Annotated in this window: 95 protein-coding genes and 2 pseudogenes (2 of these 97 only partly in view); 46 read left to right on the top strand and 51 right to left on the bottom strand. The window is 60.7% G+C overall.

Going from position 1 to position 115,343, the window contains the following annotated elements; all coding sequences use genetic code 11:
- From ispC to rpsB, 7 genes are all read right to left on the bottom strand, one after another.
- On the bottom strand, positions 1 to 855 hold the 5' portion of the coding sequence (gene ispC / locus QMK54_RS05915) for a 1-deoxy-D-xylulose-5-phosphate reductoisomerase (protein WP_320402212.1). 336 nt of this gene lie to the left of the window's left edge; the window shows 855 of its 1,191 coding nt (coding positions 1-855); it begins with the start codon at positions 853 to 855; its stop codon lies off the left edge, out of view.
- The gene (locus QMK54_RS05910; RefSeq protein ID WP_320402211.1) at positions 852 to 1,658 is read right to left on the bottom strand and encodes a phosphatidate cytidylyltransferase; all 807 of its coding nucleotides are present in this window, start codon (positions 1,656 to 1,658) and stop codon (positions 852 to 854) included. The genes ispC and QMK54_RS05910 overlap by 4 nt, the downstream gene beginning before the upstream one ends.
- The gene (gene uppS, locus QMK54_RS05905; RefSeq protein ID WP_110657496.1) at positions 1,658 to 2,413 is read right to left on the bottom strand and encodes a polyprenyl diphosphate synthase; all 756 of its coding nucleotides are present in this window, start codon (positions 2,411 to 2,413) and stop codon (positions 1,658 to 1,660) included. Before uppS ends, QMK54_RS05910 begins: the two co-directional genes overlap by 1 nt.
- Positions 2,414 to 2,427: 14 nt before the next feature.
- Positions 2,428 to 2,985, bottom strand: coding sequence for a ribosome recycling factor (frr, locus tag QMK54_RS05900; protein ID WP_110657498.1), 558 nt, complete (start codon positions 2,983 to 2,985; stop codon positions 2,428 to 2,430).
- Positions 2,982 to 3,725 (bottom strand): UMP kinase, encoded by a 744-nt coding sequence (gene pyrH / locus QMK54_RS05895; protein WP_003222124.1) that lies wholly within the window; start codon positions 3,723 to 3,725, stop codon positions 2,982 to 2,984. Before pyrH ends, frr begins: the two co-directional genes overlap by 4 nt.
- A gap of 209 nt (positions 3,726 to 3,934) precedes the next feature.
- Positions 3,935 to 4,798 carry a translation elongation factor Ts gene (gene tsf / locus QMK54_RS05890; RefSeq protein WP_110657500.1) on the bottom strand — a complete coding sequence of 288 codons (864 nt, stop codon included), beginning with the start codon at positions 4,796 to 4,798 and terminating at the stop codon, positions 3,935 to 3,937.
- Between the two features lie 190 nt (positions 4,799 to 4,988).
- A complete protein-coding gene (gene rpsB / locus QMK54_RS05885) occupies positions 4,989 to 5,726 on the bottom strand; it encodes a 30S ribosomal protein S2 (protein WP_019581025.1) in 738 nt (245 codons plus the stop codon).
- A gap of 372 nt (positions 5,727 to 6,098) precedes the next feature.
- Here rpsB and map point away from each other — a divergent pair, with 372 nt between their 5' ends.
- The 3 genes from map to dapC all read left to right on the top strand — a co-directional run bounded on the left by map (position 6,099) and on the right by dapC (position 11,024).
- Positions 6,099 to 6,881 carry a type I methionyl aminopeptidase gene (gene map, locus QMK54_RS05880; RefSeq protein ID WP_110657502.1) on the top strand — a complete coding sequence of 261 codons (783 nt, stop codon included), beginning with the start codon at positions 6,099 to 6,101 and terminating at the stop codon, positions 6,879 to 6,881.
- A 41-nt stretch (positions 6,882 to 6,922) separates the two neighbouring features.
- Positions 6,923 to 9,625 (top strand): [protein-PII] uridylyltransferase, encoded by a 2,703-nt coding sequence (locus QMK54_RS05875; protein ID WP_320402210.1) that lies wholly within the window; start codon positions 6,923 to 6,925, stop codon positions 9,623 to 9,625.
- Between the two features lie 199 nt (positions 9,626 to 9,824).
- Entirely contained in the window at positions 9,825 to 11,024 is a 1,200-nt protein-coding gene (gene dapC / locus QMK54_RS05870; protein WP_110662659.1) for a succinyldiaminopimelate transaminase, read from the top strand.
- Positions 11,025 to 11,111: 87 nt separating this feature from the next.
- On the opposite strand, the gene QMK54_RS05865 is transcribed toward dapC, so the two are convergent.
- A complete protein-coding gene (locus tag QMK54_RS05865; protein WP_320402209.1) occupies positions 11,112 to 12,743 on the bottom strand; it encodes a Na+/H+ antiporter in 1,632 nt (543 codons plus the stop codon).
- A 264-nt stretch (positions 12,744 to 13,007) separates the two neighbouring features.
- Between QMK54_RS05865 and QMK54_RS05860 the strand changes: the two genes are divergently transcribed.
- From QMK54_RS05860 to QMK54_RS05845, 4 genes are all read left to right on the top strand, one after another.
- Complete coding sequence (locus tag QMK54_RS05860; protein WP_110661468.1) at positions 13,008 to 13,370, top strand: ArsC family reductase; 363 nt, start codon at positions 13,008 to 13,010, stop codon at positions 13,368 to 13,370.
- A 32-nt stretch (positions 13,371 to 13,402) separates the two neighbouring features.
- Entirely contained in the window at positions 13,403 to 14,437 is a 1,035-nt protein-coding gene (gene dapD / locus QMK54_RS05855; protein WP_015093756.1) for a 2,3,4,5-tetrahydropyridine-2,6-dicarboxylate N-succinyltransferase, read from the top strand.
- Between the two features lie 147 nt (positions 14,438 to 14,584).
- Positions 14,585 to 15,790: a cysteine desulfurase gene (locus QMK54_RS05850; protein WP_320402208.1), complete on the top strand. Its 1,206-nt coding sequence runs from the start codon at positions 14,585 to 14,587 to the stop codon at positions 15,788 to 15,790.
- Positions 15,787 to 16,191: a SufE family protein gene (locus tag QMK54_RS05845; protein WP_110661474.1), complete on the top strand. Its 405-nt coding sequence runs from the start codon at positions 15,787 to 15,789 to the stop codon at positions 16,189 to 16,191. The genes QMK54_RS05850 and QMK54_RS05845 overlap by 4 nt, the downstream gene beginning before the upstream one ends.
- 117 nt (positions 16,192 to 16,308) lie before the next feature.
- Here the strand turns inward: QMK54_RS05845 and tcdA are convergent, their stop codons facing one another.
- Positions 16,309 to 17,127, bottom strand: coding sequence for a tRNA cyclic N6-threonylcarbamoyladenosine(37) synthase TcdA (gene tcdA, locus QMK54_RS05840; protein WP_046041104.1), 819 nt, complete (start codon positions 17,125 to 17,127; stop codon positions 16,309 to 16,311).
- A gap of 212 nt (positions 17,128 to 17,339) precedes the next feature.
- On the opposite strand from tcdA, the gene QMK54_RS05835 reads away from it, so the two are divergent.
- From QMK54_RS05835 to QMK54_RS05820, 4 genes are all read left to right on the top strand, one after another.
- Complete coding sequence (locus QMK54_RS05835) at positions 17,340 to 19,931, top strand: glycosyltransferase (RefSeq protein WP_223593183.1); 2,592 nt, start codon at positions 17,340 to 17,342, stop codon at positions 19,929 to 19,931.
- Between the two features lie 239 nt (positions 19,932 to 20,170).
- Positions 20,171 to 21,322: a succinyl-diaminopimelate desuccinylase gene (dapE, locus tag QMK54_RS05830; RefSeq protein WP_110662439.1), complete on the top strand. Its 1,152-nt coding sequence runs from the start codon at positions 20,171 to 20,173 to the stop codon at positions 21,320 to 21,322.
- Positions 21,322 to 22,131, top strand: a complete 810-nt coding sequence (locus tag QMK54_RS05825) for a putative RNA methyltransferase (RefSeq protein ID WP_110662440.1) — start codon at positions 21,322 to 21,324, stop codon at positions 22,129 to 22,131. Before dapE ends, QMK54_RS05825 begins: the two co-directional genes overlap by 1 nt.
- Positions 22,132 to 22,206: 75 nt before the next feature.
- Positions 22,207 to 22,584, top strand: a complete 378-nt coding sequence (locus QMK54_RS05820; protein WP_320402207.1) for a hypothetical protein — start codon at positions 22,207 to 22,209, stop codon at positions 22,582 to 22,584.
- 137 nt (positions 22,585 to 22,721) lie between these two features.
- Here the strand turns inward: QMK54_RS05820 and QMK54_RS05815 are convergent, their stop codons facing one another.
- The gene (locus QMK54_RS05815; RefSeq protein ID WP_007954750.1) at positions 22,722 to 22,931 is read right to left on the bottom strand and encodes a cold shock domain-containing protein; all 210 of its coding nucleotides are present in this window, start codon (positions 22,929 to 22,931) and stop codon (positions 22,722 to 22,724) included.
- Between the two features lie 236 nt (positions 22,932 to 23,167).
- On the opposite strand from QMK54_RS05815, the gene plsB reads away from it, so the two are divergent.
- The 4 genes from plsB (at position 23,168) to QMK54_RS05795 (ending at position 27,421) form a co-directional block, all read left to right on the top strand.
- On the top strand, positions 23,168 to 25,660 hold the full coding sequence (plsB, locus tag QMK54_RS05810) for a glycerol-3-phosphate 1-O-acyltransferase PlsB (protein WP_320402206.1): 2,493 nt from the start codon (positions 23,168 to 23,170) through the stop codon (positions 25,658 to 25,660).
- A 170-nt stretch (positions 25,661 to 25,830) separates the two neighbouring features.
- Positions 25,831 to 26,208: a YbaY family lipoprotein gene (locus QMK54_RS05805; protein ID WP_110661330.1), complete on the top strand. Its 378-nt coding sequence runs from the start codon at positions 25,831 to 25,833 to the stop codon at positions 26,206 to 26,208.
- A 94-nt stretch (positions 26,209 to 26,302) separates the two neighbouring features.
- Positions 26,303 to 26,704 carry a YbaY family lipoprotein gene (locus tag QMK54_RS05800; protein ID WP_320402205.1) on the top strand — a complete coding sequence of 134 codons (402 nt, stop codon included), beginning with the start codon at positions 26,303 to 26,305 and terminating at the stop codon, positions 26,702 to 26,704.
- Positions 26,705 to 26,731: 27 nt separating this feature from the next.
- Positions 26,732 to 27,421: a DUF4197 domain-containing protein gene (locus QMK54_RS05795; RefSeq protein ID WP_008019573.1), complete on the top strand. Its 690-nt coding sequence runs from the start codon at positions 26,732 to 26,734 to the stop codon at positions 27,419 to 27,421.
- Positions 27,422 to 27,531: 110 nt separating this feature from the next.
- On the opposite strand, the gene QMK54_RS05790 is transcribed toward QMK54_RS05795, so the two are convergent.
- The 5 genes and pseudogenes from QMK54_RS05790 to QMK54_RS05770 all read right to left on the bottom strand — a co-directional run bounded on the left by QMK54_RS05790 (position 27,532) and on the right by QMK54_RS05770 (position 36,037).
- Positions 27,532 to 28,878: a Fic family protein gene (locus QMK54_RS05790; protein ID WP_320402892.1), complete on the bottom strand. Its 1,347-nt coding sequence runs from the start codon at positions 28,876 to 28,878 to the stop codon at positions 27,532 to 27,534.
- A gap of 142 nt (positions 28,879 to 29,020) precedes the next feature.
- The gene (locus QMK54_RS05785; protein ID WP_320402204.1) at positions 29,021 to 29,302 is read right to left on the bottom strand and encodes a DUF6124 family protein; all 282 of its coding nucleotides are present in this window, start codon (positions 29,300 to 29,302) and stop codon (positions 29,021 to 29,023) included.
- Positions 29,303 to 30,107: 805 nt separating this feature from the next.
- Positions 30,108 to 31,167: pseudogene (locus QMK54_RS05780) on the bottom strand (IS110 family transposase).
- Positions 31,168 to 31,864: 697 nt separating this feature from the next.
- Positions 31,865 to 34,930, bottom strand: a complete 3,066-nt coding sequence (locus QMK54_RS05775; protein ID WP_110661958.1) for an efflux RND transporter permease subunit — start codon at positions 34,928 to 34,930, stop codon at positions 31,865 to 31,867.
- Between the two features lie 6 nt (positions 34,931 to 34,936).
- Positions 34,937 to 36,037: an efflux RND transporter periplasmic adaptor subunit gene (locus tag QMK54_RS05770; protein WP_320402203.1), complete on the bottom strand. Its 1,101-nt coding sequence runs from the start codon at positions 36,035 to 36,037 to the stop codon at positions 34,937 to 34,939.
- A gap of 93 nt (positions 36,038 to 36,130) precedes the next feature.
- Between QMK54_RS05770 and QMK54_RS05765 the strand changes: the two genes are divergently transcribed.
- Positions 36,131 to 36,769 carry a TetR/AcrR family transcriptional regulator gene (locus tag QMK54_RS05765; protein WP_320402202.1) on the top strand — a complete coding sequence of 213 codons (639 nt, stop codon included), beginning with the start codon at positions 36,131 to 36,133 and terminating at the stop codon, positions 36,767 to 36,769.
- Positions 36,770 to 36,900: 131 nt separating this feature from the next.
- On the opposite strand, the gene QMK54_RS05760 is transcribed toward QMK54_RS05765, so the two are convergent.
- On the bottom strand, positions 36,901 to 37,683 hold the full coding sequence (locus QMK54_RS05760) for a class I SAM-dependent methyltransferase (RefSeq protein ID WP_008019582.1): 783 nt from the start codon (positions 37,681 to 37,683) through the stop codon (positions 36,901 to 36,903).
- A 93-nt stretch (positions 37,684 to 37,776) separates the two neighbouring features.
- Between QMK54_RS05760 and QMK54_RS05755 the strand changes: the two genes are divergently transcribed.
- Complete coding sequence (locus QMK54_RS05755; protein ID WP_110659716.1) at positions 37,777 to 38,397, top strand: energy transducer TonB; 621 nt, start codon at positions 37,777 to 37,779, stop codon at positions 38,395 to 38,397.
- 3 nt (positions 38,398 to 38,400) lie between these two features.
- Here the strand turns inward: QMK54_RS05755 and QMK54_RS05750 are convergent, their stop codons facing one another.
- The 6 genes from QMK54_RS05750 to ppc form a co-directional block, all read right to left on the bottom strand.
- Positions 38,401 to 39,222, bottom strand: a complete 822-nt coding sequence (locus QMK54_RS05750) for an isocitrate lyase/PEP mutase family protein (RefSeq protein WP_223595321.1) — start codon at positions 39,220 to 39,222, stop codon at positions 38,401 to 38,403.
- A 34-nt stretch (positions 39,223 to 39,256) separates the two neighbouring features.
- Entirely contained in the window at positions 39,257 to 40,117 is an 861-nt protein-coding gene (locus QMK54_RS05745; RefSeq protein ID WP_223595319.1) for a DUF72 domain-containing protein, read from the bottom strand.
- A complete protein-coding gene (locus QMK54_RS05740) occupies positions 40,117 to 40,422 on the bottom strand; it encodes a hypothetical protein (RefSeq protein ID WP_110659719.1) in 306 nt (101 codons plus the stop codon). The genes QMK54_RS05745 and QMK54_RS05740 overlap by 1 nt, the downstream gene beginning before the upstream one ends.
- A 168-nt stretch (positions 40,423 to 40,590) precedes the next feature.
- Positions 40,591 to 41,265, bottom strand: a complete 675-nt coding sequence (tsaB, locus tag QMK54_RS05735) for a tRNA (adenosine(37)-N6)-threonylcarbamoyltransferase complex dimerization subunit type 1 TsaB (protein ID WP_223595317.1) — start codon at positions 41,263 to 41,265, stop codon at positions 40,591 to 40,593.
- A 93-nt stretch (positions 41,266 to 41,358) separates the two neighbouring features.
- Complete coding sequence (adk, locus tag QMK54_RS05730) at positions 41,359 to 42,006, bottom strand: adenylate kinase (RefSeq protein ID WP_223595314.1); 648 nt, start codon at positions 42,004 to 42,006, stop codon at positions 41,359 to 41,361.
- A 288-nt stretch (positions 42,007 to 42,294) separates the two neighbouring features.
- Positions 42,295 to 44,925: a phosphoenolpyruvate carboxylase gene (gene ppc / locus QMK54_RS05725; RefSeq protein ID WP_223595312.1), complete on the bottom strand. Its 2,631-nt coding sequence runs from the start codon at positions 44,923 to 44,925 to the stop codon at positions 42,295 to 42,297.
- Positions 44,926 to 45,114: 189 nt separating this feature from the next.
- Between ppc and QMK54_RS05720 the strand changes: the two genes are divergently transcribed.
- From QMK54_RS05720 to QMK54_RS05710, 3 genes are all read left to right on the top strand, one after another.
- Positions 45,115 to 45,459: a pilin assembly protein gene (locus QMK54_RS05720; protein WP_110659723.1), complete on the top strand. Its 345-nt coding sequence runs from the start codon at positions 45,115 to 45,117 to the stop codon at positions 45,457 to 45,459.
- A gap of 387 nt (positions 45,460 to 45,846) precedes the next feature.
- Positions 45,847 to 46,260 carry a DUF4398 domain-containing protein gene (locus QMK54_RS05715; protein ID WP_110659724.1) on the top strand — a complete coding sequence of 138 codons (414 nt, stop codon included), beginning with the start codon at positions 45,847 to 45,849 and terminating at the stop codon, positions 46,258 to 46,260.
- Positions 46,261 to 46,305: 45 nt separating this feature from the next.
- Positions 46,306 to 47,103, top strand: a complete 798-nt coding sequence (locus tag QMK54_RS05710) for an OmpA family protein (RefSeq protein WP_110659725.1) — start codon at positions 46,306 to 46,308, stop codon at positions 47,101 to 47,103.
- Between the two features lie 138 nt (positions 47,104 to 47,241).
- Here QMK54_RS05710 and QMK54_RS05705 read toward each other — a convergent pair whose 3' ends face one another.
- From QMK54_RS05705 to QMK54_RS05620, 17 genes and pseudogenes are all read right to left on the bottom strand, one after another.
- Positions 47,242 to 47,571, bottom strand: a complete 330-nt coding sequence (locus QMK54_RS05705) for a hypothetical protein (protein WP_046041078.1) — start codon at positions 47,569 to 47,571, stop codon at positions 47,242 to 47,244.
- Positions 47,568 to 48,482, bottom strand: coding sequence for an alpha/beta hydrolase (locus tag QMK54_RS05700; protein WP_110659726.1), 915 nt, complete (start codon positions 48,480 to 48,482; stop codon positions 47,568 to 47,570). The genes QMK54_RS05705 and QMK54_RS05700 overlap by 4 nt, the downstream gene beginning before the upstream one ends.
- Before the next feature lie 148 nt (positions 48,483 to 48,630).
- Positions 48,631 to 49,908, bottom strand: coding sequence for a flavohemoglobin expression-modulating QEGLA motif protein (locus tag QMK54_RS05695; RefSeq protein ID WP_160389893.1), 1,278 nt, complete (start codon positions 49,906 to 49,908; stop codon positions 48,631 to 48,633).
- Positions 49,909 to 49,940: 32 nt separating this feature from the next.
- Entirely contained in the window at positions 49,941 to 50,495 is a 555-nt protein-coding gene (locus tag QMK54_RS05690) for a hypothetical protein (protein WP_320402201.1), read from the bottom strand.
- Between the two features lie 213 nt (positions 50,496 to 50,708).
- Positions 50,709 to 51,425, bottom strand: a complete 717-nt coding sequence (locus QMK54_RS05685) for a TetR/AcrR family transcriptional regulator (RefSeq protein ID WP_110662344.1) — start codon at positions 51,423 to 51,425, stop codon at positions 50,709 to 50,711.
- 98 nt (positions 51,426 to 51,523) lie between these two features.
- Complete coding sequence (gene lysS, locus QMK54_RS05680) at positions 51,524 to 53,026, bottom strand: lysine--tRNA ligase (RefSeq protein WP_223595297.1); 1,503 nt, start codon at positions 53,024 to 53,026, stop codon at positions 51,524 to 51,526.
- Between the two features lie 95 nt (positions 53,027 to 53,121).
- Positions 53,122 to 54,217 (bottom strand): peptide chain release factor 2 gene (gene prfB / locus QMK54_RS05675; RefSeq protein WP_098465888.1). Its coding sequence is split into 2 segments (ribosomal slippage): positions 53,122 to 54,144 and positions 54,146 to 54,217, totalling 1,095 coding nucleotides; the frame shifts between segments, so codons are not numbered across the junction.
- A gap of 318 nt (positions 54,218 to 54,535) precedes the next feature.
- Positions 54,536 to 54,658, bottom strand: a pseudogene (locus tag QMK54_RS05670) (diguanylate cyclase domain-containing protein); the annotation flags it as partial.
- A gap of 42 nt (positions 54,659 to 54,700) precedes the next feature.
- Positions 54,701 to 55,240, bottom strand: coding sequence for a GNAT family N-acetyltransferase (locus QMK54_RS05665; RefSeq protein ID WP_320402200.1), 540 nt, complete (start codon positions 55,238 to 55,240; stop codon positions 54,701 to 54,703).
- A gap of 929 nt (positions 55,241 to 56,169) precedes the next feature.
- Positions 56,170 to 57,171 (bottom strand): PleD family two-component system response regulator, encoded by a 1,002-nt coding sequence (locus tag QMK54_RS05655; RefSeq protein ID WP_320402199.1) that lies wholly within the window; start codon positions 57,169 to 57,171, stop codon positions 56,170 to 56,172.
- 48 nt (positions 57,172 to 57,219) lie between these two features.
- A complete protein-coding gene (locus QMK54_RS05650) occupies positions 57,220 to 58,230 on the bottom strand; it encodes a chemotaxis response regulator protein-glutamate methylesterase (protein ID WP_223595291.1) in 1,011 nt (336 codons plus the stop codon).
- On the bottom strand, positions 58,227 to 60,506 hold the full coding sequence (locus QMK54_RS05645; RefSeq protein ID WP_320402198.1) for a hybrid sensor histidine kinase/response regulator: 2,280 nt from the start codon (positions 60,504 to 60,506) through the stop codon (positions 58,227 to 58,229). The genes QMK54_RS05650 and QMK54_RS05645 overlap by 4 nt, the downstream gene beginning before the upstream one ends.
- Positions 60,503 to 61,183, bottom strand: coding sequence for a chemotaxis protein CheW (locus QMK54_RS05640; RefSeq protein WP_110658981.1), 681 nt, complete (start codon positions 61,181 to 61,183; stop codon positions 60,503 to 60,505). Before QMK54_RS05640 ends, QMK54_RS05645 begins: the two co-directional genes overlap by 4 nt.
- Positions 61,180 to 62,451, bottom strand: a complete 1,272-nt coding sequence (locus tag QMK54_RS05635; RefSeq protein WP_320402197.1) for a CheR family methyltransferase — start codon at positions 62,449 to 62,451, stop codon at positions 61,180 to 61,182. Before QMK54_RS05635 ends, QMK54_RS05640 begins: the two co-directional genes overlap by 4 nt.
- Positions 62,448 to 62,984, bottom strand: coding sequence for a chemotaxis protein CheW (locus QMK54_RS05630; protein WP_110658977.1), 537 nt, complete (start codon positions 62,982 to 62,984; stop codon positions 62,448 to 62,450). The genes QMK54_RS05635 and QMK54_RS05630 overlap by 4 nt, the downstream gene beginning before the upstream one ends.
- A complete protein-coding gene (locus tag QMK54_RS05625) occupies positions 62,984 to 64,606 on the bottom strand; it encodes a methyl-accepting chemotaxis protein (protein ID WP_110658975.1) in 1,623 nt (540 codons plus the stop codon). The genes QMK54_RS05630 and QMK54_RS05625 overlap by 1 nt, the downstream gene beginning before the upstream one ends.
- 360 nt (positions 64,607 to 64,966) lie before the next feature.
- Positions 64,967 to 65,659: a tellurite resistance TerB family protein gene (locus QMK54_RS05620; RefSeq protein WP_110658973.1), complete on the bottom strand. Its 693-nt coding sequence runs from the start codon at positions 65,657 to 65,659 to the stop codon at positions 64,967 to 64,969.
- A 171-nt stretch (positions 65,660 to 65,830) separates the two neighbouring features.
- Between QMK54_RS05620 and QMK54_RS05615 the strand changes: the two genes are divergently transcribed.
- The 9 genes from QMK54_RS05615 (at position 65,831) to QMK54_RS05570 (ending at position 77,952) form a co-directional block, all read left to right on the top strand.
- Positions 65,831 to 66,745 carry a LysR family transcriptional regulator gene (locus QMK54_RS05615; RefSeq protein WP_085724453.1) on the top strand — a complete coding sequence of 305 codons (915 nt, stop codon included), beginning with the start codon at positions 65,831 to 65,833 and terminating at the stop codon, positions 66,743 to 66,745.
- A 101-nt stretch (positions 66,746 to 66,846) separates the two neighbouring features.
- Positions 66,847 to 68,334 (top strand): gamma-aminobutyraldehyde dehydrogenase, encoded by a 1,488-nt coding sequence (locus QMK54_RS05610; protein WP_320402196.1) that lies wholly within the window; start codon positions 66,847 to 66,849, stop codon positions 68,332 to 68,334.
- A 224-nt stretch (positions 68,335 to 68,558) separates the two neighbouring features.
- Entirely contained in the window at positions 68,559 to 69,710 is a 1,152-nt protein-coding gene (gene ydcS, locus QMK54_RS05605) for a putative ABC transporter substrate-binding protein YdcS (RefSeq protein WP_320402195.1), read from the top strand.
- Positions 69,711 to 69,889: 179 nt separating this feature from the next.
- Complete coding sequence (locus QMK54_RS05600; protein ID WP_160389876.1) at positions 69,890 to 70,927, top strand: ABC transporter ATP-binding protein; 1,038 nt, start codon at positions 69,890 to 69,892, stop codon at positions 70,925 to 70,927.
- Between the two features lies 1 nt (position 70,928).
- Entirely contained in the window at positions 70,929 to 71,876 is a 948-nt protein-coding gene (locus QMK54_RS05595; protein WP_110658965.1) for an ABC transporter permease, read from the top strand.
- A complete protein-coding gene (locus QMK54_RS05590) occupies positions 71,866 to 72,675 on the top strand; it encodes an ABC transporter permease (RefSeq protein ID WP_102699051.1) in 810 nt (269 codons plus the stop codon). Before QMK54_RS05595 ends, QMK54_RS05590 begins: the two co-directional genes overlap by 11 nt.
- 167 nt (positions 72,676 to 72,842) lie before the next feature.
- On the top strand, positions 72,843 to 74,267 hold the full coding sequence (locus QMK54_RS05585) for a gamma-aminobutyraldehyde dehydrogenase (protein ID WP_110663060.1): 1,425 nt from the start codon (positions 72,843 to 72,845) through the stop codon (positions 74,265 to 74,267).
- Between the two features lie 275 nt (positions 74,268 to 74,542).
- Positions 74,543 to 76,027, top strand: a complete 1,485-nt coding sequence (locus tag QMK54_RS05575) for an APC family permease (protein ID WP_223595277.1) — start codon at positions 74,543 to 74,545, stop codon at positions 76,025 to 76,027.
- A 62-nt stretch (positions 76,028 to 76,089) separates the two neighbouring features.
- Complete coding sequence (locus QMK54_RS05570) at positions 76,090 to 77,952, top strand: NAD(P)-binding protein (RefSeq protein WP_320402194.1); 1,863 nt, start codon at positions 76,090 to 76,092, stop codon at positions 77,950 to 77,952.
- Between the two features lie 58 nt (positions 77,953 to 78,010).
- Here QMK54_RS05570 and QMK54_RS05565 read toward each other — a convergent pair whose 3' ends face one another.
- A complete protein-coding gene (locus QMK54_RS05565) occupies positions 78,011 to 78,169 on the bottom strand; it encodes a hypothetical protein (protein ID WP_181432145.1) in 159 nt (52 codons plus the stop codon).
- A 453-nt stretch (positions 78,170 to 78,622) separates the two neighbouring features.
- Between QMK54_RS05565 and QMK54_RS05560 the strand changes: the two genes are divergently transcribed.
- Together QMK54_RS05560 and QMK54_RS05555 are read left to right on the top strand one after the other, a co-directional pair.
- Complete coding sequence (locus QMK54_RS05560) at positions 78,623 to 79,135, top strand: Bro-N domain-containing protein (protein ID WP_320402193.1); 513 nt, start codon at positions 78,623 to 78,625, stop codon at positions 79,133 to 79,135.
- A gap of 100 nt (positions 79,136 to 79,235) precedes the next feature.
- A complete protein-coding gene (locus QMK54_RS05555; protein WP_320402192.1) occupies positions 79,236 to 79,430 on the top strand; it encodes a hypothetical protein in 195 nt (64 codons plus the stop codon).
- Positions 79,431 to 79,440: 10 nt separating this feature from the next.
- Here the strand turns inward: QMK54_RS05555 and QMK54_RS05550 are convergent, their stop codons facing one another.
- Positions 79,441 to 79,626, bottom strand: coding sequence for a hypothetical protein (locus QMK54_RS05550; protein WP_110662350.1), 186 nt, complete (start codon positions 79,624 to 79,626; stop codon positions 79,441 to 79,443).
- Between the two features lie 418 nt (positions 79,627 to 80,044).
- On the opposite strand from QMK54_RS05550, the gene QMK54_RS05545 reads away from it, so the two are divergent.
- The 7 genes from QMK54_RS05545 (at position 80,045) to QMK54_RS05515 (ending at position 88,747) form a co-directional block, all read left to right on the top strand.
- Positions 80,045 to 81,673, top strand: a complete 1,629-nt coding sequence (locus QMK54_RS05545; protein ID WP_320402191.1) for a glucan biosynthesis protein D — start codon at positions 80,045 to 80,047, stop codon at positions 81,671 to 81,673.
- A gap of 355 nt (positions 81,674 to 82,028) precedes the next feature.
- Positions 82,029 to 82,943, top strand: coding sequence for a glutamate/aspartate ABC transporter substrate-binding protein (locus QMK54_RS05540; RefSeq protein ID WP_320402190.1), 915 nt, complete (start codon positions 82,029 to 82,031; stop codon positions 82,941 to 82,943).
- Positions 82,944 to 83,136: 193 nt separating this feature from the next.
- Positions 83,137 to 83,883 (top strand): amino acid ABC transporter permease, encoded by a 747-nt coding sequence (locus QMK54_RS05535; RefSeq protein ID WP_110661448.1) that lies wholly within the window; start codon positions 83,137 to 83,139, stop codon positions 83,881 to 83,883.
- Positions 83,883 to 84,554: an amino acid ABC transporter permease gene (locus QMK54_RS05530; protein ID WP_110661446.1), complete on the top strand. Its 672-nt coding sequence runs from the start codon at positions 83,883 to 83,885 to the stop codon at positions 84,552 to 84,554. Before QMK54_RS05535 ends, QMK54_RS05530 begins: the two co-directional genes overlap by 1 nt.
- Entirely contained in the window at positions 84,551 to 85,285 is a 735-nt protein-coding gene (locus tag QMK54_RS05525) for an amino acid ABC transporter ATP-binding protein (RefSeq protein WP_015093699.1), read from the top strand. Before QMK54_RS05530 ends, QMK54_RS05525 begins: the two co-directional genes overlap by 4 nt.
- A gap of 235 nt (positions 85,286 to 85,520) precedes the next feature.
- A complete protein-coding gene (locus QMK54_RS05520) occupies positions 85,521 to 87,422 on the top strand; it encodes a sensor histidine kinase (protein ID WP_223595266.1) in 1,902 nt (633 codons plus the stop codon).
- Positions 87,419 to 88,747, top strand: a complete 1,329-nt coding sequence (locus tag QMK54_RS05515; protein WP_223595264.1) for a sigma-54-dependent transcriptional regulator — start codon at positions 87,419 to 87,421, stop codon at positions 88,745 to 88,747. Before QMK54_RS05520 ends, QMK54_RS05515 begins: the two co-directional genes overlap by 4 nt.
- A 259-nt stretch (positions 88,748 to 89,006) precedes the next feature.
- Here the strand turns inward: QMK54_RS05515 and QMK54_RS05510 are convergent, their stop codons facing one another.
- The gene (locus QMK54_RS05510; protein ID WP_320402189.1) at positions 89,007 to 90,041 is read right to left on the bottom strand and encodes an alpha/beta hydrolase; all 1,035 of its coding nucleotides are present in this window, start codon (positions 90,039 to 90,041) and stop codon (positions 89,007 to 89,009) included.
- A gap of 218 nt (positions 90,042 to 90,259) precedes the next feature.
- Here QMK54_RS05510 and QMK54_RS05505 point away from each other — a divergent pair, with 218 nt between their 5' ends.
- Both QMK54_RS05505 and metR read left to right on the top strand, forming a co-directional pair.
- Positions 90,260 to 95,494, top strand: coding sequence for a dermonecrotic toxin domain-containing protein (locus QMK54_RS05505; RefSeq protein ID WP_320402188.1), 5,235 nt, complete (start codon positions 90,260 to 90,262; stop codon positions 95,492 to 95,494).
- Between the two features lie 117 nt (positions 95,495 to 95,611).
- Positions 95,612 to 96,529, top strand: coding sequence for a transcriptional regulator MetR (metR, locus tag QMK54_RS05500; protein ID WP_008021042.1), 918 nt, complete (start codon positions 95,612 to 95,614; stop codon positions 96,527 to 96,529).
- Positions 96,530 to 96,706: 177 nt separating this feature from the next.
- Here metR and QMK54_RS05495 read toward each other — a convergent pair whose 3' ends face one another.
- The 5 genes from QMK54_RS05495 to QMK54_RS05475 form a co-directional block, all read right to left on the bottom strand.
- Positions 96,707 to 97,204, bottom strand: a complete 498-nt coding sequence (locus tag QMK54_RS05495) for a GNAT family N-acetyltransferase (RefSeq protein ID WP_223595261.1) — start codon at positions 97,202 to 97,204, stop codon at positions 96,707 to 96,709.
- 2 nt (positions 97,205 to 97,206) lie between these two features.
- Complete coding sequence (locus QMK54_RS05490) at positions 97,207 to 97,845, bottom strand: LysE family translocator (protein ID WP_223595259.1); 639 nt, start codon at positions 97,843 to 97,845, stop codon at positions 97,207 to 97,209.
- A gap of 23 nt (positions 97,846 to 97,868) precedes the next feature.
- Entirely contained in the window at positions 97,869 to 98,303 is a 435-nt protein-coding gene (locus QMK54_RS05485) for an NUDIX hydrolase (RefSeq protein WP_110663195.1), read from the bottom strand.
- A gap of 155 nt (positions 98,304 to 98,458) precedes the next feature.
- The gene (locus tag QMK54_RS05480; RefSeq protein ID WP_320402187.1) at positions 98,459 to 99,784 is read right to left on the bottom strand and encodes an APC family permease; all 1,326 of its coding nucleotides are present in this window, start codon (positions 99,782 to 99,784) and stop codon (positions 98,459 to 98,461) included.
- A 224-nt stretch (positions 99,785 to 100,008) separates the two neighbouring features.
- Positions 100,009 to 100,830, bottom strand: coding sequence for a carbon-nitrogen hydrolase family protein (locus QMK54_RS05475; protein WP_320402186.1), 822 nt, complete (start codon positions 100,828 to 100,830; stop codon positions 100,009 to 100,011).
- Positions 100,831 to 100,954: 124 nt separating this feature from the next.
- Here QMK54_RS05475 and QMK54_RS05470 point away from each other — a divergent pair, with 124 nt between their 5' ends.
- Together QMK54_RS05470 and QMK54_RS05465 are read left to right on the top strand one after the other, a co-directional pair.
- Positions 100,955 to 101,755, top strand: a complete 801-nt coding sequence (locus tag QMK54_RS05470; protein WP_110660677.1) for a helix-turn-helix transcriptional regulator — start codon at positions 100,955 to 100,957, stop codon at positions 101,753 to 101,755.
- A 160-nt stretch (positions 101,756 to 101,915) separates the two neighbouring features.
- The gene (locus QMK54_RS05465; protein ID WP_110660676.1) at positions 101,916 to 103,535 is read left to right on the top strand and encodes an FMN-binding glutamate synthase family protein; all 1,620 of its coding nucleotides are present in this window, start codon (positions 101,916 to 101,918) and stop codon (positions 103,533 to 103,535) included.
- Positions 103,536 to 103,562: 27 nt separating this feature from the next.
- On the opposite strand, the gene QMK54_RS05460 is transcribed toward QMK54_RS05465, so the two are convergent.
- Genes QMK54_RS05460 through QMK54_RS05450 form a run of 3 tightly spaced genes read right to left on the bottom strand, consistent with a single transcriptional unit; the run spans position 103,563 to position 106,385 of the window.
- A complete protein-coding gene (locus QMK54_RS05460; protein WP_320402185.1) occupies positions 103,563 to 105,071 on the bottom strand; it encodes a glucosyltransferase domain-containing protein in 1,509 nt (502 codons plus the stop codon).
- A 1-nt stretch (position 105,072) separates the two neighbouring features.
- A complete protein-coding gene (locus QMK54_RS05455; RefSeq protein WP_110660674.1) occupies positions 105,073 to 106,014 on the bottom strand; it encodes a glycosyltransferase family 2 protein in 942 nt (313 codons plus the stop codon).
- Positions 106,011 to 106,385, bottom strand: coding sequence for a GtrA family protein (locus QMK54_RS05450; protein WP_110660673.1), 375 nt, complete (start codon positions 106,383 to 106,385; stop codon positions 106,011 to 106,013). Before QMK54_RS05450 ends, QMK54_RS05455 begins: the two co-directional genes overlap by 4 nt.
- Before the next feature lie 245 nt (positions 106,386 to 106,630).
- On the opposite strand from QMK54_RS05450, the gene QMK54_RS05445 reads away from it, so the two are divergent.
- On the top strand, positions 106,631 to 107,755 hold the full coding sequence (locus QMK54_RS05445) for an OpgC family protein (protein ID WP_223595255.1): 1,125 nt from the start codon (positions 106,631 to 106,633) through the stop codon (positions 107,753 to 107,755).
- Positions 107,756 to 107,981: 226 nt separating this feature from the next.
- Here the strand turns inward: QMK54_RS05445 and QMK54_RS05440 are convergent, their stop codons facing one another.
- A complete protein-coding gene (locus QMK54_RS05440; protein ID WP_110662956.1) occupies positions 107,982 to 109,403 on the bottom strand; it encodes an amino acid permease in 1,422 nt (473 codons plus the stop codon).
- A gap of 528 nt (positions 109,404 to 109,931) precedes the next feature.
- On the opposite strand from QMK54_RS05440, the gene QMK54_RS05435 reads away from it, so the two are divergent.
- From QMK54_RS05435 to QMK54_RS05425, 3 genes are all read left to right on the top strand, one after another.
- Positions 109,932 to 110,390: an REP-associated tyrosine transposase gene (locus QMK54_RS05435; protein WP_223595253.1), complete on the top strand. Its 459-nt coding sequence runs from the start codon at positions 109,932 to 109,934 to the stop codon at positions 110,388 to 110,390.
- Between the two features lie 288 nt (positions 110,391 to 110,678).
- On the top strand, positions 110,679 to 113,801 hold the full coding sequence (locus QMK54_RS05430) for a transglycosylase domain-containing protein (RefSeq protein ID WP_320402184.1): 3,123 nt from the start codon (positions 110,679 to 110,681) through the stop codon (positions 113,799 to 113,801).
- Between the two features lie 171 nt (positions 113,802 to 113,972).
- Positions 113,973 to 115,343, top strand: partial view of a dermonecrotic toxin domain-containing protein gene (locus QMK54_RS05425; protein ID WP_320402183.1) — the 5' end (the start) only. Its footprint extends 3,279 nt past the window's final position; only the first 1,371 of its 4,650 coding nucleotides appear in the window; the start codon lies at positions 113,973 to 113,975; the stop codon falls past the right edge of the window.

Raw genomic sequence — 115,343 nt, 5'->3', positions numbered from 1 at the left:
GGGCCAGGCCAGGGCATTGGCGATGGGTGTGCGCATGTCTGGATTACCCAGCTGCGCCAGGACAGAACCATCGACGTAGTCGACCAGCGAATGGATCACACTTTGCGGGTGAATCACCACTTCGACCTGGGACGGCTTGGCATCGAACAGCCAGCAGGCCTCGATCAACTCAAGCCCCTTGTTCATCATGCTGGCCGAATCAACGGAGATTTTTCGCCCCATGGACCAGTTCGGATGCGCACAGGCCTGGTCCGGCGAAACACTCGCCAGTTCAGCCATTGGCGTCTGGCGGAACGGACCGCCGGAAGCCGTCAGCAAAATCCGCCGTACGCCAACAGCCTCAAGGCCACGGGCATAATCGTGCGGCATGCACTGAAAAATCGCGTTGTGCTCGCTATCGATCGGCAGCAACACCGAACCGCTCTTGCGCACCGCCTGCATGAACAGCGCGCCGGACATCACCAGCGCTTCCTTGTTGGCCAGGAGGATCTTCTTGCCAGCTTCGACCGCCGCCAGTGTCGGGCGCAATCCCGCTGCACCGACGATGGCCGCCATGACCGTATCGACTTCCGGATCGGAAGCGACCTGACACAAACCTTCCTCGCCCACCAGGACACGGGTCGCAAGACCCGCCGCGCGCAGATCATCCTGCAAGGTGCGGGCAGCAGCGAGCTCAGGCACCACGGCAAATCGCGGAACATGGCGCACGCAGAGCGCCAGCAATTCACTCAAGCGAGTGAAGCCACTCAGGGCAAAGACCTGATAACGATCCGGATGGCGGGCGATGACGTCGAGCGTACTCAGGCCAATAGAGCCGGTCGCCCCCAGGACGGTAATCTGTTGCGGGCGGCTCATGGGGCCGTCATCCACAACAGCACGGCAAACACCGGAATCGCTGCCGTCAGGCTGTCGATACGATCCAGCACGCCACCGTGTCCCGGAAGCAGATTGCTGCTGTCCTTGATGCCGGACTGGCGCTTGAACATGCTTTCAGTGAGGTCGCCCACCACCGAGATAAACACGATCAGAGCGGCACAGATCAGCCCCTTGAACAGCTCGGCCACTGTCCAGTCGCGCACCAGGGCAACGAGCGTGGTAATGACCAGACTCAGCGCCAGGCCACCGTACACGCCTTCCCAGCTTTTACCCGGACTGACCTGCGGTGCAAGCTTGCGCTTGCCGAAGGCCCGGCCGGAGAAGTAGGCACCAATATCGGCACCCCAGACCAGCACCATCACAGCCAGGATCAGCAAGTTACCCAGCGGGTATTGCTTGATCTGCACCAGACCTTGCCAGGCCGGCAGGAGAATCAGCAAGCCGATCACCAACTTGGTCGCCGCATTGGACCAATGCTCGCTCGAACGCGGGTACGTCAACACCAGATAGGTCGCAACACCCCACCAGAGCACCGACGCGCCCAGGACCCAAGGCGCCAGGCCCGGAAGTATGTGCATGACAAACAGCATCAACGCGACGACCGCGGCATAGGCAACCCGCATGGACTGGGCAGCGAAACCCGCCAGGCGCGCCCATTCCCAGGCACCCAGGGTTACGACCAGCCCGATGAACAGCGCAAAACCGGAGCCCTCGAGCAGGAAAAACCCGCACAGGGCAATCGGCAGCAGGATCAACGCGGTGATGATTCGTTGTTTAAGCATTAAACCCGGGCTCCAGCCTCGACCTGCTCGCTCGTTTTACCGAAGCGGCGCTGGCGGGAAGCGAAATCTGCCAGCGCATTGCGCATGGCATCGTGTTTGAAGTCCGGCCAGAACAGGTCGGAGAAGTACAACTCGGCATAGGCCAGTTGCCAGAGCAGGAAGTTGCTGATGCGGTGCTCGCCACCGGTACGGATACACAGGTCCGGCAACGGCAGATCGCCCGTGGCCAGGCAGGTCTGTAGCAGATCAGGCGTGATGTCTTCCGGTCGCAAATGCCCGGCCTGAACCTCTCGCGCCAGTCGTTGCGCAGCTTGCGCGATATCCCACTGACCACCGTAATTGGCGGCGATCTGCAGGACAAAACGATTGGCGCCAGCGGTCATGGTCTCGGCTTCGCGCATGGCGGCCTGCAGCTCGGGATGAAACCGCGAGCGGTCACCAATGATGCGCAGGCAGATGTTGTTGTCGTTGAGGCGCTTGGCCTCACGACGCAGCGCCTTGAAGAACAGATCCATCAAGGCGCTGACCTCATCGGCCGGGCGTTGCCAGTTCTCGCTGGAAAAGGCGAACAGGGTCAGCACCTCGACCTTGGCCTCGGCACAGACTTCAATGACCGCACGTACCGCATCCACGCCCGCTTTATGCCCGGCGACACCTGGCATAAAGCGTTTTTTCGCCCAGCGATTGTTACCATCCATGATGATCGCGACATGGCGCGGCACCGCGGACGGTGCAGTCTGCTTGGTCTTTTCCATTTAAAGCTCGACCCTTATACGGCCATCAGGTCTTTTTCTTTCTGCGCCAGATTCGCGTCGATTTGAGCCACGAACTTCTTGGTCAGATCGTCGATTTCACCCGTGGCGCGACGCTCTTCGTCTTCGCTGATTTCTTTTTCCTTGACCAGATCCTTCAGCGAGCTGTTGGCATCACGACGGATGTTGCGCACGGCAACACGGGCGTCTTCAGCCACGTCACGCGCCTGCTTGGTGAAGCCCTTACGGGTTTCTTCGGTCAGGGCAGGCATGGAGATCAACAGCAGCTCACCGAGGTTGGTCGGGTTCAGGTTCAGACCTGCACTGCCGATCGCCTTGTCGACGGCACCCAGCATGTTGCGCTCGAACGCGACAACTTGCAGGGTACGGGCGTCTTTAACGGTGATATTGGCCACTTGCTTGATCGGGGTGTCGGAACCGTAATAAGGAACCATCACGCCTTCCAGGATGCTTGGGTGCGCCTGGCCGGTACGGATGCGGCCGAAGTTGTGCGCCAGCGATTCCACCGACTTCTGCATGCGCTCTTGAGCGTCTTTCTTGATTTCGTTGATCATTGTTGGCCTTCCTCGATCAGGGTTCCTTCAGCGCCGCCATGTACGATGTTCAGCAGGGCGCCGGGCTTGTTCATGTTAAATACGCGTAGCGGCATCTTGTGGTCGCGGCACAGGCAAATGGCCGTCAGATCCATCACACCCAGCTTGCGATCCAGCACTTCATCGTAGGTCAGATGATCGAACTTCTCGGCATGCGGGTCTTTGAACGGGTCAGCGGTATAGACGCCATCGACCTTGGTCGCCTTGAGCACGACATCGGCATCGATTTCGATTGCACGCAGGCAGGCTGCCGAATCCGTCGTAAAGAACGGGTTGCCGGTACCGGCCGCGAAAATCACCACGTCCTTGGAGTTCAAGTGGCGCATGGCCTTGCGACGATCGTAGTGATCGGTCACGCCAACCATGGAAATAGCGGACATCACGATGGCCGAGATGTTGGCGCGCTCAAGGGCGTCGCGCATGGCCAGGGCGTTCATCACAGTGGCCAGCATGCCCATGTGGTCGCCGGTGACCCGGTCCATGCCAGCCTTGCTCAGCGCTTCACCGCGGAACAGGTTGCCACCACCGATAACCAGACCAACCTGAACACCGATGCCGACCAGTTGGCCAACTTCCAATGCCATGCGATCCAGAACTTTCGGGTCGATCCCGAACTCTTCCGAGCCCATCAGGGCCTCGCCGCTAAGCTTGAGTAGAATGCGTTTATAGCGAGCCTGATAACCACTGCCCTGCTGAGCCATTGCGAATCTCTCCTGCGGCGTATTTTAAAAATTCTTTGCGAGCTGTTTACAGCTGGCGTTCACTCTAGCGTGGCGCTGCTTCAGCGCCATCGGAACATGGCTTTGTAAGCCAGTTCCAAAGGGAAACCAATTAAAAATTGATGCCCCATCTGAAAAGAGGCTGCGCGCGTGAGCGGGCAGCCTCTTCTGGGCGACAGTTAAAAACCGTCTTATTGCTTGGCGGCAGCCAGCTGGGCAGCAACTTCTTCGGCGAAGTTGTCCACTGGCTTCTCGATGCCTTCGCCTACTTTGAAGTAAGTGAAGGAAACGATTTCAGCGCCGGCTTTCTTGGCCAGGGCACCCACGGTGATTTCCGGGTTCATGACGAAAGCTTGCTCTACCAGGCTGGCTTCAGCCAGGAACTTGGTGATACGACCAGCGATCATCTTCTCGACGATTTCAGCTGGCTTGCCTTTCATCTTGTCTTCGTTCAGGGTCAGGAAGACGCCCTTCTCGCGCTCGATGGCTTCTGGCGAAACCTGCGATGGCAGCAGGAACTCAGGGTTGCTTGCCGCCACGTGCATGGCGATCTCTTTGGCCAGCTGAACATCGCCGCCCTTGAGAACAACAGCAACACCGATCTTGTTACCGTGCAGGTAGGTGCCGACAACGTCACCCTCTACGCGTACCAGGCGACGGATGTTGACGTTTTCGCCAACTTTGGCCACCAGGGCTTCACGAGCCGATTCCTGAGCGGCGATCAGCGGAGCTGCGTCGGTCAGTTTTTCGTCGAAGGCTTTTTCTACGCTGGCAGCAACGAAGTTCTTGAAGTCGTCTTGCAGGGCCAGGAAGTCGGTCTGCGAGTTAACTTCCAGCAGCACGGCTACCTTGTCGTCTGCCTTGATGGCGATAGCGCCTTCAGCGGCAACGTTGCCGGCTTTCTTGGCAGCCTTGATGGCGCCCGAAGCGCGCATGTCATCAATGGCTTTTTCGATGTCGCCGCCAGCCTTTTCCAGGGCTTTCTTGCAATCCATCATGCCTTCGCCGGTACGCTCGCGCAGTTCTTTGACCAACGCTGCAGTAATTGCTGCCATTTTAAAATTCCTCTTGGATAGGTTTTCAACCATTCCACCCGATCGAACGGGCGATCAATTCTTCCCGAACCACCCTTGTTAGCTGCCGCACGTTACAGATAGAGCAGTGGGCGCCGACAAATGGTTTTCGAGGTGGCAAAAAGGGGGCCAAGCCCCCTTTTTGCTTACTGAGTCAACGCCAGGGCGTCAATTACTCAGCTGCAGCCTGAGTTTCTTCAGCTACGAATTCAACGGTGCCGCCGGCAACATTGTTGCGACCACGGATTACAGCGTCAGCCATCGAACCCATGTACAGCTGGATAGCGCGGATTGCGTCATCGTTGCCTGGGATGATGTAGTCAACGCCTTCCGGGCTGCTGTTGGTATCGACCACGCCGATAACCGGGATGCCCAGCTTGTTGGCTTCGGTGATCGCGATGCGCTCGTGATCAACGTCGATAACGAACAGAGCGTCTGGCAGACCGCCCATGTCCTTGATACCACCCAGGGAACGATCCAGCTTTTCCAGGTCACGGGAGCGCATCAGCGCTTCTTTCTTGGTCAGCTTGGCGAAAGTACCGTCTTCGGCTTGCACTTCAAGGTCACGCAGACGCTTGATGGAAGCACGGATGGTTTTGAAGTTGGTCAGCATGCCGCCCAACCAGCGGTGATCGACGTACGGCGAACCGCAACGTGCTGCTTCTTCAGCAACGATCTTGCCAGCGGAACGCTTGGTGCCGACGAACAGAATCTTGTTTTTGCCCTGGGCCAGACGCTCTACGAAAGTCAGAGCTTCGTTGAACATTGGCAGGGTTTTTTCAAGGTTGATGATGTGGATCTTGTTACGCGCGCCGAAAATGTACTTACCCATTTTCGGGTTCCAGTAACGGGTCTGGTGACCGAAGTGCACACCGGCCTTCAGCATATCGCGCATGTTGACTTGGGACATGATAGTTCCTTAATAAGTCGGGTTTGGCCTCCACGTATCCCAATGACCAACCAGCAGCATCAAGCTTCCGGCACCCAGGTCATCGTGTCGACACGTGTGTGGATTTAGGCTTTTCGGGACATCCCCGGAAAGCGGCGCATTTTATACCATAAGGCAGGGCAAAACGGAACCCGGATTCTGAAATCCTGGCGAGTGCTTTGCTCCACCCCTTGGAATCCGCCAAGAATGCACCATTCTATAGAGAGAAGCGATGCACTCAGGCGCAGATTTGCGCTGATCGTCTGGTAGAATCGCTTTTTTCAGGGCCGCGAAGATCGATCGCGCAATGCCCTTTCCGTTTAGAAAGCGCCGCCTGGCGCAGAGAGAGCCTGTATGACCGTCACCCTCAAAACTCCCGAGGATATCGCCAAGATGCGTATCGCCGGCAAACTGGCCGCCGATGTGCTGGAAATGATTGCCGAACATGTCAAGCCGGGCGTTACCACCGATCAACTGAACCAGATCTGCCACGACTACATCGTCAATGAGCAGAAAGCCATCCCTGCCCCGCTCAACTACAAGGGCTATCCGAAGTCGATCTGCACGTCGATCAACCATGTGGTCTGCCACGGCATCCCGAACGACAAGCCGCTCAAGGATGGCGACACCCTGAACATCGACGTCACCGTCATCAAGGACGGTTACCACGGTGACACCAGCCGCATGTTCCACGTCGGCAGCGTGCCGGTCTGGGCCGAGCGCCTGTCCCAGGTGACCCAGGAATGCATGTACAAGGCGATCGAAATCGTCAAGCCCGGCTGCCGCCTGGGCGACATCGGCGAAATCATCCAGAAGCACGCTGAAAAGAACGGCTTCTCGGTGGTTCGCGAATTCTGCGGCCACGGCATCGGCAAGGTGTTCCACGAAGAGCCGCAGATCCTGCACTACGGCCGCGCTGGCACCGGCATGGAACTCAAGGCTGGCATGACCTTCACCATCGAGCCGATGATCAACCAGGGCCGTGCCGACACCAAGGTACTGGGCGACGGCTGGACCGCGATCACCAAGGACCGCAAGCTCTCGGCCCAGTGGGAACACACCCTGCTGGTGACCGAAACCGGCTACGAGATCTTCACCCTGCGCGCCGATGACACCATCCCTCGCGTTTCGGCCTGATCCCGTTACAGTACATCGCCTATAGAAAGGAAAGCCAATCGATGCCGCAGGTGGATCCCGAACTCTTCGACCGCGGCCAGTTCCAGGCTGAACTGGCCCTGAAGGCAAGCCCGATCGCGGCCTTCAAGAAGGCGATCCGCCAGGCCCGCGAAGTGCTCGACACGCGCTTTCGCGGCGGCCGCGACATTCGCCGGCTGATTGAGGATCGCGCCTGGTTCGTCGACAACATCCTGCAAAAGGCCTGGAACCAGTTCGACTGGAGCGAGGACGCCGACATCGCCCTGGTCGCGGTCGGCGGCTACGGCCGTGGTGAATTGCATCCTTACTCCGATATCGATCTGCTGATCCTGCTGGACAGCGCCGACCACGAAGTTTTCCGCGATTCCATCGAGCGTTTCCTGACGCTGTTGTGGGACATTGGCCTGGAGGTCGGTCAGAGCGTTCGCTCGGTCGACGAGTGCGCCGTCGAGGCTCGCGCCGACCTGACGGTTGTCACCAACCTGATGGAAAGCCGCACCATCGCTGGCCCCGAACATTTGCGCCAGCGCATGCTGGATGTCACCAGCACCGCACACATGTGGCCGAGCAAGGACTTCTTCCTGGCCAAGCGTGCCGAACAAAAGGCCCGCCACCACAAATACAACGACACCGAATACAACCTGGAACCCAACGTCAAGGGCTCGCCCGGCGGCCTGCGGGATATCCAGACGATCCTGTGGGTAGCCCGTCGCCAGTACGGCACCCTGAACCTGCGGGCACTGGCTGGCGAAGGATTCCTGGTCGAGAGCGAAAACGCCCTGCTCGCCTCTTCCCAGGAGTTCCTGTGGAAGGTGCGTTATGCCCTGCACATGCTTGCCGGCCGCTCCGAAGACCGCCTGCTGTTCGATCACCAGCGCACCATTGCCGGGCTGCTGGGCTTCAAAGGCGACGACGCCAAGCAAGCCATCGAAAACTTCATGCAACAGTATTATCGGGTAGTGATGAGCATCGCCCAGCTCAGCGACCTGATCATCCAGCACTTTGAAGAGGTCATCCTCGCACCGGAGGACGAAGCGCCCGCGCAGCCGATCAACTCGCGCTTCCAGTTGCATGACGGCTACATCGAAGCACGCAACGATAACGTGTTCCGCCGCACGCCGTTCGCCATGCTGGAAATCTTCGTATTGATGGCCCAACAGCCGGAAATCAAGGGCGTGCGCGCCGACACCATTCGTCTGCTGCGGGAAAACCGCCACCTGATCGACGACGACTTCCGCAACGATATTCGCAACACCAGCCTGTTTATCGAACTGTTCAAATGCAAGATCGGTATCCACCGCAACCTGCGGCGGATGAACCGTTACGGCATCCTGGGGCGTTATCTGCCCGAGTTCGGCTTTATCGTCGGGCAGATGCAGCATGACCTGTTCCACATCTATACCGTCGACGCGCACACCCTGAACCTGATCAAACACCTGCGTAAGTTGCAGTACACCCAGGTGTCGGAAAAATTCCCGCTGGCCAGCAAGCTCATGGGCAAGCTGCCCAAACCCGAGCTGATCTACATGGCCGGCCTGTACCACGACATCGGCAAAGGCCGGCATGGCGACCACTCGGACATCGGCGCGGTCGACGCCGAGGCGTTTTGCCAGCGCCATCAGCTGCCAGTGTGGGACAGCCGCCTGATCGTGTGGCTGGTGCAAAACCACCTGGTGATGTCGACCACCGCCCAGCGCAAGGACTTGTCCGACCCGCAGGTGATCCACGATTTCGCCCAGATCGTCGGCGACGAAACCCGCCTCGACTATCTATATGTACTGACCGTCGCCGACATCAACGCCACCAACCCGACGCTGTGGAACTCCTGGCGCGCCAGCCTGTTGCGCCAGCTCTACACCGAGACCAAGCGCGCCCTGCGTCGAGGCCTGGAGAATCCGGTGGACCGCGAAGAGCAGATCCGCCAGACCCAGAGCGCTGCCCTGGATATCCTGGTGCGCGGCGGCACCGACCCGGACGATGTCGAGCAACTCTGGGCGCAGCTGGGTGATGACTATTTCCTGCGTCACACCGCCGGCGACGTGGCCTGGCACAGCGATGCGATCCTCCAGCAACCGGCCGACGGCGGACCGCTGGTACTGATCAAGGAAACCACCCAGCGCGAGTTTGAGGGCGGCACGCAGATCTTCATCTATGCCCCCGACCAGCACGATTTCTTTGCCGTGACCGTGGCGGCGATGGACCAGCTCAACCTGAACATCCATGACGCCCGGGTCATCACCTCCAGCAGCCAGTTCACCCTCGACACCTACATCGTGCTCGACACCGACGGCGACTCGATTGGCGATAACCCGGCGCGGGTCAAACAGATCCGCGACGGCCTGACCGAAGCCCTGCGCAACCCGGACGACTACCCGACCATCATCCAGCGCCGGGTGCCGCGCCAGCTCAAGCATTTCGCCTTTGCGCCGCAGGTGACGATCCACAACGACGCCCAGCGTCCGGTGACGGTGCTGGAGCTCACGGCCCCCGACCGCCCGGGCTTGCTGGCGCGGATTGGCACGATTTTCCTGGAGTTCGACCTGTCGCTGCAAAACGCCAAGATCGCCACCCTCGGCGAGCGCGTGGAGGACGTGTTCTTCATTACCGACGCCAACAATCAGCCGCTGTCCGATCCCCTGCTGTGCAGCCGCCTGCAGGATGCGATCGTCGAACAACTGAGCGTCAACCAGGAACCTGATATCAAACTGTCGCGCATCAGCATCTGAACCAACACATTCCCCCCTGTGGCAATGGACTTCCTGTGGCGAGGGGGCTTGCCCCCGTTGGGTCGCGAAGCGGCCCCAAAACCTGCACACGCGGTGTATCAGGTACACCGCACACCATGGTTTTACGACTGCTACGCAGCCGAACGGGGGCAAGCCCCCTCGCCACACAAGACTGCTCCCACATTGAAAGAGGCCCCCGATGAACAACGCTCTGTCCCAGCTCCAGCCTTACCCCTTCGAAAAGCTCCGCGCCCTGCTCGGCAGCGTCACGCCCAACCCGGATAAGCGTCCGATCGCGCTGTCCATCGGCGAGCCGAAACACCGTTCGCCAAGCTTTGTCGCCGAGGCCCTGGCCAGCAATCTGGAAAAAATGGCGGTGTACCCGACCACCCTCGGTATCCCGGAGCTGCGTGAAGCCATTGCCGCCTGGTGCGAGCGTCGTTTCGGCGTGCCGAACGGCTGGATCGATCCGGCGCGCAACGTGCTGCCGGTCAACGGCACCCGCGAAGCGCTGTTCGCCTTCACCCAGACCGTGGTCAACCGTGGCGACGACGCGCTGGTGGTCAGCCCGAACCCGTTCTACCAGATCTACGAAGGCGCGGCGTTCCTCGCCGGGGCCAAGCCGCATTACCTGCCGTGCCTGGACGAAAACGGTTTCAATCCGGATTTCGACGCCGTCTCGCCGGACATCTGGAAACGCTGCCAGATCCTGTTCCTGTGCTCGCCAGGCAATCCGACCGGTGCATTGATTCCGGTGGAAACCCTGAAAAAGCTGATCGCCCTGGCCGATGAACACGACTTCGTGATCGCCGCGGACGAGTGCTACAGCGAGCTGTACTTCGACGAACAAACCCCGCCACCAGGCCTGCTCAGCGCTTGCGCGGAACTGGGCCGCAAGGACTTCAAGCGCTGCGTGGTGTTCCACAGCCTGTCCAAGCGTTCGAACCTGCCAGGCCTGCGTTCGGGCTTTGTCGCCGGTGACGCCGACATCCTCAAGGGTTTCCTGCTCTACCGCACCTACCACGGCTGCGCCATGCCGGTTCAAACGCAACTGGCCAGCGTTGCCGCCTGGAATGACGAAGTGCACGTGCGCGCCAACCGTGCGCTGTATCGCGAGAAGTTCGATGCGGTGCTGGAAATCCTCAGCCCGGTCATGGACGTACAGCGGCCGGATGGCAGTTTCTACCTGTGGCCGAATGTGGCGGGGGACGATGCTGCATTCTGCCGCGACCTGTTCGAACAGGAACACGTGACCGTGGTGCCGGGTTCTTACCTGTCGCGGGATGTGGATGGCGTCAACCCGGGTGCCGGGCGCGTGCGCATGGCGCTGGTTGCGCCGCTTGCCGAGTGTGTCGAAGCTGCAGAGCGCATTCGCGACTTCATTCAACGTCGCAAATAACCGCAGACCTGTAGGAGTCCGGCTTGCCGGCAATGGCCATTTGCAGGACGCCATCGCCGGCAAGCCGGGCTCCTGCAAGAGCAGCAGTTATTTCACCTGGCCAAGTTTCGCCTCACTCAGATCCAGTTCCCCCAACACCTCACGCAACACGTCATCGCCGATCTGGTGATGACGGCTGAGGCTGTACAACTCCAGGCGTTGCGCCCGCAACGCCTTCAAACGCAGACGGCGCTCCAGCAAGTCCATCTGAAAGGCCAGGGCCTGGGCTTCAGCGGAATCGTTGAACACCTCCAACTGGTGCCGATATTCAGACATTATCCGTGCCTTTAGCTCAGCGGCCAGCGCGGACTGAGCGGCGTCCTGCGGGTTGACCTCTTCTGCCTCAAGGGCATGAATGGCCGCTTCGGCGGTTTTGCGCCAGGCGTCGCGCACCTCATTACGCCGCTTGTCATCGGGGCTTGCTTCGATGCCCCGCAGCAACATCGGCAACGCGATGCACGCAGCGATCAGCGACAAAAGAATCACCCCGGCAGCGATGAAGATCAGCAGGTCGCGCTCAGGAAACACTTCCCCGCCCATCAACAACGGCACCGACATCACACCCGCCAGCGTCACGGCCCCGCGCACGCCGCCCACGGTCAGCAACCAACAGGATCGCGCTGTCGGCACCTGGGTCACTTCGCCCTTGCCGCGCAAACGCCGCAGCAGCACCGACAAACGCCAGATGCTCTGCACCCAGACGAAGCGCAAGGCCAGCAGCACCAGGAAAATCGCCACCACGTCCAGCCCGCGATACAGCAACGTTGGCCATAGCGAGGTTTCGTGACTGGCCACGGCCTTGATGATGTCCGGCAACTGCAGGCCCAACAGCAGGAAGATCAAGCCGTTGAAGGCGAACTCCAGCAGTGACCAGACACTTCGGTTGAGCAAACGCGTATTGGTCTGGCGCGGCAACAGATCGAGCCAGCTCTGCATCATCCCCGCCGCCACCGCCGAGAGGATGCCCGACACTTCCATGCGTTCGGCCAGCACGTAGGCGGCAAACGGCAGCAGCAACATGAACACCACGTGCGTCGCCGGATCATCCCAACCACGGGCAATCATCCATGCGCGCAGACGGCCAACCAGCCAGCTCAAGGCCACCCCCACGGCCAGGCCGCCCACCGCCACCAGCACAAACGTCAGGCTGGCATTGGCCAGCGAGAACACACCGGTCACCGCCGCCACCAGCGCAAACTTGAACGTCACCAGGCCCGAGGCATCGTTCATCAGCGCCTCGCCCTGCAAGATGTGCATCAAAGGTGTGGGCAGCCTATTGCGGGAGATGGCCGACACCGCCACCGCATCCGTCGGCGACAGCACGGCCGCCAGGGCAAACGCTACCGGCAACGGCACGCCGGGCAGTAGCCAATGAATGAAATACCCGGCGCCGACCACGGTAAACAGCACCAGGCCCACCGCCAGGGTCAGGATCGGGCCGCGCAGGTGCCAGAATTCGCGCTTGGGCATGCGCCAGCCGTCGGAGAACAACAGCGGCGGCAGGAACAGAAACAGGAACAACTCGGGATCCAGGGCCACATGCAAACCCAGCGTCGGCCAGGCGAGCAAGGCCCCTGCGGCGATTTGCACCAGCGGCAACGGCAACGGAATCACCCGTCCGATCAGGCGCGAAACGCCGACCAGCATCAACAGGATCAGGACGGTGTAAGCGGTTTGCATTGAGCAGGATTCCCGGACGCATTGAAGTGCCATATTAGCCGCTTAGACTGCCGGTGACCCTTGCACCTATGTCGCACCCTGAAACACTGTTTTCATCCTGTGGGGGCGGGCCTGCTCGCGAAGACGGTGTACCCGTCGACACCTGCATCGCCTGACACGCCGTCTTCGCGAGCAAGCCCGCTCCCACAGGTTTGCGCTTTACCCGAGTGGCCATGGCATAATCCGTCACCTTTTATTTACGGCACCTGCAAAGGGGGCAATTCCTTGACCGTTTCAAGCAAAACGTTGCACCTTTTCGGCATCAAAGCCTGCGACACCATGAAAAAGGCGCGCACCTGGCTCGATGAACACGCTGTCAGCTATGACTTTCATGATTACAAAGCGGTCGGTATCGACCGTGAACACCTGACCCAATGGTGCAACGAGCACGGCTGGGAAGTGGTGTTGAACCGTGCAGGCACGACCTTTCGCAAGCTCGAAGACGAACGTAAAGCCGATCTCGACCAGTCGAAAGCCATCGAACTGATGCTCGCACAACCCTCGATGATCAAGCGCCCGGTGCTCGATCTCGGTGACCGAACCCTGATTGGCTTCAAGCCAGATATCTACGCGGCCGCGCTCAAGTAAGCAGCCCGTTCCATTTTGTTAGAGGTATCAACATGTCTACTACCCTGTTCAGCCTGGCCTTCGGCGTCGGCACTCAAAACCGTCAAGGCGCATGGCTGGAAGTGTTCTACGCCGCCCCGGTTCTCAAGCCTTCGGCTGAGGTCGTCGCCGCTATCGCCCCGATCCTGGGCTACACCGAAGGCAATCAGGCCATCGCGTTCAGCACTGCCCAAGCCTCGCAACTGGCCGAAGCGCTCAAAGGCGTCGACGCTGCCCAGGCTGCCCTGCTGACCCGCCTGGCCGAAAGCCACAAGCCACTGGTCGCCACACTGCTGGCCGAAGATGCCCAGCTGTCGTCCACTCCCGAGGCCTACCTCAAGCTGCACCTGCTGAGCCATCGCCTGGTCAAGCCCCACGGCCTGAACCTGGCCGGGATCTTCCCGCTGCTGCCGAACGTGGCCTGGACCAGCCAGGGCGCTGTCGACCTGAGCGAACTGGCCGAGCTGCAACTCGAAGCCCGTCTGCGCGGCGAACTGCTGGAAGTGTTCTCGGTGGACAAGTTCCCGAAAATGACCGACTACGTGGTTCCGGCCGGCGTGCGTATCGCTGACGCCGCGCGTCTGCGCCTGGGCGCTTACGTGGGCGAAGGCACCACCGTGATGCACGAAGGCTTCATCAACTTCAACGCCGGCACCGAAGGCCCGGGCATGATCGAAGGCCGCGTATCCGCTGGCGTATTCGTCGGCAAGGGTTCGGACCTGGGCGGCGGCTGCTCGACCATGGGCACCCTGTCGGGCGGCGGCAACATCGTGATCAAGGTCGGCGAAGGCTGCCTGATCGGCGCCAATGCCGGTATCGGCATTCCGTTGGGCGACCGCAACACCGTCGAGTCGGGCCTGTACGTGACCGCCGGCACCAAAGTCGCGCTGCTGGACGAAAACAATCAGCTGGTCAAAGTGGTCAAGGCCCGTGAACTGGCTGGCCAGCCGGACCTGCTGTTCCGTCGCAATTCGGAAACCGGTGCCGTGGAATGCAAAACCCACAAATCGGCGATCGAACTGAACGAAGCGCTGCACGCTCACAACTAAGCCACACGACCACCCGCACCTCTGTAGGAGCGAGCTTGCTCGCGATGGACGTCAACGATAACGCGCGGCATCAGACAGCCCGTGTCGTCCACGCGTCCATCGCGAGCAAGCTCGCTCCTACAGGGGGCAGGCGTACAGGCGAACACCATGATGATGCTCTCCCCCTGGCGCGCCGATTTCCCGGCCATCGCCGCCCTGCAACGGCAAGGCCAGACCTATCTGGACAACGCCGCCACCACGCAAAAACCTCAAGCCCTGCTGGATGCCTTGGCGCATTACTACGCCAACGGCGCGGCCAACGTGCATCGGGCGCAGCATTTGCCCGGCGCCCACGCCACCCAGGCCTTCGAGGACAGTCGCCGCAAAGTCGCGCAATGGCTCAATGCTGGCGATTGTGGCCAGATCATTTTTACCCACGGCGCGACGTCCGCGCTGAATCTCCTGGCCTACGGCCTGGAACATCTTTTCAATCCGGGCGACGAGATTGTCATCAGCGCCCTGGAGCATCACGCCAACCTGCTGCCGTGGCAGCAACTGGCGCACCGTCGCGACCTTAAACTGGTGATCCTGCCGCTGGATGCCGACGGCGTGATCGACCTTGCAGCGGCCGCCGATTTGATCGGCCCACGCACACGCCTGTTGGCCGTCAGCCAGTTGTCCAACGTGATTGGCGCCTGGCAGCCGCTGCCCGAATTGCTGGCACTGGCCAAGGAGCACAACGCCCTGACCGTAATCGACGGCGCCCAGGGCGTGGTCCACGGCCGCCACGACGTGCAAGCATTGGGCTGCGATTTCTATGTGTTCTCGAGCCACAAGCTCTACGGTCCCGATGGCCTGGGCGTGCTGTTCGGGCGCAATACCGCGCTGCAACAGCTGCGTCCCTGGCAGTTCGGCGGTGAGATGGTGCTGGATGCCAATTATCACGACGCACGCTTTCGCCCGGCCCCGCTGGGTTTCGAGGCCGGGACGCCGCCAGTGTCCAGTGTGATCGGCCTGGGAGCGACCCTGGATTACCTCGCCGGGCTCGATCAGGACGCCTTGTCCGCCCATGAAGCGGCACTGCATGCCTGCCTGCTCAAGGGTCTTGAAGCGCGCAACGGCATTCGCCTGCTGGGCAAGCCGCAGGTGGCACTGGCCAGCTTCACCGTCGAAGGTGTGCATAACTCCGACCTGGCGCATTTGCTGACCGAACAAGGGATCGCAGTGCGTGCCGGCCATCACTGCGCCATGCCGCTGCTTAAACGCTTTGAACTGGCCGGAGCGATTCGGGTGTCGTTGGCGCTGTACAACGACTCCGAAGACCTGGAGCGGTTCTTTCAAGCCCTGGATCAGGCACTGGAGCTATTGCGATGAGCTTGCCTGCCGATGCCGTGACGGCGCTCGAGACCTTTCAGAAAGCCGCCGGCTGGGAACAACGCGCCCGCCTGCTGATGCAATGGGGCGAGCGCCTGCCCGCGTTGAGCGATGCGCAGATGTGTGATGCCAACCGGGTGCACGGCTGTGAAAGCCAGGTGTGGCTGGTGGGCGAGTTGCGCGATGGCCATTGGCAGTTCAGCGCCAACAGCGATGCGCGGTTGATTCGCGGGTTGGTGGCGTTGCTGCTGGCGCGGGTCAACGGCTTGTCGGCGATTGAGTTGAAGCAGATGGATTTGCCGGACTGGTTCAATCAGCTTGGGCTGGGGCGGCAGTTGTCCGAGTCGCGCAGCAATGGCTTGAATGCGGTGCTTCAGCGGATGAATGAGTTGGCTGGTTAATCGCCTTCGCGAGCAAGCCCGCTCCCACATTGGATTTCGGTCCTACACAAAAACTGTATTCACTGAAGATCAAATGTGGGAGCGGGCTTGCTCGCGAAGAGGCCATCAGCAGCCACCTCAAACTTGAGGCTTGACCCGCTCCGCCGGCCGCCGCACGCCCGCGACAATCTTGTCCACAGCCTTGGTTGCCGCGACCATGCCGAAGGTCGCCGTCACCATCATCACCGCGCCAAACCCGCCGGCGCAGTCAAGCTTCACCCCATCGCCGACAAAACTCTTCTGCAGGCAAATGCTGCCGTCTGGTTTCGGGTAGCGCAACTGCTCGGTGGAAAACACGCACGGCACGCTGTAATGGCGGGTCACGGTGCGTGAGAAGCCGTAGTCGCGGCGCAAAGTGGAGCGCACTTTCGAAGCCAGCGGATCGTTGAACGTGCGATTCAGGTCGCAGACCTGGATCAGCGTCGGGTCAATCTGCCCGCCCGCGCCGCCGGTGGTGATGATCTGGATCTTGCGACGCTTGCACCAGGCGATCAGCGCCGCCTTGGCGTTGACGCTGTCGATGCAGTCGATCACGCAGTCGATATTCGGCGTGATGTACTCGGCCATGGTGTCGCGAGTAACGAAGTCCGGCACCGCGTGCACTGTGCAGTCCGGGTTGATCCCACGCAGACGCTCGGCCATCACCTCGACCTTGGGCTTGCCCACCGTGCTGTCCAGCGCGTGCAACTGGCGGTTGGCGTTGCTCACGCAGACGTCGTCCAGGTCGAACAGCGAAATTTCGCCCACGCCACAGCGGGCCATGGCTTCCGCCGCCCAGGAACCGACGCCACCGACGCCGACGATCGCCACATGGGCCGCCTTCAGGCGCTCAAGGCCTTCGATGCCATACAAACGGGCGATGCCGGCAAACCGCGGATCTTCTGTACTCATGACCAACACCTCAAAAACCGGCGCGCATTATAGGGCTACGCAGCGACAAGTTTTAAGCTTCAAGCTGCAAGTGTAAGAACTTATGTGAAAGTTAACTGCCCAATGTCGTGCAATTCCCTGTCCGCTGTACGAGCAGAGAATGCCCGGTGTAGGATGCGCGCCCCTTGGCGACAGCCAACCGTTCCTTCGTTCCACAGTCTTTGGAACCCGAAATAGCCATGTCATCGCGTAAATTTGGACTCAACCTGGTCGTGGTGCTCGCCATCGCTGCCTTGTTTACCGGCTTCTGGGCGCTGATCAACCGCCCGGTCACCGCCCCCAACTGGCCTGAACAGATCTCCGGCTTCTCGTACTCGCCATTCCAGCAGGGCCAGTTCCCGCAGAAAGACCAGTACCCGACCGACGATCAAATGCGTCGCGACCTGGAGATCATGAGCAAGCTGACGGACAACATCCGCATCTACTCGGTCGATGGCACCCTGCAAGACATCCCGAAACTCGCCGAAGAGTTCGGCTTACGGGTGACCCTGGGCATCTGGATCAGCCCTGACCAGGAACGCAACGAGCGGGAAATCACCCGCGCCATTGAAATCGCCAATTCCTCGCGCAGCGTCGTGCGTGTGGTGGTCGGCAACGAAGCGATCTTCCGCAAGGAAATTACCGCCGCCGAACTGAGCGTGATGCTCGACCGTGTCCGTGCTGCCGTGAAAGTACCGGTCACCACGTCCGAACAGTGGCACGTCTGGGAAGAACACCCGGAATTGGCCAAGCACGTCGACCTGATCGCCGCGCACGTCCTTCCGTACTGGGAATTTATCCCGGTGGACAAGGCCCAGCAGTTCGTTCTGGACCGCGCCCGCGACTTGAAAAAAATGTTCCCGAAAAAGCCGCTGCTGCTGTCCGAGGTGGGCTGGCCGAGCAACGGCCGCATGCGCGGTGGCGCCGATGCCTCACCGGCAGACCAGGCGATCTACCTGCGAACCCTGGTCAACAAGCTCAACCGCCAGGGCTTCAACTACTTCGTGATCGAAGCGTTTGACCAGCCGTGGAAGGCCAGTGACGAAGGTTCCGTCGGCGCCTACTGGGGCGTGTTCAACGCCGCGCGCCAGCAGAAGTTCAACTTCGAAGGCCCGGTGGTGGCGATTCCGCAGTGGCGCGTATTGGCCATCGGTTCGGTGGTGCTGGCGCTGTTGTCGCTGACCCTGCTGATGATCGACGGCTCGGCCCTGCGCCAGCGTGGCCGCACCTTCCTGACCTTCATTGCGTTCCTGTGTGGTTCGGTGCTGGTGTGGATCGGTTACGACTACAGCCAGCAATACAGCACCTGGTTCAGCCTGACGGTGGGCTTCTTGCTCGCCCTCGGCGCGCTCGGGGTGTTTATCGTATTGCTGACCGAAGCCCATGAACTGGCCGAAGCGGTGTGGGTGCACAAGCGCCGCCGCGAATTCCTGCCGGTGGAGGGCGATTCCAGCTACCGCCCGAAAGTGTCGATTCACGTGCCCTGCTACAACGAGCCGCCGGAGATGGTCAAACAGACCCTCAACGCCCTGGCCAACCTCGACTATCCGGACTTCGAAGTCCTGATCATCGACAACAACACCAAGGACCCGGCGGTCTGGGAACCGGTGCGCGACTACTGCGCAACCCTCGGTCCGCGCTTCAAATTCTTCCACGTGGCACCGCTGGCCGGCTTCAAGGGTGGCGCGCTGAACTACTTGATCCCGCACACCGCCAAGGATGCCGAAGTCATTGCCGTGATCGACTCGGACTACTGCGTCGACCGCAACTGGCTCAAGCACATGGTGCCGCACTTCGCCGACCCGAAAATCGCCGTGGTGCAGTCGCCGCAGGATTACCGCGACCAGAACGAAAGCACCTTCAAGAAGCTCTGCTACGCGGAATACAAAGGTTTCTTCCACATCGGCATGGTCACCCGCAACGACCGTGACGCGATCATCCAGCACGGCACCATGACCATGACCCGTCGCTCGGTGCTCGAGGAACTGGGCTGGGCCGACTGGTGCATCTGTGAAGACGCCGAACTGGGCCTGCGCGTGTTCGAGAAAGGCCTGTCGGCGGCGTATTACCACACCAGCTATGGCAAGGGCCTGATGCCCGATACCTTTATCGACTTCAAGAAGCAGCGTTTCCGCTGGGCCTACGGAGCGATTCAGATCATCAAGCGCCATACCGCCAGCCTGCTGCGCGGCAAGGACACCGAACTGACCCGGGGCCAGCGTTACCACTTCCTCGCGGGCTGGTTGCCGTGGGTCGCGGACGGCATGAACATCTTCTTCACCGTCGGCGCACTGTTGTGGTCGGCGGCGATGATCATCGTGCCGCAACGGGTCGATCCGCCGCTGCTGATCTTCGCAATCCCGCCACTGGCTCTGTTCGTGTTCAAGGTCGCCAAGATCATTTTCCTCTACCGCCGTGCGGTTGGAGTGAACTTGAAAGATGCCTTCTGCGCGGCGCTGGCCGGCCTGGCGTTGTCCCACACCATCGCCAAAGCGGTGCTGTACGGCTTCTTCACCAGCAGCATTCCGTTCTTCCGCACACCGAAAAACGCCGACAACCACGGCTTCTGGGTGGCGATTTCGGAAGCCCGGGAAGAGATGTTCATCATGCTGCTGTTGTGGAGCGCGGCCTTGGGGATCTTCCTGGTGAACGGCATGCCGAGCAATGACATGCGCTTCTGGGTGACCATGCTGCTGGTGCAGTCGCTGCCGTACCTGGCGGCGCTGATCATGGCGTTCCTCTCGTCGCTGCCGAAACCGTCGGTCGAGACTGAAACGGCACCAGCGGTCTAAATCTCTGCGGATGCACTAAACGGCGGCCAATGGTCGCCGTTTTGCTTTAAGATAACCGCCATTTTGCGGGGCTTGGGCATGTCGCGGTTTACCGATCGAACCCAATTCCTGTGGGAGCGGGCTTGCTCGCGAATGCGGTGTAACAATCAACGTATATGTTGACTGACACACCGCATTCGCGAGCAAGCCCGCTCCCACATTGAAGCCCAAGCCCATATCTTACGATTCCGGAGTTTTCCATGACGGCCCACGCCGACCTTTCGCCGACCCTCCAACTCGCCATCGACCTGATCCGCCGTCCGTCCGTGACGCCGATCGACGCCGATTGCCAGAAGCAGATGATGCAGCGCCTGGGCGATGCCGGTTTCACCCTGGAACCGATGCGCATCGAAGATGTGGATAACTTCTGGGCCACCCACGGTCAGGACGACGGTCCGGTGCTGTGCTTCGCCGGCCACACCGATGTGGTCCCGACCGGTCCGGTGGCGGCCTGGCAGATCGAACCGTTCAACGCCCTGATCGACGAACACGGCATGCTCTGCGGCCGTGGCGCGGCCGACATGAAAGGCAGCCTCGCCGCCATGACTGTCGCCTCCGAGCGTTTCGTAGCCGACTACCCGAACCACAAGGGCAAGGTCGCCTTCCTGATCACCAGCGACGAAGAAGGCCCGGCGCACCACGGCACCAAGGCCGTGGTCGAGCGCCTGGCCGCGCGCAAGGAGCGTCTGGACTGGTGCATCGTCGGCGAACCGTCGAGCACCACTCTGGTGGGTGACGTGGTCAAGAACGGCCGTCGTGGATCCCTCGGCGCCAAGCTGACCGTGCGCGGCGTACAGGGCCACGTGGCTTATCCGCACCTGGCGAAGAACCCGATCCACCTCGCCGCCCCGGCCCTCGCCGAATTGGCTGCCGAGCACTGGGACCATGGCAACGATTTCTTCCCGCCGACCAGTTTCCAGATCTCCAACGTCAACTCCGGCACCGGCGCGACCAACGTGATCCCGGGTGACCTGGTGGCGGTGTTCAACTTCCGTTTCTCCACCGAGTCCACTGTCGAAGGCTTGCAAAAGCGCGTCGCCGACATCCTCGACAAGCACGGCCTGGACTGGCACGTCGACTGGGCGCTGTCTGGCCTGCCGTTCCTTACCGAACCGGGTGCGCTGCTCGACGCGGTATCGGCGAGCATCAAGGACATCACCGGCCGCGACACCAAGGCGTCCACCAGCGGCGGCACCTCCGACGGGCGCTTCATCGCGACCATGGGCACGCAAGTGGTTGAACTGGGCCCGGTCAACGCGACCATCCACCAGGTCAACGAGCGCGTGCTGGCAGCGGACCTCGACGTACTGACCGAGATCTACTACCAGACCCTGATCAAGTTGCTCGCCTGATGCTCGCGTGCCCGATCTGCAGTGAGCCGCTGAATGCGGTGGACAACGGCGTGGTCTGCCCCGCCGGGCATCGGTTCGACCGTGCGCGCCAGGGTTACTTGAACCTGTTGCCGGTGCAGCACAAGAACAGTCGCGATCCTGGGGATAACCAGGCCATGGTCGAGGCTCGCCGCGACTTCTTGAACGCCGGTCATTACGCGCCGGTGGCCAAGCGGCTGGCGGAACTGGCGGCCAGCTATGCGCCGCAGCGCTGGCTCGACATCGGCTGTGGCGAGGGTTACTACACCGCGCAAATCGCCGAGGCCCTGCCGAATGCCGAAGGCTACGCGCTGGATATTTCCAAAGAAGCGGTCAAACGCGCGTGCAAACGCGACCCGCAGTTGACCTGGTTGATCGCCAGCATGGCGCGGGTGCCGTTGGCTTCCGGCAGCTGTCAGTTTCTGGCCAGCGTCTTCAGCCCGCTGGACTGGGACGAAGCCAAACGCCTGTTGAGCATCGGCGGCGGCCTGATGAAAGTCGGGCCGACCAGCGGCCACCTGATGGAATTGCGTGAGCGGCTGTATGACGAAGTCCGCGAGTACATTGACGACAAGCATCTGGACCTGGTGCCGGAAGGCATGGCACTGGCGCACAGCGAGACTTTGACGTTCAAGCTGACGCTGGACAAGCCGCAGGACCGCGCCAACCTGCTGGCGATGACACCCCACGGCTGGCGTGCCAGTGCCGAGCGTCGTGCGGCGGTGATCGAACAGGCCGAGCCGTTCGAGACCACCGTTTCAATGCGCTACGATTATTTCGTTCTTCAATAACTTTTGGTTCCGGGCGAGTGCCCGAAACCGGCTAAATCCGCGAATGGATTTTTCAGACCCGCAGTGAGGACATCCATGCGCCAACCGGATATCGAGATTTACCTGAAAGACGCCGACGTCGACCACAAGGCCGTTTCCGCCTGGCTCGGTGTGGCATTGGGCCCGTGCACGGATTGGGTGCAGAAGGGTCAGACCTACAAGTGCAAGGCCGGCAACGTGCCAGTGACCTGGCTGCCAAAAGCCGTCGGCAAGTGGAACAGCCTGTACCTGGAAAGCGACCAGACCCCATGGGACGACGACATCGCCTGCGCCCGCGCCGCGTTTGCCGCGCTGAACGTGGAAGTACGTTGCGCACCGGGCACCTGGGTCGAGGAAGAAGGTGAGGAAACCGCAGACCGCTGGATTCGCATCAGCGCCGATGGTGAAGAAGAGATCACCTGGAAAACTGCATAACACCAAGCGACACCGACCAAATGTGGGAGCGGGCTTGCTCGCGAAAGCGGTACATCAGTCGACATCAGCTTTGACTGACACACCGCTTTCGCGAGCAGGCCCGCTCCCACAATGGTTTGCGTGACCTGAAGAGTGGTTTACAACCCCACCACATCCTCAGCCTGCAAGCCCTTCTGCCCTTCCACCACCGCGTATTCAACCTGCTGGCCTTCGGTCAGCGAACGGTGGCCTTCACCGCGAATCGCGCGGTAGTGCACGAACACGTCCACCCCGTCCTCGCGCTGGATGAAGCCGTAGCCCTTGGCGTCGTTGAACCACTTCACGTTGCCGGTTTCGCGTGTTGCCATTTGTTCATACTCCCTTTTTATTATTGATCGGGCTTTTCGCAGGAAAGCCTCGGGAACGTCTATCTGCGCGCGACGTCCCTATAAGGGCACCGACGACAGACGGCCGAGTATATGACAGACGTTAAAACTCTCAACAGGAGATTACTTCGGCGCTTTTTTGCCGATTTTAAGCGAATACGGCACACTATCGGCCTCCCGAGCAAACGCTCGGTTTTATTCACTCACGCAGAAGCCGTATGACCCGTTCCCCGTTCCGCCGTCTTGTGTTTGGCACCCTGCGCCGACTGCTGTACCTCTGGGTTCGCTCGGAGACGATCAACCAGTCGTCGTTCACCCTTGACCTCGACCGCAGTCGTCCGGTGTTCTACGTCCTGCAAAACCCTTCGCTGACCGACCTCGCCGTGGTCGACACCGAATGCAGCAAAGCTGGCCTGCCACGCCCGGTGCTGCCGGTATCGGTGGGCAACCTGCTCGAACCTGCCGCGTTCTTCTACCTGACACCGGACCCGGACTGGCTCGGCCGCCAGGACAAGCGCGGCGCGCCGCCGACCTTGACCCGCCTGGTCAGCGCCCTGAGCCAGAACGCCGCCGAAGATGCACAGATCATCCCGGTCAGCGTGTTCTGGGGCCAGTCGCCGGACAGCGAAAACAGCCCGTGGAAACTCCTGTTCGCCGACAGTTGGGCGGTGACCGGACGTCTGCGTCGCCTGCTCAGCATCATCGTGCTGGGGCGCAAGACCCGCGTGCAGTTCTCCGCGCCGATCCACCTGCGCGAACTGATCGATCACAACAAGGGCCACGAGCGCACCGTGCGCATGGCCCAACGCATCCTGCGGGTGCACTTCCGCAACCTGAAGGCTGCGGTCATCGGCCCGGACATTTCCCACCGGCGCAACCTGGTCAAAGGCCTGCTGAACCAGCCGATGGTCAAGCAAGCGATCCTCGACGAAGCCGAGCGCGAGAACATCTCCCCGGAAAAAGCCAAGGCCCAGGCCCTGCGCTATGGCAACGAAATCGCCTCGGACTACACCTACACCGCAATCCGTTTCATGGAAGTGGTGCTGAGCTGGTTCTGGAACAAGATCTACGACGGCATCAAGGTCAACCACATCGAAGGCGTGCAGAAGGTCGCCCAGGGTCACGAAGTGATCTACGTGCCGTGCCACCGCAGCCACATCGACTATCTGCTGCTGTCCTATCTGCTGTTCCGCAACGGCCTGACCCCGCCGCACATTGCCGCTGGCATCAACCTGAACATGCCGGTGATCGGCGGCCTGCTGCGTCGCGGCGGCGCGTTTTTCATGCGCCGTACGTTCAAGGGCACCCCGCTGTACACCTCGGTGTTCAACGAATACCTGCACACCCTGTTCACCAAGGGCTTCCCGGTGGAGTACTTCGTCGAAGGCGGCCGTTCGCGCACCGGACGCATGCTGCAACCGAAGACCGGGATGCTGGCGATCACCCTGCGCAGCTTCCTGCGTTCGTCGCGCATGCCGATCGTCTTCGTCCCTGTGTACATCGGCTACGAGCGCGTACTGGAAGGCCGGACCTACCTTGGCGAATTGCGCGGCGCGGCCAAGAAGAAAGAGTCGATCTTCGATATTTTCAAAGTCATCGGCGCGCTCAAACAGCGCTTCGGCCAGGTGGCGGTGAACTTCGGCGAGCCGATCAAACTGGCGGAATTCCTCGACAGCGAACAGCCCGACTGGCGCAAACAGGAGCTCGGCCCGCAATTCAGGCCGGCCTGGCTCAACGAAACTACCAATCGCCTCGGCGAAAAAGTTGCGCAGCACCTGAACGAAGCGGCGGCGATCAACCCGGTCAACCTCGTTGCACTGGCCCTGCTGTCTACCAGTCGCCTGGCCCTGGACGACCGAGCGATGGCGCGGGTGCTGGATCTGTACCTGGCGCTGCTGCGCAAAGTGCCGTACTCACCGCACACCACCCTGCCGGAAGGTGACGGCCGCGCGTTGATCGAGCACGTGAAGGACATGGACCTGCTGTCCGAGCAGAGCGATGCCCTGGGCAAGATCTTGTATCTGGACGAGCAGAACGCCGTCCTGATGACCTACTACCGCAACAACGTATTGCACATCTTCGCCCTGCCGGCACTGCTCGCGAGCTTCTTCCAGAGCGCCTCGCGCATGAGCCGCGAACAGATCCTGCGCTACGCCCGCGCGCTGTATCCGTACCTGCAAGCGGAGCTGTTCATTCGCTGGTCGCTGGACGAGCTCGATGCGGTGATCGACCAGTGGCTGGAGGCCTTCGTCGAGCAAGGCCTGCTGCGTTTCGAGAACAACGTGTACCTGCGTCCGGCGCCAAGCTCACGGCATTTCGTGTTGCTGACCCTGCTGTCGAAAAGCATCGCCCAGACTTTGCAGCGCTTCTACATGACCGTGTCGCTGCTGCTCAACAGCGGCCAGAACAGCATCAGTGCCGAAGAACTGGAAGACCTGTGCACGGTCATGGCCCAGCGCCTGTCGATCCTGCACGGCCTGAACGCCCCGGAGTTCTTCGACAAGAGCCTGTTCCGCCATTTCATCCAGACGATGCTCGACCTCGAAGTGCTCAAGCGCGACGAAGCGGGCAAGCTGAGCTATCACGAACTGCTCGGCGAACTGGCCGAAGGCGCGGCCAAACGGGTGTTGCCGGCGGAGATCCGTTTGTCGATTCGGCAGGTGGCGTTGCATCGCAGTGAGGATGCCGCGGAGTTGGTAGCGCCGGCCTGATCCATCTAGATCACTGCGCGCTAAGTTTGTGGCTGAAGCAAGGATGCTTCTGACTCATACCACTCCAGCTTCGCTCCGGATCATGGGAATTCACCTACATAGAAATCGTGGCATTGCCCCCATTCTGAAAGCTCGTCAATTCCGAAGATTTTTTTGATAAGGAAATCAAAATGAGCAGTGAATCCGTCTGGACCATCAGCGGCGAAGTGCATTACCTCGAAGAGATTGAACTTGCGCCGAACTCGACACTTTACGTCAGCTTACAAGATGTCTCTGTACCAGATGTCCCCGGAAAATTACTCTTCCAGGAAGTTGTCCGTGATGCAGAAAGGGGGCTGAGCTTTTTATTGGCGTATCGTGAAGAAGACGTCATGCCTGGACACCAGTATGCAATCAGTGCCCATATCAAAAGCGACGATAAGCTGATTTTTAAAACCATCCCACATCACCCGGTAACACTGGACGGCACCGACCTGGCTAATCAGAAAGTGCTGGTCCGCGCCTACGACGGACGCCCCTGCGGCACCCGTAACCCGGATCGCCCATAAGCGCGACAAGTTGCCGGGGGATATTGCCAGCAAAATCCGCTAAATTGTCGGTGGCGCCAGTCTTCTTCGGGCGCCAACGACAGGGATTCAACTCATGAAAAAACTCTCTCTCCTTGGGCTTACTGTTTTGCTCGGAGCCTGCCAGTCCATACAACCCACCGCCAAAACCAGCCTCGACGGCGAAGTCTTCTACTTGCAACGCATCGCCCTGCCTCCGACGGCGATCCTCAGCGTCAGCCTGCAGGACATCTCACTCGCCGACGCCCCGGCAAAGGTCATCGACGAACAGCGCGGCCCGGTCAAAGGCCAGGTGCCGCTGGCCTTCCATCTCAGCTACGACCCGCTGAAGGTAGAGCCCAACCACCGTTACTCGGTGAGCGCGCGCATTGAAGTCGACGGCAAACTGATGTTCATCACCACCGAGAATCATGCCGTGCGCCTGGACGGCACCGATCCACAGCCGCTGAAGGTCCGTGTCGACCCGGCCCGCTACTAAGTGTCTTTTTCGAAAAAGGAAGTTGCCATGTTTCGCCCTACCCTTCGTTTCGCCGGCCTGTGTGCAGGTTTGATGATTTCTGCCAGCGCCCTGGCGCTGTCCCTCAGCGACCTGTCGCAGAAAGACGCCACCGGCGGGCTCAAGGACGCACTGACCCAAGGTGCACAATTGGCAGTCAAACAACTCGGCACCCCGGGCGGTTTCAGCAACAACCCCGACGTGAAAATCGAACTGCCGGGCAAACTGGGCAAGGTCGCCAGCAAAATGAAACAGTTCGGCATGGGTGACCAGGTCGATGAGCTGGAAGCCAGCATGAACAAAGCGGCGGAAACCGCCGTGACCCAGGCCCAGCCAATCCTTGTCGACGCCGTGAAGAAAATGACCGTGGAAGACGCCAAAGGCATTCTCAGCGGCGGCAACGACTCGGCCACCCAATACCTGAACAAGACCAGCCGCGAACAGATCCGCGCCAAGTTCCTGCCAATCGTCAAGCAAGCCACTGACAAGGTTGGCCTGGCCCAACAGTACAACTCCTTCGCCGGCCAAGCGGCGACCATGGGTGTCGTGGATGCGAAGAATGCCAACGTCGAAAACTACGTCACCGAACAGGCGTTGAATGGCTTGTTCGAAATGATCGGCAAACAGGAAGAAACCATCCGCCAGAACCCGGCGGCTGCGGCGACCAGTTTGGCGAAGAAGGTGTTTGGCACGCTCTAGGCCACGTGCAATCCTTGTAGGAGCGAGCTTGCTCGCGATGAGGTCGTGTCAGTCGGCATCGATGCTGGCTGTTATTGCGCAATCGCGAGCAAGCTCGCTCCTACAAGGAATCAGGTTGCCGAGACCGGTCGTAGAAAAAACACCCACTCCCGCCCCATCTTGCGTTTCTCGAACAGCTCCAACGCTACCAGTCCATTGAGCGTGGCTGATGCTGTGTTGTAAGAACAACCCAGATTCTCCTTCACATTGACCGCCGTGAACTCCTTGGCCATTCCGCTCCTGGCCACTTGAAACAACGCCCGCTGTTTCTCGGTGAGCCGGTTCAGAAAACCACTTTCACGCAACCAGCAATCAAATAGCTGCGCATCGCTCAGACTTTTCCGATACGCCTCGGTAAAACTGCCCACAGCGCGCAACACCACCGAACACTGGAAATCGATGAAGTACGTCAGATCCAGGTCATCCGCCTCGGTATTCAAATACGACCGCCCGTACTTCAACGGCGCATTGCGCAACAAGACACTGATGGCGATATAGCGAAATGCTGAGTAATCATTTTTGAACATGAACCAGTAAAACAACGCGCGTGCCACCCGACCGTTGCCGTCACGAAAAGGATGCTCGTAACCCAGGACAAAATGCAGCGCGATGGCTTTGATCAATGGGTGAAGGTAGTCCGCTTGATGAAGGTTGTTGTGGGTTTGGTTGATCCACTGGGTCAGCACCTGCAAACGTGACACAAGCCCTGCTGCAGGCGGTGGCGAATGCACAGTGTTGCCCTCGCCATCCTGGACGACGACGTCATCGTTGGTCCTGAATGCTCCAGGCGAGTACCGCGAATCGTCGATCCCTTCGACGCCAACCCGATGCATGGCTGCAATCAGCTCAACGCTCAGTGGCTCGTAACGCTGCTCCCAGGCGAAGTTCATCATCTTGTAGTTACCGATGACCATTCGTTCATCCGGCGTGCGCGGCAAGCGATGGCGCTTGAGCATGTCCTTGGCCACCCGCGTCGTGGTGGCCGCACCTTCAAGCTGGCTGCTGCTGATGGCCTCGTCTTCGATCAGATCATTGAGCAAATAGCTGAAATGAGCGCGCTCGCCAATCTGGCCGGTCATGTACTCCAGCACTGCGGTTGTCGCCTGACGATCCACAACTGAAATCGCTTTTTGTGCCTGTGGCGTCAGCATGAATTTCAGCCAGCACGCCGGTTCACCCAATGGCAAAAGGTTCGAGTACTGTGCAGTCCGCGCTTTCTTGACCAAGGCCCAGCACAGATTCGAATCCAGTCCCGGCGCCCATCGATAACGCAATGAATCGAACGGCAGGTAACGCCCCTGATCGTCCAGGGGCTTGAGCAACGCGAGGTATTGCGAAAGGCACTCCTTATGGGGCGATCGCAACAGCCGATCAAACACCGGATCGGACCGGCCCCTCAATGTGGGTGGATTTTTCATGGCGCTGTCCCAACAAGCGTGAAACCGGGCGCTGAGTACAACACCTGAGCTTTTCAGCCTCAATATCAGACAGGTCCGAGATAGATGTAGGAACAATGGAGGCCCGCTGGTTGGTACAGGTTCAGCGGGCTTTTTCCTTTTACTATTGCTGCGGATCCAGCTGATCGAGGACGCGATTCACCGATAGCTGTGCCAGGACGATCATCTGCTGAATGCCGAGCGCCAGATTGCAGGTTGGGCCGGTCAGGATGGATGACAGTTCGGTTGCCATTACATTCGCAGAGGCAAGGGTTTCGTAGGCATGCACAAGGAGGGTTTCGGAATTGATGCCTGGGCGGATGGTGAAAATTGGGCAGGGGCGGTATGAAGTTCTCGTTTGCTTTCCGGATTCGGAAGTAGAGTCATCAGGACTGTCATTGATCATTGCGAAGCTCCCAAAGTAGGCGCCTAACGACTATTCGCGGGCTTGCAGTCCCGGTCGCTGCATTGGCAGCGACGGGCAAAGGCTAGAGATCGTGCTTCCGACGGGCAAGCTGAAAGTGTTGTGGGAATGGTCTGAATGGTTAGCATTGGCGATAAACATTTTTGACTGTTGGGCAGCCTTCGCGGGCAAGCCCGCTCCCACAGGGGATTGGGTACATCTGTGAGGAGTTGGTTGGCTGGCAGGCCGCCATCGCTGGCAAGCCGGCTCCTACAGTTGATCCGGGTATGCCTGCAAGAGATTGGTTGGCTGGCAGGCCGCCATCGCTGGCAAGCCAGCTCCTACAGTTGATCCGGGTATGCCTGCAAGAGATTGGTTGGCTGTGAGGCCGCTATTGCTGGCAAGCCAGCTCCTACAGGGGATTGGGTACATCTGTGAGGAATTGGTTGGCTGGCAGGCCGCCATCGCTAGCAAGCCAGCTCCTACAGTTGATCCGGGTATGCCTGCAAGAGATTGGTTGGCTGTGAGGCCGCCATCGCTGGCAAGCCAGCTCCTATGTATGGACTCGCCCCCACTGTCTACCCGCTTTTGAAAAACCGCTGCCCCGTTGCATCTATGTATTAGGCCTATTCGTGGAAGCCGTCTTCGGCTTCTGGCCAAAATTGGAAAAGCTCGTGGTATGCCGATTACAGTCAGGCCTCGAAGGCCAGTAGGAGCTTAGGCATCAATCCACGCCGGTCTTACCTGGGGTCAATTTTTTTCAGCAGAGGGTCAGACGGTTAGTACCTCGGTGGCAGAACTCTGTCGCTCAGTGGCCCATCGTCGCTGGCTGGCCATCACCCGCGTGGCGACGATAAGTCTGGTCATTCTGTAGAAGCACCCAGACGATTCGCAGGTTGCGGTTGGCTAGCCTGATCGCAGCCTCCTTACGGCCCAACCGGCTCATCCAGTGCAACAAGCGGCGGTCATCGGGTTGCTGGGAATCAGGTCGTAGTTGTTGCAGCACCGCATGGGCCCCCTGGATCATCAGGCTGCGTAAATAAGCATCACCGCGCTTGGTCATGCCCCCCAACCGGACCGTCTCCCCGCTGCTGTGCTGGTCAGGCACCATGCCAAAGTACGCGGCAAACTTGCGGGCATTGGGAAAGCGCTCAGGCTTGGTTTCCTTGGCCACCAGTGCCGTGGCAGTGACCGGGCCGATGCCGCGTACAGTCATTAGCCGCTTCGCCGTCATGTCAGCGTTGGCGGCCACTTCCAGGCGTCCCGTCAGTACGCTGATGCGCTCGCCCAAATGGCGCCACTCGGCCAACAGTTCGTCGATCAGCTCACGCAGCAGGCCCGGCACCGGCTGGGTGGCATCTTCCAGCACCCGCGGGATTTTCTGGCTGATCGCAACATCGCCCTGTGCCAAGGCTACGCCGTGCTCAAGCAGCAGGCCGCGCATCTGATTACTGAGGGCCGTGCGTCGACGCACATAGCCCTGGCGGGCGCGATGCAACGCCTGCATTGCCAGCGCCGCAACGCTTTTGACCGGTACTGCGCAGATTTTTTCATCGCGATTGGCCCGCAGAATCGCCAGCGCATCGTTGCGATCATTTTTAGGCCCGCTGCGATGTGTGGCCACCAAAACCGGCTGGAAGAATCCGCACCGGATTACCTTGCTCTTGCAGCTGCCGGGCCCAGGCCTGGGCACCCGGACCGGTCTCCATCAAAACCACGACATGCGCCGGCAACTGTCGGAGAAAATCATAAAACGCCTCGCGCGACTTGATCCGCTGCTCGTAGAGCACCTGGCCGAGGATATCTTCACCGGCGACCTGAAAGACCTGTTTGGCCAAGTCGACCGCCAAGGTTGTGCAGGCCGACAAATCGGAAGAAGACACGGATTGATCAAACGAACTATGATTTTTCATGGACTCGCCCTCGCTGTCGTTGGCTGTTTAGACTGCCACCGTGGCGCATTGACGCCTCGGCTTGGGCGAGTCCATCCAATTACAGGGGATTGGATACATCTGTGAGGAATTGGTTGGCTGGCAGGCCGCCATCGCTAGCAAGCCAGCTCCTACAGTTGATCCGGGTATGCCTGCAAGAGATTGGTTGGCTGTGAGGCCGCCATCGCGGGCAAGCCCGCTCCTACAGTTGATCCGGGTATGCCTGCAAGAGATTGGTCGGCTGGCAGGCCGCCTTCGCTGGCAAGCCAGCTCCTACAGTTGATCGGCGTACCCCCATGCTCTTCACCACTCATCAGGCCGAGCGTTAGCTCGCCTGCAGCTCTTGATCTTGATCCACCCGCCCCCTCGGGAGGCTGAGTGGAGGTGTTCATCCGGGGATGGGCGCGCAGCGCCGTTCGACGCAGTCGAACACGCTGCATGTAGGTCGAAGCGAAGCCGACCGGAGGGCAGTGTCCCCGGATGGATACCGGAGCGAAGGAACCCCGAGCCTCAGCGAGGGGCCGTACGCAAGGGGCGAGACCTTTTGGTTCCTTTTGGGGCGTTTGCCAAAAGGGACTCGCCGTAAGGGCGAAACCATAAGCCGCCGTTACCGAAGAAATGGATATACACCCGGTCAAACAGCCTCCTTCCTGACCCGAAACCAAGCCGCATACAGCGCAGGCAAAAACAGCAGCGTCAACGCAGTGGCCACAATCAACCCCCCCATGATCGCCACCGCCATCGGCCCAAAAAACACACTGCGCGACAACGGAATCATCGCCAAAACGGCGGCAAGTGCCGTCAACACAATCGGCCGAAACCGCCGCACCGTAGCCTCGATGATCGCCTGCCAAGGCTTCAACCCGGCCGCGATATCCTGCTCGATCTGATCCACCAGAATCACCGAGTTACGCATGATCATCCCGGACAACGCGATAGTCCCCAGCATCGCGACAAACCCGAACGGCTGACGGAACACCAACAAAAACAACGTCACCCCAATCAGCCCAAGCGGCGCCGTCAGAAACACCATCGCCGTACGCGAAAAACTTCGCAGCTGCAGCATCAGCAAGGTCAACACCACCACGATGAACAACGGCACCCCGGCCTTCACCGAGTTCTGCCCGCGCGCCGAGTCTTCCACCGTGCCGCCGACATCCAACAAGTAGCCATCCGGCAATTCAGCGCGGATCGGATCGAGGGTCGGCATGATCTGCTGCACCAGCGTCGCCGGTTGCTGCTTGTCATAGATGTCGGCACGCACCGTCACGTTGGGCAGGCGATTGCGGTGCCAGATGATGCCCTCTTCAAAGCCGTACTCCAGGGTCGCGATCTGCGACAGCGCGACGCTGCGACCGTTATCGGTCGGCACCGCCAGGCTCGGCAACAACGACAGCTCGGTGCGCTCATGCAAGGTGCCGCGCAGCAGGATCTCGATCAACTCGTTGTCTTCACGGTATTGGCTGACGCTGGAACCGGTCAGGGAGCTTTGCAGGAACTTCGACAGGTTCGCCGTGCTCACGCCCAAGGCCCGCGCGCGGTCCTGATCGATGTTCAGGTACACCACCTTGCTCGGTTCTTCCCAATCCAGGTGGACGTTGACCACGTGCGGGTTCTCGCGAACCTTGGCCGCGACCTTGCGCGCCAGCGCCCGGACCTCCTCGATGTGCTCACCCGTCACGCGAAACTGCACCGGGTAGCCAACCGGCGGACCGTTTTCCAGACGCGTGACCCGCGAGCGCAGCGCCGGGAACTGCTCGTTGAGGGTGGCGATCAACCAGGTGCGCAGGGCTTCGCGCTCCTCGATGGTTTTCGCCAGGACGACAAACTGGGCGAAGCTCGCCGCCGGCAGTTGCTGATCCAGTGGCAAGTAGAAGCGCGGCGAACCGGTACCGACGTAAGCCACGTAATTGTCGATCCCGGCCTTGTCCTTGAGCAGCGCTTCGAGGCGTTTGACCTCATCGGCGGTGTTGCTCAGCGAAGCGCCTTCGGCCAGTTTCAGGTCGACCATCAACTCCAGGCGACCCGATGCCGGGAAGAACTGCTGCGGGACAAACTTGAACAGCACGATAGAGGCGATGAACAACACCACGGTTGCCGCGATCACGGTTTTGCGCCAGCGCACGCACCACTCCACCAGGCGCCGGACGCGCTGGTAAAACGGCGTGCCATACGGATCGGGCTGGCCGGCACCGTGCTTGGCCGCGTGAATTTTCGCCAGGTCCGGCAGGAGTTTTTCCCCGAGATACGGTACGAAAACCACCGCGGCCACCCACGATGCCAGTAGCGCGATGGTGACCACCTCGAAGATCGAACGGGTGTATTCGCCGGTGCCCGATTGCGCCGTGGCAATCGGCAGGAAGCCGGCCGCGGTGATCAGCGTACCGGTGAGCATCGGGAACGCGGTGCTGGTCCAGGCATAACTCGCGGCTTTGACCCGGTCGAAACCCTGCTCCATTTTGATCGCCATCATTTCCACGGCGATGATCGCGTCGTCCACCAGCAAGCCCAGCGCCAGAACCAAAGCGCCGAGTGAAATCTTGTGCAGGCCGATGCCCAGGTAATACATGCTGGCAAACGTCATCGCCAGCACCAGCGGGATCGCCAGCGCCACCACCATGCCGGTGCGCACGCCGAGGGAGAAGAAGCTCACCAGCAACACGATGGCCAGCGCCTCGACCAGCACTTGCACGAACTCGCCAACGCCTGTTTTCACCGCAGCCGGCTGGTCGGAGACTTTGCGCAGCTCCATACCGGCCGGGAGGTTTTTCTGGATGCGGGCGAATTCGACTTCCAGCGCCTTGCCCAGCACCAGAATGTCACCGCCGTCCTTCATCGCCACCGCCAGGCCGATGGCGTCCTGCGCCATGAAGCGCATGCGCGGCGCCGGTGGGTCATTGAAACCACGGCGCACATCGGCCACATCGGAGATGCGGAAAGTGCGATCACCGACACGAATCGGGAAGTTCTTGATCTCGTCGACCGTCTGAAAATTCCCCGTCACCCGTAGCTGCAATCGCTCGCTGCTGGTTTCGAAGAAGCCTGCCGTGGACACCGCGTTCTGTTCTTCAAGGGCTTGCTGGACAGCCGCCAGCGGCAAGCCGAGGGTGGCGAGCTTGACGTTGGAGAGTTCGATCCAGATTTTCTCGTCCTGCAACCCCAGCAGCTCGACCTTGCCCACATCCTTGACCCGTTGCAGCTGGATCTGGATGCGGTCGGCGTAATCCTTGAGCACGGCGTAGTCGAAACCAGAGCCGGTCAGGGCATAGATGTTGCCGAAGGTGGTGCCGAATTCATCGTTGAAGAACGGCCCCTGGATCCCCGGCGGCAGGGTATGGCGGATGTCGCTGATCTTCTTGCGCACCTGATACCAGAGCTCCGGGATCTCTGCCGAGTGCATGGAATCACGCGCAATGAAGGTGACCTGGGATTCCCCGGGTCGCGAGAACGACATAATGCGTTCGTACTCGCCGGTTTCCATCAGCTTTTTTTCGATGCGTTCGGTGACCTGGCGCGAGACTTCCTCGGCGGTCGCACCCGGCCAGTTGGTGCGAATCACCATGGCCTTGAAGGTGAACGGCGGGTCTTCGCTCTGGCCGAGCTTGGTGTAGGAAATTGCGCCGACGATGGCCAGTAACAGCATCAGGAACAGGACGATCTGGCGATTACGCAGCGCCCATTCGGAAACGTTGAAGCGCATCGGGGCTTACTCCTTGTCCGCCAGATTGACCACGCGATTGGAGCGATCCACCGGGCGCACCTGCTGCCCTTCGAGTAGCACATGAACGCCGGCGGCCACTACCCAGTCGCTGGCGTTGAGTCCCTCAAGCACCGGTACGGTTTTCTCGCCGAAAGCACCGACGCGTACCGGGGTCTTTTTCAAGGTGTTGTTGGCGCTGACGACCCAGACATAGGTCACGCCGTTTTCCGCCGTTAGCGCTGAGAGCGGAACGGACAGAGGCACCATATCGGCGGCCTGCACGAACACCCGGGCACTCTGGCCCAGTTCGACAGGCACTGTGCCGGCGTTGAAGGCGATACGCGCCGCGAAGGTACGCGACTTGGGGTCGGCTGACGGCGACAGTTCACGGATGCGCCCTTCGAAACGCTGGTTGGGCTGGGTCCAGAGCTCCACCGCCACCGGCCCACCGACCTTGAAACGACCGAAATTCTGCTCCGGCAGACTGATCAACACTTCACGCGCGCCATCGGTCGCCAGGGTGAACACCGTTTGCCCGGCGGCCACGACCTGCCCGACCTCCACCAGACGCTTGGCCACGACGCCGTCCTGCGGCGCACGCAACACGGCATAGCTGGCCTGGTTATTGGAGACGTTGAACTCGGCTTTTATTTGCTTGAGGCGCGCTTCACCGGAACGGTAAAGGTTTTCGTGGTTGTCGTATTGCGAACGGCTGACCAGCTGACGTTCCATGAGGGTTTTATAGCGATCACGCTCGGCACGCACCATGCTCAAATTGGCTTCAGCGGCGGCGACCTGGGCGCGAGTGGCCTCCAGTTGCAGGCGCACGTCCTGCGGATCGAGCTCCGCCAAGGGTTGATCGGCCTTGACCCGCTGCCCCTCATCCACCAGTCGTCGGCTGACTTTACCGCCGATGCGGAACGCCAGGTCCGGCTCATAACGTGCACGAACTTCACCGGGATAGCTTTCCATGGACTGCGCCGAAGGCTCTGGCTGAACCACCATGGCCGGGCGCACGCTGGCTTGCGGCACCTCTTCGTGACCACACGCAGACAATAAAAAAGCCAGGGTGACTGGCAACGCGAGGGGCAAGGCATAGCGGAACATGGTGAAGGACCTTTCGCTAATGGTGCTTTGAATAATTATACTGAGCAGTATGTTATTAATACCAAACTCACCAGTCCAGTAATAAAAACGAATATGCCAAACTATCCTTCAGCACCTAATGGCCCAGGCAGACCCAAGGATCTGGTCAAGCGCCAGGCGATCCTCGATGCGGCGAAAACGCTGTTTCTGAGTAAGGGTTATGCCAATACCAGCATGGATGCCGTCGCGGCCGAGGCCGGTGTGTCGAAGTTGACGGTCTACAGCCACTTCAACGACAAGGAGACGCTGTTCTCCGCGGCCGTGATGGCCAAGTGCGAGGAGCAGTTGCCGCCGCTGTTCTTCGAATTGCCGGAAGGCGTGGCGGTGGAAACCGTGCTGCTGAACATCGCGCGCGGTTTTCATCACCTGATCAACAGTGATGAATCAGTGAACTTGCACCGCTTGATGATGACCCTGGGCAGCCAGGACCCTAAGCTGTCGCAGATATTCTTCGAAGCCGGGCCGGAGCGCATGCTGCATGGCATGGAACGCCTGCTGAGCAAGATCGATGAAAGCGGCGTGCTGCACATCGACAAACCGCACAACGCGGCCGAGCACTTCTTTTGCCTGCTCAAGGGCGCAGGGAATTTTCGCTTGCTGTATGGCTGCGGCGAGCCGCCGGTGGGCGAGGCGGCGGAGAGCCATGTGCGGGAAGTGGTGGGGTTGTTCATGCGGGCTTATCGGCCGGAATGAGGCAGATGAGTTTGTGGCGATTGGGCGGGCGTATTCGCGAGCAAGCCCGCTCCCACAGGTGACCCGGTTCCGTCAGGCAGAACGCGGTCAAATGTGGGAGCGGGCTTGCTCGCGAAGCAGGCGACCCGGTCTTAAGGCTTGAGCGCCTTCTTCGGATAAATGTCATACCGACTGGACTTGCCATCCAGCGCATGACTCGGCTTCGGCCCTTCGATGCAAGGCGCCTTGCGCGGACGCTTGACCACCACCCGGTGGCTGGCCAGGGCCAAGGCGGCTTCGAGCAGTGCCGGCGCATCCGGGTCATCGCCCACCAGCGGTCGGAACAGGCGCATCTCTTTCTTCACCAGCGCGGTTTTCTCGCGATGCGGGAACATCGGGTCAAGGTAGATCACCTGCGGCGGCTCGCCCTCCCAATTGCGCATGACCTCGATCGAGTTGCCCTTGAGCAAGCGCATGCGCGCCACGATCGGCGCCACGTCGAAATCTTCCGCGCCACGGGCCAGGCCATCCTCCAGCAAGGCGCCGATCAGCGGTTGACGCTCGATCAGGCTCATCTCGCAACCGAGACTGGCCAGCACGAACGCATCCTTGCCCAGCCCTGCCGTGGCATCCAGTACTCGCGGGCGCACGCCTTGGGCGACGCCAACAGCCTTGGCGATCATCTGCCCGCTGCCACCGCCGTACAACCGGCGATGGGCCGCACCGCCCTCGACGAAGTCTACCCGCACCGGCCCCGGTGCATCCGGCCCCAGCTGCTGCAACTGCAAGCCCTGGTCGCCCACCTGCAGGGCAAACTCGCCGTCCGCCACTTGCATCGGCAAGCCCAGGCGCTCGGCCCATTGCTCGGCTTGTGGTTCGAAAGCCGCGTCCAGGGCCTGGACATGGATACGGCAGGCCGCAGGTTGATCAATCATCGGAAAACACGCTCAAAAAATTAATGATCGGCAAAAACTGCCGATAACAAAACTATCGAGCATTTTGCCAGAGCTGAGCGTCGACCGAGAGAAATGTCAGACATTCAACCCACAATCACAGGTTTTATCTCGCCCTACGGCGACTACAACCTGCGAAACACCCAGGCACTGAGCGGCGTCAGCCACATCTGGCAGGATTTCTTTGCCCGAGCGCTGGCCGAACAGTCGGGTGAAGTGCTACCTGAATCTCTGAATTTTCCACCGGTCGACCTCGAAAGCCCGGTTGAACCCACTGTCGGCAGCGACCTGCTGGCCCACATCGTGTCCCAGCGCGAATGCGACGTGAAGGACAACGAAGTCCGCCCACCCGAGCCGCTGTTCCTGCCGATTGCCGAATTCGAAATGGACCTGGCCGACAAGCCGTTCCCACCGTTCCCGGCGGACGAAATCGTCGCCCAGCAAAAGCAGCAGGACTTCGAAAGCGGCTGGGTTCGCCCGATCGTATTGAACGCCGGTCAGCCGGTGCCAGAAGCTGGCCCTGCCCCGCAACCGCGTTCGCTGCACCTGCCCATCGCCGAGTTCGAACTCGACCTGCTCGACAAGCCGTTCCCGCCGTTCTCGCCGCAAGAGCTGGTGGCGCAGCAGAAACAGCTCGATTTCGATAACGGCTGGGCACGCCCGATCATCCTGCAAAACCTGCGTATCGCCGCCTGATCCTCAGCCTTTGAAGAACTGATTGGCCTTCTGGTACGGCATCGAACGGGAAGTGAAACCAAACGTGCCCGATGTCTGGATTTCCTCGGCGGCGCGGAAGAATTCACCATAGGCCGCCAATGCCAGCGCCGAACCGACGCTGATACGTTTGACCCCCATTTCCCCCAACTGCGCGACCGTCAGCTTCAAGCCGCCCGACATCAACACATTCACCGGTTTTGGCGCCACGGCGCGCACCACCGCCAGCACATCCTCGGCGCTACGCAGACCCGGTGCATAGAGCACATCGGCACCGGCTTCGGCGAATGCCTGCAAACGGCGGATGGTGTCGTCCAGATCGGGATTGCCGTGCAGGAAGTTTTCCGCACGGGCAGTCAACGTAAAGTCGAACGGCAAACTGCGAGCGGCAGCCACAGCGGCTTCAATGCGCGCCACAGCGTGCTCGAAACAATAGATAGGGCCTTCTTCGCGGCCGGTGGCATCTTCAATCGAACCACCGACGGCCCCGGCCTCGGCTGCGCGCAAGATGCTTTTGGCGCAATCAGCCGGGTTGTCGGCAAAGCCGTTTTCCAGGTCGACTGCAACCGGCAAGTCGGTGGCGGCGACAATCGCCTTGACGTTCAACAGGGTGTCGTCGAGGGTCAATCCGCCATCGGCGCGGCCCAGGGAAAAGGCATAACCGGCACTGGTGGTCGCCAGCGCCTCGAAGCCAAGGCTGGCGAGCATTTTCGCCGAGCCGGCATCCCACGGATTGGGAATCACAAAAGCCCCCGGGCGTTCGTGAAGGGCTTTGAACGCCTGGGCTCGAAGGGTTTGCGCATCCATTTGGCAGGCTCCTGAAGAGGGGAAAGAATCCGCCTCAGAGCAGGCCAAGTTGCTCGGCGACGGGTTCTCTGTATAGCTCAGGCAGCGCCGGCAAGCCAGGCAAACGCAGCATCAGCCGGGCGTGAAAGCGCTGCGCCAGTTTTGCCGCCAGCAGGTTGTCGGCCGTGTGCAGGAAGATGTACGGCGTGCGGCCTTCTTCGATCCACAGGGCGATTTTTTCGACCCAGGGTTCCAGGAACCTGTCGTTGGCCTCAAGCGTCGGATGGCCGATAAAACGCACCTGCGGAAAAGACGTAAAGGCCGTTGGACGCGGTGGCACACGGGGTTTCTTTGCTTGGGCGTGGAGCACCGAGGGCTCGGTCGAGGTGCAACTGAACAACGCCCGGGAATCGAGACAGATGCGTTCGACTCCGCGATCGAGCAGCAAACGATTGAGCATTCGCTCGCTGTCACCCTTGGCGAAAAACTCGTCATGCCGCACTTCCACGGCCAGCGGCCGCTGCAGGGCATCGATGAATCCGGCCAGTTCGGGCAAGCGTTGCGGCGTGAAGCTTTTCGACAGCTGCAACCACAACGGCGACACTCGCTCGCCGAGCGGGCTGAGCAATTGCAGGAAGGTTTCGGCGGCGGTCAGTTGCTCGCGCAGATCGCCACCGTGGCTGATCTCACCGGGAAACTTGGCAGTGAAGCGAAAGTGTTCGGGCATGGTCTCGGCCCAACGCTGCACAGTGCTGGCAGCCGGGCTCGCGTAGAAGGTCGTGTTGCCTTCCACGGCATTGAAAACCTGGGAATAGAGAGCAAGAAAATCGGCAGTCCTGGCGTCCGGCGGATACAGGTAATCACGCCAGGCGTTTTCGCTCCACGAAGGACAACCAAGGTAATACGGCAGCAACATCAGATGTACAGGTCGAGACCCAGCACATCCGCTTCCCAGTCGACGAAACCGGCGGTGCTCAGGTAGCTGGCCAGGGCCATCGCCACACTTTTGCTCATGGCACGGTGGTAAAGCATGTCTTGTTGGCGGGCGGGAAGGTTGCTCAGTTTTTGCGCAGAGGCTTTGGCGGCGCGGGCAGCCAGCTGCTCTTCAGTCGGGAATTCCAGCTCGCCTTCGATATCAATGGCGTCGTCTTCCACCACTCGGCCTTTGCTTGGCTTGCGCTTGATGGAGTAGGACTGAGAGGAAACGCCGTCTATACGCATAGGTGCATGCTCGGAATCAGTGATGGCAGTTTAGTGGCGCAATACCCACTTCGCAAACCGCCGAGTGATAACTAGAACACATAAAAGGCAAAAGGTTTAAAAGCTGGGGTTAGAAACTGATGATTGGCAGAATTAGAGCAGAACACTATCCCACAGGTACTGCGTGAATCAACGCGCTTTAGGCGTCGCCACTTTATCGCGCAGATAAACCGGCTGCGCCTCGTCGGCCACGATCGCCTCGCCGCGTTCCCAGGCAAATCGCGCCAGGGTCAGCAGGTCTTCTGCGTGGGGCAACATGCCCGCGTCCTGCCCGCTCAGGCTGACGGCGATGCGCTCGCCATAACCCCACCCGGTGCCCGCGCCAAACCATTCACCACTGGCATCGGCCGGCAATGCAGCCGACTCCGGCGGCAATACCGCTTCCGCACCCACCAGACGCATCTCCCCAGCCGTTTCGCGGTAGCACCCCCAATACACTTCGTCCATCCGCGCGTCGATGGCCGCGGCGACCTGAGTGGCACCGTGTTCGCGCAGCGCACGTTGCGCCAGCACGGCCAGGTTCGATACCGGCAGCACCGGGCGCTCCAGGGCAAACGCCAGGCCTTGCACCACGCCGATGGCAATGCGCACGCCGGTGAAGGCCCCCGGGCCACGGCCGAACGCAATGGCATCGACCGCTTGCAGTGTGGTGCCAGCATCGGCCAGCAGTTGCTTGATCATCGGCAACAGCTTCTGCGCGTGCAGGCGCGGGATCACCTCGTAATGACTCGTGACCTTGCCGTCATGCAGCAAGGCAACGGAGCAAGCTTCAGTCGCGGTGTCCAGGGCCAGCAAGGTGCTCATTGATGTTTCCGTAAAAGAGGTCAGAAAAAGTGCGTCAGTATAAACAACAACGGCCCGCAAGCGGGCCGTGGATGATGCAGCGAATCAGGTTTTTCAGCTCAGGGCTGCAAGCACCTTGGCGGTGATCGCTTCAACCGAACCGACGCCTTCGATATGGCTGTACTTCGGCTTGCCGTTGGCAGCCGACAGCTTCTGGTAGAAATCCACCAGCGGCTTGGTCTGGGAATGGTAGACCGACAGGCGATGACGCACGGTTTCTTCGGTGTCGTCCTTGCGCTGTACCAGATCTTCACCGGTGACATCGTCTACGCCAGCAACTTTCGGCGGGTTGTAGACGATGTGGTACACGCGGCCGCTGGCCTCGTGAACACGGCGACCGGCGATACGCTGGACGATTTCTTCGTCTTCGACGGCGATTTCAACCACTGCATCGAGCTCGACGCCGGCAGTCACCAGGGCTTCAGCCTGGGGAATGGTGCGCGGGAAGCCGTCGAACAGGAAACCGTTGGCGCAGTCGGACTGGGCGATACGGTCCTTGACCAGTGCGATGATCAGGTCATCGGACACCAGGCCGCCGGCATCCATGATGCTCTTGGCCTTGATGCCCAGCTCGGTGCCGGCCTTGACCGCTGCACGCAGCATGTCACCGGTGGAGATTTGCGGAATGCCGAATTTTTCGGTGATGAACTTAGCCTGAGTACCTTTACCGGCCCCGGGAGCTCCCAGCAGAATGACGCGCATCGATGTGCTCCTCAATTTTTTATATAGATAACGTCAGATTCGCCTCGTGGGGCCAATCTCAAAAATAGGGTCGTGACCGCCCAAACGGCCAAAGGCTGATCAAGATACACAGCAGGCTGCGCCCACACAAGACGCCGAAAGTCGGAGAAACCGCTGCCTCTTGCGACCTTTGCGCACAGTTTCCCAAGTCGCAACCCCATCATTAACTGTCGCCTGGCTGCACTTTTATGCTCGCCATCGGCTGGCATCCGGCCGTAGAGCCGGACGCCCAATGCCACGGTAAAAACCTTAGCCGGTGTTACGCAAACCGGCGGCAATCCCCGCCACAGACACCAGCAAGGCCTGTTCTACCGGGCTGCCCTGCGCCACGTCCTGTACTCTTGAACGGGCCAGCAACTCGGCCTGCAATAGATGAAGAGGGTCGAGGTAAGTGTTGCGCAAGCGGATGAACTCAAGGGTCGCTGGGCTATGTGCCAGCAGCTGCGACTGCCCGGTCAGGCCGAGAACGATGGTGCACGCCTGCGACAATAGGTCGCGTAAGTGCGCACCCAATGGCAGCAGATTCGGCTCTACCAGACGCTCATCGTAGGACCGCGCAATGTCGGCATCGGCCTTGGCCAGGACCATTTCCAGCATGTCGATGCGGGTGCGGAAGAATGGCCACTGCTCACGCATCTGCCCCAGCAGCTCCCCTTCGCCACGCTCCAGCGCCTTGCTCAAGGCCGCCTCCCAACCCAGCCAGGCGGGCAACATCAGGCGCGTTTGGGTCCAGCCGAAGATCCACGGAATCGCCCGCAGGCTTTCGATTCCTCCGGCCCGACGCTTGGCCGGACGACTGCCCAGCGGCAAGCGCCCGAGCTCCTGCTCCGGCGTCGACTGACGGAAATACTCCACGAATTGGGGGTTCTCCCGCACCACGGCGCGGTAGGCGCTGACACCGTCCGCGGCCAGTTCGTCCATCAAATGGCGCCACTCAGGCGTGGGTGGTGGTGGCGGCAGCAAGGTCGCCTCAAGCACGGCGGCCAGGTACAGGTTGAGGTTTTGCTCGGCAATGTCCGGCAGGCCGAATTTGAAGCGAATCATTTCGCCCTGTTCGGTGGTACGGAAACGCCCCGCCACCGAACCCGGTGGCTGCGACAGGATCGCCGCGTGGGCCGGACCGCCGCCACGTCCCACGGTGCCACCGCGACCGTGGAACAACAGCAGCTCCACTTGTTGTTCACGGCAGATGTCCACCAGTCGCTCCTGCGCCCGGTACTGCGCCCAGGCCGCCGCAGTGGTGCCGGCGTCCTTGGCCGAGTCGGAGTAGCCGATCATCACTTCCTGCGGCCCTTGCAGGCGCGCGCGATAACCCGGCAACAGCAACAGTTTCTCGATCACCGGACCCGCGTTGTCGAGGTCGGCCAGGGTTTCGAACAGCGGCACCACGCGCATCGGTCGCAATACACCGGACTCTTTGAGCAGCAATTGCACGGCGAGTACATCGGAAGCCGCGCCGGCCATGGAAATCACGTAGGAACCGAGGGATGCCCCCGGTGCAGCGGCGATTTCCCGACAGGTCGCCAGCACTTCGGCGGTGTCGGCGGATGGCTTGAAGTACGCCGGCAACAAGGGACGACGATTGCTCAATTCACGCATCAGGAAGGCGATGCGCTCTTCTTCACTCCAGTCCTCGTAGCGACCGAGGCCAAGGTAGTCGGTGATTTCGGTCATCGCCGCGGTGTGCCGCGACGAATCCTGGCGCACATCCAGACGCACCAGGAACAGGCCGAAGGTCACCGCACGGCGCAGGCAATCGAGCAACGGCCCGTCGGCAATCACACCCATGCCGCACTCGTGCAACGAGTGGTAGCAAAGCTCCAGCGGATCGAGCAGTTCGCGATTGTTTTGCAGTACATCGCTCGGTGCCGGGATCGACGTCGACAAGGCGGCGTGTGCCCAGTTGCGTGTCGCCCGCAGGCGTTCGCGCAGCTGTTTGAGCACGGCCCGGTAAGGCTCGGCACTGTCGCCAGCCTTGGCCTTCAGTTCATCGCTGGCTTGCTGCATCGACAGCTCAGCCGCCAGGTGATCGACATCGCGCAGGTACAAATCAGCCGCCATCCAGCGCGCCAACAGCAGCACTTCACGGGTAACCGCCGCCGTCACGTTCGGGTTGCCGTCGCGGTCACCGCCCATCCACGAGGCAAAGCGAATCGGCGCCGCCTCCAGTGGCAGGCGCAGGCCGGTGGCGTCGTGCAGGGCCTGGTCGGCCTTGCGCAGGTAATTGGGAATGGCCTGCCACAGCGAATGCTCGATCACCGCGAAACCCCACTTGGCTTCATCCACCGGTGTCGGACGCGTGCGGCGGATTTCTTCGGTGTGCCAGGCCTCAGCGATCAGGCGCTGCAAGGTGGTCTTGATCTGCTCGCGCTCGGCGCTGGTCAGGTCGCGGTGATCCAGGGCCGCCAGTTGCGCGGCGATGGCGTCGTACTTCTGGATCAGTGTGCGGCGTGCCACTTCGGTCGGGTGCGCGGTCAATACCAACTCGATCTCCAGCCGGCCCAGTTGCCGGGCCAGCGCCTCGGCGCCATGCCCCTCGGCGCGCAGGCGCGCGAGCAACTCCGGCAGCACCCTGGCCTCGAACGGCGCCTCCTGGGATTCCTCGCGACGGTGAATCAACTGGTATTGCTCGGCGATGTTGGCCAGGTTGAGAAACTGGTTGAACGCCCGCGCCACCGGCAGCAATTCGTCTTCGGACAACTGATTGAGGCTGGCGCTGAGTTCGGCGTCCATGGAACCGCGCCGGTCAGCCTTGGCGCCCTTGCGGATCTGCTCGATCTTGTCGAGGAAATCGTCGCCATATTGTTCACGAATGGTATTGCCCAACAGCTCACCCAGCAGGTGAACGTCCTCGCGCAAGCGTGCATCAATATCAGTCATCAGCAGGTCTCCAGCAAAAAATCCGGGCGGCTACGAACCTAGAGAGTGCCGCCCCAGACCGGTTCTTACAAGCAAGACGACGAAGGGCCTGTAAACCTTGCCTGTAGAAGCTAGTCTGAAGAGAAGCCGCACAATGGCTGTCGTCACACTCACCCTGCCTGCCACGAGCGGGAGCGCAATGAGGTCAATATGAAAATCCGCGAGCTTGCCCACCACTGGGAAGAAAACGCCAAGGGTCGCCTGACCGATACCGGCTACTCGATTCATTTGGATATGGAGTCCGCCGCACGGCTGGCCGCGATCGTCGAGATGTACCCCAAACGACATCCCGAAGAACTGCTCGGCGATCTGATCGGCGCCGCGCTGGAAGAGCTGGAAAGAAGCTTCCCGTACGTCAAGGGCTCGACCGTGGTTGCCACTGACGAAGAAGGTGATCCGCTGTACGAAGACATCGGGCCGACCCCGCGTTTCCTGGCGCTGTCCCGTCGGCATCTGCACGATTTGTCGATGCCTGAGGACAAACAGAAACACTGAATTTGCATTGAACCCTGTGGGAGCGGGCTTGCTCCGGGCGGCGATCCGACGAAAGCGGTCTGGCATTCGACATCTACGTTGACTGATACACCGCTTTCGCGAGCAAGCCCGCTCCCACATTGGCCCGTATTTCAGTTTGAAAAATTGCGTTTCTCCGGGCCTGCAAGAGGTCCGGCATAGTGCTTTGCGTGACGCAAAACCCCGCCTTAGAGGCCTGCCCATTCGAACCCGTTTTTTTCGATAGCCGGCTAATTTCTCTGAACTTTCAAAAAAAGCCTCGGGTCAACCCAAGTAACCACGCCTGGGACGAGCGTTTCAAAATGCCCCGCAATTGATGGCTTCAGCGCCCAGCCCAGGATGGATTCAACGCTTTCAGGAGTTAGCCCAATGGAGTTGAAGACCATGAAAACCCGAACCGGCACATCCTCGTTCACTCATGCGCGCGGCCTCCAACTGGCGGCGCTGGCCCTCGGTACCAGCCTGATCCTGTCCGGTTGTGCCGGCAACCCGCCAACCGAGCAATACGCGGTGACCCAATCGGCCGTCAACGACGCCGTGAGTGCCGGCGGCACCGAATTCGCCGCCGTGGAAATGAAGTCGGCCCAGGACAAGCTCAAGCAAGCCGAAATCGCCATGCACGACAAACAATATGACCAGGCCCGGACGCTCGCCGAACAGGCCGAGTGGGACGCTCGCGTGGCCGAGCGCAAGGCCCAGGCGATGAAGACCGAACAATCCGTGAAGGACGCGCAGAAAGGCGTTCAGGAATTGCGTCAGGAAAGCCAGCGCACCCTTCAGTAATCGGCGCGGCGCCACGCATTCCCACTCGACTAAAAGGACGAAATCATGAAACCCAATCAACTGATGATCCCTGCCCTGCTGGCTGTCACCGTAGCCCTGGCGGCCTGTTCCACACCACCCAACGCCAACCTCGAACAGGCCCGCACCAACTACACGGGGCTGCAGGCCGACCCGCAAGCGGCCAAGGTCGCCGCCCTGGAAACCAAGGAAGCCAGCGATTATCTGGACAAGGCCGATCAGGCCTATCGGGACAAGGAGGACGCGGCCAAGGTCGACCAGCTTGCCTATCTGACCAACCAGCGGGTTGAAGTGGCCAAGCAGACCATTGCCCTGCGCACCGCCGAAGCCAATCTGAAAAACACCTCGGCACAACGGGCCGAGGCCCGCCTGGAAGGCCGGGATCAGCAGATCAAACAACTCAAGGACAGTCTCAACGCCAGGCAGACCGATCGCGGGACACTGGTGACCTTTGGCGATGTGCTGTTCGCCACGGACAAGGCCGAGCTGAAATCCAACGGCCTGATGAACATCAACAAACTGGCGCAGTACCTCCAGGAAAACCCCGACCGCAAAGTGATTGTCGAAGGTTATACCGACAGCACCGGCACGGCGTCGCACAACCAGTCGCTGTCGGAACGTCGCGCGGACTCCGTGCGGGCTGCGCTGGTGAAGATGGGCGTCGATCCAGCGCGGATCGTGGCGCAGGGGTACGGCAAGGAGTATCCGGTGGCGGATAACGCCAGCACCTCGGGCCGGGCGATGAATCGTCGGGTGGAGGTGACGATTTCCAATGACAATCAGCCGGTAGTGCCGCGTTCGGCGATTAGCGCCAACACGCAATAATCGGCCGCATCACTCCCCCTGTGGGAGCGGGCTTGCTCGCGAATGCGGTGGAACATTCAGCATCAATGTTGACTGACACTCCGCTTTCGCGAGCAAGCCCGCTCCCACATTGGATTTGTGTTGTTGGTCAGGACCGGTTTATTGCTCCAGCTTCTGCGGCGTTTCCTGCCCCATGCAGCGCACGGCTTTCTTCTTGCTGTCGACCAGCACACCGGTCAGGCCCTTCTGTTCCATGTCGAACAGCACCAGCACGCCATCAATGCACTGCGCCACTTGCGCGGCCGGTTCCAGGGAGACTTTGTAGTCTTCGCCCGGAACGGTCTTGAGCATGGTGAATTCGTTGAGCAGCAACGCATCTTCAGGCTTGGCGAAGTGCAGGTAGCCGTACCACCACAGGGCCCCCACGGTGCCGAGGATGCTGCAGATACCGGTGATGATCAGCGGGATGGCGTTACGTTCTTCACTCATTGCGGACTCTCTGGTGGTTCATCTTCAGAATTCGGCGGTGCCGGGTAATTGGGGATTTCACCCAGGCGGCGCAGGCCGTTGAAATGCTGCGGGTCATCGAGGTAACGCAGCATGACTGTGCGCCAGACCGGGTCGGCGAACGTCTGCACATGACCGCCACGGGTCAGTTGCAGCACCCGCGGCGGCGGCGCAGCTTGATACAGTCGGATGCCGTTGGAAAGAGGCACGATCGGATCGTCGATGCTGTGGTAGAGCAGTTTCGGCACATCTTTAAGCTGCGCCATGGCGTTGATCGCGCTGTCGCCATCCGGCACCAGCCATGACAACGGCACCTGGAACGTCCAGAACACCCATGAATGGCTCAACGCATACTGACCGACGCTGCGGTAGCTGGCGGGTACGCCATCGAGCACGATGGCCTTGAGTTGCTTCTGCCGTTGCGGGTGCTGGACCAGGTAATGCACGGCCATCGAGCCACCGAGGCTCTGGCCGAGCAGGATCAGCGGCTTGCCTTGAACCTCTGGCGCCCGGTCCAGCCAGGCGAACGCCGCATCGATGTCCTGATAGATCGCTGGCAGGCTTGGTTCGCCTTCGGACAGGCCATAACCGCGATAATCAACAAGCAACACCTGGTAACCATTTTCCGGCAACCAAAAGCTGCCGCCGAGGTGCATGGGCAGGTTTCCGCCATTGCCGTGCAGGTGCAGCACTGTGCCTTTGACCTCGACTCCCTGCTTCGCTGGCAGCCACCAGGCATTGAGCTTGAGGCCATCGGCAGTGATCAGGGTGACGGTGCGGTATTCGAGCCCGGCCTTTTGCGGGGTGAACAGCTGGCCGGGTTCGGGGTAGAACAGCAGTGAGCTGCAACCGTTCAAGGCCAGGAGAAGGCAGACGATGCCGAGGATTCTCATCCGTTGAAACCTCGCTTTGACGATTGGAATACATACCCCCTGTGGGAGCGGGCTTGCTCGCGAATGCGGTCTGACATTCAACATCTCAGTTGGCTGACACACCGCTTTCGCGAGCAAGCCCGCTCCCACATTTGGATCTCACCAGCCCTTACAGGATATTCGAGTAATCCGCCTCGATCCGGTCCAGGCTCAGGTGGTTGAGGAAGTTGGAGAAGCACATCCACGCCGACAACGCGTTCATGTCGCGGAACTGTTCCGGCAGGTACTTGGGCGGCACCACCAGGCCTTCGTCCACCAACTGGCGCAAGGTACGCATGTCTTCCAAGGTGGTCTTGCCGCAGAACAACAGCGGTATCTGCTCCAGCTTGCCTTTGCGCACGGCCAGTTGAATGTAGTTGTAAATCATGATGAAGCCCTTGAGGTAGGACAAGTCTTTGGTAAATGGCAGACCTGTCGGCACCGAGCCGCGGAAAACGCGACTGGCGTTGCTGTAGCTCTCGGGCATCTCGAAACCTTGCTCGCGGAAGAACTCGAACACCTGCAGGAAGTCCGCGCCCTCCTCCACCATGTGAATGGCGCGGGTGCGGTTGGTGAGTTTGCGCAGGCGGCTCGGGTACGAGGCGAAGGTGATGATTTCCATCAGGATCGCCAGGCCTTCCTGGGTCACCGTCGACGAGGGCGGCCCTTTGGCCAGGAAGGTGCAGATCGGCTGGTTCAGACCGTTGAGGGTGGTGCCGACGTGTACCAGCCCTTCATGGACTTCCAGGGCGCGCACATCGCGGTTGTTGAACATCGCGTCGGAGCGGATCTTGATGTAGTCGGCGCCGGCCGCCGCGTCGGCGACGATGCCATCGGACTCGAACACCCGAATGGTTTCCTCGGCTTCGCCAAACACCTTGTTCAAGCGATGCTGCAACATGTCGACCGCATCCTTGGCCGTCAGTGTCTTCGGTTCGTCCTTGAGGTCGCCACGGCCATCGATGTTGTTCAGGTATTCGGACAGCATCATGCCCAGGTCGGAAAGGGTCGGGTCGCCAGCGTGGAACGCATCGGAGGCGGCGCCGTACAGCTCCTGGGAAATCAGGCCGAAATCCTCGGTGCCACGGGCTTCGAGCATGCGGATCACCATGCGGTATTCCTTGCACATGCGCCGCATGATCTGGCCGACCGGGTTGAACTGGCCGAGCTGGCGGGTGATGTCGCGCTCGATGTTCTGGAACTCCAGCTTCACCTTGCTGGAATCGAACGCCAGCGGCCGGTTGAGGTAGTAGTCGCGGTCCACCGCCGGCATTTCCTTGCCCTTGGCCTTGAGGAAACCCTTGCGAATATTGTCGTCCCATTTGACCGCATCGAGTACGCGGATCGGCGTCTGCGCCAGCACGATGCGATCGGACAAAATGCGTATCGACTGTTGGTAATCGTCCACGCGAAACTCCTGTAGAAACCTGTTGATGCCGGTTATTTGGCCTTGGCCTGACGCTGATAGCGCACCGCTTCGACGAACACATCGGAATTGGCCGGGTCGTCGAGGTAGGCGGCGACTTGGTCCATGTTGCTGTCGATCATTACGCCATCGCCGTCGCCGGTCTGGAAGCTTTCACCGCTCAGGGCTTTCTGCTTGATGGCCTGGTTGATCTGATCGAGATCGAGGTTGTAGACCACCAACTCATGTTTGTCGGTCAGCTCAAAACCGCCCAGGGTGAAATGCCCACCGAACTGCGCCGGCACCTTCGCCGACAGATACCAGCGGTTGCCATGGCGTGACACTGTGAAAGGATAGGCCTCCCGCTCCCAGGGCCTGGCCCGGTAATAGCTGACGGCCTGATAGCGGTTGTCACCGATGTGCCTCAGTTCGAGGTTGAGCGCCTCGCCCCAGGCATTGGTGCTGGTCCATTTGCCGAGCAATCCTTTAGGCGCGGGTTCGCTTGTGGGCAGCGGCTCCTTGAAGGTTACCAGACAGCCACTGAGCAGCAGGAACGACAAGGCGATCACAACGACACGCCAGGCTTTCATTCAACACTCCCTATGAACACGCTTCGCCCTCAGATGCACAGCGCCTTCTGTGGCGAGGGGGCTTGCCCCCGTTCGGCTGCGAAGCAGTCGTAAAACCAGCGCATCCGGACTGACTGTCTCACCGAGGTCACTGGTTTTGGGGCGGCTTCGCCACCCAACGGGGGCAAACCCCCTCGCCACAGGCCAGTTCCCACAGGTCATGCACCAACCGGGCTACACCGACGCCAGCACCAGGTGCATGTAGCGCTTGAGGATGCCGAGCATTTCCTCTTCGGCGGCCGGTTCGTCTACGTTGAGCAGCCCCTGATATTCCATCCGCCCGATAATCGCCGTCAACACCTTGGCATCCTGATGCGGCTCGCGCGAGCCCAGCACCTGGAACAGCTGGCAAGAGCCCTGCAGCAGGATTTGCTGATGCGAGCGCACCAGTTCGGCCAGGCGCGGGTTGAGCAAAGCCTCCTGGCGGAACGCCTGCTCGGCCATCAAATGCTCGCGGCGATTGACCAGTTGCCGGTGAACGTAATCGGTCATCAGCCGGGCAATGTCGTCCGCCAGTGTCGAGCGCGCCTGCGGGCTGCCATCGCCACTGGCGATCATGTCGCGCAGCAGGCCTTCGTTGTTTACCCACAACTTGCCCATGTACGCGGCACTGCGCTCCACGTATTGGGCGAAGGTATCGGTGAGCAGGTCATCGATATCCTTGAAATAGTAAGTGGTCGCCGACAACGGCACTTGCGCCTCGGCGGCCACCGCGCGATGTCGTACGGCGCGCACGCCATCGCGCACGACAATACGCATGGCGGCGTCGAGAATGTCCTGTCGACGCTGCTCACTGCCCTGTCGGCTGGCCTTGCGGCCCTGGTACTGAACACTTTCAGCGACCGCAGTGGCGATACCCGCTGCACCTTCTTGAGCTATTGCACGAATCACGACAGGTATTTCCTCTCAGATGAAAGTAACAAGTTGATACGTTTGTACCAGACAGGCAATAAAAAGCCGCCTCAAAGGCGGCTTTTTATTTGAAACACTTACGCTTGCGGCCGCATGTGCGGGAACAGGATCACGTCGCGGATCGACGGGGAGTTGGTCAGCAGCATCACCAGACGGTCGATGCCGATGCCTTCACCCGCCGTTGGCGGCATGCCGTACTCCAGCGCACGCACGAAGTCGGCGTCGTAGTGCATGGCTTCGTCGTCGCCAGCGTCCTTGTCGGCCACCTGGGCCATGAAGCGCTCGGCCTGGTCTTCCGCGTCGTTCAACTCGGAGTAGGCGTTGGCGATTTCACGACCACCGATGAACAGCTCGAAGCGGTCGGTGACGTTCGGGTTGTCGTCGTTGCGACGGGCCAGCGGCGACACTTCGAACGGGTACTGGGTAATGAAGTGCGGCTGCTCCAGCTTGTGCTCGACCAGCTCTTCGAAAATCATCACCTGCAGTTTGCCCAGGCCTTCGAAGCCCAGCACCTTGGCCCCGGCCTTCTTCGCGATGGCGCGGGCCTTGTCGATGTCGTTCAGGTCGTCAGCGGTCAGCTCGGGGTTGTACTTGAGGATCGAGTCGAACACCGACAGACGCACGAACGGCTCGCCGAAGTGGAACACCTTGTCGCCGTATGGCACGTCGGTGCTGCCCAGAACCAGCTGAGCCAGTTCGCGGAACAGCTCTTCGGTCAGGTCCATGTTGTCTTCGTAGTCGGCGTAGGCTTGGTAGAACTCCAACATGGTGAATTCAGGGTTGTGACGAGTCGAAACGCCCTCGTTACGGAAGTTGCGGTTGATCTCGAACACTTTCTCGAAGCCGCCGACAACAAGCCGCTTGAGGTACAACTCCGGCGCAATGCGCAAGAACATGCCCATGTCCAGGGCGTTGTGGTGAGTCTCGAACGGCTTGGCTGCCGCGCCGCCAGGAATGGTCTGCAGCATCGGCGTTTCCACTTCCAGGAAGTCACGCTGCATCAGGAAGCTGCGGATGTGCGCGATGACTTGCGAACGCACGCGGAAAGTCTGGCGCACGTCTTCGTTGACGATCAGGTCAACGTAGCGCTGGCGATAGCGCTGCTCGGTGTCGGTCAGGCCGTGGTGCTTGTCCGGCAGCGGGCGCAGGGATTTGGTCAGCAGGCGCACGTTGGTCATTTCAACGTACAGGTCGCCCTTGCCGGAACGGGCCAGGGTGCCTTCGGCGGCAATGATGTCGCCCATGTCCCAGGTTTTCACCGCGGCCAGGGTTTCTTCGGACAGGGTCTTGCGGTTGACGTAGACCTGAATGCGCCCGGTCATGTCCTGGATCACCATGAACGAGCCACGGTTGAGCATGATGCGACCGGCAACCTTGACCGGGATTGCAGCTTCTGCGAGCTCTTCCTTGGTCTTGTCCGCGTACCGTTTCTGCAGTTGCTCGCAGTAGTTTTCGCGGCGGAAGTCATTCGGGAAGGCATTGCCCTTGGCGCGCTCGGCAGCAAGCTTTTCCTTGCGCAGGGCGATCAGGGAGTTTTCTTCCTGTTGCAGGGCTTGCGGGTCGAGTTCTTGGTCGCTCATGTCTTTAAATATTCCATCTGGTTCGTTGTCCCCGGCCTTCGGCCGGGGATCGCCGGCAAGCCGGCTCCTACAGGGGGGCGCGGTGTGTCAGTGTATTACAGCCCCGATTTCAGGCTCGCTTCCAGGTATTCGTCGATGTCGCCATCGAGCACCTTGTCACAGTCGCTGCGTTCGATGTTGGTGCGCAGATCCTTGATCCGCGAGGCATCGAGCACGTACGAACGGATCTGGTGACCCCAGCCGATATCGGACTTGGTGTCTTCCAGCGCCTGGGACGCCGCGTTGCGCTTCTGCATTTCCTGCTCGTACAACTTGGCCCGCAGCATTTTCATGGCGGTGTCCTTGTTGGCGTGCTGGGAACGTTCGTTCTGGCAGCTGACCACGGTGTTGGTCGGTACGTGGGTGATACGTACGGCCGAGTCGGTGGTGTTTACGTGCTGACCACCGGCACCGGAAGAACGATAGGTGTCGATCCGCAGGTCTGCCGGGTTGATCTCGATCTCCACCTTGTCATCGATCTCGGGGGAAACGAACACCGCGGAGAAAGAGGTGTGGCGACGGTTGCCGGAGTCGAACGGGCTCTTGCGCACCAGGCGGTGCACGCCGATCTCGGTGCGCAACCAGCCAAAGGCGTATTCGCCCTTGATGTGCACGGTCGCGCCCTTGATCCCGGCGACTTCACCGGCGGACAGTTCCATGATGGTCGCGTCGAAGCCGCGTTTGTCGGCCCAGCGCAGGTACATGCGCAGCAAGATGTTGGCCCAGTCCTGGGCTTCGGTGCCGCCGGAACCGGCCTGGATGTCCAGGTAGGCGTTGTTCGGGTCCATTTCGTGGCTGAACATGCGGCGGAATTCAAGCTTGGCGAGGTTTTCCTCGAGACGGGCCAGCTCGGCGACGACATCGCCCACTGCGCCTTCGTCGTTCTCTTCAACGGCCATGTCCAACAGGTCACGGCAATCGGCCAGACCGGTGTTCAGTTCGTCGAGGGTATCGACGATCTGCGCCAGCGCAGCGCGCTCGCGGCCCAGCTCCTGGGCGTATTCAGGTTTGTTCCAGACACTCGGATCTTCAAGCTCGCGATTGACTTCGGTCAGACGCTCATGCTTTTGATCGTAGTCAAAGATACCCCCGAATAGTTTCGGAGCGCTCGGACAGGTCCTTGATGGTGTTCAGGATCGGGTTGATTTCCATGACGGGCAGCACTCGTTGGCGAACTTTTGAAAGCCGGCGAGTATACCGTAATCAAGCGATCCCGGCAGCCCGCATGGCGGGTTTACCGGCGAATGGTTTCAGTCAGCGGCCACCTGCCAACTGCAAATCAAGCAGTCACCACCCACCTGTGGCGAGGGGGCTTGCCCCCGTTCGACTGCGAAGCAGTCGTAAAACCAGTCAATGCGGTATGTCTGGCAGACATAGGCGGCAGTTTCGGGGCCGCTTCGCGACCCAACGGGGCGGTGCGGCGATCCGACAAGCCCCCTCGCCACAGGTTCATCACCATCAAGTCGAGCGTTACCCAACCCCCACCTGATTGCGCCCATTTTTCTTCGCCGAATACAGCCCCTTGTCCGCCGCCAGGATCAGGTCGCGGCAATTGCTGCCCGCTTTCGGGGGGATGGTCGACAGACCGATGCAGTCGGATGTATCGGTTCCATACTCTCATCCTTTCAACGATTCCTAATCTGAAATTAAGCTTGTTAAAATATGATCCCGCCACATGCCATTCAACTTCAAATACTTCCTGGCGTACCCTTCACGCTCAAACCCTAGTGACTTCAACAATTTGGCACTTCGTTGATTTGACGGTTCATAGTTTGCCATCACCCTATTCATATTTAACTCATCCAACACATAGCTAATTGTTTGTGACAGTGCCTCTCTCATTAACCCTTTTCCTTGGTACTCTCTATCGATGCTATAACCTAAATAGCAAGCTCGAAAAGGACCTTTTACTATTTGATCATAACTTATTATACCTACTACCTTTCCGCTATCGACAAGAGCGAACCGCAACTCGTTACCAGCGGCGCGTGATAATTGGTAGCGTGACAATTGTTCCTGCCAGAACGCTTGTGTATAAAATTCAGAAGGACGTTTCGGCATAGAAGCTTCTAGATGCTTCTGATTTCTAGAAAAATATTCCGCAACAGACTGTGAATTGGATTCTGAAAAATCTACGACTGCGACATGACCTACATTAAAGTTAAGCTCTCGCATACTATCTCCTTATTATTCAAGACTAGGGTGCCCTAGCCCTGCACTTCACCCAAGAGTTAAATCACTCTTGCCACTCCTTATTTGACATAGGAGCTGAAACTGCTAGCACCAGCTATCTGAACACATGCCATCAACTTGCAATGACGGGATTAGTTGTAACCCCCACGACACAATTGATCAATATTTTTCCGTGTAGGACCGGGACTATATGCAAGAGAGACGATTCTTAAACTGTAGAGATTGCTATCAACAAGCTACAAACAAAACGCTTACCCCAAACGTATTTCTATAGCTCCTGGACTCAGGACAATTTGTCGATTCATCGAACTTTCCTAAAATTCATATTGTGTACCGATTGCGTTTATTCGTGCCGCGCTTTTCACCTAAACGTAAAGCCGCATTGCTCAGGATTTTGCTTCTACGCGTAACCGGTCGAAGGCCATGACTTCCCGGCGGAAGAGATCAGCGAAATTCTTTGTCAAAGTGGAGCAAGCGGCTTGGTTCTGAATGAAGTGCAGTGTTCGAAAAAAATCCGGCAAAATGAAAATCGGGAGCAGTCCCGCAAAGCTAAAAATAGCGTTCAGGAACTTGAGTGCGAATTGCGTCGCAAAGACAAACCGCGTGGTTGGTGCGGCAGGAATAGCTCAACGACTATTGGGGGACCAACAAAGAGGACCAGTGACGTCTTTATGAAACGGAAGTTACTCGGGACATGCACGCGAGGAGATCCGCAACGAAGTCGTCGTCCTGCACGACTTCGCTCTTGTACTTACCATCCCGCTGCGAGACAGCTGCGATTGAAGAACGTCATTGGGCGGCGAACGCAGGCGCAGACTCCGTAAAACATACGAATAGCTGACAGGTTTATTTTTACTCCATCAAAAATAAGCTTGTCAGCTATTTCTAATCAACCATCGGTGCGCACGCCCCTACTCAACCCCCACCTGATTACGCCCATTGTTCTTCGCCGAATACAGCCCCTTGTCCGCCGCCGAGATCAGCTCCCGGCAATTGCTGCCGGCTGTCGGGGTGATGGTCGAGAGGCCGATGCTGATGGTCAGGCTCGACCCTTCATTCGGCGAGTTGTGCGGGATCTTCAGGGCTGCCACGGTCTGGCGCAGCTTCTCGGCCACCAGCCGCGCACCACCTGGCGAGGTGTTGGGCAGCACCAGGGCGAACTCTTCGCCGCCGTAGCGGGCCGGCAGGTCCGAAGGCCGGGCGCTGGCGTCGCGGATCGCCGAGGCGACCTTGCGCAGGGCTTCATCGCCTTCCAGGTGGCCGAAACTGTCGTTGTAGGCCTTGAAGTAGTCGACGTCGATCATCAGCAACGACAACTGGCTCTGCTCACGCAGTGAACGGCGCCACTCCAGTTCCATGTATTCGTCGAAGTGCCGACGGTTAGACAAACCCGTCAAGCCATCGGAGTTCATCAGGCGTTGCAGCACCAGGTTGGTGTCGAGCAGTTGCTGCTGGCTGACCCGCAACGCGCGGTAGGCCGCGTCCCGTTGCAGCAGGGTCATGTAGGAGCGCGAGTGATAGCGGATGCGCGCGACCAGTTCGATGTTGTCCGGCAGCTTGACCAGGTAATCGTTCGCCCCGGCCGCGAAGGCCGCGCTCTTGATCAGCGGATCTTCCTTGGTCGACAGGACGATGATCGGAATGTCCTTGGTCGCCGGGTGATTGCGGTATTCGCGCACCAGGCTCAGGCCGTCGAGGCCGGGCATGACCAGATCCTGCAGGATCACCGTTGGCTTGATGCGCACCGCATGGGCGATGGCCTGGTGCGGGTCGGCGCAGAAGTGGAAATCGATATTATCTTCATTCGCCAGGCCGCGGCGCACGGCTTCGCCGATCATGGCCTGATCGTCTACCAGCAATACCATGGCGGCGTTTTCGTCGGTCTTGAAGTCGTCGAGCTGTAATTCATTCATGTGCGGTCACCTGAGTACTGCCTGGGCCAGGAATGCGGGAAAAGCTGCTCATTTGGCAAAAATCTCCAGCAATCGTGGCGCTATCTTGTCCAGCGGGCGAATCTCCACGGCAGCGTCGATGGCCGCGGCCGCCTTTGGCATGCCATACACCGCACTGCTGCCCTGGTCTTGTGCGATGGTCAGGTAGCCCTGTTGGCGCATGAGTTTAAGCCCCTGGGCGCCATCACGCCCCATGCCGGTGAGCAAAACCCCCACGGCGTCACCATTCCAGTAGCTGGCCACACTCTCGAAGAACACATCGATGGAGGGCCGGTAGATCTCGTTGACCGGTTCGGCGGTGTAGGCCAGCGTGCCGTTTTTCAGCAAGCGAATATGGTGATTGGTGCCGGCCAGCAATACCTTGCCGCTTTGCGGCGGCTCGCCTTGCTGGGCCAGCCGCACGTCGAGGCCGCTGGCACTGCCGAGCCATTCAGCCATGCCGGCGGCAAACACCTGGTCAACATGTTGCACCAGTACGATGGCTGGCGAGAAATCACGCGGCAACCCCTTGAGCAAGACTTCCAGCGCCGCCGGCCCACCGGCGGATGAGCCAATGGCGATCAGGCTCTGGCGTGAGCCCGAATTGCGCAACGGTGCCGGCGCCGGGCGCGGACGGTTGCCCTTGTCGCCGATCAGCCAACCGATGTTCATGATCTTGCGCAACAACGGCGCAGCCGCTTCCTGGGCATTGCCGGCGCCGAGGGCCGGGGTGTCGACCACGTCCAGCGCACCATGGCCCATGGCCTCGAACACCCGGTGCACGTTCTGCTGGCGATCCACGGTGACGATGACAATGGCGCACGGGGTCTCGGCCATGATCCGTCGCGTGGCCTCGACGCCATCCATCACCGGCATGATCAGGTCCATCAGAATCAGGTCCGGCGTGTCTTGCGCGCACTGGCGCACCGCCTCGGCGCCATTGCCGGCGACCCAGACCACCTCGTGTGTCGGCTCGAATGCCAGGGCGCGGCGCAGGGCCTCCACCGCCATGGGCATGTCGTTGACGATAGCAATCCTCATGCCCGCGCTCCTCCGATGAGCTCGACCACTGCATCGAGCAAGGCGTCGTCATGAAAACTGGCCTTGGCTAGATAATAGTCGGCTCCGGCATCCAGTCCACGACGCCGGTCCTCTTCACGATCCTTATAAGACACCACCATCACCGGCAACGATTGCAGGCGAGTGTCGCGACGCAGCAACGTGACCAGTTCGATGCCATCCATGCGCGGCATATCAATGTCGGTGATCAACAGATCGAAATCCTCCGAACGCAGCGCGTTCCAGCCGTCCATGCCGTCTACCGCAACCGCCACGTCGTAACCGCGATTGAGCAACAGCTTGCGCTCCAACTCTCGCACGGTCAGGGAATCGTCCACCACCAGAATTCGCTTGCGGGCCGCCTCGACCACCTGATTGCTGTGACGGGCAATGCGCTCCAGTCGACCGGTGTTGAGCAGTTTTTCCACCGAACGCAGCATGTCTTCGACATCAACGATCAGCACCACCGAGCCGTCGTCGAGCAGGGCCCCGGCGGAAATGTCCTGCACCTTGCCCAGACGCTCATCCAGCGGCAGCACCACCAGCGTCCGCTCACCGACAAACCGTTCCACCGCCACGCCGTAGATCGCATCGCGCTCGCGAATCACCACGACTTTCAGGGTTTGCCCGCTGTTCTGGCTGGCCGGACGTTGCAGCAGTTGGCTGGCCGCGACCAGGCCGACATGCCGGCCTTCGTGCCAGAAGTGCTGGCGGCCTTCGACCTGCACGATATCCTCCGGCTCCAGATCACACATGCGCTCGATGTGCGCCAGCGGGAAGGCATAGGCTTCGTCGCCGACTTCCACGACCAGACTGCGCACCACCGACAGGGTCAGCGGCACTTCGAGGTGGAAACGACTGCCCTCGCCCGCCGTCTGTTCCAGCACCACTGCGCCGCGCAACTGCCGGACCATGTGCTGCACCGCATCCAGGCCGACACCGCGACCGGACACCTCGGTGACCGTGTCGCGCAGACTGAAGCCAGGCAGGAACAGGAACGTCAGCAGCTCTTCTTCGCTCAACTGCGCGGCGGTTTGCGCGGGCGACAAACTCCGCTCGACGATACTGCGACGGACCTTTTCCAGATCCACGCCATTACCGTCATCGCTCAATTCAAGCACCAGCAAACCGGCTTGATGAGAGGCGCGCAAGCGAATCAAACCTTCAGCTGGCTTGCCCGCCAGCAGGCGCTGTTCCGGAGTTTCGATGCCGTGGTCGACTGCGTTGCGCAACAGGTGAGTCAGCGGCGCTTCGAGCTTTTCCAGGACGTCGCGATCGACCTGAGTCTTCTCGCCTTCGATTTCCAGCCGCACCTGTTTGCCCAGGTCGCGCCCCAGATCCCGGACCATGCGCACCTGCCCGGTCAGCACATCGGCAAACGGCCGCATGCGACAAGCCAGCGCCGTGTCGTACAACACCTGCGCCCGCTGGCTGGCATGCCAGGCGAACTCATCGAGTTCGGCGTTCTTTTCCATGAGCAGTTGCTGGGATTGCGCCAGCAAGCGCCGCGCATCCTCGAGAACTTCCTGGGCTTCCAGGCTCAAGGCGTGATCCTTGAGGTGAACGTTAAGACTCTCCAGGGCTCGCAGGCTGTTGCTCTGCATGCGCTTGAGGCGCTGCATGGTCGCCAGGTGCGGTTTGAGCCGCTGGGTTTCCACCAGGGATTTGCTCGACAGATCGAGCAAGCTGTTCAGGCGCTCGGCGGTGACACGCAGCACGCGCTCGCCATTTTCGGTGGTGCGTTTGGTCTTGCGTGGGACTGCGGTCGATGTGGGCTCGACGACAGGTACCGGTGCCTCGACCTTGGACGCAGGTGCTTCAAGTTGAAGTTCGGCCATCACCGGTGCGGCAGGCGCAATCAGCGGGGCCGCCGGGTCCAGCAAGCGCGCCATCAACGCCTCGTAGGCCGCGATATCCGCGGCCTCCGGGTTGTTGCCCGGCGTGGCGATGCGCATCAGCAAATCGGTACCTTGCAGCAGCGCATCGATGTGTTCGGGGCGCAACAACAAGCGCCCTTCCTGGGCACTGACCAGGCAATCTTCCATCACATGGGCAACGCTGACCCCGGCATCGACGCCGACGATCCGCGCCGCGCCTTTGAGCGAGTGCGCCGCACGCATGCACGATTCGAGTTGATCGGCCAATGTCGGGTCGCGCTCAAGCGCCAGCAGGCCGGCGCTCAACACCTGGGTCTGGGCTTCGGCCTCCAGGCTGAACAGCTCCAGCAAAGAGGCGTCGCGCATTTGCTCGGGGGTCATGTAAGGCTCCGGGTCACGGCGGACAGCAGCTGTTCTTCATCCAGCCAACGCAGGCTGCGACCTTTGAATTGCAACACGCCACGGGTGTATTTGGCGCTGGCCTGGGCACCCGAACGCGATGCGGCATCGAGGATGCGCTCGTCGATGGCGTGAATCCCGTCGACTTCGTCCACCGGCACCACCACCGGCCCGCCGTGGGCCGCGATGATCAGCATGCGTGGCATGACCCGCGTGCCGGACACCGCGCTGACGATGTCGTCGAGCCCCAGCAACTCCACCAGCGACAGGCAGGCAACCAGCGCGCCGCGCACATTCGCCACGCCGAGCAAGGCCCGGGAGCGCTGGTGCGGCAAGGAGTGAATCGCTTGCAGTGGCGCTACCTCGACCAGACTGCGGGTCGCGAGAGCCAGCCATTCTTCACCCAGGCGGAACATCAGCAGCGAACGGGTTTTCACCTCGTTCTCGACCGCGACGGACGCTGGCCCGCGATCTTCCTGCTGCAACGCATAGCGATCGAGCAAGCGTGTGGCGGCCGCCGAATACACCGCACAATTGCGGCAGTGAATATGCTCGGCCAGCAGCGGGCAGGACTTGTCGCCGTGGATACCGATGCGGTTCCAGCAGTCGTCGATGGCCTGGGCATCCCGGGTGACGCTAAAGGTGTCGGAGGCGATCATCGTTTACGCTCACTGTCGGCGGCGCGCCCGCTACGGGCGGCACGCTCCTGCAATCGTCTGGCCCCCGTCGCGTCACCCTGGGCCTGCAGCAATGCGGCCAGGTGCATCAACGCTTCGGAATGTTGCGGTTCGAGGTACAGCACCTTGCGATAAAAGCCCTGGGCTTCCAGGACGTTGCCGGCGACATCGCTGAGCAGTCCCAGCCAATAGAACACCTGGGCTACCGGTTCATGACTGCGCAAATAGCTTTCACACGCCGCCCTTGCCTCGGCGCTTTTACCTTCGTTGGCCAGCGTGGCGATGTTCGCCAGCAGCACGGCCGTATCGGCGCCGGACGTTGGCGCTACAGAAGCCAGCGGCACGACACTGGCGAATGGGCGCCTGCGCACGGGTGCAGGCGGCGGATTGCGCAACGGTTGCGGCACAGGCAAGGGGGCTGGAACGAACACCGGCAAGGGTTCAGGGTCCGCAGTCCCTTGTCGACTGAACGCGAAGGACTGCGCGATACCGATCGAGCGCATCCCCAGGCGTCCCAGCAGACTGCCTTCGGCCGGACCGATAAACAGCACGCCGTCATCGTGGGTCAGGCGCTTGAGCACGTCGAAGACTTGCTTCTGGGTCGGCTGGTCGAAATAGATCAGCAGGTTGCGACAAAACACGAAGTCGAACGGCGGTTCACCGGCCAGCAAGGCCGGATCCAGCAGATTGCCGACCTGCAAGCGCACCTGCTCCTGCACACGCGGGTCCAGGCGATAGCCGTCACCCTCGGCCGTAAAATGACGGTCGCGATACGCAATGTCGTCGCCCCGGAAGGAGTTCTTGCCGTACAAGGCGCGCCTGGCTTTTTCCACCGACAGCGGGCTGACGTCCATGCCGTCGACCTTGAACTGGTGCGGCTTGAGCCCGGCATCGAGCAACGCCATGGCGATCGAGTAAGGCTCTTCACCGGTGGAACACGGCAGGCTGAGAATCCGCAGTGCGCGCAGGTTGTTGATCTCGGCCAGGCGTTTGCTCGCCAGTTTCGCCAGGGTGGCGAAGGACTCCGGATAGCGGAAGAACCAGGTCTCCGGAACGATCACCGCTTCGATCAATGCCTGTTGCTCGTCCCGGGAACCCTGCAAGGTGCGCCAATAGTCATCGGCCGAGGATGCTTGTGCAGCGATGCTGCGCTGGCGCACTGCGCGCTCGATGATCGCCGGCCCCACGGAAGCCACGTCGAGGCCGATACGTTCCTTGAGGAAGTCGAAAAAACGCTGATCGCTGTTCATGAGCGTTCCTCCAGCAGCACCGGATCCAGTGGCGGCGAGGGGAATAACAAGGCGCGAACCTGGTCGTCCAGCAGATCGCTGACCCGTACCCATTGCAGCAAGCCCTGCTCATCCTTGCGCACCGGCCCGAGGTAAGGCGCCTGCCGATTGTCCAGGCCGTAGGGCTGAAAATCCGCCGGGTCGCAGCGCAAGGTATCGGTCGCCTGTTCCAGAATCAGCCCGAGCAGCTGTGTCTCGGCAGTTTCATCCGGGCGATAGTTGACCAGCACCAGTCGCGTGCTGGTACGGGCCTGTGCCGGCGTCCCAAAGGTCAGTGCGCTCAAATCGATCACCGGCACCACGGTGCCGCGATAGGCGAACACCCCGGCGACCCAGGCGGGGGCATGGGCAATGGGCTTCAAGGGCAGGCGCGGCAGCACTTCCGCCACTTCGATAGCCTTCAAGGCATAGCGCTCGTTGCCGATGCGAAACACCAGGAACAATGCATGCAGCGCCTGCTTCACGGCAGAGCGTTTGGCCGTGATTTCACTCATCAGACTTTGAATCGCGAAACGCCGCTGCGCAGCCCGACGGCCACCTGGCTCAGCTCATCGATGGCGAAACTGGCCTGACGCAGGGACTCGACCGTCTGGCTGCTGGCATCGCCCAACTGCACCAGCGCGTGGTTGATCTGCTCGGCACCGGTGGCCTGGGCCTGCATGCCTTCGTTGACCATCAGCACCCGCGGCGCCAGCGCCTGGACCTGATGGATGATCTGCGACAACTGCTCGCCGACCTGCTGCACCTCGGACATGCCGCGACGCACTTCTTCGGAGAACTTGTCCATGCCCATGACCCCGGCTGACACCGCCGACTGGATCTCGCGCACCATTTGCTCGATGTCGTAGGTGGCCACGGCCGTCTGGTCCGCCAGGCGCCGAACTTCGGTGGCGACCACGGCAAAACCGCGTCCGTACTCGCCGGCCTTTTCGGCCTCGATGGCGGCGTTGAGCGACAACAGGTTGGTCTGGTCGGCGACCTTGACGATGGTCACCACCACCTGATTGATGTTGCCGGCCTTCTCGTTGAGGATCGCCAGCTTGGCATTGACCAGATCGGCCGCGCCCATCACCGAGTGCATGGTTTCTTCCATGCGCGCCAGGCCCTGTTGCCCGGAGCCGGCGGCCACGGAAGCCTGGTCGGCGGCGGTGGAGACTTCGGTCATGGTGCGCACCAGATCCCGGGAAGTGGCGGCGATCTCACGGGAGGTCGCGCCGATCTCCGTGGTGGTGGCGGCGGTTTCGGTGGCGGTGGCTTGCTGCTGCTTGGACGTCGCGGCGATCTCGGTCACCGACGTGGTCACCTGCACCGACGAACGCTGGGCCTGGGACACCAGCGAGGTCAGCTCGGTCATCATGTCGTTGAAGCCGGTTTCCACGGCGCCGAATTCGTCCTTGCGCTCCAGGTTCAGGCGATTGCTGAGGTCACCGGTGCGCATGATTTCCAGAATCTTCACGATGCGGTTCATTGGCGCCATGATGGCGCGCATCAGCAACAGGCCGCAGAGGCCGGCGGCCAGCACCGCCACCAGCAGGGAAATGCCCATGCTGATCTTGGCCGCGATGACCGCGTCGTCGATGGCGGCGATGTCACGATCGGCCACTGCTTTATTTTCGCGGATGATGTCGTTGAGCTTCATCCGGCCGGCAGTCCAGACCGGGGTCAGTTGCTCGGTGAACAACTTGATCGCTTCAGCTTCCTGGTTCCGGCTGTGCAGTTCGAGCACAGCAGCCAGAACCTTGTTGAATTCCTCGTGCTTTTGTACGAAAACGGCGTATTCGACCTTGTCCTCATCCGTCGTGACGGTGTTGCGATAGTTGCTCATCTCCTCCAGCAGGCGCGCCTCGAAAGCCTTGAACTCCGCGGCGTCCTCGCTGCTGATGCCCTGCCCTTCTTTCAAACCAAGCATTTCCTGCGTCTGCAGGAAAGCGTCGCTCCAGGCGCTGCGAATCATCGAGCTGTAGTAAAGCCCCGGCAATGCGTCATCCCGAACGCTGTCTTCGCTCTCTTCAATCTTCAGCAATCTCGAATAGGAGAGGACCACCATCAGCAACATGATGGCGATAATTACCGCAAAGCTCGCCAAAATGCGTTGGCGCAACGTCCAGTTCTTCACAGTCAATCCTCGGGCCTGATTCGAAATGCGGGGAGTATAGCCGAGGGCGGTGTTTCATTTATAAGACGGATGCACGCCGCCGCTCATCCCGCGGGCAAGCCGGTGGGCTCTGGATGGGGACTGTCCGTTAATTGAGGGGATGAGTGCCAGCGGTGATTGGGTAGAAACGGGCGACGGATCGGCCATTAAGGATGCGGTGTGGCTGAATACGCCTTCGCGAGCAAGCCCGCTCCCACATTTGATCGGTGTCGTAGGCAATTCTTGAGCCTGGCAAGGAACACTGTGGGAGCGGGCTTGCTCGCGAAGGCGTCGTGCCAGACAACCATTTATTGACTGAAGGGCAAGACCGCTCCTGCAGGTCTACAGCGAAGCCTGGCGAACCTGCTTCTCAAGCTCGGCTTTCAACCCCGGCTCCAGCTTCAACTGCCGCGCCAGTTCGTCGAGGTAGGCCTTCTCCATGAAGTTTTCCTCGTCCACCATCATCACGCTGGCGATGTACATCTCGGCGGCGATTTCCGGTGAGCGGGCAGCGCGGGCGACATCGCTCGGGTCCAGCGGTTTGTTGAGCTCGGCGTGCAGCCAGTGCTGCAGTTCCTGGTCGCTGTCGAGCCGGGTGAATTCGCCCTCGATCAAGGCGCGCTCACGCTCATCGACATGACCGTCAGCCTTGGCCGCCGCCACCAGCGCCTTGAGAATCGCCTGACTGTGCAACTCGACTTGCGCGGGCGGTACGCGGTCCAGGGTTTGCGGCTCTGTACCGGCCGCAACGCCCTGCTGTGACTGCCAGTTGCCATAGGCTTTATAGGCCAGCACGCCCAACGCGGCGAGGCCGCCGTAGACAGCGACCTTGCCCCCCACCTTACGGGCCTTTTTGCTGCCGAGCAGCAAGCCCATGGCGCCGGCCGCCAATGCCCCGCCACTCGCGCCGGAGAGCAGACCACCGAGGGCACCGGTGCTGCCGCTCGCGCCTTTGTGCGAAGAGCTGCCAGTCTTGTTCTGCAACAGGTCCTGACCGGATTTGAGCAGTTGATCGAGCAATCCACGGGTGTTCATTTTTCGCCTCCACAGGACGTTTAACCTGAAATAAGGCCACCAGCCTAGTTGGAAAGTGCCCACGCCCCGTGCGCGAGAGTGCTTCCAGATGTTGCATTGACACGCTGCCTATCGAAAAAAAAGATATAGACTCTCGTGAATCGATAAAAACAGCCCACCGGGTGCTTTCCCATGATGACCTTGCGTCAGATCCGTCATTTCATCGCCGTGGCCGAGACCGGCTCGATCTCCGCCGCCGCGCAAACCGCGTTCATTTCCCAGTCGACCCTGACCCTGGCGATCCAGCAACTGGAGGAAGAAATCGGCGTCAGCCTGTTCAGCCGCCACGCCAAGGGCATGACCCTGACCCACCAGGGCCATCAATTCCTGCGCCAGGCGCACTTGATCCTGGCCACCGTGGATAACGCCAAGCGCAGCCTGCAACAGAGCACCGACCAGGTCGCCGGGCAGTTGATCGTCGGCGTGACCAGCCTGGTCGCCGGCTACTACCTGGCGGATTTGCTCACCCGTTTCCAGCGCGCCTATCCCAACGTGGAAATCCGCGTGATGGAAGACGAGCGCCCGTACATCGAGCATTTGCTGGTCAGCGGCGAGATCGATGTCGGCGTGCTGATCCTCTCCAACCTCGAAGACCGTCACGCCCTGCAGACCGAAGTACTGACCCACTCGCCGCACCGGCTATGGCTGCCGGCCCAGCACCCGCTACTGGAACACGACAGCATCAACCTCGCCGACGTCGCCCGCGAGCCGCTGATTCAATTGAACGTCGACGAAATGGACCGTAACGCCCAGCGCATGTGGTCGGCAGCCTCCTTGCAACCGCGCATCACCCTGCGCACCGCTTCGACCGAAGCGGTGCGAAGCCTGGTGGCTGCCGGATTGGGCGTGTCGATCCAGCCCGACATGACGTATCGCCCGTGGTCTCTGGAGGGCGACATCATCGAGGCGCGGACGATTGCCGACCTCAGCCAGACCCTCGACGTCGGCCTCGCCTGGCGTCGCGGCACCGCGCGGCCGGCGCTGGTGGATCCGTTCCTCACGGTTGCACGCGAACAACCCCACGGCGGGCGCAAGCCATCTATTTAATCGAACGCCACCTTCAGTATTTAGTATTTGTCGTCCTCGGGCCCGCGAACTAGTCTTGTTACATCTATATAAGACGGCCGGACCCCATCACTGGGAACACCATGGCCACACAAGAAAAGAGAACCCGAAAAATGGCTGGCGCGCAGACCCCGTTGTTCACCGCATTGTTGATTGATGGTGAATTAGTCGCCGGTCAAGGCTGCGTCGAGCCGATTCTCAACCCCGCCACCGGCGAAGTTATCACGCAGATCGCCGAAGCCAGCACCGAGCAGGTCGAAGCCGCGATCCTCGCCGCCCACCGCGCCTTTGCCGGTTGGTCACGGACCACGCCTCAGCAGCGTTCGAACCTGTTGCTGGACATCGCCAACGCCATCGAAAAAAACGCCGACCTGCTCGCCCGCCTCGAATCCATGAACTGCGGCAAGCCGTTGCACCTGGCCCGTCAGGATGACCTGAATGCCACGGTGGACGTGTTCCGCTTCTTCGCCGGTGCCGTGCGCTGCCAGACCGGCCAGCTCAGTGGCGAATACCTGCCGGGCTACACCAGCATGGTCCGTCGCGATCCTATCGGGGTGGTGGCGTCGATTGCGCCGTGGAACTACCCGATCATGATGGCCGCGTGGAAAATCGCCCCGGCCCTCGCCGCCGGCAACACCCTGGTGTTCAAGCCGTCGGAACACACGCCGCTGTCGATCCTGGCCCTGGCACCGGCGCTGGCCGAGATCCTGCCACGGGGTGTGATCAACATCGTTTGCGGCGGTGGCGAAGGCGTCGGCAGCCATTTGGTCAGCCATCCCAAGATCCGCATGGTGTCGCTGACCGGCGATATCGTCACCGGCCAGAAGATTCTCCAGGCCGCCTCGAAAACCCTCAAACGCACCCACCTCGAACTCGGTGGCAAGGCTCCGGTGATCGTCTGCAACGACGCCGACATTCAGGCCGTGGTCGAAGGCGTGCGCACCTACGGCTATTACAACGCCGGCCAGGATTGCACCGCCGCTTGCCGCATTTATGCCCAGGCCGGGATTCACGACCGTTTGGTCGCCGAGCTCGGCGCGGCCGTCAGCAGTCTGCGCTTTGCCGGCAAACGCGACGCCGACAACGAAATCGGCCCGCTGATAAGCACCCGCCAGCGTGACCGCGTGGCCAGTTTTGTCGAACGCGCCCTCGGCCAGCCGCACATCGAGCGGGTGACCGGTGCCGCCGTGCATTCCGGTGCCGGCTTCTATTACCAGCCGACATTGCTCGCCGGTTGCAAGCAAGGCGACGAGATCGTCCAGCGCGAAGTGTTCGGGCCGGTGGTCACCGTGACCCGCTTCGATGAGCTGGCACAAGCGGTGGATTGGGCCAACGATTCGGAATACGGCCTGGCGTCGTCGGTCTGGACCCAGAACCTCGACAAGGCCATGCAGGTCGCGGCGCGCTTGCAGTACGGCTGCACCTGGATCAACAGCCATTTCATGCTGGTCAGCGAAATGCCCCATGGCGGCCTGAAGCGTTCGGGCTACGGCAAGGACCTGTCCAGCGATTCGCTTCAGGACTACAGCGTGGTGCGGCACATCATGGCCCGCCACGGACAGCATTTATAAAATCGCACTACGCTAACAATTAGCCGTAAAGGCATTGATGTGGAAACGTTGGAACAAAGCGGTCCCCTTGTAGGAGCTGGCTTGCCAGCGAAGGCGTCCATCAGGACACCGCAAGGTTTGAGGGACTCATCGCCGGCAAGCCGGCTCCTACAGGACCGCGTTTACGACGTTGAAACCACGTTGAAAAAACTGCCCCGACCATAATTAAAGAAGAGGGAATTCCCATGTTCGTGCACAAGACCGCACTGCTCAGTGCAATCACCACCGCGCTGCTGGCCAGCGCCGCTGTCCAGGCCGCCGAGCCGCTCAAAGCTGTCGGGGCGGGCGAAGGCCAACTGGATATTGTGGCCTGGCCCGGCTACATCGAACGTGGCGAGAGCGACAAGGCCTACGACTGGGTGACCGGTTTCGAGAAGGAAACCGGCTGCAAGGTCAACGTCAAGACCGCCGCCACCTCCGATGAAATGGTCAGCCTGATGGCCAAGGGTGGTTATGACCTGGTCACCGCATCCGGCGACGCCTCCCTGCGCCTGATCGTCGGCAAGCGTGTGCAACCGATCAACACCGCGTTGATCCCGAACTGGAAAAACCTCGACCCGCGCCTCAAGGATGCACCGTGGTACGTGGTCAACAAGCAGACCTACGGCACCCCGTATCAGTGGGGCCCGAACGTGTTGATGTACAACACCAACGTATTCAAGGCCGCGCCGACCAGCTGGAACGTCGTGTTCGATCCGCAGGACCTGCCCGATGGCAAGTCGAACAAGGGTCGCGTGCAGGCCTATGACGGTCCGATTTACATCGCCGACGCCGCGCTGTACCTGAAATCGACCAAACCGGAACTGGGCATCCAGAACCCGTATGAACTGACCGAAGCCCAGTACAAGGCCGTGCTCGATTTGCTGCGCGCCCAACAGCCGCTGATCCACCGCTACTGGCATGACACCACCGTGCAAATGAGCGACTTCAAGAACGAAGGCGTGGTTGCCTCCGGTGCATGGCCTTATCAGGTCAACGGCCTGATGAACGAGAAGCAGCCAATCGCCTCGACCATCCCGAAAGAAGGCGCCACCGGTTGGGCCGACACCACCATGATGCACACCGAGGCCAAGCATCCTAACTGCGCCTACAAGTGGATGGACTGGTCGCTGCAACCGAAAGTCCAGGGTGATGTAGCGGCGTGGTTCGGCTCGTTGCCAGCGGTTCCGGCGGCGTGCAAGGAGAGCGAACTGCTCGGCGCCGAAGGCTGCAAGACCAACGGTTTCGACCAGTTCGACAAGATCGCCTTCTGGAAAACCCCGCAGGCTGAAGGCGGCAAGTTCGTGCCGTACAGCCGCTGGACCCAGGACTACATCGCGATCATGGGCGGCCGTTAACGCCTGAAGGTCCTTCGGACCTTATCGCCAGCAAGCCGGCTCCTACACAGTCCGCGTACCCCTGTAGGAGCTGGCTTGCCAGCGATAGAGCGCAAAGCGCTCTTCTCTACCGATTCAGTTTTTTCAGAAGTCCAGGCAGGGCCGCTGCGACGGCCTTCGCCTTTTTGGAGCACCGCACCATGACGCTTGCAGTCCAGTTCACCAACGTTTCCCGTCAGTTCGGCGAAGTGAAAGCCGTAGACCGGGTTTCCATCGACATCCAGGACGGCGAGTTTTTCTCCATGCTGGGGCCTTCCGGCTCGGGCAAGACCACCTGTTTGCGCCTGATCGCCGGTTTTGAACAGCCGAGCGCAGGTTCCATCCGAATTCATGGCGAAGAGGCCGCCGGCCTGCCGCCGTACCAGCGCGACGTGAACACCGTGTTCCAGGATTACGCGCTGTTCCCGCACATGAACGTTCGCGACAACGTCGCCTACGGCTTGAAAGTCAAAGGCATCGGCAAAGCTGAACGCCTCAAGCGCGCCGAAGAATCCCTGGAGATGGTCGCCCTCGGCGGCTACGGCGAGCGCAAACCCGTGCAGCTCTCCGGTGGCCAGCGCCAGCGTGTGGCCCTGGCCCGTGCCCTGGTCAATCGCCCACGGGTGCTGCTGCTCGACGAACCCCTCGGCGCCCTCGACCTGAAGCTGCGCGAGCAAATGCAGAGCGAATTGAAGAAGCTGCAGCGCCAACTCGGCATCACCTTCATCTTCGTCACCCACGACCAGACCGAAGCGCTGTCGATGTCCGACCGCGTGGCGGTGTTCAACAAGGGCCGCATCGAACAGGTCGATAGCCCGCGCAACCTGTACATGAAACCGGCCACTACCTTCGTCGCGGAATTCGTCGGCACCTCCAACGTGATCCGCGGTGACCTGGCAAAACAGCTCAGCGGCAATCCGCAGCCGTTCTCGATTCGTCCGGAACACGTGCGTTTCGCCGAAGGCCCGCTGGCCAGCCACGAAATCGAAGTCAGCGGTTTGCTGCATGACATCCAGTACCAGGGCAGCGCCACCCGCTACGAACTGAAACTGGAAAACGGCCAGACCCTAAACATCAGCAAGGCCAACAACCAGTGGCTGGACACTAGCGCACAACACCAGACCGGTCAGCGCATCAGCGCGCGTTGGGCACGCGAAGCCATGATCCCGTTGCACGACACCGTTGCGGGCGGGGTGTGACATGAACACCTTGGCTATCTCTCAAAACCAGTCGGGCGGCTCGCCGCTGCGCCGGTTCTCCAACCTGCTGTATCGCCGGCCGAACCTGTACCTGTCGATGCTGCTGGTGCCGCCGCTGATCTGGTTCGGCGCGATCTATCTCGGCTCGTTGCTGACCCTGCTGTGGCAAGGTTTCTACACCTTCGATGACTTCACCATGGCGGTCACCCCCGACCTGACCCTGGCCAACTTCGCCGCGCTGTTCCAACCGTCGAACTTCGACATCATCCTGCGCACCCTGGGCATGGCGGTTGTCGTGTCGATTGCCAGCGCCATCGTTGCGTTCCCGATTGCCTACTACATGGCGCGCTACACCACAGGCAAGACCAAGGCGTTTTTCTACATCGCAGTGATGATGCCGATGTGGGCCAGCTACATCGTCAAGGCCTACGCCTGGACGCTGCTGCTGGCCAAGGGCGGCGTGGCGCAGTGGTTCGTGCAGCACCTGGGGCTGGAGCCGGTCCTGCAATTCGTGCTGGGCATTCCGGGGGTTGGCGGCAGTACCTTGTCGACCTCGCACCTGGGGCGCTTCATGGTGTTCGTCTACATCTGGCTGCCGTTCATGATCCTGCCGATCCAGGCTTCGCTGGAACGCCTGCCGCCGTCGTTGCTGCAAGCCTCCGCCGACCTCGGGGCCAAGCCGCGCCAGACCTTCATGCAAGTGATTCTGCCGCTGTCGATCCCGGGCATCGCCGCCGGTTCCATCTTCACGTTTTCGCTGACCCTGGGTGACTTCATCGTGCCGCAACTGGTGGGCCCACCCGGCTACTTCGTCGGCAGCATGGTCTACGCCCAGCAAGGCGCGATCGGCAACATGCCAATGGCCGCCGCGTTCACCCTGGTGCCGATTGTGCTGATCGCCATCTATCTGTCCATCGTCAAACGTCTGGGGGCCTTCGATGCACTCTGAAAAAGCTTCCTTGGGCCTGCGCATTGCCGCCTGGGGCGGGTTAGTGTTCCTGCACTTCCCGATCCTGATCATCTTCCTGTACGCCTTCAACACCGAAGACGCAGCGTTCAGCTTTCCGCCCAAGGGCTTCACCCTGAAGTGGATCGGCGTGGCGTTCTCGCGGCCGGACGTGCTCGAAGCCATCAAGCTGTCGTTGCAGATCGCCTCGATTGCCACGCTGATCGCCATGGTCCTCGGCACATTGGCTTCGGCCGCGCTGTATCGCCGAGACTTCTTCGGCAAGCAAGGCATCTCGCTGATGCTGATCCTGCCGATTGCCCTGCCGGGGATCATCACCGGGATCGCGTTGCTGGCGACCTTCAAGACACTGGGCATCGAGCCGGGGATGTTCACCATCATCGTCGGCCACGCGACCTTCTGCGTGGTGATCGTCTACAACAACGTCATCGCCCGCTTGCGTCGCACTTCCCACAGCTTGATCGAGGCCTCGATGGACCTCGGCGCCGACGGCTGGCAGACCTTCCGCTACATCATCCTGCCGAACCTCGGCTCGGCGTTGCTGGCTGGCGGCATGTTGGCGTTCGCGCTGTCGTTCGACGAGATCATCGTCACCACCTTCACCGCCGGCCATGAACGCACCCTGCCGCTGTGGCTGCTCAACCAGCTCAGCCGCCCACGGGACGTGCCGGTGACCAACGTCGTGGCGATGCTGGTGATGATCGTGACCATGCTGCCGATTCTGGGCGCCTATTACCTGACCCGTGGCGGCGAAAGCGTTGCGGGCAGTGGCGGGAAGTAACTGACGACCAACATCTCCTGTAGGAGCGAGCCCGCTCGCGAAAAACGTTAACGATGACGAGGGCTGCCTGGATGAACGCGTCATCGTTCACGTCCATCGCGAGCAGGCTCGCTCCTACAGTGATCCGGTTTCTACAGAACAATAAAAGCGCCAAAGAGGACATGAACATGCAAACTAAACTCCTGATCAACGGCCAACTGCAGGACGGCGAAGGCCCCGCCCAACCGGTGTTCAACCCGGCGCTCGGCCGTGTGCTGGTGGAAATCAACGAAGCCAGCGAAGCCCAGGTCGATGCCGCCGTGCGCGCCGCCGATGCCGCGTTCGACAGCTGGTCGCAGACCCCGCCGAAAGAGCGCTCCCTGCTACTGCTCAAACTCGCCGATGCCATCGAAGCCCACGGCGAAGAACTGGCCAAGCTGGAATCGGACAACTGCGGCAAGCCCTACAGCGCCGCGCTGAACGACGAGATCCCGGCGATTGCCGACGTGTTCCGCTTCTTCGCCGGCGCCAGCCGTTGCATGAGCGGTTCGGCCGGTGGCGAGTACCTGCCCGGCCACACCTCGATGATCCGCCGCGATCCGGTGGGCGTGATCGCCTCCATCGCGCCGTGGAACTACCCGCTGATGATGGTCGCCTGGAAAATCGCCCCGGCCCTGGCCGCCGGTAATACCGTGGTGCTCAAGCCGTCGGAACAGACGCCGCTGACCGCCCTGCGCCTGGCCGAACTGGCGTCGGAGATCTTCCCGGCCGGCGTACTCAACCTGGTGTTCGGCCGTGGTCCTAGCGTCGGCAGCCCGCTGGTCACTCACCCGAAAGTGCGCATGGTGTCGCTGACCGGTTCGATCGCCACCGGTTCGAACATCATTTCCAGCACCGCCGACAGCGTCAAACGCATGCACATGGAACTGGGCGGCAAGGCCCCGGTGATCATCTTCGACGACGCCGACATCGACGCCGCCGTGGAAGGCATCCGCACCTTCGGTTTCTACAACGCCGGCCAGGACTGCACCGCGGCCTGCCGCATCTATGCCCAGGCAGGCATCTACGAAAAGTTCGTCGAGAAGCTCGGCGCCGCCGTCAGCAGCATCAAGTACGGCTTGCAGGATGATCCATCGACCGAACTCGGCCCGCTGATCACCGCACAACACCGCGACCGCGTGGCCAGTTTCGTCGAGCGCGCCATCGCCCAGCCGCACATCCGCTTGATCACCGGCGGCAAGGCTGTGGAAGGCAACGGCTTCTTCTTCGAACCGACCGTACTGGCCGACGCGCAGCAGGACGACGAAATTGTCCGCCGCGAAGTGTTCGGACCGGTGGTGTCGGTGACCAAGTTCAGCGATGAAGCTCAAGTGCTGGGCTGGGCCAACGACTCGGACTATGGCCTGGCGTCATCGGTGTGGACCGCCGACGTCGGCCGCGCCCATCGCCTGTCGGCGCGTTTGCAGTACGGCTGCACCTGGGTGAATACGCACTTCATGCTGGTCAGCGAAATGCCTCACGGCGGTCAGAAACTGTCCGGTTATGGCAAGGACATGTCCATGTATGGGCTGGAGGACTACACCGTGGTTCGGCATGTGATGTTCAAGCACTAAGAAACGCATCGCCTGTAGGAGCGAGCTTGCTCGCGATGGACGTCAACGAGGACACGGGGATCCTGACGCCCCGCGGTGTCCTCAGATTTTTCGCGAGCAAGCTCGCTCCTACAGCGAAGAGGTCACCTCGGTTTCAAGGCAGAAACCGGCAATACGCACCACCAGGCTCCACCCCAAAGAAGACAAAACAATAACCACCGATCCGGGCGGCGCTCCCAAGGCCCCGCCACGGTTTCGGACATCCGAAATCTGCCGATTTTCCGGAGCAAACACACATGAGTGCATCACCCGATCTCTCTACAGCCCTTGCCGACAGCGATGCCGAGCAACTACGCAAACTGGGTTACACCTCCAACTTCAATCGCAGCATGAGCCTGTGGGAAAACTTCGCCCTGGGCTTCACCTACCTGTCCCCGGTCGTCGGGGTGTATACCCTGTTCGGCCTGTGCCTGGCCGCCGGTGGACCACCGATGTTCTGGGCTTACCTGCTGGTCGGTTGCGGCCAGTTGCTGGTATGCCTGATCTTCGGCGAAGTGGTTTCGCAGTTCCCGATTTCCGGCGGCGTGTACCCATGGGCCCGTCGCCTGGTGGGCAAGCGCTGGGCGTGGATGGTTGGCTGGATCTACTCCATCGCGCTGTGCGTGACCATCGCGGCGGTTGCCGTGGGTGCCGGTCCGTACCTCGCCGCCATGATGGGCTTTGAGCCAAGCAACAACACCAACATCATCATCGCCCTGTTCCTGACGCTGTTCGCCACCCTGGTCAACCTCAGCGGCACCAAAGTGCTGGCGCGTATCGCCATGTTCGGCTTCCTCTGCGAACTGGTCGGCGCGGTGATCGTTGGCGTTTACCTGCTGATTTTCGAGCGTCATCAACCGCTCAGCGTGTTGTTCAACACCTTCGATATCAGCGTCGACGGCTCGTACCTGCCGGCGTTCCTCACCGCTTCGCTGGCGGGGATGTTCCTGTACTACGGCTTCGAGGCCTGCGGCGACGTGGCCGAAGAAACCCCGAACCCGAGCAAGAAAATCCCGGTGGCCATGCGCATGACCATCTACATCGGCGGCATCGCGGCGATGTTCGCCTGCCTGGCGCTGATCCTGGCCGTGCCGGACATGCAAGCCGTGATCAACGGTACCGACAAGGACCCGGTCACCACCATCCTCAACAACGCGTTCGGGCCGGTGGGTTCGAAAGTCGTGATGGGCGTGGTGATGATTTCCTTCATCTCCTGCGTGATCAGCCTGCAAGCGGCGGCCAGTCGTCTGCTGTATTCCTACGCCCGTGATGAAATGGTCATCGGCAGTCGACTGCTGAAGAAGATTTCCCCTACGACTCAAGTTCCGGTTGCCGCGCTGTTCGTGTCCGGCGTCCTGCCGGCGCTGATCATCATCCTCGGCTTCTTCCTGCAGGACGCGGTCGCCACCATCGTCAGCTTCGCGGCGATCGGCATCTACCTGGCGTTCCAGATGATCGTGCTGGCGGCCCTGTACGCGCGCATGAAGGGCTGGAAACCAAGCGGCAAATTCACCCTCGGCGCCTGGGGCTGGGCGGTGAACATCGGCGCGCTGGTCTATGGTGTCGGTGCAATCATCAACATGGCCTGGCCACGTACGCCGGACGCTGCGTGGTACATCAACTATGCGATGGTGCTCAGTACCGCCATCGTGATTGGCCTGGGCTTGCTCTACATGTGGATCGCCAAGCCGTATGACCACGGCAAGGCACCTGCGGGCGATGCCTGGAAAGTCAGCCGGTAACGGCATTCGCCCCGGTGCCGATGTGGCGCCGGGGCGATCTAAAAAACCAACAAGGAAGAAATATGGATATCACCCGCCGCGACTTTCTCAACGGCGTCGCTGTCACCATCGCTGCCGGCATGACCCCTCTGCAACTTCTCCAGGCCGCCCCCGACGGGCGCTACTACCCACCGGCCCTCACCGGCCTGCGGGGCAGCCACGTCGGCTCGTTCGAAATTGCCCACCAGATGGGCTGGGAGAAAAAGATCTTCGACACCGACAAGCTGCCGATCACCGAGGAATATGACCTGGTAGTGGTAGGAGGCGGCCTCAGCGGTCTGTCCGCTGCGTGGTTCTACCGTGAGAAACATCCGAAAGCGCGCATCCTGATTCTGGAAAACCACGACGACTTCGGCGGTCACGCCAAGCGCAACGAATTCTCCGCCGGTGGTCGCATGATCATCGGCTACGGCGGCAGTGAAGCCTTCCAGTCGCCGAACCATCTATACAGCAAGGAAGTGAACGGCCTGCTGAAGAAACTCGGCGTGAACATCAAGCGCTTCGAGACAGCTTTTGATCGCCAGTTCTACCCGGGCCTGGGCCTGTCCCGCGGGGTGTTCTTCGACAAGGAAAACTTCGGCGAAGACAAACTGGTGACCGGCGACCCGACGCCGATGGTGGCCGACGACATCGCCCCCGACCAGTTGCACGCCCGCTCCATCCCCGACTTCATCAACGACTTCCCGTTGCCGGAAGCTGACCGCCAGGCGTTGATCGCCCTGCACATGACGCCCAAGGATTACCTGCCCGGCAAAACCACCGAGGAAAAAACCGCCCACCTGGAAGCCACCAGCTATCAGGACTTCCTGCTCAAGGATGTAGGCCTGTCGGCTCAGGCGGTTAAATATTTCCAGAGCCGCACCAACGACTTCATGGCCTTGAGCATCGACGCGGTGGCCGCGTCCGACGCCTACTCGGTCGGTTTCCCAGGTTTCAGCGCGATGAATCTGGAGCCGATCAGCGAAGAAGCCCAGGCAGAAATGGAAGAGCCCTACATCTACCATTTCCCCGACGGCAATGCCTCGCTGGCGCGCTTGCTGGTGCGCAGCCTGATCCCGGCCGTGGCGCCTGGACATACCATGGACGACATCGTCCTGGCCCCGTTCGACTACGCCAAACTCGACCAGGCCAAAGCCCCAGTGCGCATCCGCCTGAACAGCACAGCGGTTAGCGTGCGCAACGTCGGCAGCGGCGTGAACGTCGGCTACAGCCGTGGCGGCCAGCTCAGCCAGGTGCGCGGCAAGCATTGCATCATGGCCTGCTACAACATGATCATCCCGTACCTGCTGCGCGACCTACCCGCCGAGCAATCCCACGCCCTGAGCCAGAACGTGAAGTTCCCGCTGGTCTACACCAAGGTGGTGATCCGCAACTGGCAGTCATTCCAGAAGCTCGGCGTGCATGAAATCTACGCCGCGACCCAACCTTACAGCCGGATCAAACTCGATTACCCGGTGAGCATGGGCGGCTACGACCACCCGAAAGACCCGACACAACCCATTGGCCTGCACATGGTCTACGTCCCCACCAGCCCCAACAGCGGCATGAACGCCCGCGACCAGGCCCGCGCCGGCCGTGCTCGCCTGTATGGCCAGAGCTTCGAACAACTGGAAGCGCAATTGCGCGACCAACTGCAACGCATGCTCGGCCCTGGCGGCTTCAACCACGAAACCGACATTCTCGCCATCACCGTCAACCGCTGGTCACACGGCTACGCGTACTTCTCCAACAGCCTGTACGACGATGCCGACGAGAGCGAGAAACTGATGGAACTGGCGCGTCAGCCAGTAGGACGGGTGAGCATTGCCAACTCGGACGCGGCGTGGAGCGCGTATGCCCATGCGGCGATCGATGAGGCGTATCGAGCGGTGGGGGAAGTGGGTTAAACGACGGTAACTGAGCTCCACGGATGGCCATTCCCAGCGATCCGTGGAGTCAAAAACCTCAGACGGCATCGTCGTCCAGAACTTCAACCAACACGCTCCCGCCCCTTAGTAATGCCATCAACTCATCAGTTTGCCATTTGATATCGGCTTTGCCGCGCACCGCTTCGAAGCGATCCTGAGCATCACTCTTACGTTTCTCGTCACGGTCGTCAGCCACAGATCTACTCCTCTGGTCCAAGTTTTCGCCTCCTATCCCGGATCCGCTTAAATAACGGAAATACCGCGACTCAGGAATATCGTCTCTGTAATGAGTGCAAAAACAGGAATTTCCTACAGACGCAGCCTTCCTGAAAAACCCTCGATTCCTACAACACGCGTCGCCAGAGTAGACTTGGCGCCGCGAGCGCCTGACCGATAGGCTTCATCCCGTCGCTGCCAAATCAGCGGCCCGGAGTCGAAGCCGGAACACATCAACATGGCGCATCCGCCCCCCCATATGAGCTGGGGCATTTTTTTGCCTTTCAGTTTCGCGTTATGGCGGGCCGTGTGGCGCGGGCCTCTCGGCTTCCATGTTGATCGAGAATGTTCCGACTTCGAACGCCCCACGGTCCGCCACCCAAATCTGTCGAAGGATTACTGGCGGCTCCTTTCTTCAACATGGAGTCGAAAAATGCACAAGCACACATCTCATCCGACTGAAATTCCTTCCTGCTTCATTCCTAATGTCTTCACCCGCCACAACCGTTTCCTCCACGCCTTCATGCAAGCCAACCAAGCCTGGTTCTGCGCCCAGGATCTAGGTCGCTTGATGGGCAAACCACTCAATGAACGCCTGACCCTCAAACTCGATCCCGACCAACGTCGCAGCGTCTGGCTGCGCAAGGACGGCAAAACGGTCGAAACCCTGATGGTCAGCGAATCCGGCATGTACGCCTTGCTGGTCCACCACTTCGTTCCGGAAAATCGCAATCTGCGTCAGTGGTTGAGCAACGAAGTCATACCCTCGCTGCGTGATGCGAAATCAGAGCCTGTGGAAAACCTGCCAAGCCTGAGCTCCTTGAATTGGGCCGGAGTTTCGGTGCCCTTGCTGCATTACCAACATCACGCCTGGATCAAGTGGCGAGACATGCCTGAGTTGATGCAGGTGCAGCGCCCCTTCCCAATCGCCGGCACGTGCAGTTGAAGGGATAAGTCGGGCTGATCAAAAAGGGACGGACTTCACAGTCCGCCCCTTTGGTTTGAGTCCTCTCAATAAATTGTCCTGCTCAATGAGTTATATCCACATGAACGAGACTCGCAGCGTCAAACGAAACATCATCGAAATGATTCCATGTGATAGCTCGTTTGCAGAAGCGTTTCTCCATAAGCTCGACCAGCAATTCGTCCGACAGCAAGCAATAGATGCTGGCATAGCCGACGCTGATGCAGGCAGGTTAACCAGCCTGGCCACCGTGAAGGCCAAATGGCTATCACGGTAACCAGCCCTGCTCAAAACCTCGAAACACTCCTCATCGCATCCACCAGATACCTCATCGCAATCCTGTCGTTCTCCGACAACTCCCGATAGCGCTCCACCAACTTCATTTCCTCGTTATTGAGCCGACGCCTGCGTCGCCCCATGGCCAGGCATGGAAAGATTCCCAATATTTCGGTAATGCCTTGTACTTTCGACATGGACGATGTCCTTCTCTATACGTCAAAGAAAACTGCAACAAACCGCATCGCCCTAACCCTTTTTCAGCAGCGCCTCGTGCCAACTGAAACGCACCGGCCCGAAGGGCATAAACCGGTCATGTGCACAGAATAGAAATATTCCGGGCGCTGAAAAGCAGTTTTTAGAGTAATTAGTCGAAAAAAGCAGATATGCCCTCTAAATCAGAAACCACTGTCGGAATTGTTTCCCGACATGTCTTGTTTCATTGCCGAGCCAGCGTCGTGCCATCAATCAATTTTGCTCTGCAATCGAACGGTTTAAGCTAGCCGGCATCTGTTTAAAAGTCCGTTGCGTTTGGCCGAAGGCATGTCCGAACCGATATTTCTGATCCAGCACGTGCCAGGAACGGCGCGGGATTGTTCACGACAGGTTGTATTTATGCACCGCAGGAACTTGCTCAAAGCCTCCATGGCCATCGCGGCCTACACCGGTTTGTCCGCCACCGGCCTGCTCGCCGCCCGCGCTTGGGCCGCCAGCGGCGGCACCGCTGATGGCGAGGCCACCGCGTTCGATTTCGAGGCGCTGAAGCTCCAGGCCAAACAGCTCGCCAGCAATCGCTACCAGGACACCAAACAACAGTTGCCGCCGACCCTGGCGAGCATGACGCCGCAGAACTTCAATGCGATCCGCTACGACGCCAACCACTCTTTGTGGAATGACCTGAACGGTCAGCTGGATGTGCAGTTTTTCCACGTCGGCATGGGATTCAAGCAGCCGGTACGCATGTACAGCGTCGACCCCAAGACCCGCCAGGCGCGTGAGGTGCATTTCCGCCCGTCGCTGTTCAACTATGAAAACACCACGGTCGACACCGCACAGCTCAAGGGCGACCTGGGTTTCTCCGGCTTCAAGTTGTTCAAGGCCCCGGAACTGGACAAGCACGACGTCGTGTCCTTCCTCGGCGCCAGTTACTTCCGAGCGGTGGACGCTACCGGCCAGTACGGTTTGTCGGCCCGCGGACTGGCCATCGACACCTACGCCAAGAAGCGCGAAGAATTCCCCGATTTCACCAAGTTCTGGTTCGAGACACCGGACAAGGACAGCACCCGCTTCGTGGTCTACGCCCTGCTCGACTCGCCGAGCGCCACCGGTGCCTACCGCTTCGATATCGACTGCCAGGCCGAGCGCGTAGTGATGGAAATTGATGCCCACGTCAATGCACGCACCGCCATCGATCAGTTGGGCATCGCGCCGATGACCAGCATGTTCAGCTGCGGCACCCACGAACGCCGGATGTGCGACACCATTCACCCGCAAATCCACGACTCCGATCGCCTGGCCATGTGGCGCGGCAACGGCGAGTGGATCTGCCGCCCGCTGAATAACCCGGCGACCCTGCAATTCAATGCCTTCGCGGACAAGGACCCGAAAGGTTTCGGCCTGGTGCAGACCGATCACGAGTTCGCCAGCTACCAGGACACCGTCGACTGGTACAGCCGCCGCCCGAGCCTGTGGGTCGAACCGACCACCGCCTGGGGCGAAGGCTCGGTCGACCTGCTGGAAATCCCCACCACCGGCGAAACCATGGACAACATCGTCGCTTTCTGGACCCCGAAGAAACCGGTGGCTGCCGGCGACTCGCTGAATTACGGCTACAAGCTCTACTGGAGCGCACTGCCACCGGTCGGCACACCACTGGCGCGAGTCAACGCCACCCGTTCCGGGATGGGCGGTTTCACCGAAGGCTGGGCGCCGGGCGAGCATTATCCGCCAGTCTGGGCCCGTCGTTTCGCCGTGGACTTCACTGGCGGCGGCCTGGACCGTTTGCCTGAAGGCGCGGGCATTGAGCCGGTCGTCACCTGCTCGAACGGCGAGGTCAAGGATTTCAGCATCCTGAAACTTGATGACATCAAGGGTTACCGTGTCCTGTTCGACTGGTACCCGACCAATGACAGCGTGGAGCCCGTCGAGCTGCGTCTGTTCATCCGCACCAACGACCGCACGCTGAGTGAGACCTGGTTGTACCAGTACTTCCCGCCAGCACCGGACAAGCGCCAATATCCCTGACATACCCTCCCCGTAGGAGCCGGCTTGCCGGCGATGGCGATCTCGAGACCGCTATCGCCGGCAAGCCGGCTCCTTCAGGAAGCGATGCAGACAATCCGCCATTCGGTTTTCCGAACGCGACCTGCGGGTCGGTTCGGTTAACCGGATCATTCAGCTTCAACATTCGCGCCATAAATATTTAATTTCGTTATACATCAATGACTTAACCTATTAGCACTGGTCTGGCACGAGTCATGCTCTACACTTCTTCGACGAATGTCCTTTGCGCGTACTTATCAACACGCTCAGGTGTTTTGCAGCACAAAAAGGGCCGATGAACTGGCTCCATAAAAAAAACAAAGTCGAGGAAAATTTGATGCGCATCGTTCCCCATATCCTGGGCGCAGCCATTGCTGCCGCTCTGATCAGCACTCCGGTTTTCGCCGCCGAACTCACCGGCACCCTGAAGAAGATCAAAGAGTCCGGCACCATCACCCTGGGCCATCGCGACGCTTCCATTCCGTTTTCCTACATTGCGGACGCTACCGGCAAACCGGTCGGCTACTCCCACGACATCCAGCTGAAAGTCGTCGAAGCCATCAAGAAAGACCTGGATATGCCGAACCTCCAGGTCAAGTACAACCTGGTGACTTCGCAAACCCGTATCCCACTGGTGCAGAACGGCACCGTGGACCTCGAGTGCGGTTCCACCACCAACAATGTCGAGCGTCAGCAGCAAGTCGACTTCTCCGTCGGCATCTTCGAAATCGGTACCCGCCTGCTGTCCAAGGCAGGCTCCCAGTACAAGGATTTCGACGATCTGAAAGGCAAGAACGTCGTGACCACCGCTGGCACCACGTCCGAGCGCATCCTCAAATCGATGAACGCCGACAAGCAGATGGGCATGAACGTCATCTCCGCCAAGGACCACGGCGAATCCTTCCAGATGCTGGAATCGGGTCGTGCCGTGGCCTTCATGATGGACGACGCCCTACTGGCCGGTGAAGCCGCCAAGGCCAAGAAGGCCGATGACTGGGCCGTGACCGGTACTCCACAATCCTTCGAAATCTACGGCTGCATGGTGCGCAAAGGCGACGAGCCGTTCAAAAAGGCTGTGGATGACGCCATCAAGGCCACCTACGCATCGGGCGAGATCAACAAGATCTACGAAAAATGGTTCATGCAGCCAATCCCGCCAAAAGGCCTGAACCTGAACTTCCCGATGAGCGACGAACTCAAGGCCCTGATCGCCAATCCGACCGATAAAGCGGCTGACGAAAAGAAATCCTGATTTCTGACTAACCTTACCTCCTGACAGGGCGCGTGCCCTTTCAGGAGATGGTCACTTCCTGCTGGCATTTTTTGGAAACACTCGAACCGGTGGCTGCCGAGCCGGGGGCGTGTGCCTGACGTAAAGATCAGGCGGGAACGGAGCTTCCCCCAAGCGGGCACTTGTACATCGATTGAACTGAGGGGAGACCCTAATGAATTACAACTGGGACTGGGGCGTGTTCTTTAAGTCCACCGGCGTGGGCAGCGAGACCTATCTCGACTGGTACGTGACCGGTCTGGGCTGGACCATCGCCATCGCCATCGTGGCCTGGATCATTGCCCTGACACTGGGCTCGATCCTGGGCGTCATGCGTACCGTGCCGAATCGCATCGTATCGGGCATCGCCACCTGCTACGTCGAACTCTTCCGTAACGTGCCGCTGCTGGTTCAGCTGTTCATCTGGTACTTCCTGGTACCCGACCTGCTGCCGGCCGACCTGCAAGAGTGGTACAAGCAGGACCTGAACCCGACCACCTCGGCCTTCCTCAGCGTCGTCGTGTGCCTGGGCCTGTTCACCACCGCCCGGGTTTGCGAACAGGTGCGCACCGGTATCCAGGCCCTGCCAAAAGGCCAGGAATCCGCGGCCCGCGCCATGGGTTTCAAGCTGCCGCAGATCTACTGGAACGTGCTGCTGCCCCAGGCCTACCGGATCATCATTCCGCCGCTTACCTCGGAATTCCTGAACGTTTTCAAGAACACCTCCGTGGCCTCGCTGATCGGCTTGATGGAATTGCTCGCGCAGACCAAACAGACCGCCGAGTTCTCCGCCAACCTGTTCGAAGCCTTCACCCTGGCAACGCTGATCTACTTCACCCTGAACATGAGCCTGATGTTGCTGATGCGTCTGGTCGAGAAGAAAGTCGCCGTACCGGGCCTGATCTCCGTAGGGGGTAAATGATGGAATTCGACTTCTCGGGCATCATCCCGGCCATTCCCGGTTTGTGGAACGGCATGATCATGACCCTCAAGCTGATGGCCATGGGCGTGGTCGGCGGGATCATCCTCGGCACGATCCTGGCGCTGTGCCGTCTGTCCCACAACAAACTGCTGTCGAACCTGGCTGGCGCCTACGTCAACTACTTCCGCTCGATTCCGCTGCTGCTGGTGATCACCTGGTTCTACCTGGCGGTGCCGTTCGTACTGCGCTGGATCACCGGCGAAGACACGCCGATCGGCGCGTTCGCCTCGTGCATCGTAGCGTTCATGATGTTCGAAGCGGCGTACTTCTGCGAAATCGTCCGTGCTGGCGTGCAGTCGATTCCCAAGGGCCAGATGGGCGCTGCCCAGGCACTGGGCATGAGCTACGGCCAGATGATGCGCCTGATCATCCTGCCGCAAGCGTTCCGCAAGATGACCCCGCTGCTGCTGCAGCAGAGCATCATCCTGTTTCAGGACACCTCGCTGGTCTACGCCGTCGGCCTGGTGGACTTCCTCAATGCTTCGCGCGCCAGCGGCGACATCATTGGCCGCTCCAATGAGTTCCTGGTTTTCGCCGGTCTCGTGTACTTCATCATCAGCTTTGCCGCCTCGCAGCTGGTCAAGCGTCTGCAAAAAAGGTTCGCCGTATGATCTCTATCAAAAGCATCAACAAGTGGTATGGGGACTTCCAGGTACTGACTGATTGCAGCACCGAGGTCAAAAAAGGCGAAGTGATCGTGGTGTGCGGGCCATCCGGCTCCGGCAAGTCGACGCTGATCAAGTGCGTCAACGCCCTGGAACCGTTCCAGAAGGGTGACATCGTGGTCGACGGCACCTCCATCGCCGACCCGAAAACCAACCTGCCGAAACTGCGTTCGCGCGTGGGCATGGTGTTCCAGCACTTCGAGCTGTTCCCGCACCTGACCATCACCGAAAACCTGACCATCGCGCAGATCAAGGTGCTGGGCCGCAGCAAGGAAGAAGCCACCAAGAAAGGCCTGCAACTGCTCGAACGTGTCGGCCTGTCGGCTCACGCCCACAAGCACCCGGGTCAACTGTCCGGTGGCCAACAGCAGCGTGTGGCGATTGCCCGTGCGCTGGCGATGGACCCGATCGTCATGCTGTTCGACGAACCGACCTCGGCGCTGGACCCGGAAATGGTCAACGAAGTGCTCGACGTGATGGTGCAACTGGCCCACGAAGGCATGACCATGATGTGCGTGACCCACGAAATGGGCTTCGCCCGTAAAGTGGCTGACCGCGTCATCTTCATGGACCAGGGCAAGATCATCGAAGACTGCAAGAAAGAAGAGTTCTTCGGCGACATCAGCCACCGTGCCGAACGTACGCAGCACTTCCTCAACAAGATCTTGCAGCACTAAGCAAACACCGCTCCCTCTGTGGAGGCGGGCTTGTGTGGCGAGGGGGCTTGCCCCCGTTGGGTCGCGAAGCGGCCCCGGCATTGCAAAGTCGAACCGCGTGGGTAGGGTTTACGACTGCTGCGCAGCCGAACGGGGCGATGCGGCGATCCGACAAGCCCCCTCGCCACAGAGCCGGCTCCTACAAGGACCGGTGCAAGGTTCAGATTTGTGTTGTGGTTGACCCAAGGCATCTGTGATGAAATGCGACCCCAATCTTTATCGCGCAACGTCGCCATCACTCGCCGTGAAACCCCGTCTGGTTCGTCATTTGTTCCTGCCGCCCCTGATCATCGCCATGATGATCGGACTGGGCTATATCGGCTTCTGGATCAGTGAGCACTACGGCATCCGCAGCCTCAGCGAAAACGGCCAGCGCCAGCTGGAACTGCACGCCCGTGCCGTCGAAAGCGAAATCAGCAAATACACCTACCTGCCCAGCCTGCTGGAACTCGAAACCAGTGTTTCGCAGCTGCTGGCCGACCCGACCCCGGAACACCGGCAAGCGGTCAACGATTACCTTGAAGGCCTGAACCGGCGCAGCCGCAGTCGGGCCATCTACGTGATGGACACCACCGGCCGCGTCATGGCCACCAGCAACTGGCGCGATGTCGACAGTTACCTGGGTGAAGACCTGTCCTTTCGCGCCTATTTCCAGAACGCCGTGCGCGGTCAGCCCGGGCGTTTCTATGGCATCGGCAGCACCAACGGCGAACCCGGTTACTACCTGGCCCATGGACTGGAAGAGCACGGCAAGATCATCGGCGTCGCCGTGGTCAAGGTCCGCCTGGAAGCCATGGAAGAACGCTGGCAGCGGGCGCGCCTGGAAGCCTTCGTCAGCGACGAGAACGGCATCATCATTCTGTCCAGCGATCCGGCCCGGCGCTTGAAGTCGGTGGTGCCGCTGAGTGAAGAAACCAAGGAAAAGCTCGCCCGCAGCCTGCAGTACTACTGGTTCCCGCTCAACGAACTGCAACCGCTGGCCCGGGAAACCCTGTCCGAGGGCGTGGAAAAACTCACGTTCCCGGCCAACAGCGAACTGGTGTCCGACGATGAAAACATCAGCTACCTGTCGCAAACCCGGCAGTTGAGCGATACGCCGTGGAATTTCACCCTGCTCACGCCGCTCCAGGACTTGCGTCGTGAAGCGATCAACCAGGGGATTCTGGTGGCCGTGGCCTTTGCCCTCTGCGCCTTTCTGTTGATCGCCTGGAACGAACGGCGCAAGGTGATCGCCACCCGTCTCGCGGCCCGGGAAGCCTTGCAGGAAGCCAACAATCAGCTGGAGCGTCGGATTACCGAACGCACCACCGACCTGCGCGCCAGCAACGAACGGCTCAAGGGCCAGATCCGCGAACGCCGGCACGCCGAAGAGACCTTGCGCCGCGCCCAGGATGAGCTGGTACAGGCCGGAAAACTCGCGGCCATCGGCCAGATGTCCACCAGCATCGCCCACGAACTGAACCAGCCGCTGGCGGCGCTGCGCACCTTGTCGGGCAATACCGTGCGCTTCCTCGAACGCGGCCAGCTCGATGTGGCCAGCACCAACCTCAAGACCATCAACGAACTGATCGACCGCATGGGCCGGATCACCGCCAGCCTGCGCTCGTTTGCCCGCCGCGGTGACGACAAGGGCCAGGCCTGCCTCGGCAAAGGCGTGGACGCGGCCTTGCAATTGCTCGGCGGCCGGGTGGAAAACATTCAGCTGCAACTGCACCGCGATTTCACCGATGTGCAGGTGCAGATCGACCAGACCCGCCTGGAGCAGATTCTGGTCAACCTGATCGGCAACGCCCTCGACGCCATGCAAGCGCAGCCGCAACCCGAGTTGTGGCTCGAAGGCGAAGCGTTCGATGGCAAATATCGCCTGCGGGTGCGTGACAACGGCCATGGCATCGACGCCGAAGCGCGCAAGCACCTGTTCGAGCCCTTCTTCACCACCAAACCCGGCGAACAGGGCCTGGGCCTGGGCCTGACCCTTTCCGCCAGCCTCGCCGCCGCCACCGGCGGTCACCTGGGTGTCGAGCACCCGGCCAGCGGTGGTACCGCATTCGTCCTCAGTTTACCGTTGGTAAGCCCCACTCCCGCCGAGCCAATATGAACAACGACCTTAGTGTATTGATCGTCGAAGACGACCCCCATGTGCTGCTCGGCTGCCAACAGGCGCTGACCCTGGAAGACATTCCCTGCATTGGCGTGGGCAGCGCCGAAGAAGCCCTGGAGCGCGTCGGCGACAACTTCGCCGGCATCGTTGTCAGCGACATTCGCCTGCCGGGCATCGATGGCCTGGAATTGCTGACCCGCCTCAAGGCCCGCGACCGCAGCTTGCCGGTGGTGCTGATCACCGGGCACGGCGACATCTCCATGGCCGTCGGCGCGATGCAGAAAGGCGCCTACGACTTCATGGAAAAGCCGTTCTCCCCGGAGCGCCTGGTGGACGTGGCCCGCCGCGCGCTGGAGCAACGCAGCCTGGCGCGGGAGGTGTCGTCGCTGCGCCGGCAACTGGCCGAGCGCGACTCCCTCGAAGGGCGGATCATCGGTCGCTCGCCGGCCATGCAGAACCTGCGGGAACTGATCGCCAACGTTGCCGATACCTCGGCCAACGTGTTGATCGAAGGCGAGACCGGCACCGGCAAGGAACTGGTTGCGCGCTGCCTGCATGATTTCAGTCGGCGGCACACCAAGCAGTTCGTCGCCCTGAACTGCGGCGGCCTGCCGGAAAACCTCTTCGAAAGCGAAATCTTCGGCCACGAGGCCAACGCCTTTACGGGTGCGGGCAAACGCCGGATCGGCAAGATCGAACACGCCGACGGCGGCACGCTGTTCCTCGACGAAGTGGAAAGCATGCCCCTGCCCTTGCAGATCAAACTGCTGCGGGTGCTACAGGAGCGCACCCTCGAACGCCTCGGTTCGAACCAGAGCGTGGCAGTGGATTGCCGGGTGATCGCGGCGACCAAATCCGACCTCGTCGAGTCGAGCAAGGCCGGCGAATTCCGCAGCGACCTGTACTACCGCCTCAACGTGGTGACCCTGGAACTGCCGCCGCTGCGTGAACGCCGTGAAGACATCCTGCAGCTGTTCGAACACTTCCTGCAGCAGTCATCCCTGCGCTTCGACCGCATCGCGCCGGAGCTGGACAACCAGACCGTATCGAACCTGATGAGCCACGACTGGCCGGGTAACGTGCGTGAACTGCGCAACGTCGCCGAGCGTTTTGCCCTGGGCCTGCCGGCGTTCAAGAAAACCGCTGCCGGCGGTGGCAACCAGAGCCTGGCCTTTGCCGAAGCGGTGGAAGCGTTCGAGCGCAACCTGCTCAGCGATGCCTTGCTACGCAGCGGCGGCAACCTGACCCAGGCCAGCCAGGAACTGGGCATGGCCAAGACCACGTTGTTCGACAAAGTGAAAAAGTACGGCCTGAGTCATTAAGTGTGGACCTGATTCTCAAAGCAACCCTGGTGACTGTCTGGCTACGTATCCAGACTAGAGCCAGGTCCCCTGTGGGAGCGGGCTTGCTCGCGAAAGCGGTGTGTCAGTCAACTTAAATACCAACTGACACTCCCTCTTCGCGAGCAAGCCCGCTCCCACAGGAGTATTGGGCGATCCCGGGATTTGTGCCTGGCGGCAGCCCCCTGTAGGAGCTGGCTTGCCAGCGATGGCGGTGTGTCATGGTGAAAACATTGAGGGGTTAGAGAAGGTTGCGATCGGCCACAGGCTCGATCTGCGCCCAGTGCGAAGAGTCTTCACGGTGCTCGCGCAAGTACGGCAACACCGCCGCCAGCAACGGCGCCTTGAAAGCTTCCTGGAAGCGATGGGCCAGGCCCGGAATCAGGATCAACTGACTGCCACGCAGATGCGCCGCCAGATGCACGCCGTGCATCACCGGCAGCAACGGGTCGGCCGTGCCATGCACCACCAGCGCCGGCACCCGCAACTGGTTGAGCAGCGCCACCCGGCTCGGCTCCGCGAGAATGGCCATGATCTGGCGCTTCACGCCCTCGGGATTGAACGCCCGGTCATAGGACTGAGCGGCCTGATGCAGCAGCGCCTGGCGATCGTCGGTGACCATCGGGCTGCCCAGGGCCGCCAACAAGTCGGCCTGCTGCTCCAGGGCCACTTCGCGGTTCGGTGCGCCGCGCCGGGCCAGCAACTGCACCAGCGCCGCACTCGGTGCCGGCAAGCCTTCGGCGCCGGAGCTGGTCATGATCAGGGTCAGGCTCTCGACCCGCTGCGGTGCCATGGCCGCCATGTGCTGGGCGATCATCCCGCCCATGCTGGCGCCCAGCACGTGGAATTGATCGATATGCAAGGCGTCCATCAGGCCCAGGCCATCGTCAGCCATGTCGGTCAGCGAGTATGGCGCCGACACCGGCAAGCCGAGTTTGTAGCGCAGCACCTCGAAGGTCAGGTTGGCTTCAGCCGGTGCTTGCCGCCAGGTCGACAGGCCGACATCGCGATTGTCATAGCGGATCACCCGGAAACCCTGTTGGCACAGGGCAACCACCACCTCATCCGGCCAGTGAATCAACTGCCCGCCCAGGCCCATCACCAGCAACAAGGCCGGGTCCGACGCACGACCGATGCTCTGGTACGCCAGGCTTACCTGGGCCAGATCCACCCGTTCGGTCGGAACATTGACGTCACAACGCGAAGCCGCAAAGGACGGCAGGCCGAACAACAGCGCGGCCAAAAAAACGATTCGTGAAAAGAATGAAGCACCCATGACAAAACACCAAAACGCAGAACCCCAGTAGAGCGCGAGTCTGATGAAGTTTGTTCAAGCGCGCTGCCACAGTTCCATGACAGTTTGATGAAGAGTGCCGAGCGGTCATCCGGCGTCAGATTCAACCTCACCATAACTATGTACCACCCGAGCTCCTGTCGACTGCCGCCTAATGCCTGTACCGCCGGCACGGCCCGGTCTTTTGGAGACTCATCGTCATGGTTGACGAAACCACCCCCCTTGCAGCCGATTTCGGCCTTACCTTCCCTTTGCCCGCGAACCCGGATCAAGGCCTGAGCCTGAGCGCCTCGGCGCGCTGGGAAGAATGCCGCGAACAATGGCTCAGCCTCATGGCGCAGAGCCCGCAAGCCCACCTTGACTCCGATTGGTGGAGCTCACGCGCGCTCGGCACCGATCGTTCGCGCCGGGCGCAGGCTATCCACTTGTATCGCCAGCATTTCGAGACGTCGAGCCAATGGGCATTTGCCCAGGGCATCCTGGATGCCGGGCAGGTCAAGATGCTGATGGCGATGATCGACCCGCCAGCGCAAACAACAACGCCTGACGCACACTCGGTGTATGTCGAACAACTGAATCTCAAGGATGACAAAGAACTGTCTACCCAGCTGTCAGGTGCCTTGGTCATCACCCGGGATACCGATCAGCCGGTCACTCAGTTGTTGTACCTGCCTTCGCATTCATCCGCCTGGATGACCTTTCAAAGCCGCGTTGAACTGGAGCGCTGGTTGATCGAACATCAACCGCAGCGGTTCGAGCAGCCCCGGTTGTCGACGGACACGGTCAAGGTCAAGTACACCGCCCTCGACAAGACGGTGCTGCACACCAGCGCCGAAGCCCTGTTGTCGCGCTTGTCCGTCGCCCCCGCAGACCGACCCGATAATGCTGCCGCGCTGGTCGCGCCCCCCGACCCATCGCATGCGCAGACAGACGACAACGCCGCCCTGTTCGGCCAGTTAAGCCCCGATATCCCTTTGGGTATGCGTCACCGTGCACTGGCACGACAACGGGCGGCACTGGAGGCGTTGCTCGGTGATGATTTTACCGGTACCGCCGACGATCCGCGCCTGCAACGCCTGCAACGGCAACTCGACGCCCTCACCACAGCCGAGCAAGCCAGCAACACCGCCGCGACGGCGCTGCTGGACATGGCCGATGCACTCAAATGGCTCGAGCTGCGCCACCAGCCAGACGCGCATTACGCTGCCTTGCACCAGGCACGCCAGGACGGCTTGCGCGCCGAAGCCGAACTGCAATTGAGCCTGAATCAGATCAACAGTGAAGAGCATCAGTGGCTCGTCAGCGTGCTGGATGCCCCCGATCAGCCCCGTGCAGCGGACCTGGTGGTCGCGCGACTGGAACTGTCGGCAACGGACACCGAAGGCGACCCCCGCCGTACGCAAACCGAGGAACTGGACGGCGTTCTGCTGTTTGCCAAACCCTCGGCGTTGCTGGCGCATTCCACCGACAGCCTGTTGCTCTACTGGCCCGGACGCTTCGGTGGACTGCAACGTTTTGCCTCCAGGCAGCAGCTGGAACAGTCACTGTTCAAGCGCCCGGCCAACGACCAGACCCTGGCACTGCACGTCTTGCCGCTCAATGGCCCGCCGTTTGAATACGCCTTGCAGACCCAGCTTCACCGCTGTGAACAACAGGCGGCCCGGATCATCGCGGCCAATCCTGTTCCGCCGCGTGCCAGCCAGCGCGCGGCCGAACTGGAAAAACTGCGCGAACAGACCCTCGCCTGCCTGACCGCCCCCCAGTCCGCCGCCCGGGATCTGGTGTACGCACAGATCGTCGAACAAACCCGCAGCAGTGCGCTGGCCGCCCAATTGCCAGCGTGGCATCGCCAACTGTCCAGCGTGCAGCGTGACCGCCTCAAGACGCTGTTCAAGTCCTATATCGCCGCGATGCAGCGCTCCCACGGGTGGATAGAGCGCGAGCTGCCGCCCCGGGAAGCCTTTGCCAGCAAGGCTATCGACGCCCGTTTGCGCCAGGACTTCGACCTTACCCAACAGGTGGAGGTGCTGCTCGACGTTCCGGATTCAACCAGCTGGCGCAAAGTCGTGATGGAAGGCGCGGCACCCGGCACCCCTCAAGAAAATGTGCTGATCGCCAGCGAACAGCGCAGCAAACTGTCCCTCGGCGAGCTGGCGCTGAGCAACATCGATCAGGAGATGTGGTGGCGACTGTCGTTCATGCGGGTCGAGGTCAGCGGCGGCGACGTCGCACAACAGCAGAAACTGAAAAGCACCATGACGACGTCCTGGCTGCGCAAGCTGGTCACCGAGCTGGATCTGGCCGGGAAGTATGAAACGCTGATCCGTGAGACGTTCCTCGGTCCCTCGACGGCATCGGCGTTCAGTAATGAGCATCGGCACGAATGCCTGAGCGAACCCTGGCGCCTGATGCTTCGCCTGCAAGGCGAATTCGCCGTGCTGGCAAAGGACATCGACGCCAACGGCCAGCGTGTACTGGAAATCGCCATCGACGCCAACAATCGTGAAGCCTTTGCCAGCGACGGCAAGCGCATCGAATTGTTGCCGGCGCACCTGACGGTGGGCGGCAAGGACACCCACGCCGAGGGACCGAGCACGTTGTCCGGCGTCACCTTTATCGTCGAGCACATCAGCGGCCTGACCCTGCTGTATCTGCCTGACAGCCCCGACGGCGTTTTTCTGCGCCAGTTCGACAGCCTTGAGCAGGCACGGATGCGCCTGTTCAACGACTGCCTGCGCGACCCGATAGTCAACTACCTGGCCGGCCGTGCCTTGAAGGGGGATTTCGCCCACCACGTCAGCCGGATCAACCAGGCCCGGGTGAAAAATTTCGACGGCTTGATCGGCGTCGGTACACCCTGGCCAGCCAGCACCTCCCTGGCAACGCATCTGCTGAATGCGCACATGGGGCGTTTGCTGGAAGCCCATCGGGCAACTTCGCGCTCCAATGACGCGTTGTACCTGGAGCAGGTCGCGTTGAAGTCCGGCGCCATGTTCAACTACCTGAAAATGGCCGTGGGCATGCTGCCCTTCATCGGTACGACCATCGCCCTGTACGACGCCTGGAACAGCGCCAACCTGGCGGTAGCGGCCTTCCTGCGCGGCGATGTCGGCCATGGCCTGGCCGAGGTGGAAGCGGTGCTGTTGTCGCTGATCGACGCGGCCATGGATATTGCCTCCGGCACCATTTCCACCCCAGCTGGCGCCCGCGCCGCCACGCGCAGCCGTCAGTGGCGGGCGCTGGGCAAGAGTCCGAGGGCCTTGCAGGTATCCACGCCACGCCAGGCGCGACTGTCCCTGGAACGCTTCAGGGGTTATGAATATGAAAAGCCGATTTCCCTCGCGGGCCTGCAACCGGGCAGCGAAGGCCTTTATCGCAATGTGTATCGCCACGCCGACGGCAACTTCATGCTCAGCCAGGGCCGTATCTACCGCATCGAACTGGCGGACAATCCACCGCGCTGGCGCTTGAGCGGCACGTCTACGCGGACCTACAAACAGCCGATAGCACTCGATGAAGCGGGCCAGTGGAACACTCACTATAGGGTGTACGGTACCGTGATCGAAGGGGGTGGCGTGGGTGGCGGTGCCGTGCTCGGGCACATGGCCGACGGGCTCGACCCGCTCTGGCCTGCCGCCATTCGCCGCTGGCTGCCGCGCTGGTGGACGGACCGCGCCTTGCGTCGACAATTGACCCTGACCCATACCGCCGACGCCTACACCCGACAACTCGATACCCTGACCCGCAGCAGCAGCAACACGCTGGAGCACTACTTTGGCCTCGAACCCGCCCAGCGCCCGGCCTTTCGCGCCCGTGCCGATGCAGCCTGCGCGAGCGATATCGACATCGCCCAGGCTCACTACCTGAATCTCGATGAACTGATGTTGTACAGCCATGGCCGCAAACGCGCACAAATCGAAGACATTCAAAGCCGCTGCGCCTGGGTCATCGTCGACCGCTCGGTGCGACGGATCGGCCTGCTCAAGGAGCGGCTGCTGGAACACCTCGACCGTATCGAAGAATTGGTCAACCGCTCGGACACTACGCCGGGCACCGATACCGTCACCCATTTGCAACTCATGGCGCAACGCAAGGAGGCCCGCAAAGACTTTCTCAATGACTTCGATCAAGTCTATGTGACAGTCGAGGAGGCCAATCGCTGGAACCGCCGGATCACTAACCGGACGCAGAAATCGAAGATGGCACACGACATGGCGACCGTGAATGAGAAATTCAGCGACGCCAATCACTTCTATCTGAAAACCGCGCACACCCTGGAAATCATCACCCACTATGACGCGGTGACCGACCTGTCCTGGACGTACTTCCACGTGCAGTTGAAAACAGCCCGCGACAAGGTCGGCCGCGCGTTGCTGACGCACCACCAACTGCCACACGTGAGCGCCAGCGCCAGCCAGCGCAACAAAGTCCTCGCAGACTGCCTGGCCACTTATGCCGAGTTCCGTCGCCAGCTGGGCGCCTGGACACTCGGCTATCCACAACACCTGGACCTGGAGCACGTCACGGCGTTCCTGGACAATCTGGACAAGGTTGAAGATTTTGCCCGCCATGCCATCAAGACGCGTCCTTCGGTGGTGCCCAAGGAAGGCCGGCCCGGACAGCAATTGTTCGAGACCGAAGACAACCAACTGCTGATCGGTATCGCCAGTACCGACGCCGTCACCCGACAAAAGCGCTTCACCATCGAAGGGGTCGGTGGCCACACGGAAACCTGGCTGCCGCGCTCCAGTGGCAAATATCACCTCAGCGAGCCAGCGGGTTCCGTGCAACCGACACTGCCGACCGATGTCAAACCGCTGCTGACAGAGGCCGGGAAAAGACTGGGAGCCGCAGACGCCTACATCAACAAAGTAAAAGGTCACGCTCAGCAAAACATGCTGCCGGTCGACCTTGAGCACATGATGAGCAGCGAGGCCTCGGAGTTGACCATGCGCGCCAAGGCCATCGAACGCTTGTCTGCCACTGATGCCGTAGCGCTGCAATTGCGCAATCGGGCGAAGGAGATGCTGCGCACCGGGCGCACCCTGCGCATCGAACAAAGCATGAACAGCAAAACCCCGACCGAAGGTTATCTGGACTATCTGCTTGAACAGCAGGTGGTGGACATTCGCAAGGAAGGAAGCCTGCGCGACCTGGGCAAGCGCACCGACGGACGACGGGATTTCCTGCAGGAGTACGAGGTGCGCGATCTGCGCAGCGAACCGGCGCAAACCCTGTGGTACGCCCACTTCCACTACACCTCGACGAAACCGCAATTCAGCGACTTCGTCAAAGGCCATCTGAAATTACCGTCTCAACGTAACCTCGGCCTGCAATGGCAGAAGGACGTGGCCGCCAGTGGCGGTACGGTCGAGGCGATCTGGCGCGGTGACATTGGCAAGCCGCTGGGCAACAAACACTTTTCCACGCTGTAAAGCAGCAACGGCGGAGCATGCAACGTGCTCCGCCGTGCTGATGGTCGACAGCGGCAGCAACATGAGACAAACTCAATCTTTTCGATTTATCGACAAGTTTTCCTCATGGAGCCCCCGGTGCTTGAAATCCGTCACCTCAAGACCCTGCACGCCTTGCGCGAAGCCGACAGCCTGGTGGATGCGGCCGACCGCCTGCACCTGACCCAATCGGCCCTGTCCCACCAGTTCAAGGAGCTGGAGGAGCGCATGGGCATGCCGCTGTTCGTGCGCAAGACCAAACCGGTACGCTTCACCAGCGCCGGGTTGCGCCTGCTGCAACTGGCCGACGCCACCCTGCCGCTGCTGCGCGCCGCCGAGCGCGACATCAGTCGCCTGGCCGGGGGTACCGCCGGTCGCCTGCACATGGCCATCGAATGCCACAGCTGCTTCCAGTGGCTGATGCCGACCATCGACCAGTTCCGCGATGCCTGGCCGGAAGTCGAACTGGACCTGGCTTCCGGGTTCTCCTTCGCCCCGCTGCCGGCCCTGGCCCGTGGCGATCTGGACCTGGTGGTGACTTCCGATCCGGTGGACCTGGCCGGGATCACCTATGTACCGCTGTTCACTTATGAAGCGATGCTCGCGGTAGCCAACCAGCATCGCCTGGCCGGCAAGGCCTATATCGTCCCCGAAGACCTGCTCCCGGAAACCTTGATCACCTACCCGGTGGAACGGGACCGGCTGGACATTTTCACCCGCTTCCTCGAACCCGCCGACATCGAACCGGCCCAGGTCCGCACCTCGGAACTGACGGTGATGATGATGCAACTGGTGGCCAGCGGTCGCGGCGTGTGCGGCATGCCCCATTGGGCACTGCATGAATACAGCTCCCGGGGTTACGTGAAGGCCAAGCGGCTGGGTGAGAAAGGTTTGTTCGCCACACTGTATGCGGCGATCCGCGCCGACATGCTCGATGCGCCGTACATGCGTGATTTCCTGCTGACGGCCAAGGACACGTCGTTTTCGACGTTGGATGGGGTGAGTGCGGTTCGATAAAACAATTAAACGATGCGGTCTTTGTGGCGAGGGGGCTTGCCCCCGTTCGGCTGCGAAGCAGTCGCGAAACCTGCAAGCGCAGTGAACCTGAAGGAATGCAAAGGGAGCGCTTCGCACTCCAACGGGGGCAAGCCCCCTCGCCACAAAAGCCCGCTCCCACAGGGATCTTGGTGATCCTTAGAGTTCGCGCCACATATGCAGCTTGTCGAAGTAATCCTCCCCCACTCGCACAGCCATCGGCTCCAGGCCGAACTGGACGAAACCGCAGCGCTGGTAGAGGTTGAACGCGGCAGCGTTGCCGGCGGTGACGGTCAACTGGATCAGGCGCACACCCGCATGGTCCTGCGCCTCGGCCAATGCGGCCTGAACCAGTTTATAGCCGAGCCCGCGCTGACGGACCCTGGCGGTCACGTACATGCCAAACAGCGTCACCTTGTGCCGGGCCTTTTCCCTGGGCTCGAACGCGAGGCCGACAATGCCGGCCAACCGGCCCTCTTCGAACGCCCCGAGCACCACGTCCAGCTTGCCGGTCAGGCGCGATTCCCACCAGCCCAGCGGCATCGCCGCCCGCTCACGCACACTCGAAGTGAAGGCCTGCGGGTGCAGGTCGTAGGCCTCAAGCATCAGTGCCCGATAGTCCAGGGCATGGCTGGCATCCAGTCGCTCGATCCACATGTTCAGGCCATCCGTTTTTGCTCAAGCATCAACCGCACCGCCAGGGCCGACAACACGAAGCCCATGAAATAGCGCTGCATCGCCAGCCAGGCCGGATTGTTGACGAACCACGAGGCGATGCCCGCGGCAAACATGGCGATCAGCAAGTTGACGCAGAAACTGACGCTGATCTGGGTCAGGCCGAGGATGATGCTCTGGCTGAACACCGAGCCGTGCTCCGGCGTGATGAACTGCGGAAACACCGACAGATAGAACACCGCGATTTTCGGGTTCAGGGCACTGGTCAGAAAGCCCATGGTGATCAGCTTGCGTGACGAGTCCGGGGGCAGCTGCTGCGCCTCGAACGGCGAGCGCGCGCCAGGTTTTACCGCCTGCCAGGCCAGCCACAACAGGTACAGCGCACCGGCCCACTTCAACACCTCATAGGCCACCGGCACCGCGAGGAACACCGCCGTCAGACCGGCGGCGGCAGCGAACAGGTGCACGAGAAAACCGGCGACCACCCCAAGCAACGAGATCACCCCGGCCTTGCGCCCCTGGCAGATCGAACGAGAGATCAGGTAGATCATGTTCGGCCCCGGCGTGAGCACCATCAGCAACGCGGCAGCGGCAAAAATCAGCAGGTCTTGAAGCGGGATCATGGGCGAAGTCCTTTGCGTAATGATCAAGCGATCGCGGTCAACGATGCTCGATAAAACGGCAGGATCAGGTCCTGTGTCAATGGCGCCAAGGTGACATCGCCGTCGGTGGCCGGGTCGATCCAGATCACTTCTTCGATTTCCGCCGCGGGTGTCACGTCGACATCGATGTGCAGCTGAAAAATCTCGGCGTGTACGACATGCCCCGGCTCATTGGCGGCCGGTGCCGAGAAGTGACCGAGGTAGACGGCCTGCGCCGGGTCGATGTCCAGACCCAGCTCTTCTTCCAGCTCCCGGGCGAGGGCATGGACCGGCAATTCATGCGGCTCGATCTTGCCACCCGGCTGCATGAACGCCGTGGTCCCGCGCTTGCGCACCAGCAACGTGCGGCCGTCAGGGCCGATCAGCAGGGCAGCGGCGATGCGGATAATCCCGGAGGTTGGCATGGAAAACGTCGACATAAACAGAAGCCCCTTGACTCAAAAACGCCAAGGATCACATGTCCGCCCTGTAGGAGCGAGCTTGCTCGCGATGGTCGTGAACGAAAACGCGTAAAACCAGAGGCCCATCGGCGCCCTCAGGTTTATCGCGAGCAAGCTCGCTCCTACAGTTTCCTTTACGCCGCTTCCTGGAAATCCATCTCCGGCGGCTGCCGCCGGAAACCGCCAGTCAACACTGCCAGGTACACCACGCCAATCGCCAGCCAGCTCAAGCCCAGGTACACCGCCAAGTGATCGAGGCTGACCATCAGCCACAAATCCGCTGCCAGGCCGATGAACGGGAACAGCAGGAACAGCACGAACTCGCGCGGGCCTTTTTTCTCGCCACCGATCCAGTAATGGAATATCACCGTCAGGTTGACCAGGCTGAACGCCAGGAACGCGCCGAAGTTGATGAACGAGGTCGAGGTGGTGACGTCCAGTTTCAGTGCCAGCAACGCCACCACCGCGCACAGCAGGATGCTGTTGATCGGCGTGCCGAAGCGTTCGTGCAAGGTGCCGAAGAACGCTTTTGGCAGCACGCCGTCGCGGCCCATGGCGTACAGCAGCCGTGAACCGCTGGCCTGGGCCGACAACCCCGAGGCGAACTGGCCGACGATCAGGCCGATCAGGAAGATCGAGACGAACAGGTCGCCACCGATGTTGCGGGCAATTTCATAGGCCGCCGAGTCGACGTTGTCGAACTGGAACGACGGATGAGCAATCTGCACGAAGTACGACACACCGACAAAAATCAGCCCGCCGATCAAGGTGATCAACATGATCGCCCGGGGAATGGTACGGCGTGGGTCGCGGGTTTCTTCGGTCAGGGTGCTGACCGCGTCGAAGCCGAGGAACGAGTAACAGGCGATGGCCGCGCCACTCATGATCAGCGGCATCTGCATGTCGCCGTTGAAGAACGGTTTGACTGACCATAATGGTGTGCTCGCATCACCGCCGATGTAATGCACGCACAACACGACGAAGGCGATCAGCACCAGGAACTGCACCAGCATCAGCAGGGCGTTGATGCCATTGGCCAGTTTCAGGCCGACGATGTTGATCGCGCTGGTGATACCGATGAACGCCAGCACCCAGATCCACTGCGGCACGGCCGGGAATGCGGAGTTGAGGTAGGCCGCGCCGATCAGCCAGATCGCCATCGGCAGGAACAGGTAATCGAGCAGCACCGCCCAACCGGCAATGAACCCGAGTTTCGGGCTGATGGCCTTGCGCACATAGCTGTAGGCCGAGCCGGCCACCGGGAAGGCCGAGGCCATGCGCCCGTAGCTCATGGCGGTGAAAAACATCGCCACCAGCGCCGCAAGGTACGCGGCGGGCACCATGCCGGCGGTGGATTGGGCGAGGATGCCAAAGGTGCCGAGCACAATGATCGGTGTCATGTAGGCGATGCCAAACAGCACCACCGACCCCAGTGACAGGGTGCGTTGCAAACGAGCCATGAGCGACTACTCCGAATTTTATTGGATTTATGGCAGAGCCGAGTTCGGCGCAAATTACGGGTGTTGCGTTGTTGTTCTTGGTTCAACTGGCAAATAGGTGTGTCGTCTGTCAGGGCCTCTTCGCGAGCAAGCCCGCTCCCACATTTGATCTCGGGCGTTCACACAACCAATGTGGGAGCGGGCTTGCTCGCGAAGGGGCCAGTACAAACCAAAAAGAACCCGGATCAGCTCTTGGGAATCAGCAGCTCGCGCAATCCTGAAACATGCTCAACCACGTCCCCCGGCAACCTCAGCCGCTGATCATCCAGGTAGCGATAATCCTGGCGCGCCGCTGTCAGCTGGTTCAGGTCCAGCTCCACCGCGAACTGCCCTTCCTCGCGTCCGGCTTCGAACAACAAGGCGCCCAGCGGATCGACCAACGCACTGCCGCCGGCAAACAACAAACCACCGTCACCCTCTTCCACCCGGTTGACCATCAGCGCAAAGGCCTGGTTTTCCTGGGCGCGGGCCATGATCGCGGTGCGGTGGGTCGGGCCGTACGGGTCCATGTTGCCGTTGGTGACGATCAATAGTTCCGCACCCAGTTGCGCCAGGGCGCGGGCGCTTTCGGGGAATTCGATGTCGTAGCAAATCAGCAGGCCTACGCGCACGCCGTTCCACAGGCAGGTGGCGTAGCGATCGCCCGCCTCGTAGACACCGCGATCCGAGGCCCACAAGTGAGTCTTGCGGTACTTCAGCGCGATGCCTTCGGGGGTGATCAGCAGCGTGGTGTTATAGAAACGGCCGTTGTCGTTTTCGGCCATGCCGATGGCCACGGCAATTTTGCGCTCGCGGGCGGCGGCGATCACCGCACTGACGGAGGGACCCTCCAGCGCCTCGGCCACCTCGGCCACGGTCTCGGCCGAAGGGAAGCCCATCAGGTGGCCTTCAGGAAACATGATCAATTGCGTGTCGACTGCGCATGCAGCAATGGCCGCCAGGGTGCGTTCGAGGTTGTAAGCCGTATCGTTGTCACGGCCTGCCAATTGGGCGAGTTCGACCTTCATGGGTATTCCTTGTTATGGGCCGGGCGGCAGAAAGATTGCCCGGTCAGTGTCTGTGCGCCAGTATGCGCAGCAAGCAACCGGGCGGGGAATTACGCCGCTGGGGTAACACGATAGGGGTAGATGCATGACACTCTCGTTGGACGACATCGCCTGGCACCGCTCGGTGGGGCAACTGATCGACGCCCTGGACAAGCCCAATTTCTGGACCCAGCTTGTACGTCTACTGGATCAGTACGTGCCCTTCGACAGCTGGGTGGCCCTGCTTTTCAGCGCCGACCAGCGCCCGCAGGTGTTCGCCGAATGTCCCGGCGAGGACGGCGGCCCCGACCCGTTGTTCCAGGATTACCTGCGTGGCCTGTACCTGCTCGACCCGTTCTACATCGCCTGCCGCGAGCAATCGCGCACCGGGCTGTATCGCCTGTCGGAAGTGGCCCCGGAGCACTTCGAGCTGACCGAGTATTACCAGCGCTACTTTCGTCTGAATGTGGTGGCCGACGAAATCCAGTTCAATTGCCAGCTCGAAGGCGACCGCACGCTGTGCCTGTCACTGGGCAGCAAGCAGCGCTTCAGCGGCCAGCAGATTGCCTTGTTGTCGTTGATCCAGCCCTGGGTGCTCGGTTTGCTGCGCCAGCGTCTACCCTATGAAATCAACGAAGTCGTGGCCCTGGCCCCCGCACCGCCGCAAGCCGACTGGCGGGTGCAACTGGAAGCTTCGGTGCAGCAGCTCAAAGGCGCGCAGTTGACGGTCCGGGAGCTGGATGTCGGGCGTTTGATGCTCAGCGGTTGCTCCAGCAAGGAAATCGCCCGTAAGCTGGAAATCTCTGTCGAAACCGTGAAAGTCCATAAGAAACACATGTACAGCAAGCTGGGGATCAAATCCCAGTCCGAGCTGTTTTCGATTTTTCTCCAGGCACAAAATGCCTGATGCCCATGAGGTGCTTTGCTTGATGTGGGAGCGGGCTTGCTCGCGAAAGCGGTGTGTCAGTCAACAAAGGTGCTGGATGTGACTCCGTCTTCGCGAGCAAGCCCGCTCCCACAGTGTTTGCGTTTAGCCAAAAATTTGAGTCCGAACCCAAGGAACCCGTATGAGCCTGTCACTCCTGAGCCGCTACGCCTTCTTTGCCGTCTGCGTGATCTTCACCCTCGCCAGCCTGCCCTTTCTTCAATACGACTGGCTCTGGCCGATTACCGCTGTCACTGCCGTCCTCAGCCTGGTCGGCCTGTTCGACTTGCTGCAAAGTCCGCACGCAGTGCGGCGCAACTATCCCATCCTCGGCAATATCCGTTATCTGGTCGAAGGCATCCGCCCGGAAATCCGCCAGTACCTGCTCGAATCCGACAGCGACGCCCTGCCCTTCTCCCGCGCCCAGCGCTCGCTGGTCTATTCCCGAGCCAAGAACGAAACCGCCGACAAACCCTTCGGCACGCTGATTGACGTGTACCAGTCGGGGTTCGAATTCATCGGCCACTCCATGCGCCCGGCACCATTGAGCGACCCGAGCGGTTTCCGCGTCACCGTCGGCGGCCCGCAGTGCACCCAGCCGTATTCGGCGTCGGTGTTCAACATCTCGGCCATGAGTTTCGGTTCCCTCAGCGCCAACGCCATCCGCGCGCTGAACCAGGGCGCCAAGCTCGGCAATTTCGCCCATGACACCGGCGAAGGCAGCATCAGCCCCTATCACCGGGAAAACGGTGGCGACCTGACCTGGGAACTGGGCAGCGGTTACTTTGGCTGCCGCACCAGCGACGGACGCTTCGACCCGGAGCGCTTCGCGGCGCAAGCCCGGACGCCGCAGGTGCGGATGATCGAAATCAAGATGAGCCAGGGCGCCAAGCCCGGTCACGGCGGCATCCTGCCCAAGCACAAGGTCACCCGGGAAATCGCCGAAACCCGCGGCATCCTGATGGGCGAAGACTGCGTGTCACCGTCGCGCCACAGCGCGTTTTCCACGCCCATCGAAATGATGCATTTCATCGCACAACTGCGTGAACTGTCCGGCGGAAAACCGGTGGGCTTCAAATTCTGCCTCGGTCATCCGTGGGAATTCATGGGCATCGCCAAGGCCATGCTGGAGACCGGCATCCTCCCGGACTTCATCGTCGTTGACGGCAAGGAAGGCGGCACCGGCGCGGCGCCTGTGGAGTTCACCGACCACATCGGCGTGCCGATGCGCGAAGGCCTGCTGTTCGTGCACAACACCCTGGTGGGCCTGAACCTGCGGGACAAGATCAAGCTCGGCGCCAGCGGCAAGATCGTCAGCGCCTTCGACATCGCCAGCGTGCTCGCCATCGGTGCCGACTGGGCCAACTCGGCGCGCGGCTTCATGTTCGCCATCGGCTGCATCCAGTCGCAGAGCTGCCACACCAACAAATGCCCGACCGGCGTCGCCACCCAGGACACCCTGCGCCAGCGCGCGCTGGTGGTGCCGGACAAGGCCCAGCGCGTATTCAACTTCCACCGCAACACCCTCAAGGCCCTGGCGGAAATGCTCGCCGCCGCCGGCCTCGAACATCCGTCGCAGTTGTCGGCCAAGCACCTGGTGCGACGCATGTCGGCGACCGAGATCAAGCTGTTCTCGCAGTTGCACGTGTTCCTCAAGCCGGGGGAATTGCTGACCGGTGAAGTGAATGGCGAGTTCTACTCGCGGATGTGGCAGATGGCCCGGGCGGACAGTTTCGAGCCCCATGAAATAGAGGCCGCGTAACCTCGCCGCCCCGGTCGAAATGGCGTCTCACCAATGCAGCGTTTTGATCGGGGGCGGCTCTTTCATCACGATAAAACCGTAATCACCGATCAGGTAAATCCGGTAGTACTGGCTGTCCACCAGCGCCGGATAACCCTGATAGCCGACCCGCGTCGCATTGCGCCGCTCCCGCTCCGCCACCACATTGGTGATACCTGCTTTCGGCAGATTCTCCGCCAGCATGTAGAAGTCGATATTGAGCAGGTAGTGCAACACTGGCATCTGCTTGAACGAGCCGGCCGCCGCCGTTAACCAGTGGTCCGAATAGCTCACCGAAAGGTAAATCAGCCTGGCCTCGCGCAGCGCCTGACGGCTGGCGATGTCGTACGAAAGGCTGGCCAGCGCCGTGGACGCGAAAGTTTTCTGCATCGTCAGCACCCGGCCATAGGCGAACGACAACGACAGCATCGCCAGCAACGGAATGATCAACAACAGTGGCAGTCGCTCATGGATCGACGCCAACGCCAGATGACTCAAATAAAACAGCAACACCAGCAGCACAGCGAAGCCCATCAAGGTTCGGGCGCCCTCGTTGAAGTCACGGAAAAACAGCGCGACACCGGACACCAGCAGCATCACCATCGGCACGGCCAGCAAACACATCAGGCCGATCAACAGTTTCTTCGGCGCGCTGTCCTGGCGCGCCGCTACGCGCCCTCCCAACTGCACCGCCCCGACCAACGCAAACAGCAGCAACCCGCCGAACACCCAGAGCCATCCGCCATGGAACAGCAGCACGACTTTTTCCAGGACCCGGCCGATGTTGATCTCGATCTGCAACAAGGGGTCGCCCGCCCAATCGAGCAGCAATGTGCGATTCGAGCCCATGAACGGATAAGCACTGATGCTGTAGATGAACCCGCCGAGGATCACCTGCGCGGCTTTCCAGGCCAGCAAGTCGCGCCACGGCAACGGCGACGTCTTATCGTTGGCGGCCCTGAGCAACTCCAGGCAACACAGGCCCAGGAACACATTCAGGCTGATCTGATACAAGCCCAGCGCCAGTGCAATCAGGAACGCGGGCACCAGCCATTGCACGCTGCGCCACGGATGACGAAAGGTAATGGCGTAGATCACCGCGACCAGGCTCAGGGTCGTAGCGGGTCCGTCGTATTGGTAGGACAGGTTCTGCAAAAAGAACGGGTTGTACCAGAGCGGCAATACCACCAGGCAACTGCCGATGGTCGGCCGGGGACAGTAATGGAATGCCAGACTGGTCAGCGCCGATGCCATGGCCAGCGTGGCGATCAACAAGGGCAAGGGAAAGACGTTCGGTGCGGCATGGCTGAAGGTCAACGCGTTGTAGAACAGCTGGGCAAAGAGCCGTCCCTGCTCGGACCAGGCCAAGCCCGCCGCCAGCGAGCGCCAGTTGTCATCGATGTAGGGATAGTCCGCGAGGATCAACGGCAGGACAAACAAGAAGGTCGCGAACAGAAAAAACCGCCAGACCTGATGCCGGCTGAGCTCGCGAACGAAGAAGTCGCTGAGCCGGCCCATGCTAGCGCCTGCCCCGGTCTTTGCCACCGACGATGTCCTTGATCACATAACGCGGCCGGTGCTTGGCCTCGATGTAGATGCGCCCGATGTACTCGCCGAGGATGCCGATGCCGATCAGCTGCACGCCGCCGAGAAACAGGATCGCGGTCATCAGCGACGGATAACCGGGGACGCTGTTGCCGAAGAAAATCTTGTCCAGCACCATGTACACCGCGTAAAGCACCGCGAAAATCGAAAGGCCGCCACCGACGTAGGTCCACAAGCGCAGCGGCACGGTGCTGAACGAGGTCACGCCCTCCAGTGCCAGGTTCCACAGCTTCCAGCCATTGAACTTGCTGTTCCCCGCCACCCTGCCTGCCCGTTCGAATTCCACCACCACGGTGTTGAAACCTGCCCACGACAACACACCTTTCATGAACAACTGATGCTCGGGCAGGGAGCGGATCACGTCGACCACCTTGCGATCCATCAGCCGGAAGTCGCCGACGTTTTCCTCGATGCGGGTGTAGGCGATGCGATTGAGCACATGGTAGAAAATCGACGCGCTGTGGCGCCTGAGGTAGCCGTCGACATCCCGATTGCGGCGCTTGGCGAGTACCACATCGGCGCCCTTTTGCCATTGCTCGACCAATAACGGGATGACACTGATCGGATCCTGCAGATCGACATCCATGGGAATCACGGCATCGCCGCTGGCGTGCTCCAGGCCGGCAAACAGCGCCGGTTCCTTGCCGAAGTTGCGCGAGAAATTGATCAGCATGACCTGATCATCCGCCTGGGCCAGTGCCGTAGCCTGTTCGGCCGTGCGGTCGGAGCTGCCGTCGTTGATGAAGACGATTTCAACCTCGGCGTCGCGCAGCACCAGCTCGCGGCGCACGGCCTGGTAAAACAGGTTGATTGACTGCTCTTCGTTGAACACCGGGACAATGAGCGAGATTTTCATTGATCACGCTCGCGAAACACCAGGTATTTGCAATACAGGAATCCGAACACCAGGCTCAACGCTGAAAACAGGGCTACGGTGAGCAAGCCGTGCAATCGCCAGATGTCGCCCAGATGGCCGACACCCAGGCTCAACGCCCCCATGCCCGAAACAAACAGCAGATATCCGCCGACCGAGGCACTGGCGGCGAAGGTAAATTGCGCGTTCATGTAGAAGGAAAACGACGCTGCCACGCAGAAGGCCGCCAGGTTGCTGAGCGCCTGACTGAGGCCGGCCGCCACGCTCAGCAGGAAAAAGACCTGCCAGTGGATCAGGGTGTTGGCGACCCCGATCACCGTGTAACTGGACAGCCCCTTCCACAACAGTCTCATGTGAGGCTCCCGTTTCAAGAACGTTGTACTTGTTAGTATTTGAGCCTGTCTACTGTCAGAAATCGCAGGTTGAAGGACCTTTCAGACCAGCGGTTAAGCCTTCAGGCAACACCCGAGACATCCGGTAATATCCCGGTTTTGCAATTGCCCGCGAATCAGTCCACCCTGCGCCCCGCCGCTTGGGCGCGCGACCTTCTGCACCCGCGGCCAATCCTATTTTCACCCGCTGTTACGAGCCTGCTGTCATGACGTTAGCGCGCGATCACCGGATCGACTTTTTTCGTGGTCTGGCACTGATCTTCATCTTTTGGGATCACGTGCCTCACAATCCTTTGGGGCAAATCACCCTGCGTAACTTCGGTTTCAGCGATGCTGCCGAAGTTTTCGTGTTTCTGGCCGGTTACGCGGCGGTGCTGGCGTACGGCAAAGTCCTGGCACGTGAAGGCTTTCTGATCGCCTGCGTGAAAATCCTGCGCCGCGCCTGGGTGCTCTACGTGGTGCATATCTTCCTGCTGGCGATGCTGATGGGCATTGTGTTTTTCGCCAACAGCCACGTGGAAACACGGGATCTAGTAGAAGAAATGGGCATGCACCACTTCATCAGCAACCCTCAGCAGGCCCTGATCGATGAACTGCTGTTGCGCTTCAAGCCAAACCTGATGGACCCATTGCCGCTGTACATCGTGCTGTTGGCCGGCTTGCCCTTGGTGTTGCCGATACTGGTGCGCAAGGCCTGGGTGGTGGTCGCGATGTCAGTGGCGCTGTATCTGATGGTGCCTCTGGCTGGCTGGAACTTGGCGGCCATCAAGGACGGCGTGTGGTATTTCAACCCGGTTGCCTGGCAGTTGCTGTTCGTACTCGGCGGCGCCGCTGCGATTCACAGCCAGCGCCCGCGCGTGCCCGGACCCCGCCCACTGCTGCGCCAGCCGTTGTTTGTCGGTGCAGCGCTGTATGTGGTGGCCGCGGGGGTGTTGACCGTCCTGTGGCGCTGGCCGGACCTACACGATGCGATGGTGCCGGCGAGCTTGCAGAACGTCCTGTACCCCATCAGCAAGACCAACCTGTCCCCCGTGCGCCTGCTGCATTTTCTCGCCCTGGCCTACGTCACGGCGAAACTGATTCCCGACAGCGGATGGACGCAAAACTGGCTGGCGCAGCAAAGTTGCCGTATGGGTCGTTTCTCGCTGGAGATTTTCTGTCTGGGCGTGCTGCTGGCACCCTTGGCGGACATGGTCAATGCGCTGACCGACGACGCTTTTGCCATGCAGATCTTCACAGCGATGGTGGGTGCCGGGTTGATGGCGTTGCTGGCGGCATGGCTGGAGTTCAACAAGCGGTTGACCCGAGCGACGCAGACGACAACTGCTTAACTGATCCCTGTGGCGAGGGGGCTTGCCCCCGTTCGGCTGCGCAGCAGTCGCAAAACAGGTAAAACGCGGTGTGCCAGACGATCAACCGTCACAGTTTTTAGCGCCGCTTCGCAGCGCAACAGGGGCAAGCCCCCTCGCCACAAAAACACCCGGCCATAGTTAATTGTCTATCAACAAAAAGCCCCGATCAATTCGACCGGGGCTTTTGCTTTTCAAGCGTTACAACTTACGAAACCGAACGCGTCGCACCTTGCGAAACATTCGTCGGTTGCAGCTTGAACACATAGAACAGCACCGTCAGCAGCACCAGGAACGCAGGCCCCACATACAGCGCCACACGGGTGTCCGGGAAGTACGCCATCAGGCCGACCACCAGCACCAGGAACGCCAGCGCCAGGTACGAGCTGACCGGATACAGCCACATGCGGTACTTCAGCCCTGCTCGCTCGCTGGCGCTCAGGCCTTTGCGGAACTTGAGCTGGGCCAGCAGGATCATCACCCAGGTCCAGATTGCGCCGAAGGTGGCAATCGCCGTCACCCAGACAAAGACCTTTTCCGGCACCAGATAGTTGAGCAACACGCCCAGCAGCAAGGCGCCAATCGACAGCAGCAGCGCACGCCGCGGCACACCGTTGCTCGACGTTTTGGCGAAACCCGCCGGGGCCTGGCCGTTCTGCGCCAGGCTGTAGAGCATGCGCCCGGTGCTGAAGATCCCGCCGTTGCAGGACGACAGCGCAGCGGTGATCACCACGAAGTTGATGATGCCGGCGGCGGTCTTGATGCCCAGACGTTCGAAGGTCATCACGAACGGACTGCCCTGGGTACCGATTTCGTTCCACGGGTAGATCGACAAGATCACGAACAACGCGCCGACGTAGAACAGCAGAATCCGCCAGAACACCGAGCCGATGGCGTTGGGGATGGTTTTCTGCGGGTTCTTCGCCTCACCGGCGGTCAGGCCGATCATCTCCACGCCGAGGTAGGCGAACATCACCATTTGCAGGGACATCAACACGCCTTGCATGCCGTTGGGCATGAAGCCGCCGTGGGTCCACAGGTTGGAAATCCCCAGGGCCACGCCGTCGTTGCCGAAACCGAAAGCGATAATGCCGATGCCGCCAAACACCATCGCAACGATGGTGACGATCTTGATCAGGGCAAACCAGAACTCGAATTCGCCGAAGGCCTTGACTGCGATCAGGTTGATCGAGCCCATGCTGATCAACGCAGCGAGCGCCCAGATCCAGCGCGGGACATCGGGAAACCAGATGCCCATGTAGACCGCCACGGCAGTGATTTCCGCGACGCAGGTCACCAGCCACAGGAACCAGTAGTTCCAGCCGGTCAGGAAGCCCGCCAACGGGCCGAGGTAGTCTTGGGCGTAACGGCTGAACGAGCCGGCGACCGGGTTATGCACAGCCATCTCGCCGAGGGCGCGCATGATCACCAGGATCGCCAGACCGCCGATGATGTAAGACAGCATGATGGCCGGACCGGCCATTTCGATGGCCTTGGCCGAGCCCAGGAACAGGCCGACGCCGATACAGGCACCGAGTGCCATCAGGCGAATATGCCGCTCGCCGAGTTCACGTTTAAGCGGACCGCCCTGAGCGGTCTCGCCTTGGGGCAGGTGATTGCCTACGGGCATGGGGGACAACCTCGTCTTGTTATTGGATATGACCACCGAGTGGCGAAGCGCAGACCGATAAGCCATCACTTCCCGAACCGGCCCGCCTCGTGGGCAACGCCGCCTTGTAGGAAAAACCTGCAAGATCAGTGGGAAAAGCGGCGCCGAGTATTGCACAACAATGGTGCATCGTCATGCCCCTGCCAAAGCCGTATTTACCCTAAAAAAGGCTCTAGTTCGGTCATTACAGACCGCCACCACGCTTCAGCCGCAGCAACACCTGTGGCGAGGGGGCTTGCCCCCGTTGCGCTGCGAAGCGGCGCTAAAACCTGCGACTGGTGGTTGTCTGGCACGCCGCAGTTTCCTGTTTTACGACTGCTTCGCAGCCGAACGGGGGCAAGCCCCCTCGCCACAAAAACAACAAAAGCCTTCTCATGCCGTTATTCCTTCACAGGTATCAGAGTTTTCACTCAACACAAGCAGAGCTGCCCTGGACAACCGGGTACTAGCCTTGAATGTGCAATTGAAAACCTCAAGGGAAGCAATGGAATGCCAACTCAGCCCAACTCCCATCGCTTGCGTCTGGGCCGATACTCCGAGAGCGGCCGGGCCTATCTGATCACCGCCGTTGTTCATGATCGCCAACCGGTCTTTTCGGATTGGCATTTGGGACGTTTGCTTGTTGCAGAACTGCGCAGGGCGCATGAGTCCAACGCAGTGAGTTCCTTTGCTTGGGTGGTCATGCCCGATCACTTTCATTGGTTGATGCAGTTGGAGGAAGGCAATCTTGGACATGTCATCGGAGCCATCAAGTCACGTTGCACCCGCACACTGAATGAAGTCACCGGCCGCCATGGCCCACTCTGGCAAACCGGCTACCACGACCGGGCCATTCGCGACGGAGAAGATCTCCTGCCGTTTGCTCGCTACATTGTTGCCAATCCACTCAGGGCAGGGCTTGTAGATAAAATTGGCGACTATCCGCTCTGGGATGCGTGCTGGCTGTAAACAGACGCCCATACGCCAAACACTTTGTGGCGAGGGGGCTTGCCCCCATTGCGCTGCGAAGCGGCGCTAAAACCTGCGACTGGTGATTGTCTGACACACCGTGTTTACCTGTTTTACGACTGCTGCGCAGCCGAACGGGGGCAAGCCCCCTCGCCACAATGGTTCCATTTGGCCTACTTATTGGTGTGTCCGTGCATCATTCTGCCCTGCACATTTTTTTCACCCTCGCCAACCACCGTCTAAGCTTCAGTCAAGTCCGATCAATCTGCGTGAATGGATCAGTCGACTATGGGCGCTTTGTGGCAAACCGATTCGAGTAAAACCGTGGTCCCGACTGAAGGTGTGGATGAAGCGCCGTTACCTGAAAAACCCCGTCGTTCCAGGCACGGGTGGGGAGCGTTCTGGCTATTGCTGTTGATCATCGCGATTGTCGTGGGGTTGGCGGCTGCGAGGGAAATGCGTACCTCCAGGTTCCAGGCCCGGGAAGTCAGCAAATACGCCGCGTCATTGAACTATGAGCTCAAACCCGGGCCCAGCGATGCGATTCGCTATCCGGGCGATGGTCCGTTCGATCGGCGCCTGGGCTACAGCTCGCTGGATGAGTTCCTGCCGCGCCTGATCAAGCGCGATTTCGTCGTTGAGGCGCAAACGCGCTTTTCCCCGGAGCTGTTGAAGTACAGCGACAAGGGCCTGTTCGTGCCTTATGCCGAGAAAATCCAGGCCGGGCTGTCGATCACCGATTGCCGCGCAGCACCGCTGTACCAGTACAACTACCCGCAGCAGCTTTATTCGACCTTTGCCTCGATCCCGCCGGTGGTGGTCAACAGCCTGCTGTTTATCGAGAACCGCTTCCTGCTCGACCCCAAGCAACCGCTGGCCAACCCGGCGGTGGACTGGCCACGATTCGGCATGGCGGCGTGGTCGCAGGTGGCCAAGTTGTTGCACGTGCCCGGCCAATCCGCCGGTGGCAGTACCCTGGCCACGCAACTGGAGAAGTACCGGCATTCCCCCGATGGCTTGACGGTCAATGGCGCGGAAAAAATTCGCCAGATGATTTCCGCCACCGTGCGCGCCTATCAGGCCGGGCCACAAACCCTCGAAGCCCGGCAGAACGTGGTTCGCGACTACCTCAACAGCGTGCCGCTGTCGGCTGTACCGGGCCATGGTGAAGTGCATGGCATGGCTGAGGGCTTGCGCGTCTGGTATGGATCCGATTTCAACCAGGCCAACGCCGCCCTGACCAGCACTGCGACGGATCCAAAAACCATGGCGGAAAAAGGCCTGGCCCTGCGTGAAATGCTGTCGCTGATGATCGCCCAGCGCCGCCCTTCTCACTACCTGACCAAGGGTCACGATGAACTGGCCGACCTCACCGACAGTCATATTCGCCTGCTGGCGCAAAACAATGTGATCGACGCGCCATTCGCCGCCGCCGCGCTGGCCAGCAAAGTGGCCTACCGCGACTGGGCCACCCAGCCGACCATTCAACCGATCGAAACCAACAAAGGCATCAGTGTCGCGCGCAGCCGTCTGGCCGGCATGCTCAATCGCCCGCTGTACGACCTCGACCGCCTCGACCTGTCCGCCACCAGCACCCTGCAAGGCGAGTTGCAAACCGAGGCCACCGAGTACCTGAAAAAACTCGCCGACCCGGCTTTTGCCACGCAGATCGGCCTGATCGGCGAACGCCTCCTGACCACCACCAGCACCACCCAGGTACGCTACAGCTTCACCTTGTTCGAACTGACCCCGGACGGCTCGCGGGTTCGGGTGCAGACCGACAGCACCGACCAGCCATTCGATATCAACGAAGGCAGCAAACTGGAACTGGGCTCCACCGCGAAAATGCGCGTGCTGACCACCTACCTGCAAATCATCTCCGAACTGCACGACAAATACGCCGGCATGACCGTTCCCGAACTGAAGAAAGTCGACGTGCCGGATCAGGACCGCTTGAGCCGCTGGGCCGTCGATTACCTGATCGAAAACAAAGACCGCGACCTGCAAAAAATGCTCGGCGCCGCCCTGGACCGCAAATACTCCGCCAGCCCCGGCGAGGCGTTTTTCACAGGTGGCGGCCTGCATGTGTTCCATAACTTCCGCAAAGAGGACAACGGCCGGATACCGACCCTGCGCGATGCCCTGCGCGAGTCGATCAACCTGCCGTTCATTCGCCTGATGCGTGACCTGGTGCGCTATACCACCTACTCCGGCCCGAACAACCGTGCCGAACTGTTCCTCGACGACCGCGACCCGCGACGCCAGGAATACCTGGCCTCGTTCGCCGACCGCGAAGGGACTTCGTTCCTGCTCAAGTTCTGGAAGAAGTACCGGAACAAGGACACCCAGGAACGGCTCGACACCTTCCTTGACAGCATGCGTCCGACGCCGATCCGCATGGCCGCCGTCCATCGCTACCTGCTGCCACAGGCCAGCCAGGAAAGCTTCAATACCTTCGTGCGCTCGCACCTCAAGGGCGCCAAGCTCACGGAAAAACTCACTGACGAGCGCCTGATAAGGCTCTACGAGGCCTACAGCCCCGGTGCCTACGACTTGCCGGACCAGGGCTTCATCGCCAAGGTTCACCCACTGGACCTGTGGCTGATGGGCTACCTGCTCAACCACCCCGACGCCGAGTGGAGCGACATCGTCAAAGCCAGCCAGTTCGAGCGCCAGGAGGTCTACAGCTGGCTGTTCAAAAGCAGGCACAAGGGCGCCCGTGACAGTCGCATCCGCACCATGCTGGAAATCGAGGCGTTCCTCGACATCCACCAGCGCTGGCAGAAAGTCGGCTATCCGTTCGATCACCTGGTGCCGTCACTGGCCACTGCCATCGGCAGCTCCGGCGACCGCCCGGCAGCCCTGGCGGAATTGATCGGCACCATCCTCAACGATGGCGTGCGCATGCCGACCCTGCGCATCGACAGCCTGCATTTCGCTGCGAACACCCCGTATGAAACCCAACTGATCAACGACCCGGACGTCGGCAAACGGGTGATGCCGTCCGAGGTAGCGACGGCCATGCGCGAAGCCCTTTCGCAAGTGGTGGATGCCGGTACGGCCAAACGTGTGGCCGGCAGCTTCAAACTGCCCGACGGTACTCCGTTGGCCATGGGTGGCAAGACCGGTACTGGCGACAACCGTATCGAAGCCATAGGCTCGGGCGGACGAATCCTCAGTTCGAAATCCCTCAACCGCACGGCCACGTTTGTGTTCTATATCGGCGACACCCACTTCGGCACACTGACCGCTTTCGTGCCGGGCCGCTCGGCGGAGAGCTTCACCTTCACCTCGGCGTTGCCGGTGCAGGTGCTCAAGGGCATGGCCCCGATCCTGACGCCGTACCTGCAACCAGGCACCCACACCATGTGCCAGCCAACCTCGGTAACCGAGGCAACCGTTCGCCGCTAGCCGCGGATCGGCACCGATGTCCGCGTGGCGGTAAACATGTATTTTTCACTCCTGTTTTTTGCCGGGTTCGGGACGATATAGACGTCATTCCGAACCTGTTTTTGCGCTTTTTTTACCTAAGGTACCTGCCTAGTCTGATCGCTCCATCCATGATCAACGGACGATCAAACCATGCACCACACGCACCGGACTTCAGACTCGCTCGCCAACGACCCGACGGATCAAAGCGTCCATTTCGACCTGGTCAGGCAGGCCATCCCTTCCTGGCTGGCAGAAGCATCACTGTCTCGCATCACTGCGCTGAAGAATGATCGCGTGACCCTTCCCGCCTGGCAGCTGGACGCTGCACAGGCGCTACGGGAACGCTTGAAAAAGGACGTCAAACTCGGCTGGACCGCGCAAAACGATGTCGACCGGGCCCTGAGCGAATTGCAGGATGTCTACGCCTTCGCCAAACCCTTGTTGCAACAGGCGCTGAAGGACCGCTTCGGTGTCGAAGATGACGTCGAAGAGACCTGGTTGCGGCTGTATGCACCGGCAAAAACCTCATGGTGGGTGCATGACTTTTCCGCAGGCACCACCAGCCGCACCGTCTCGCTGCTGGATGCCGCCCTGCACAATTTTTCCCGCGACGAGGCATTCACCCAGGACTCGGAGTTCATCACCCGCCCCAACGCCCGTGGGCACTTCGGCGTAGTAAAGCTCAAGCACAAGCTGAGCATCGAGCAGTTCAAATCGTTGTGCCGCGAACTGGATATCGGCGCCCGCTACCAACAACACCTGAACGAATTTCTGCTGTCGGACAACCCGGTGGCCGACACCGTCCTGCGCCACAAGGTCACCCTCAGTCACAAGACCGCGCTCAACATCGCGGCGCACATGGCGCTGATGAAAAAGGACATCGACCAGGAGGCCCATGACGTCGTGCAAGGCATGCTCGACGATCGCTCAAAGTTGCAATGGCGCGGGCAGCCCGTCAGCTATTACAACCTGTCGATGATGGACACGCGCCTGGTTGGCATTGTGCTGATTGCCCCCGATCTGGACACAGCCACAAGTACCGTACCGGTCATCGCCTATGTTCCCCATGACCCGGAGCATCCGCTCAAGCGATACCCGTCGATACTCGATTTCATGGCGGAGCTCACACGCCAGCTGCGCGACGGCACCTCCAGCAAAAGTTATCAACAGTACTTCAGCCAATTCGTGCCCCATCAGCAACGCGGCCTTTTTTTTGCCGGACTGAATGACCGCCTGAGCAATATCAAATGGCAACCGGTCCCACCTGGCTCCAGCTTGCCCACTTGGCGTGAAACACCCGTGGCCAACCCCGACTTGAAATTCAGCCTGTCGAACGTCAAGACCGACAAGGAAACCACGTTCAAGAAGGATCTTTGGGGCTACTACTACCAACAGAAGCTCAACAAGATTCTCAACGATGCGCGGGAAATCGCGATTTCCACCGACTACGCCGACCGCATGGCCCGCTGGGCCTGGTGGGATAACCTGGAAAAAATGCTGGCGGACATTCTCAACGTCGCG

This window comes from Pseudomonas sp. P5_109 (assembly GCF_034009455.1).
Lineage (GTDB): Bacteria > Pseudomonadota > Gammaproteobacteria > Pseudomonadales > Pseudomonadaceae > Aquipseudomonas.
This window is presented reverse-complemented; position numbering and strand designations above follow the sequence as displayed.

Coding starts and splice junctions, on each gene's coding strand:
- QMK54_RS05910 (WP_320402211.1), bottom strand. CDS start 1,658: ATGCTTAAACAACGAATCATCACCGCGTTGATCCTGCTGCCGATTGCC.
- uppS (WP_110657496.1), bottom strand. CDS start 2,413: ATGGAAAAGACCAAGCAGACTGCACCGTCCGCGGTGCCGCGCCATGTC.
- frr (WP_110657498.1), bottom strand. CDS start 2,985: ATGATCAACGAAATCAAGAAAGACGCTCAAGAGCGCATGCAGAAGTCG.
- pyrH (WP_003222124.1), bottom strand. CDS start 3,725: ATGGCTCAGCAGGGCAGTGGTTATCAGGCTCGCTATAAACGCATTCTA.
- tsf (WP_110657500.1), bottom strand. CDS start 4,798: ATGGCAGCAATTACTGCAGCGTTGGTCAAAGAACTGCGCGAGCGTACC.
- rpsB (WP_019581025.1), bottom strand. CDS start 5,726: ATGTCCCAAGTCAACATGCGCGATATGCTGAAGGCCGGTGTGCACTTC.
- map (WP_110657502.1), top strand. CDS start 6,099: ATGACCGTCACCCTCAAAACTCCCGAGGATATCGCCAAGATGCGTATC.
- QMK54_RS05875 (WP_320402210.1), top strand. CDS start 6,923: ATGCCGCAGGTGGATCCCGAACTCTTCGACCGCGGCCAGTTCCAGGCT.
- dapC (WP_110662659.1), top strand. CDS start 9,825: ATGAACAACGCTCTGTCCCAGCTCCAGCCTTACCCCTTCGAAAAGCTC.
- QMK54_RS05865 (WP_320402209.1), bottom strand. CDS start 12,743: ATGCAAACCGCTTACACCGTCCTGATCCTGTTGATGCTGGTCGGCGTT.
- dapD (WP_015093756.1), top strand. CDS start 13,403: ATGTCTACTACCCTGTTCAGCCTGGCCTTCGGCGTCGGCACTCAAAAC.
- QMK54_RS05850 (WP_320402208.1), top strand. CDS start 14,585: ATGATGATGCTCTCCCCCTGGCGCGCCGATTTCCCGGCCATCGCCGCC.
- QMK54_RS05845 (WP_110661474.1), top strand. CDS start 15,787: ATGAGCTTGCCTGCCGATGCCGTGACGGCGCTCGAGACCTTTCAGAAA.
- QMK54_RS05835 (WP_223593183.1), top strand. CDS start 17,340: ATGTCATCGCGTAAATTTGGACTCAACCTGGTCGTGGTGCTCGCCATC.
- dapE (WP_110662439.1), top strand. CDS start 20,171: ATGACGGCCCACGCCGACCTTTCGCCGACCCTCCAACTCGCCATCGAC.
- QMK54_RS05825 (WP_110662440.1), top strand. CDS start 21,322: ATGCTCGCGTGCCCGATCTGCAGTGAGCCGCTGAATGCGGTGGACAAC.
- QMK54_RS05820 (WP_320402207.1), top strand. CDS start 22,207: ATGCGCCAACCGGATATCGAGATTTACCTGAAAGACGCCGACGTCGAC.
- QMK54_RS05815 (WP_007954750.1), bottom strand. CDS start 22,931: ATGGCAACACGCGAAACCGGCAACGTGAAGTGGTTCAACGACGCCAAG.
- plsB (WP_320402206.1), top strand. CDS start 23,168: ATGACCCGTTCCCCGTTCCGCCGTCTTGTGTTTGGCACCCTGCGCCGA.
- QMK54_RS05805 (WP_110661330.1), top strand. CDS start 25,831: ATGAGCAGTGAATCCGTCTGGACCATCAGCGGCGAAGTGCATTACCTC.
- QMK54_RS05800 (WP_320402205.1), top strand. CDS start 26,303: ATGAAAAAACTCTCTCTCCTTGGGCTTACTGTTTTGCTCGGAGCCTGC.
- QMK54_RS05795 (WP_008019573.1), top strand. CDS start 26,732: ATGTTTCGCCCTACCCTTCGTTTCGCCGGCCTGTGTGCAGGTTTGATG.
- QMK54_RS05790 (WP_320402892.1), bottom strand. CDS start 28,878: ATGAAAAATCCACCCACATTGAGGGGCCGGTCCGATCCGGTGTTTGAT.
- QMK54_RS05785 (WP_320402204.1), bottom strand. CDS start 29,302: ATGATCAATGACAGTCCTGATGACTCTACTTCCGAATCCGGAAAGCAA.
- QMK54_RS05775 (WP_110661958.1), bottom strand. CDS start 34,930: ATGCGCTTCAACGTTTCCGAATGGGCGCTGCGTAATCGCCAGATCGTC.
- QMK54_RS05770 (WP_320402203.1), bottom strand. CDS start 36,037: ATGTTCCGCTATGCCTTGCCCCTCGCGTTGCCAGTCACCCTGGCTTTT.
- QMK54_RS05765 (WP_320402202.1), top strand. CDS start 36,131: ATGCCAAACTATCCTTCAGCACCTAATGGCCCAGGCAGACCCAAGGAT.
- QMK54_RS05760 (WP_008019582.1), bottom strand. CDS start 37,683: ATGATTGATCAACCTGCGGCCTGCCGTATCCATGTCCAGGCCCTGGAC.
- QMK54_RS05755 (WP_110659716.1), top strand. CDS start 37,777: ATGTCAGACATTCAACCCACAATCACAGGTTTTATCTCGCCCTACGGC.
- QMK54_RS05750 (WP_223595321.1), bottom strand. CDS start 39,222: ATGGATGCGCAAACCCTTCGAGCCCAGGCGTTCAAAGCCCTTCACGAA.
- QMK54_RS05745 (WP_223595319.1), bottom strand. CDS start 40,117: ATGTTGCTGCCGTATTACCTTGGTTGTCCTTCGTGGAGCGAAAACGCC.
- QMK54_RS05740 (WP_110659719.1), bottom strand. CDS start 40,422: ATGCGTATAGACGGCGTTTCCTCTCAGTCCTACTCCATCAAGCGCAAG.
- tsaB (WP_223595317.1), bottom strand. CDS start 41,265: ATGAGCACCTTGCTGGCCCTGGACACCGCGACTGAAGCTTGCTCCGTT.
- adk (WP_223595314.1), bottom strand. CDS start 42,006: ATGCGCGTCATTCTGCTGGGAGCTCCCGGGGCCGGTAAAGGTACTCAG.
- ppc (WP_223595312.1), bottom strand. CDS start 44,925: ATGACTGATATTGATGCACGCTTGCGCGAGGACGTTCACCTGCTGGGT.
- QMK54_RS05720 (WP_110659723.1), top strand. CDS start 45,115: ATGAAAATCCGCGAGCTTGCCCACCACTGGGAAGAAAACGCCAAGGGT.
- QMK54_RS05715 (WP_110659724.1), top strand. CDS start 45,847: ATGGAGTTGAAGACCATGAAAACCCGAACCGGCACATCCTCGTTCACT.
- QMK54_RS05710 (WP_110659725.1), top strand. CDS start 46,306: ATGAAACCCAATCAACTGATGATCCCTGCCCTGCTGGCTGTCACCGTA.
- QMK54_RS05705 (WP_046041078.1), bottom strand. CDS start 47,571: ATGAGTGAAGAACGTAACGCCATCCCGCTGATCATCACCGGTATCTGC.
- QMK54_RS05700 (WP_110659726.1), bottom strand. CDS start 48,482: ATGAGAATCCTCGGCATCGTCTGCCTTCTCCTGGCCTTGAACGGTTGC.
- QMK54_RS05690 (WP_320402201.1), bottom strand. CDS start 50,495: ATGAAAGCCTGGCGTGTCGTTGTGATCGCCTTGTCGTTCCTGCTGCTC.
- lysS (WP_223595297.1), bottom strand. CDS start 53,026: ATGAGCGACCAAGAACTCGACCCGCAAGCCCTGCAACAGGAAGAAAAC.
- QMK54_RS05665 (WP_320402200.1), bottom strand. CDS start 55,240: ATGCGAGAGCTTAACTTTAATGTAGGTCATGTCGCAGTCGTAGATTTT.
- QMK54_RS05655 (WP_320402199.1), bottom strand. CDS start 57,171: ATGAATGAATTACAGCTCGACGACTTCAAGACCGACGAAAACGCCGCC.
- QMK54_RS05650 (WP_223595291.1), bottom strand. CDS start 58,230: ATGAGGATTGCTATCGTCAACGACATGCCCATGGCGGTGGAGGCCCTG.
- QMK54_RS05645 (WP_320402198.1), bottom strand. CDS start 60,506: ATGACCCCCGAGCAAATGCGCGACGCCTCTTTGCTGGAGCTGTTCAGC.
- QMK54_RS05640 (WP_110658981.1), bottom strand. CDS start 61,183: ATGATCGCCTCCGACACCTTTAGCGTCACCCGGGATGCCCAGGCCATC.
- QMK54_RS05635 (WP_320402197.1), bottom strand. CDS start 62,451: ATGAACAGCGATCAGCGTTTTTTCGACTTCCTCAAGGAACGTATCGGC.
- QMK54_RS05630 (WP_110658977.1), bottom strand. CDS start 62,984: ATGAGTGAAATCACGGCCAAACGCTCTGCCGTGAAGCAGGCGCTGCAT.
- QMK54_RS05620 (WP_110658973.1), bottom strand. CDS start 65,659: ATGAACACCCGTGGATTGCTCGATCAACTGCTCAAATCCGGTCAGGAC.
- QMK54_RS05615 (WP_085724453.1), top strand. CDS start 65,831: ATGATGACCTTGCGTCAGATCCGTCATTTCATCGCCGTGGCCGAGACC.
- QMK54_RS05610 (WP_320402196.1), top strand. CDS start 66,847: ATGGCCACACAAGAAAAGAGAACCCGAAAAATGGCTGGCGCGCAGACC.
- ydcS (WP_320402195.1), top strand. CDS start 68,559: ATGTTCGTGCACAAGACCGCACTGCTCAGTGCAATCACCACCGCGCTG.
- QMK54_RS05600 (WP_160389876.1), top strand. CDS start 69,890: ATGACGCTTGCAGTCCAGTTCACCAACGTTTCCCGTCAGTTCGGCGAA.
- QMK54_RS05595 (WP_110658965.1), top strand. CDS start 70,929: ATGAACACCTTGGCTATCTCTCAAAACCAGTCGGGCGGCTCGCCGCTG.
- QMK54_RS05590 (WP_102699051.1), top strand. CDS start 71,866: ATGCACTCTGAAAAAGCTTCCTTGGGCCTGCGCATTGCCGCCTGGGGC.
- QMK54_RS05585 (WP_110663060.1), top strand. CDS start 72,843: ATGCAAACTAAACTCCTGATCAACGGCCAACTGCAGGACGGCGAAGGC.
- QMK54_RS05575 (WP_223595277.1), top strand. CDS start 74,543: ATGAGTGCATCACCCGATCTCTCTACAGCCCTTGCCGACAGCGATGCC.
- QMK54_RS05570 (WP_320402194.1), top strand. CDS start 76,090: ATGGATATCACCCGCCGCGACTTTCTCAACGGCGTCGCTGTCACCATC.
- QMK54_RS05560 (WP_320402193.1), top strand. CDS start 78,623: ATGCACAAGCACACATCTCATCCGACTGAAATTCCTTCCTGCTTCATT.
- QMK54_RS05555 (WP_320402192.1), top strand. CDS start 79,236: ATGAACGAGACTCGCAGCGTCAAACGAAACATCATCGAAATGATTCCA.
- QMK54_RS05550 (WP_110662350.1), bottom strand. CDS start 79,626: ATGTCGAAAGTACAAGGCATTACCGAAATATTGGGAATCTTTCCATGC.
- QMK54_RS05545 (WP_320402191.1), top strand. CDS start 80,045: ATGCACCGCAGGAACTTGCTCAAAGCCTCCATGGCCATCGCGGCCTAC.
- QMK54_RS05540 (WP_320402190.1), top strand. CDS start 82,029: ATGCGCATCGTTCCCCATATCCTGGGCGCAGCCATTGCTGCCGCTCTG.
- QMK54_RS05535 (WP_110661448.1), top strand. CDS start 83,137: ATGAATTACAACTGGGACTGGGGCGTGTTCTTTAAGTCCACCGGCGTG.
- QMK54_RS05530 (WP_110661446.1), top strand. CDS start 83,883: ATGGAATTCGACTTCTCGGGCATCATCCCGGCCATTCCCGGTTTGTGG.
- QMK54_RS05525 (WP_015093699.1), top strand. CDS start 84,551: ATGATCTCTATCAAAAGCATCAACAAGTGGTATGGGGACTTCCAGGTA.
- QMK54_RS05520 (WP_223595266.1), top strand. CDS start 85,521: ATGAAATGCGACCCCAATCTTTATCGCGCAACGTCGCCATCACTCGCC.
- QMK54_RS05515 (WP_223595264.1), top strand. CDS start 87,419: ATGAACAACGACCTTAGTGTATTGATCGTCGAAGACGACCCCCATGTG.
- QMK54_RS05510 (WP_320402189.1), bottom strand. CDS start 90,041: ATGGGTGCTTCATTCTTTTCACGAATCGTTTTTTTGGCCGCGCTGTTG.
- QMK54_RS05505 (WP_320402188.1), top strand. CDS start 90,260: ATGGTTGACGAAACCACCCCCCTTGCAGCCGATTTCGGCCTTACCTTC.
- QMK54_RS05495 (WP_223595261.1), bottom strand. CDS start 97,204: ATGTGGATCGAGCGACTGGATGCCAGCCATGCCCTGGACTATCGGGCA.
- QMK54_RS05490 (WP_223595259.1), bottom strand. CDS start 97,845: ATGATCCCGCTTCAAGACCTGCTGATTTTTGCCGCTGCCGCGTTGCTG.
- QMK54_RS05485 (WP_110663195.1), bottom strand. CDS start 98,303: ATGTCGACGTTTTCCATGCCAACCTCCGGGATTATCCGCATCGCCGCT.
- QMK54_RS05480 (WP_320402187.1), bottom strand. CDS start 99,784: ATGGCTCGTTTGCAACGCACCCTGTCACTGGGGTCGGTGGTGCTGTTT.
- QMK54_RS05475 (WP_320402186.1), bottom strand. CDS start 100,830: ATGAAGGTCGAACTCGCCCAATTGGCAGGCCGTGACAACGATACGGCT.
- QMK54_RS05470 (WP_110660677.1), top strand. CDS start 100,955: ATGACACTCTCGTTGGACGACATCGCCTGGCACCGCTCGGTGGGGCAA.
- QMK54_RS05465 (WP_110660676.1), top strand. CDS start 101,916: ATGAGCCTGTCACTCCTGAGCCGCTACGCCTTCTTTGCCGTCTGCGTG.
- QMK54_RS05460 (WP_320402185.1), bottom strand. CDS start 105,071: ATGGGCCGGCTCAGCGACTTCTTCGTTCGCGAGCTCAGCCGGCATCAG.
- QMK54_RS05455 (WP_110660674.1), bottom strand. CDS start 106,014: ATGAAAATCTCGCTCATTGTCCCGGTGTTCAACGAAGAGCAGTCAATC.
- QMK54_RS05450 (WP_110660673.1), bottom strand. CDS start 106,385: ATGAGACTGTTGTGGAAGGGGCTGTCCAGTTACACGGTGATCGGGGTC.
- QMK54_RS05445 (WP_223595255.1), top strand. CDS start 106,631: ATGACGTTAGCGCGCGATCACCGGATCGACTTTTTTCGTGGTCTGGCA.
- QMK54_RS05440 (WP_110662956.1), bottom strand. CDS start 109,403: ATGCCCGTAGGCAATCACCTGCCCCAAGGCGAGACCGCTCAGGGCGGT.
- QMK54_RS05435 (WP_223595253.1), top strand. CDS start 109,932: ATGCCAACTCAGCCCAACTCCCATCGCTTGCGTCTGGGCCGATACTCC.
- QMK54_RS05430 (WP_320402184.1), top strand. CDS start 110,679: ATGGGCGCTTTGTGGCAAACCGATTCGAGTAAAACCGTGGTCCCGACT.